The organism is Thermostichus sp. OS-CIW-26, from assembly GCF_054058395.1.
This window is the reverse complement of sequence record NZ_JBSSAG010000005.1, coordinates 1-114,792: the sequence shown is the minus strand read 5'-3', so window position 1 is coordinate 114,792 and position 114,792 is coordinate 1. Positions and strand designations below refer to the sequence as shown.

The 114,792-nt window shown below is 58.7% G+C and carries 96 protein-coding genes, 2 tRNA genes and 8 pseudogenes (1 of these 106 only partly in view); 48 read left to right on the top strand and 58 right to left on the bottom strand.

All coding sequences use genetic code 11. From position 1 onward, the window contains the following. Both ACVW0C_RS04100 and ACVW0C_RS04095 read left to right on the top strand, forming a co-directional pair. Positions 1-424: the 3' end of a polyamine ABC transporter substrate-binding protein gene (locus ACVW0C_RS04100; RefSeq protein WP_414414126.1), read on the top strand. The gene continues 641 nt to the left of window position 1, outside the view; the window shows 424 of its 1,065 coding nt (coding positions 642-1,065); the start codon falls outside the window, past its left edge; it ends in the stop codon at positions 422-424. Positions 425-513: 89 nt separating this feature from the next. Beyond that, positions 514-657, top strand: coding sequence for a chlorophyll a/b-binding protein (locus ACVW0C_RS04095; protein WP_041436191.1), 144 nt, complete (start codon positions 514-516; stop codon positions 655-657). Between the two features lie 571 nt (positions 658-1,228). On the opposite strand, the gene ACVW0C_RS04090 is transcribed toward ACVW0C_RS04095, so the two are convergent. From ACVW0C_RS04090 to ACVW0C_RS04070, 5 genes are all read right to left on the bottom strand, one after another. Next, positions 1,229-2,593, bottom strand: a complete 1,365-nt coding sequence (locus tag ACVW0C_RS04090; RefSeq protein WP_457384430.1) for a cytosine deaminase — start codon at positions 2,591-2,593, stop codon at positions 1,229-1,231. 74 nt (positions 2,594-2,667) lie between these two features. Further along, complete coding sequence (locus ACVW0C_RS04085; RefSeq protein ID WP_414419115.1) at positions 2,668-2,997, bottom strand: YggT family protein; 330 nt, start codon at positions 2,995-2,997, stop codon at positions 2,668-2,670. A gap of 178 nt (positions 2,998-3,175) precedes the next feature. Further along, a complete protein-coding gene (locus ACVW0C_RS04080) occupies positions 3,176-3,544 on the bottom strand; it encodes a hypothetical protein (RefSeq protein WP_457384421.1) in 369 nt (122 codons plus the stop codon). Positions 3,545-3,592: 48 nt separating this feature from the next. Next, a complete protein-coding gene (locus tag ACVW0C_RS04075) occupies positions 3,593-5,365 on the bottom strand; it encodes an ABC1 kinase family protein (protein ID WP_457384420.1) in 1,773 nt (590 codons plus the stop codon). A 135-nt stretch (positions 5,366-5,500) separates the two neighbouring features. After that, complete coding sequence (locus ACVW0C_RS04070) at positions 5,501-6,787, bottom strand: glucose-1-phosphate adenylyltransferase (RefSeq protein ID WP_011432698.1); 1,287 nt, start codon at positions 6,785-6,787, stop codon at positions 5,501-5,503. Between the two features lie 124 nt (positions 6,788-6,911). Between ACVW0C_RS04070 and ACVW0C_RS04065 the strand changes: the two genes are divergently transcribed. The 3 genes from ACVW0C_RS04065 to sat all read left to right on the top strand — a co-directional run bounded on the left by ACVW0C_RS04065 (position 6,912) and on the right by sat (position 9,557). Next, entirely contained in the window at positions 6,912-7,694 is a 783-nt protein-coding gene (locus tag ACVW0C_RS04065; RefSeq protein ID WP_457384419.1) for a ParA family protein, read from the top strand. 140 nt (positions 7,695-7,834) lie between these two features. Beyond that, on the top strand, positions 7,835-8,200 hold the full coding sequence (locus tag ACVW0C_RS04060; protein ID WP_457384418.1) for a hypothetical protein: 366 nt from the start codon (positions 7,835-7,837) through the stop codon (positions 8,198-8,200). A gap of 166 nt (positions 8,201-8,366) precedes the next feature. After that, a complete protein-coding gene (sat, locus tag ACVW0C_RS04055) occupies positions 8,367-9,557 on the top strand; it encodes a sulfate adenylyltransferase (protein ID WP_414373999.1) in 1,191 nt (396 codons plus the stop codon). 117 nt (positions 9,558-9,674) lie between these two features. Here the strand turns inward: sat and ACVW0C_RS04050 are convergent. From ACVW0C_RS04050 to ACVW0C_RS04025, 6 genes and pseudogenes are all read right to left on the bottom strand, one after another. Then, positions 9,675-9,767, bottom strand: a pseudogene (locus tag ACVW0C_RS04050) (copper amine oxidase); the annotation flags it as partial. Between the two features lie 112 nt (positions 9,768-9,879). Continuing rightward, the gene (locus ACVW0C_RS04045) at positions 9,880-10,056 is read right to left on the bottom strand and encodes a hypothetical protein (protein WP_414332524.1); all 177 of its coding nucleotides are present in this window, start codon (positions 10,054-10,056) and stop codon (positions 9,880-9,882) included. A 350-nt stretch (positions 10,057-10,406) separates the two neighbouring features. Next, on the bottom strand, positions 10,407-10,832 hold the full coding sequence (locus ACVW0C_RS04040; RefSeq protein WP_414417062.1) for a hypothetical protein: 426 nt from the start codon (positions 10,830-10,832) through the stop codon (positions 10,407-10,409). 43 nt (positions 10,833-10,875) lie between these two features. Next, positions 10,876-11,703 carry a TlyA family RNA methyltransferase gene (locus ACVW0C_RS04035; RefSeq protein ID WP_457384417.1) on the bottom strand — a complete coding sequence of 276 codons (828 nt, stop codon included), beginning with the start codon at positions 11,701-11,703 and terminating at the stop codon, positions 10,876-10,878. A gap of 95 nt (positions 11,704-11,798) precedes the next feature. Beyond that, a pseudogene (locus ACVW0C_RS04030) lies at positions 11,799-12,191 on the bottom strand (ATP-binding cassette domain-containing protein); the annotation flags it as partial. Beyond that, on the bottom strand, positions 12,175-13,407 hold the full coding sequence (locus ACVW0C_RS04025; protein ID WP_457384429.1) for an RNA-guided endonuclease InsQ/TnpB family protein: 1,233 nt from the start codon (positions 13,405-13,407) through the stop codon (positions 12,175-12,177). The pseudogene ACVW0C_RS04030 and the gene ACVW0C_RS04025, both read right to left, overlap by 17 nt. A gap of 192 nt (positions 13,408-13,599) precedes the next feature. Here ACVW0C_RS04025 and rplI point away from each other — a divergent pair, with 192 nt between their 5' ends. The 8 genes from rplI to glmS all read left to right on the top strand — a co-directional run bounded on the left by rplI (position 13,600) and on the right by glmS (position 23,329). Further along, positions 13,600-14,064 (top strand): 50S ribosomal protein L9, encoded by a 465-nt coding sequence (gene rplI / locus ACVW0C_RS04020; RefSeq protein ID WP_414329820.1) that lies wholly within the window; start codon positions 13,600-13,602, stop codon positions 14,062-14,064. Between the two features lie 178 nt (positions 14,065-14,242). Then, positions 14,243-16,018 (top strand): replicative DNA helicase, encoded by a 1,776-nt coding sequence (gene dnaB, locus ACVW0C_RS04015; protein ID WP_457384428.1) that lies wholly within the window; start codon positions 14,243-14,245, stop codon positions 16,016-16,018. A 131-nt stretch (positions 16,019-16,149) separates the two neighbouring features. Beyond that, positions 16,150-17,046 carry a universal stress protein gene (locus ACVW0C_RS04010; RefSeq protein WP_457384416.1) on the top strand — a complete coding sequence of 299 codons (897 nt, stop codon included), beginning with the start codon at positions 16,150-16,152 and terminating at the stop codon, positions 17,044-17,046. Positions 17,047-17,092: 46 nt separating this feature from the next. Continuing rightward, the gene (gene larB / locus ACVW0C_RS04005; protein WP_457384415.1) at positions 17,093-17,926 is read left to right on the top strand and encodes a nickel pincer cofactor biosynthesis protein LarB; all 834 of its coding nucleotides are present in this window, start codon (positions 17,093-17,095) and stop codon (positions 17,924-17,926) included. 260 nt (positions 17,927-18,186) lie between these two features. Next, a complete protein-coding gene (locus ACVW0C_RS04000; RefSeq protein WP_457384414.1) occupies positions 18,187-19,074 on the top strand; it encodes a TerC family protein in 888 nt (295 codons plus the stop codon). 204 nt (positions 19,075-19,278) lie between these two features. Continuing rightward, the gene (locus tag ACVW0C_RS03995; RefSeq protein WP_414417147.1) at positions 19,279-20,085 is read left to right on the top strand and encodes an ABC transporter ATP-binding protein; all 807 of its coding nucleotides are present in this window, start codon (positions 19,279-19,281) and stop codon (positions 20,083-20,085) included. Continuing rightward, positions 20,085-21,305 (top strand): MlaD family protein, encoded by a 1,221-nt coding sequence (locus ACVW0C_RS03990; RefSeq protein ID WP_457384413.1) that lies wholly within the window; start codon positions 20,085-20,087, stop codon positions 21,303-21,305. Before ACVW0C_RS03995 ends, ACVW0C_RS03990 begins: the two co-directional genes overlap by 1 nt. Positions 21,306-21,481: 176 nt before the next feature. Next, a complete protein-coding gene (glmS, locus tag ACVW0C_RS03985; protein WP_414351842.1) occupies positions 21,482-23,329 on the top strand; it encodes a glutamine--fructose-6-phosphate transaminase (isomerizing) in 1,848 nt (615 codons plus the stop codon). On the opposite strand, the gene ACVW0C_RS03980 is transcribed toward glmS, so the two are convergent. Beyond that, a complete protein-coding gene (locus ACVW0C_RS03980) occupies positions 23,290-23,796 on the bottom strand; it encodes a heavy metal-responsive transcriptional regulator (protein WP_457384412.1) in 507 nt (168 codons plus the stop codon). The genes glmS and ACVW0C_RS03980 overlap by 40 nt on opposite strands. Before the next feature lie 58 nt (positions 23,797-23,854). Beyond that, positions 23,855-24,331: pseudogene (locus ACVW0C_RS03975) on the bottom strand (RNA-guided endonuclease InsQ/TnpB family protein); the annotation flags it as partial. A gap of 13 nt (positions 24,332-24,344) precedes the next feature. Between ACVW0C_RS03975 and ACVW0C_RS03970 the strand changes: the two are divergent. Beyond that, positions 24,345-24,464 (top strand): annotated as a pseudogene (locus ACVW0C_RS03970) (IS200/IS605 family transposase); the annotation flags it as partial. A gap of 211 nt (positions 24,465-24,675) precedes the next feature. Here ACVW0C_RS03970 and rpsD read toward each other — a convergent pair. The 3 genes from rpsD to ACVW0C_RS03955 all read right to left on the bottom strand — a co-directional run bounded on the left by rpsD (position 24,676) and on the right by ACVW0C_RS03955 (position 28,115). Next, entirely contained in the window at positions 24,676-25,287 is a 612-nt protein-coding gene (gene rpsD, locus ACVW0C_RS03965) for a 30S ribosomal protein S4 (RefSeq protein WP_011432724.1), read from the bottom strand. A gap of 176 nt (positions 25,288-25,463) precedes the next feature. Further along, positions 25,464-26,600, bottom strand: coding sequence for a GDP-mannose 4,6-dehydratase (gmd, locus tag ACVW0C_RS03960; protein ID WP_457384411.1), 1,137 nt, complete (start codon positions 26,598-26,600; stop codon positions 25,464-25,466). A gap of 132 nt (positions 26,601-26,732) precedes the next feature. Further along, positions 26,733-28,115, bottom strand: a complete 1,383-nt coding sequence (locus ACVW0C_RS03955; protein ID WP_011432726.1) for a nicotinate phosphoribosyltransferase — start codon at positions 28,113-28,115, stop codon at positions 26,733-26,735. 306 nt (positions 28,116-28,421) lie between these two features. Between ACVW0C_RS03955 and ACVW0C_RS03950 the strand changes: the two genes are divergently transcribed. Both ACVW0C_RS03950 and ACVW0C_RS03945 read left to right on the top strand, forming a co-directional pair. Next, positions 28,422-29,492 (top strand): isochorismatase, encoded by a 1,071-nt coding sequence (locus ACVW0C_RS03950; RefSeq protein WP_457384410.1) that lies wholly within the window; start codon positions 28,422-28,424, stop codon positions 29,490-29,492. Between the two features lie 49 nt (positions 29,493-29,541). Then, a complete protein-coding gene (locus tag ACVW0C_RS03945; protein ID WP_457384409.1) occupies positions 29,542-30,858 on the top strand; it encodes an ATP phosphoribosyltransferase regulatory subunit in 1,317 nt (438 codons plus the stop codon). Here ACVW0C_RS03945 and ACVW0C_RS03940 read toward each other — a convergent pair. The 3 genes and pseudogenes from ACVW0C_RS03940 to ACVW0C_RS03930 all read right to left on the bottom strand — a co-directional run bounded on the left by ACVW0C_RS03940 (position 30,842) and on the right by ACVW0C_RS03930 (position 35,507). Next, complete coding sequence (locus ACVW0C_RS03940; RefSeq protein WP_457384408.1) at positions 30,842-31,897, bottom strand: DNA polymerase III subunit delta'; 1,056 nt, start codon at positions 31,895-31,897, stop codon at positions 30,842-30,844. The two genes, ACVW0C_RS03945 and ACVW0C_RS03940, sit on opposite strands and share 17 nt — an antisense overlap. A gap of 3 nt (positions 31,898-31,900) precedes the next feature. After that, positions 31,901-34,264: a hypothetical protein gene (locus tag ACVW0C_RS03935; protein ID WP_457384407.1), complete on the bottom strand. Its 2,364-nt coding sequence runs from the start codon at positions 34,262-34,264 to the stop codon at positions 31,901-31,903. 320 nt (positions 34,265-34,584) lie between these two features. Continuing rightward, positions 34,585-35,507, bottom strand: a pseudogene (locus ACVW0C_RS03930) (IS630 family transposase). Between the two features lie 178 nt (positions 35,508-35,685). On the opposite strand from ACVW0C_RS03930, the gene ACVW0C_RS03925 reads away from it, so the two are divergent. From ACVW0C_RS03925 to ACVW0C_RS03915, 3 genes are all read left to right on the top strand, one after another. Then, a complete protein-coding gene (locus ACVW0C_RS03925; protein WP_083757636.1) occupies positions 35,686-35,853 on the top strand; it encodes a hypothetical protein in 168 nt (55 codons plus the stop codon). 104 nt (positions 35,854-35,957) lie between these two features. Continuing rightward, entirely contained in the window at positions 35,958-38,222 is a 2,265-nt protein-coding gene (recJ, locus tag ACVW0C_RS03920) for a single-stranded-DNA-specific exonuclease RecJ (RefSeq protein WP_457384406.1), read from the top strand. 134 nt (positions 38,223-38,356) lie between these two features. Next, positions 38,357-41,668 (top strand): AAA family ATPase, encoded by a 3,312-nt coding sequence (locus ACVW0C_RS03915; RefSeq protein ID WP_457384405.1) that lies wholly within the window; start codon positions 38,357-38,359, stop codon positions 41,666-41,668. Between the two features lie 5 nt (positions 41,669-41,673). Here ACVW0C_RS03915 and ACVW0C_RS03910 read toward each other — a convergent pair whose 3' ends face one another. The 6 genes and pseudogenes from ACVW0C_RS03910 to ACVW0C_RS03885 all read right to left on the bottom strand — a co-directional run bounded on the left by ACVW0C_RS03910 (position 41,674) and on the right by ACVW0C_RS03885 (position 47,004). Next, positions 41,674-42,099: a GerW family sporulation protein gene (locus ACVW0C_RS03910; RefSeq protein ID WP_457384404.1), complete on the bottom strand. Its 426-nt coding sequence runs from the start codon at positions 42,097-42,099 to the stop codon at positions 41,674-41,676. A gap of 65 nt (positions 42,100-42,164) precedes the next feature. Beyond that, positions 42,165-42,428: a DUF2973 domain-containing protein gene (locus ACVW0C_RS03905; RefSeq protein WP_414344596.1), complete on the bottom strand. Its 264-nt coding sequence runs from the start codon at positions 42,426-42,428 to the stop codon at positions 42,165-42,167. Continuing rightward, positions 42,428-42,739 carry a DUF2605 domain-containing protein gene (locus ACVW0C_RS03900; protein WP_414331259.1) on the bottom strand — a complete coding sequence of 104 codons (312 nt, stop codon included), beginning with the start codon at positions 42,737-42,739 and terminating at the stop codon, positions 42,428-42,430. The genes ACVW0C_RS03905 and ACVW0C_RS03900 overlap by 1 nt, the downstream gene beginning before the upstream one ends. Before the next feature lie 50 nt (positions 42,740-42,789). Further along, positions 42,790-44,274 (bottom strand): annotated as a pseudogene (locus ACVW0C_RS03895) (cobaltochelatase subunit CobN); the annotation flags it as partial. A gap of 47 nt (positions 44,275-44,321) precedes the next feature. After that, on the bottom strand, positions 44,322-45,500 hold the full coding sequence (locus tag ACVW0C_RS03890) for a transaldolase (RefSeq protein ID WP_011432742.1): 1,179 nt from the start codon (positions 45,498-45,500) through the stop codon (positions 44,322-44,324). Between the two features lie 550 nt (positions 45,501-46,050). Further along, on the bottom strand, positions 46,051-47,004 hold the full coding sequence (locus tag ACVW0C_RS03885; RefSeq protein ID WP_457384427.1) for an RluA family pseudouridine synthase: 954 nt from the start codon (positions 47,002-47,004) through the stop codon (positions 46,051-46,053). A 337-nt stretch (positions 47,005-47,341) separates the two neighbouring features. Here ACVW0C_RS03885 and ppsA point away from each other — a divergent pair, with 337 nt between their 5' ends. Further along, positions 47,342-49,807, top strand: coding sequence for a phosphoenolpyruvate synthase (ppsA, locus tag ACVW0C_RS03880; RefSeq protein ID WP_457384403.1), 2,466 nt, complete (start codon positions 47,342-47,344; stop codon positions 49,805-49,807). An 81-nt stretch (positions 49,808-49,888) separates the two neighbouring features. Beyond that, a complete protein-coding gene (locus ACVW0C_RS03875; protein ID WP_457384402.1) occupies positions 49,889-51,133 on the top strand; it encodes a dihydrolipoamide acetyltransferase family protein in 1,245 nt (414 codons plus the stop codon). A gap of 91 nt (positions 51,134-51,224) precedes the next feature. On the opposite strand, the gene lipA is transcribed toward ACVW0C_RS03875, so the two are convergent. Beyond that, positions 51,225-52,112 (bottom strand): lipoyl synthase, encoded by an 888-nt coding sequence (lipA, locus tag ACVW0C_RS03870; RefSeq protein ID WP_457384401.1) that lies wholly within the window; start codon positions 52,110-52,112, stop codon positions 51,225-51,227. Positions 52,113-52,287: 175 nt separating this feature from the next. On the opposite strand from lipA, the gene tkt reads away from it, so the two are divergent. Then, positions 52,288-54,288 (top strand): transketolase, encoded by a 2,001-nt coding sequence (gene tkt, locus ACVW0C_RS03865; RefSeq protein ID WP_457384400.1) that lies wholly within the window; start codon positions 52,288-52,290, stop codon positions 54,286-54,288. Positions 54,289-54,683: 395 nt separating this feature from the next. Here tkt and ACVW0C_RS03860 read toward each other — a convergent pair whose 3' ends face one another. Beyond that, on the bottom strand, positions 54,684-54,812 hold the full coding sequence (locus tag ACVW0C_RS03860; RefSeq protein WP_011432750.1) for a hypothetical protein: 129 nt from the start codon (positions 54,810-54,812) through the stop codon (positions 54,684-54,686). Positions 54,813-54,875: 63 nt separating this feature from the next. Here ACVW0C_RS03860 and ACVW0C_RS03855 point away from each other — a divergent pair, with 63 nt between their 5' ends. The 3 genes from ACVW0C_RS03855 to ACVW0C_RS03845 all read left to right on the top strand — a co-directional run bounded on the left by ACVW0C_RS03855 (position 54,876) and on the right by ACVW0C_RS03845 (position 58,166). Further along, the gene (locus ACVW0C_RS03855) at positions 54,876-55,481 is read left to right on the top strand and encodes a hypothetical protein (protein ID WP_457384399.1); all 606 of its coding nucleotides are present in this window, start codon (positions 54,876-54,878) and stop codon (positions 55,479-55,481) included. A 270-nt stretch (positions 55,482-55,751) separates the two neighbouring features. Beyond that, on the top strand, positions 55,752-56,945 hold the full coding sequence (locus ACVW0C_RS03850; protein WP_457384426.1) for an RNA-guided endonuclease InsQ/TnpB family protein: 1,194 nt from the start codon (positions 55,752-55,754) through the stop codon (positions 56,943-56,945). A gap of 171 nt (positions 56,946-57,116) precedes the next feature. Continuing rightward, the gene (locus ACVW0C_RS03845) at positions 57,117-58,166 is read left to right on the top strand and encodes a hypothetical protein (protein ID WP_457384398.1); all 1,050 of its coding nucleotides are present in this window, start codon (positions 57,117-57,119) and stop codon (positions 58,164-58,166) included. A gap of 81 nt (positions 58,167-58,247) precedes the next feature. Here ACVW0C_RS03845 and ACVW0C_RS03840 read toward each other — a convergent pair whose 3' ends face one another. The 10 genes from ACVW0C_RS03840 to ACVW0C_RS03795 all read right to left on the bottom strand — a co-directional run bounded on the left by ACVW0C_RS03840 (position 58,248) and on the right by ACVW0C_RS03795 (position 69,939). After that, complete coding sequence (locus tag ACVW0C_RS03840; protein ID WP_457384397.1) at positions 58,248-58,535, bottom strand: hypothetical protein; 288 nt, start codon at positions 58,533-58,535, stop codon at positions 58,248-58,250. A gap of 18 nt (positions 58,536-58,553) precedes the next feature. Further along, a complete protein-coding gene (locus ACVW0C_RS03835) occupies positions 58,554-59,171 on the bottom strand; it encodes a hypothetical protein (protein WP_457384396.1) in 618 nt (205 codons plus the stop codon). Between the two features lie 21 nt (positions 59,172-59,192). Beyond that, entirely contained in the window at positions 59,193-61,022 is a 1,830-nt protein-coding gene (locus ACVW0C_RS03830) for a proline--tRNA ligase (protein WP_457384395.1), read from the bottom strand. A gap of 126 nt (positions 61,023-61,148) precedes the next feature. Next, a complete protein-coding gene (gene infB / locus ACVW0C_RS03825; RefSeq protein WP_457384394.1) occupies positions 61,149-64,313 on the bottom strand; it encodes a translation initiation factor IF-2 in 3,165 nt (1,054 codons plus the stop codon). A gap of 396 nt (positions 64,314-64,709) precedes the next feature. Continuing rightward, positions 64,710-65,000, bottom strand: a complete 291-nt coding sequence (locus ACVW0C_RS03820; RefSeq protein WP_457384393.1) for a YlxR family protein — start codon at positions 64,998-65,000, stop codon at positions 64,710-64,712. Between the two features lie 44 nt (positions 65,001-65,044). Continuing rightward, the gene (locus ACVW0C_RS03815; protein WP_457384392.1) at positions 65,045-66,064 is read right to left on the bottom strand and encodes an HD domain-containing phosphohydrolase; all 1,020 of its coding nucleotides are present in this window, start codon (positions 66,062-66,064) and stop codon (positions 65,045-65,047) included. A 794-nt stretch (positions 66,065-66,858) separates the two neighbouring features. After that, entirely contained in the window at positions 66,859-67,728 is an 870-nt protein-coding gene (locus tag ACVW0C_RS03810; protein ID WP_148202707.1) for a prohibitin family protein, read from the bottom strand. Between the two features lie 51 nt (positions 67,729-67,779). Continuing rightward, positions 67,780-68,064 (bottom strand): hypothetical protein, encoded by a 285-nt coding sequence (locus ACVW0C_RS03805; protein ID WP_457384391.1) that lies wholly within the window; start codon positions 68,062-68,064, stop codon positions 67,780-67,782. After that, entirely contained in the window at positions 68,061-68,627 is a 567-nt protein-coding gene (locus tag ACVW0C_RS03800) for a thylakoid membrane photosystem I accumulation factor (protein ID WP_457384390.1), read from the bottom strand. The genes ACVW0C_RS03805 and ACVW0C_RS03800 overlap by 4 nt, the downstream gene beginning before the upstream one ends. Before the next feature lie 133 nt (positions 68,628-68,760). Further along, positions 68,761-69,939, bottom strand: a complete 1,179-nt coding sequence (locus ACVW0C_RS03795) for a TRC40/GET3/ArsA family transport-energizing ATPase (protein ID WP_457384389.1) — start codon at positions 69,937-69,939, stop codon at positions 68,761-68,763. Between the two features lie 143 nt (positions 69,940-70,082). On the opposite strand from ACVW0C_RS03795, the gene psbQ reads away from it, so the two are divergent. Further along, positions 70,083-70,526, top strand: a complete 444-nt coding sequence (gene psbQ / locus ACVW0C_RS03790) for a photosystem II protein PsbQ (protein ID WP_414417142.1) — start codon at positions 70,083-70,085, stop codon at positions 70,524-70,526. A gap of 361 nt (positions 70,527-70,887) precedes the next feature. Here the strand turns inward: psbQ and ACVW0C_RS03785 are convergent, their stop codons facing one another. Continuing rightward, positions 70,888-71,769: a Tab2/Atab2 family RNA-binding protein gene (locus ACVW0C_RS03785; RefSeq protein WP_011432767.1), complete on the bottom strand. Its 882-nt coding sequence runs from the start codon at positions 71,767-71,769 to the stop codon at positions 70,888-70,890. A gap of 18 nt (positions 71,770-71,787) precedes the next feature. Beyond that, a complete protein-coding gene (locus ACVW0C_RS03780; RefSeq protein ID WP_414382198.1) occupies positions 71,788-72,264 on the bottom strand; it encodes a VOC family protein in 477 nt (158 codons plus the stop codon). Between the two features lie 299 nt (positions 72,265-72,563). Between ACVW0C_RS03780 and ACVW0C_RS03775 the strand changes: the two genes are divergently transcribed. Continuing rightward, entirely contained in the window at positions 72,564-73,703 is a 1,140-nt protein-coding gene (locus ACVW0C_RS03775; protein WP_414388802.1) for an energy transducer TonB, read from the top strand. Positions 73,704-73,863: 160 nt separating this feature from the next. On the opposite strand, the gene ACVW0C_RS03770 is transcribed toward ACVW0C_RS03775, so the two are convergent. Next, positions 73,864-74,571, bottom strand: coding sequence for an RNA-guided endonuclease InsQ/TnpB family protein (locus tag ACVW0C_RS03770; RefSeq protein ID WP_457384388.1), 708 nt, complete (start codon positions 74,569-74,571; stop codon positions 73,864-73,866). Positions 74,572-74,827: 256 nt separating this feature from the next. On the opposite strand from ACVW0C_RS03770, the gene gcvT reads away from it, so the two are divergent. Then, entirely contained in the window at positions 74,828-75,952 is a 1,125-nt protein-coding gene (gcvT, locus tag ACVW0C_RS03765; protein ID WP_457384387.1) for a glycine cleavage system aminomethyltransferase GcvT, read from the top strand. A 9-nt stretch (positions 75,953-75,961) separates the two neighbouring features. Here gcvT and ACVW0C_RS03760 read toward each other — a convergent pair whose 3' ends face one another. Then, positions 75,962-76,921, bottom strand: a complete 960-nt coding sequence (locus tag ACVW0C_RS03760; protein ID WP_457384386.1) for a sigma-70 family RNA polymerase sigma factor — start codon at positions 76,919-76,921, stop codon at positions 75,962-75,964. A 926-nt stretch (positions 76,922-77,847) separates the two neighbouring features. Here ACVW0C_RS03760 and ACVW0C_RS03755 point away from each other — a divergent pair. From ACVW0C_RS03755 to ACVW0C_RS03735, 5 genes are all read left to right on the top strand, one after another. After that, positions 77,848-78,222: a DUF1257 domain-containing protein gene (locus ACVW0C_RS03755; RefSeq protein ID WP_457384385.1), complete on the top strand. Its 375-nt coding sequence runs from the start codon at positions 77,848-77,850 to the stop codon at positions 78,220-78,222. Positions 78,223-78,244: 22 nt separating this feature from the next. Beyond that, positions 78,245-79,360, top strand: coding sequence for a pentapeptide repeat-containing protein (locus ACVW0C_RS03750; protein WP_457384384.1), 1,116 nt, complete (start codon positions 78,245-78,247; stop codon positions 79,358-79,360). Between the two features lie 111 nt (positions 79,361-79,471). Further along, on the top strand, positions 79,472-81,847 hold the full coding sequence (locus ACVW0C_RS03745) for a phosphoketolase family protein (protein ID WP_414406787.1): 2,376 nt from the start codon (positions 79,472-79,474) through the stop codon (positions 81,845-81,847). A 343-nt stretch (positions 81,848-82,190) separates the two neighbouring features. Beyond that, positions 82,191-83,213: a phospho-N-acetylmuramoyl-pentapeptide-transferase gene (gene mraY, locus ACVW0C_RS03740; RefSeq protein ID WP_457384425.1), complete on the top strand. Its 1,023-nt coding sequence runs from the start codon at positions 82,191-82,193 to the stop codon at positions 83,211-83,213. Between the two features lie 295 nt (positions 83,214-83,508). Continuing rightward, positions 83,509-86,100 carry a DUF3536 domain-containing protein gene (locus tag ACVW0C_RS03735; protein WP_414357753.1) on the top strand — a complete coding sequence of 864 codons (2,592 nt, stop codon included), beginning with the start codon at positions 83,509-83,511 and terminating at the stop codon, positions 86,098-86,100. 42 nt (positions 86,101-86,142) lie between these two features. Here ACVW0C_RS03735 and ACVW0C_RS03730 read toward each other — a convergent pair. Beyond that, positions 86,143-86,216, bottom strand: a tRNA-Pro gene (locus ACVW0C_RS03730). A gap of 143 nt (positions 86,217-86,359) precedes the next feature. Here ACVW0C_RS03730 and ACVW0C_RS03725 point away from each other — a divergent pair. Beyond that, on the top strand, positions 86,360-86,815 hold the full coding sequence (locus ACVW0C_RS03725; RefSeq protein WP_414381947.1) for an HHL1-like protein: 456 nt from the start codon (positions 86,360-86,362) through the stop codon (positions 86,813-86,815). On the opposite strand, the gene ACVW0C_RS03720 is transcribed toward ACVW0C_RS03725, so the two are convergent. Both ACVW0C_RS03720 and ACVW0C_RS03715 read right to left on the bottom strand, forming a co-directional pair. Further along, positions 86,812-87,723 (bottom strand): alpha/beta fold hydrolase, encoded by a 912-nt coding sequence (locus ACVW0C_RS03720; protein WP_457384383.1) that lies wholly within the window; start codon positions 87,721-87,723, stop codon positions 86,812-86,814. The genes ACVW0C_RS03725 and ACVW0C_RS03720 overlap by 4 nt on opposite strands. Before the next feature lie 90 nt (positions 87,724-87,813). Beyond that, positions 87,814-88,416, bottom strand: a pseudogene (locus ACVW0C_RS03715) (zinc ribbon domain-containing protein); the annotation flags it as partial. Between the two features lie 223 nt (positions 88,417-88,639). Here ACVW0C_RS03715 and ACVW0C_RS03710 point away from each other — a divergent pair. From ACVW0C_RS03710 to ACVW0C_RS03695, 4 genes are all read left to right on the top strand, one after another. Then, positions 88,640-89,833 carry an RNA-guided endonuclease InsQ/TnpB family protein gene (locus ACVW0C_RS03710; protein WP_457384424.1) on the top strand — a complete coding sequence of 398 codons (1,194 nt, stop codon included), beginning with the start codon at positions 88,640-88,642 and terminating at the stop codon, positions 89,831-89,833. A 246-nt stretch (positions 89,834-90,079) separates the two neighbouring features. Next, positions 90,080-91,507 (top strand): folate/biopterin family MFS transporter, encoded by a 1,428-nt coding sequence (locus ACVW0C_RS03705; RefSeq protein ID WP_457384382.1) that lies wholly within the window; start codon positions 90,080-90,082, stop codon positions 91,505-91,507. Positions 91,508-91,624: 117 nt separating this feature from the next. Beyond that, on the top strand, positions 91,625-91,972 hold the full coding sequence (locus ACVW0C_RS03700; protein WP_457384381.1) for a DUF6679 family protein: 348 nt from the start codon (positions 91,625-91,627) through the stop codon (positions 91,970-91,972). 235 nt (positions 91,973-92,207) lie between these two features. After that, positions 92,208-93,401, top strand: coding sequence for an RNA-guided endonuclease InsQ/TnpB family protein (locus ACVW0C_RS03695; protein ID WP_457384380.1), 1,194 nt, complete (start codon positions 92,208-92,210; stop codon positions 93,399-93,401). A gap of 103 nt (positions 93,402-93,504) precedes the next feature. Here ACVW0C_RS03695 and ACVW0C_RS03690 read toward each other — a convergent pair whose 3' ends face one another. Next, positions 93,505-94,257: a segregation/condensation protein A gene (locus tag ACVW0C_RS03690; protein ID WP_414349871.1), complete on the bottom strand. Its 753-nt coding sequence runs from the start codon at positions 94,255-94,257 to the stop codon at positions 93,505-93,507. A 156-nt stretch (positions 94,258-94,413) separates the two neighbouring features. Here ACVW0C_RS03690 and ACVW0C_RS03685 point away from each other — a divergent pair. From ACVW0C_RS03685 to ACVW0C_RS03675, 3 genes are all read left to right on the top strand, one after another. Beyond that, a tRNA-Val gene (locus tag ACVW0C_RS03685) sits at positions 94,414-94,485 on the top strand. Between the two features lie 299 nt (positions 94,486-94,784). After that, positions 94,785-95,225 carry a LapA family protein gene (locus ACVW0C_RS03680; protein ID WP_414374744.1) on the top strand — a complete coding sequence of 147 codons (441 nt, stop codon included), beginning with the start codon at positions 94,785-94,787 and terminating at the stop codon, positions 95,223-95,225. Continuing rightward, positions 95,213-96,109: a sulfatase-like hydrolase/transferase gene (locus ACVW0C_RS03675; RefSeq protein WP_011432786.1), complete on the top strand. Its 897-nt coding sequence runs from the start codon at positions 95,213-95,215 to the stop codon at positions 96,107-96,109. Before ACVW0C_RS03680 ends, ACVW0C_RS03675 begins: the two co-directional genes overlap by 13 nt. Before the next feature lie 153 nt (positions 96,110-96,262). Here ACVW0C_RS03675 and ACVW0C_RS03670 read toward each other — a convergent pair whose 3' ends face one another. The 4 genes from ACVW0C_RS03670 to ACVW0C_RS03655 form a co-directional block, all read right to left on the bottom strand. After that, positions 96,263-97,411 carry an AI-2E family transporter gene (locus ACVW0C_RS03670; RefSeq protein ID WP_414341734.1) on the bottom strand — a complete coding sequence of 383 codons (1,149 nt, stop codon included), beginning with the start codon at positions 97,409-97,411 and terminating at the stop codon, positions 96,263-96,265. A gap of 32 nt (positions 97,412-97,443) precedes the next feature. Further along, complete coding sequence (gene fabI, locus ACVW0C_RS03665; protein WP_011432788.1) at positions 97,444-98,220, bottom strand: enoyl-ACP reductase FabI; 777 nt, start codon at positions 98,218-98,220, stop codon at positions 97,444-97,446. 219 nt (positions 98,221-98,439) lie between these two features. Beyond that, entirely contained in the window at positions 98,440-100,245 is a 1,806-nt protein-coding gene (gene aspS / locus ACVW0C_RS03660; protein WP_457384379.1) for an aspartate--tRNA ligase, read from the bottom strand. Positions 100,246-100,317: 72 nt separating this feature from the next. Continuing rightward, positions 100,318-101,280, bottom strand: coding sequence for a metal ABC transporter solute-binding protein, Zn/Mn family (locus tag ACVW0C_RS03655; RefSeq protein WP_457384378.1), 963 nt, complete (start codon positions 101,278-101,280; stop codon positions 100,318-100,320). A gap of 59 nt (positions 101,281-101,339) precedes the next feature. On the opposite strand from ACVW0C_RS03655, the gene ACVW0C_RS03650 reads away from it, so the two are divergent. Both ACVW0C_RS03650 and ACVW0C_RS03645 read left to right on the top strand, forming a co-directional pair. Next, a complete protein-coding gene (locus ACVW0C_RS03650) occupies positions 101,340-102,101 on the top strand; it encodes a metal ABC transporter ATP-binding protein (RefSeq protein ID WP_414381929.1) in 762 nt (253 codons plus the stop codon). 292 nt (positions 102,102-102,393) lie between these two features. Continuing rightward, entirely contained in the window at positions 102,394-103,227 is an 834-nt protein-coding gene (locus tag ACVW0C_RS03645; RefSeq protein WP_457384423.1) for a metal ABC transporter permease, read from the top strand. Between the two features lie 75 nt (positions 103,228-103,302). Here ACVW0C_RS03645 and ACVW0C_RS03640 read toward each other — a convergent pair whose 3' ends face one another. The 3 genes from ACVW0C_RS03640 to ACVW0C_RS03630 all read right to left on the bottom strand — a co-directional run bounded on the left by ACVW0C_RS03640 (position 103,303) and on the right by ACVW0C_RS03630 (position 105,555). Then, entirely contained in the window at positions 103,303-103,590 is a 288-nt protein-coding gene (locus ACVW0C_RS03640) for an RNA recognition motif domain-containing protein (protein ID WP_414329140.1), read from the bottom strand. A 196-nt stretch (positions 103,591-103,786) separates the two neighbouring features. Next, positions 103,787-104,569 carry a 16S rRNA (guanine(527)-N(7))-methyltransferase RsmG gene (gene rsmG / locus ACVW0C_RS03635; RefSeq protein WP_457384377.1) on the bottom strand — a complete coding sequence of 261 codons (783 nt, stop codon included), beginning with the start codon at positions 104,567-104,569 and terminating at the stop codon, positions 103,787-103,789. Then, complete coding sequence (locus ACVW0C_RS03630; protein WP_457384376.1) at positions 104,566-105,555, bottom strand: hypothetical protein; 990 nt, start codon at positions 105,553-105,555, stop codon at positions 104,566-104,568. Before ACVW0C_RS03630 ends, rsmG begins: the two co-directional genes overlap by 4 nt. A 420-nt stretch (positions 105,556-105,975) precedes the next feature. Here ACVW0C_RS03630 and guaA point away from each other — a divergent pair, with 420 nt between their 5' ends. Beyond that, positions 105,976-107,526: a glutamine-hydrolyzing GMP synthase gene (gene guaA, locus ACVW0C_RS03625; protein WP_457384375.1), complete on the top strand. Its 1,551-nt coding sequence runs from the start codon at positions 105,976-105,978 to the stop codon at positions 107,524-107,526. A gap of 45 nt (positions 107,527-107,571) precedes the next feature. On the opposite strand, the gene ACVW0C_RS03620 is transcribed toward guaA, so the two are convergent. From ACVW0C_RS03620 to ACVW0C_RS03600, 5 genes are all read right to left on the bottom strand, one after another. Continuing rightward, positions 107,572-107,793, bottom strand: a complete 222-nt coding sequence (locus tag ACVW0C_RS03620) for a hypothetical protein (RefSeq protein WP_011432797.1) — start codon at positions 107,791-107,793, stop codon at positions 107,572-107,574. A gap of 2 nt (positions 107,794-107,795) precedes the next feature. Beyond that, the gene (locus ACVW0C_RS03615; RefSeq protein ID WP_238376924.1) at positions 107,796-108,122 is read right to left on the bottom strand and encodes a hypothetical protein; all 327 of its coding nucleotides are present in this window, start codon (positions 108,120-108,122) and stop codon (positions 107,796-107,798) included. Positions 108,123-108,213: 91 nt separating this feature from the next. Further along, the gene (locus tag ACVW0C_RS03610) at positions 108,214-109,269 is read right to left on the bottom strand and encodes a CobW family GTP-binding protein (protein ID WP_457384374.1); all 1,056 of its coding nucleotides are present in this window, start codon (positions 109,267-109,269) and stop codon (positions 108,214-108,216) included. 398 nt (positions 109,270-109,667) lie between these two features. Further along, complete coding sequence (locus ACVW0C_RS03605) at positions 109,668-110,615, bottom strand: DUF4335 domain-containing protein (RefSeq protein WP_457384373.1); 948 nt, start codon at positions 110,613-110,615, stop codon at positions 109,668-109,670. 61 nt (positions 110,616-110,676) lie between these two features. Then, complete coding sequence (locus tag ACVW0C_RS03600) at positions 110,677-111,321, bottom strand: DUF3038 domain-containing protein (protein ID WP_011432801.1); 645 nt, start codon at positions 111,319-111,321, stop codon at positions 110,677-110,679. Positions 111,322-111,712: 391 nt separating this feature from the next. On the opposite strand from ACVW0C_RS03600, the gene ACVW0C_RS03595 reads away from it, so the two are divergent. From ACVW0C_RS03595 to ACVW0C_RS03580, 4 genes are all read left to right on the top strand, one after another. Continuing rightward, complete coding sequence (locus ACVW0C_RS03595; RefSeq protein ID WP_011432802.1) at positions 111,713-112,240, top strand: FHA domain-containing protein; 528 nt, start codon at positions 111,713-111,715, stop codon at positions 112,238-112,240. 30 nt (positions 112,241-112,270) lie between these two features. Beyond that, positions 112,271-113,014, top strand: a complete 744-nt coding sequence (locus tag ACVW0C_RS03590) for a class I SAM-dependent methyltransferase (protein ID WP_457384372.1) — start codon at positions 112,271-112,273, stop codon at positions 113,012-113,014. A 17-nt stretch (positions 113,015-113,031) separates the two neighbouring features. Continuing rightward, positions 113,032-113,814: an ABC transporter permease gene (locus ACVW0C_RS03585; RefSeq protein ID WP_457384371.1), complete on the top strand. Its 783-nt coding sequence runs from the start codon at positions 113,032-113,034 to the stop codon at positions 113,812-113,814. A gap of 344 nt (positions 113,815-114,158) precedes the next feature. Continuing rightward, a complete protein-coding gene (locus tag ACVW0C_RS03580; RefSeq protein WP_457384370.1) occupies positions 114,159-114,476 on the top strand; it encodes a DUF4394 domain-containing protein in 318 nt (105 codons plus the stop codon). Positions 114,477-114,620: 144 nt separating this feature from the next. Here ACVW0C_RS03580 and ACVW0C_RS03575 read toward each other — a convergent pair. Next, a pseudogene (locus ACVW0C_RS03575) lies at positions 114,621-114,792 on the bottom strand (IS5-like element ISSoc13 family transposase); the annotation flags it as partial.

The window sequence follows — 114,792 nt, the reverse complement described above, 5'->3', positions numbered from 1 at the left end:
AATTGGGGGCGTGGGGGGCAAAAACCAACTGGTTTCTGGAACGGCCAATGTAGCCATCGTCTACAGCGGCGATGCCCTGCAAGCTGCCGAAGAAAACCCCAACATCGGCTATTTTGTCCCCCGCGAGGGTGCCCACATTTGGCTGGATGTAATGGCCATTCCCGCCCAGGCCCCCAACCCCGAGCTGGCCAATCGCTTCATCAATTTCATCCTGGATGCTGAAGTCGGCGCTCAACTGAGCAACCACAACCGCTTCGCCACCCCCAACGCTGCAGCTCTGCCCATGATCAACCCAGAAGATCGGCAAAACCCGGCCATCTACCCTGACGAAGAGGCCCTTGCCAAACTCACCTACCTTAAAGTGCTGTCAGGGGAAGAGCTGCGCCTCATCGACGCCCTCTGGACAACCGTGAAAAGCAGCTAGGGATCCCTTGTTAGCTCTCGACATAAAACTTGACACTTTTTAATATCTGAGCCACATTAAAGATGTCACCCGTTGATGGAGCTAGAACCATGGAAAACCAAGAAGCTAAGTTTGGCTTTACCACCTTCGCCGAAAAATGGAATGGCCGTTTGGCAATGTTGGGCTTTGTGATTGGCGTTGCGACCGAGTTGCTGACCGGCCAAGGGATCCTCTCTCAAATCGGCCTGATGTAATCCCGGTGGGCCTACGACACTGCTGTAGATCCTTGCTTGCCTGGCTGTAGTTTCCACCCTCTGCAAAGCAGCCAGGCTTTCGCATTGCCCTCGATTCTGGATTTAGGTCTGAATGAATCCAAATGGAAGTGGAAGCGAAATGCAGGCTGTTAAGTCCAGCTTCCACTGCCTTGCTTCTGCCGCTGACTGATACATTCACGCTGAACTCTCCTGAACATGGTTCAGGAAAGAAGCGATCGCATCCTGCCTATCTCTGAGCAGGAAGGCGGTATCCCGCAAAGCCCTGAGGAATACCCCCCGAGCGCTTTCCCCCTTCACTTCCCGGCAACCGTTGCGGTGGACTCAAGGATCAGGGGGAAACTTGGTCTACTATATCCCTCTCAATGACTTTTGCCAAACCGCCTAAAGCTCAGTAAATTCAGCAAAGTTCAGGGTTTTGGGGGTTAGAGGCATGCTCCACGGTGCCGCCCCAGCGTTCCGCGCCGCTGCCACAACCACCACCTCCAGGCAAAGGGAGAGAGGAGCAATTGGGAAGTGTCTTAATCTAACTTAAAACGACTGTGACCCCGCTCTACTTCTCGGAGCTGAGCGCTGTCCCCACCTTCTCCATCAAGTCGTCCAGTTCGCTGTAGTCCGGCAAAGTGGTGTCGATGGCCTGCCCCTGACGCAACACCACCCGGTCATGTTGGGGTCGCGAGAGCAGCTCGTCAAAGCCACGTCCTTTGAACAGCACCAGATCTGCCGGCAGCCCCACCCCAATTTGCCCTCGCTCGGTCAAGCCCATGATGCGGGCAGGGGTGGTGGTAATCGCCTGTGGCCAATCCCCATAGGGGGTATCCAGGTGCAAAATGCGGGTGGCCTCCCGGAACACCTCCAGGCCGTCGTGATCCCCAAAGCCATAAAAGGGATCCCGGCAATTATCGCTGGCTATCATCACCGGCACGCCCAAAGCCTTCAGCTCATGCAACAGCGTCACTCCCCGCCAGCGGGGGGTATGGCCGGGGTTACGGGCTTGCAAATATAGGTTACACATGGGCAGGCTGACCACGGCAATTCCCGCCTCTCTGACCAAGGCCATAGTCTTGTGGGCCACCTCCGGCGGTTGCACGGCCAGGCTACAGCAATGGCCACACACCACCTGATGGGGAAAATCGTTGCGCAAGGCCGCCGCTGCTACGTGTCTCAATGTGAGGGATCCCGGATCATCCGTCTCATCCGTATGAAAGTCCAGAGCCAAGCCCCGCTCCTTGGCCAGGGCAAACACCCGATCCAATTGCCGATCCAGTTCCGGCCCCATCGCCGCCACTCCACCCAGGATCCCGCCCACTTCCGCCACCTTGTCCGCCAGCTTTTCCCCTGCAGGGGTGAGAAAGGTATCCAAGCTCAGAAGCGTGACCGCCTGGAGTTCCAGCTTGCCCGCCCACTCTCGGCGCAGCTGAACAAACACCTCCCAGTTGGCCCCCATAACTTGAGGGTTCTCACAGGCCAGATGGGTGCGCACCGCCTGGGATCCATGGGCATAGCTGCAGCGCAAACCGAAGCTGAAGCGACGGTAGAGATCCTCCCGAAACCGCTCTGGATCCCTGCCATAAGCTTGCTCCATCTTCGCCCAATCTTCCTGGCCGGCCTGCCTCGCCCCGGCAAAGGTACCATCGGGATTGGGGGTGCGCGGCCACACATGTCCCTTATCCAGGTGGGTATGGATGTCCACAAAGCAGGGCCACACTTGGCCCCGCCTTAGATCCACGCTGGGGATCCCCTGGGGCGGGATCCCTGTTGCCAGCCGGATTTGGCGGATCTGCCCCCCTTCGATTTCCAGATCCAGCAACACCAGGTTATCGCGGTTGGGAACAGCTCCTGGCACCGCCTCCTTCAGTACCGACAGGGGAACCTGAGCATTCAGCAGCCAGTAGTGGGCAACGCCGGGGATCTGCATGGCGGGCAACGAAAAAGTGACTCCCAATCTTAAGGGGATCCGAGCCCCTCAGGAGGAATCCAGTGCTACAGCAGCTAGGCAAACTGGCCCACCACCTGCATGGCAAAGCTGAGCAAAATGAAGGCCAGCCAGGGGGAAAAGTCCAAGCCGCCAATGGGGGGGATGATGCCGCGGAACAGGTTGAGATAGGGATCGGTGAGTTGGCTGAGCACCGACAGGATGGGGTTAGACCAGTTCAGTTGCGGGAACCAGCTCAGCAAGATCCGCACGATCAGCAGAGCATTGTAAATGACGATGAACTGGTAAAGGGAGCGGAACAGCAAAGACGCGGCAGTGCCGTAGACCAACCCCAGAGAGAGGCCGTCCATCCAGGCGAGAGGAGACAACAAGTGGCTAAGCATCATAGCGGTTCAGAGAAGGGAATGAACAAAACACAGATCAGTCAGACAGACCAAACGCCGTCAGCAGAGGCAAACCTCACATCCGATGGCAACCCATCCAAAGATGCAAGGCAGAAAGCCATTGCCGCCTCTAGTTTGACATGGGCGGGAGACCCCTGAGGTTCCTTCTTCCCGCTCAAGCTCAAGAGTTTTCCTCAGCAGCAGGGGCAGGCACTTCCTTGACAAGCAACTGAGCCCGGGTGGCCTGGATCGCCTCGTTTAACTCGGCAATCTTGGCCTCTAGAGTGCGGCGGGCTTGGGCAATTCGTTCTGCCTCATTTTCCCACTTCTTCCAGTCGCTGGACATGGCGGGCTCACCTGAAGCACTGAGGCGCGGTCGTTCAGGGGTTGCGGAGGTGCCGTTGAGGCGATCTGGATCCCGGCGTTGGCCTTCGGCGGATCCCTTGCTGAGTCGAGGGGCAAGCACAAACCCGATCACCCCGCCGATGATCCCTCCCAACAGGGCGCCAGTCACTACACCCGCAATGAAGTCACCTTTCTGATCTGCCACGCTTTTGTCCAGCTCAATAACAATAAACTTGAGTCATCTTCTTCCGTTCTACCTTTCCTGTCCCACTCCTGCCAGCAAATCCGACCAAGGTTGAGGTAGCCGCCAGCGGCTGAGATGTTCCAGATGGGCTTGCACCTGATCCCTGAACTCGGCAAGCGTGTGTTGCAGATCGCCGGTCGAGGGTAGGGATCTCAGCGTCGCCTGCCAGAGGTAGGCCGGGGAAAGTTCAGGGCTGAGCAACTGCCACAGGCGCTGCAGCTCCTCAAAGTGAAGGCGATCATCTTCTGTGAGGGAAAGCACCAACTGGCGACGCAGATCGCGGGCCTCTTCCGACATCAGGTAGCGCAAACCCGTTTGGGCGGTGGGGATCCAATCCAGCCCGCCATCGCTGCGGGCAATTTGAATCAGGTTCTCCAGGCGGTTCCAGCGGAACTTGCCGTCTTTAATCAACACTTGCAGCAGCCGTTGGCGAATACGGGGGGATTCATCCGTCAGCAGGCGCTTGGCCACATAGGGATAGGCCACGCCGACGATGCGGAACTGGGGATAGAGGCTGAGGGCGACTCCCTCTTGGGTCACCAAAGAGCGGATCACCAGAGCAAAGTGGGAGGGCACCTGAAAGGGGTAGCGGTACATCAAGTCGGAGAACTGATCTGTGGCCGTTTTGAAGTTAAAGTTGACCACCTCTTGGGTCAGCACGTTTGCCAGCACCTTTTCCAAGGCGGGGATCAGCTCTTGGCGGCCGACATCCGACTGCAAAAAGCCCAGATGAATAAAGTCATCGATCAGGGCGTTGTAGTCGCGATCCACCAGGTGAACCAGAGCATCCACCAAGTACTCCTTCATTTCCTCGGTGAGCTGATCCATCATGCCGAAATCGATGTAGGCCAAGCGACCATCGGCCAGGGCGAACAGGTTGCCCGGATGGGGATCCGCGTGGAAAAAGCCGTATTCCAGCAATTGCTTGAGGGCAGCAACCACCCCGATGCGCACCAATTGTTTCACTTCCAGGTTGGCTGCTCGAATGCGCTCCACATCCGTCAGCTTGATGCCGTCGATCCACTCCAGGGTCAGAACCCGGCGGGTGCTGTAGGCCCAGAAGATGCGCGGCACGTACACATCCGGATCGTCGCGGAAGTATTCGGCGAAGCGCTCGCAGTTTCGCCCTTCGTGCAGGTAGTCGATCTCTTCAAAAAGCTTGCGGCCAAACTCATCGACCACCGCCGTCAAAGTACTGCCCAGGTTTAAGGGCAGCCAGGGGCCCAGCCATGTCGAGGCCCAGCGAATCAGGTACAGATCCAGGCTCAACTGCTCTTGCAGATGGGGTCGCTGCACCTTCACCGCCACCCATTCGCCGCTGTGCAACTGCGCTTTGTAAACCTGGCCCAAACTGGCAGCAGCCACCGGCTCTGGAGAGATCTGGGCAAAGATCTCGGCAATCGGACGGCCCAACTCGGATTCGATGCGGGCAAATGCTTGCTCGGAAGGAAATGGCGGCAGTTGATCTTGCAGTTGGGTGAGTTCTTCTAGGTAGTCTTTGCGCACCAGATCGGGGCGGGTGGAGAGGGCCTGCCCCACCTTGATGAACGTTGGCCCCAGGTCGGTGAGCAGCTTTCGCAACTGCACCGAGCGCCGTCCCACATTGCGATCAGTGTGTCCCCACAGTTGATCCCAGCGCAAACAGAGGACAAACCACAAGAAAGGCCAGAGAATGGCCAGCGCCCGACCGATCACTTGGGGCAGGCGCCAGCGGTAATAGCGGCAGATCAATTGCGGATCGTAAACTTCCAAAGCGGCAATGGGCGAAGTTCTACTAAACACACTCCAGCGATCTCACAGTCTTTTGTTTTGAAGCTCTCGGTATCCATCTTAACAGAAAAAGCCTCGCCGTTTCTGCGCAAGGGCCTGTCAGCCCCATCCTGCCCCCTTCTCGGCCAGGGCCGGCCTGTTTCCCCCTCAAATGATGGTGTTGTCCGGGATCACCGAGTCTTTGATGATGGTGACGATGCCGTTGCTGATCCAGATCCCTTCCTCTTCCCGCTGCGCTTCGGTGACGTGATCCTTGTTGAGGATGCGGACATTGCGCCCAATGCGGGCATTCTTATCCACGATGGCGTTGACAATGTGAGAGTTGGCCCCGATGCCCACCGGTGGGATCCCTTCCTCCAGCCTGGCCTGTCGCTCTTCTGCCGACTCGTAGTAATCGGCTCCCATTACCAGGGTGTTTTCGATGATGGTGTTGGCCTCCAAGCGGCTGCGAATGCCGATGATGGAGTTGCGAATTTGGGCGTTTTTGATGATGCAACCATCGGCGATCATGGAGTTGACAATCTGGGAGTCGAGGATTTTGTTGGGGGGCAAAAAGCGCGGGCGGGTGTAGATGGGCATTTCGCTGTCGAAGAAGCTGAAGGGCGGGTTGGGCTGCTGCACCAGTGCCAGGTTGGCCCGGTAAAAAGCCTCGATGGTGCCGATGTCTTCCCAGTAACCCTTGAAGAGGTAGGCTTGCAGATGGTACTTGCCGATGGCTGCCGGCAGCACCTCTTTGCCAAAGTCGGTGTGCTCCTTGACTTTGAGCATCTCGATCAGAGCTTCTCGCTTGAATACATAGATGCCCATGGAGGCGATGTAGGGCTTGGCTTTGGCTTCTTCCGGGCTGAGGCCGAGGGCTTGGGTGTCCACCTGGCAGGCTTTCAGCAGATCTCCTGTTGGCTTTTCCTTGAAATCCACAATGCGACCGTTCTCGCCAAGCTTGAGCAAGCCAAAACCCGAGGCCACTTTTTCTTCACAGGGGAGCACCGCCAGCGTCACATCGGCTCCCACCTGCCGGTGATGGTGGATGAAGGGGCGGTAGTCCATGCGGTAGAGGTGATCCCCAGATAGGATGAGGAAGTCCCGCGGCTTCCAGGAGTCCATCAGCCAGAGGTATTGGCGGACAGCATCGGCGGTGCCTTGGAACCAATCGGGATTGTCAGGGGTTTGTTGGGCCGCCAAAACGTCCACAAAGCCGCCTGTAAAGGGAGACAAGCGGTAGGTGTTGACGATGTGGCGGTTTAGAGAGGCAGAGTTGAACTGGGTGAGGACGTAGATTTTTTCGATGTCGGAGTTGATGCAGTTGCTGACCGGGATGTCGATGAGGCGGTATTTGCCGGCCAGGGGCACAGCGGGTTTGGCGCGGCGCTTGGTCAGGGGATAAAGTCGGGTGCCACGCCCACCTCCCAAGATGATCGCCAGTACATCGCGCATGGTTGTCCTCCACCAGGCTACACCCAATAGCATAGACTGCTGCGGGGCCACCTCAACGACTGTCCTGTCAGATCTGGCCGGGCTGCTCGGAAAGGGGAACAAGTTGGCAAAACGGGGGGAGCTGATGGCGCGCATCCTGGCCTTTACCAACAACAAAGGGGGCACCGGCAAGTCCACCCTCTGCGTCCACGCGGCTCAGTTGACGGCCCAGCGGGGATACCGAGTTTTGCTCATCGATCTCACGTCCCAGGCCACCGCCAGCAACCTTTACCTGGAAGGGGCCGGATCCCTGGCGGCACCGGAAACGGTTTGGGCCAGCTTACACCCGCAACACCAACGTCCTCTGGAAGAGGTGATCTACTGCACCGACAAGGGGGTAGATGTGGCGCCCTCCCACAGCACCATGGCGGAAGTGGCGGCCCAACTGGCTGCTGCCGGAGAGATGGGGCAGAATCTGTTGCAGCGCCAACTGGATCCCTTGCTGCCGGACTACGACTTCATCTTTCTCGATACGCCGGGAGAACTGAATGCCCTCACCGCCAATGCCCTGCGGGTGGCCCAGCGGGTGTTGATCCCGACACGGCTCAACCGCGCCGATTTCTCCTGCGCGGAAGTAACCTTGCGCTACATTGAGGCCCTGAAAGGCCAGCTAAGCCAAGCCCGCGCCATTTTGACAATGCTGGACGACCGCTATCTGCCGGGGGGCATTTGGTCGGGATCCCATACCGGGCAATTGTACGTGCAAGCGCAACAGATTTTTGCGGATGTGCTTTCACCCGTTACCATTCCAGATAGCAGCGATTTGCGCATCGCCTTTGACTACGGCTTGACGGTGATGGACTATCGGCCTGGGTCGGCGGTGTGTCAGCGGCTGCTACAGTTGGTTGAACACGAGGTGCTCTTGTGACCGGATCTGACCGTAGCCTCTTTCCTTCGTCGGGGGAAACTTCCCGCCGCTCCGGCGGAATTCGGCGCAAGGCCGGTGCTAAAACCAGTTCAGAGCCCACCTCCGCAGAGTCTACTCCCACAGGTGAGGAGCCGACAACGATGTCTTCTCAGTCTCCCCCAGAACCAACCCCAGAATTGCCGGAAATTGCAGCCCTCAAAAGCCAACTGGCCGAAGCTCAACAACTCTTGCAGGACTACCAAAACAAAGTCTCTACCCTGCAAGCTCAATTGCAGCAAGTCACTGCCCATCGGGACGAATTGCAAAAGGCGCTGGCGCAGTTGCAAGCGGTCGCAGACGAGCGGGCTAAAACCATCCAGGAGTTACAGAACCCCAGAGGACAAGCCCCCATTCAGCCCAAACCCCAATCCTCACCTCTGCACGCGCAAAAGAAGATCATGAATCGGCCCATCTTCGACAACGTATCGGCCACCGATGAAAGCATGCCCCCCTATTTGTTGGATTGACCGGGATGGAAGGGATCCCTAAGGGTATGAGCCTGGATGGGGTCTCCATCTGTTCTGCTCCCGCCTGCTTTCAGCCCGACCTGTGCTTTTTTCCCTGCTTCCTGGAGATCCGGGATTCGATAGCTGGATATTGGATTGGATAACCTTTGTTCTCAGTGCCCTTCTCATGAGCCAATCTCCATCGACTCTCCCTGCTGGTGATGCCATTCCGCCCCACGGGGGCACCCTGATCAACCGCATTGCCCCGCCTGAGCAGGCGCAGGAGCTGCGTTCCAAAGCCGAACATTGCCCCATCCTCTATCTCGACGAGCGGGCCCAATCGGATCTGGAGATGATCGCTATCGGCGGCTTCAGCCCACTGACGGGGTTTATGGGGCGGGAAGACTATCAGGCCGTCCTGGAAACGATGCACCTGGCCAATGGCTTGGCTTGGTCGCTGCCGGTCACCCTGCCGGTCTCCTCGGAAGTGGCAGCGGGTCTGAAAGAGGGGCAAATGATCGCCTTGGCCAGCTCCGCGGGCAAGATCCTGGGCTTACTGGAGCTGACCGAGAAGTTCACCTACGATAAAACATACGAAGCCCTGCAAGTTTATCGCACCACCGATGAGCAGCATCCAGGGGTAAAGGTGCTCTACGAGCAGGGATCCGTCTATTTGGCCGGCCCCGTCACCCTCCTGCAGCGGGATCCCCACCCTCTTTTTCCGGCCTACCAGATTGACCCGGCCCAATCGCGGCAACTGTTTCGGGAAAGAGGCTGGAGAACCATCGTAGGCTTCCAAACCCGCAACCCCATCCACCGCGCCCATGAATACATCCAAAAATGTGCCTTGGAGATTGTGGACGGGCTATTTTTGCACCCGCTGGTGGGGGCTACCAAAAGCGACGACATTCCCGCCGATGTGCGTATGCGCTGCTACGAGGTGTTGATCGAAAAGTACTACCCCAAGGAGCGGGTGATCTTGGCCATCAACCCTGCGTCGATGCGCTACGCCGGCCCCCGCGAGGCTATTTTCCATGCTCTCATTCGCAAAAACTATGGCTGTACCCATTTCATTGTGGGGCGGGATCACGCCGGGGTGGGGAACTACTACGGTACCTACGATGCCCAACACATTTTCGATGAGTTCCAGCCGGGGGAGCTGGGCATCATTCCCTTGAAGTTTGAACATGCTTTCTATTGCACCGTCACCGGCACCATGGCCACGGCCAAGACCAGCCCCAGCCAGCCTCACCAGCGCATTCACCTCTCAGGTACCAAGGTGCGGGAAATGCTGCGCCGCGGTGAAGTGCCCCCGCCGGAGTTTTCTCGACCAGAAGTGGCCCGGCTGCTGGCCGAAGCCATGCGAGAGCGGGGTTAACCCTGGGAATCTCCCTAAGTGGCAGTCAAAAAGGGCCTGGGACAGACCAGACCCTCTGTATTGAAAGTTGTATTGAAAGTTGAACTTGAACCAGATTCCAGTCGAGTATCGGGCCGGCTCCGCTAGATTGATTGTCGGGTTGCGGTCGAAGAAGCCCCAAGGTACCAGCCTAAAGCCCGTTCTGTGTACAGGCATGACGGGCCAATCCTCATCCCATGAAAAAAACCCTGCCCAACGGCATGGGGAGAATGTATGATGGGGAGCCCGCGTTTCTACAGAACTCCCTCGAAGTCAAGCAGCCCTGAATAGGCAGCAACAGTTCTCATCCCGCCTCAAACCAGAGTTGTTCGGGATCCACATAATAGCAGCGGGCATTGTCCGCACAGATCAGCGCCCAGCCGTTTTGGTCGGCCTCGACCAAAGTATACTCACACTGGGGAATGAAATAGCCTTGGTGGTTTCGGGTATCGCTCTTAACCCAAACGGTCTGACGGTTCATCTTAAAGTTCCTCCCATCTGCAGTCAAAGGGGTCAAAAAAGTGAGGTTGGAAAACGGGACTCGATTCAGTGGCTATGGAAGCGGCGGCAGTGCAACACCACTGCAATTGAAGTGCAGCCACCGCCGAGCTAAGCATCTCGCGCCAGCCCGGAGTTCAATCTCATCAATCAACTGAGGCCGGGGAAGAGAAGCGACGAGAGCTAACCCCTATCGATAAATGGATCCCATATTGCTATTGGGTACAAGAAGTTTAGCACCAACTCCATGAGAACATCGCTAAGAGTTGTAGATTAAAATAAAAAGCTCTAGATTTTCCTAAAGTCTTGTTGCAAAACAAGGAATAGGGTCACTTAATCTTCTTCAAAAAGCCAGTTGTAAATCTTGCTCAAGTGGGGCCAAGCAGGACGGCGGTTCCCTCCCTCCTTCAGGTTGGATTTGACGCCCTCAATCTGCTCGGGATCCCGTGCCAAGATTTGCTTAATGGCCTCCACCTGCTGACGTACCCCCGTTTTTTTCAGCTCCAGCATGGCTAGGGTCAGATTCACACGGGGCTGGGCATCCACCGGATCCAACTTCACAGCAGTCTGGGCGGCCTTCAGAGCTTTTTCCGCCTGCCCCTCCAGAAGGTAGAGCCAGGACAAGCACGTCCAAGCCGCCGCCGCCTTTGGGGATCCCTTACAGATTGACTCAAAAGAGGGAATTAACGTCTTGGCCGCTTCCCCGGATTCATAGCGCCGAATCCCTTCCTGAAATAATTCTTCAATTTTTTGGCTCATCTCCCCCAACCCAGCACATCAACCTATTGACAAAATCGACAAGCTACCCGTGTAGGGTCGCTCTTGCCTGCTCGCTCATCTGTTGTAGCGCACTGCCGCTGGGGAGAGGGATCCCTTCTCCTTCGGCCAGCCAGAGCCAATACTCGATATTGCCGGCAGGGCCAGTGATGGGCGACCACGTGTAGCCTTGCACCTGCCAGCCCTGGGCCACGGCCGAGCGCATCACCGTCTCCAGCACGCGGGCATGGACAGCCGGATCCCGTACCACCCCCTTTTTACCCACCTGGTCTCGGCCCGCCTCAAACTGGGGCTTCACCAGCAACAAAGCTTCCCGCGGCGGGCGCAACAGGTTCCAGAGAGGATCCAACACCTTGGTTAGGGAAATAAAAGAGAGATCCACCACTGCCAGATCTGGCCAGCTTGGAGTAGGCACCTCCGTTCCGTAGAGATCGACAGGCTGCAGGTAGCGCAGATTGGTTCGTTCCTTGAGGATGACCCGTGGGTCGGTTCGCAGAGACCAGGCCAGTTGCCCATAGCCCACATCCACTCCGTAGACCCGCTGGGCTCCCCGTTTCAACAAGCAGTCTGTGAAACCTCCTGTGGAAATGCCCGCATCCAAACAAATACGACCCTGCACCTGAACAGGAAAAGTTTGCAGCGCCCCCTGTAGCTTTTCTCCCCCCCGTGAGACAAAAGCAGGCCCAGACTGGACTTGCACCGCTGGATCCCCGCTCACCCAGGTTCCAGGCTTTTCCGCCCGCACCCCATTTAGAAAGACTTCTCCTGCCAAAATGGAGCGTTGCGCTTGCTGGCGTGAGGAAAAATATCCGCGCTCCACCAACCAGCTATCCAGACGCACCCGCTTGGCCATCTCGCCGGTGCCTCACCTTGCATAGATCTTCCCGCCCATTAGAATAGGCGAGCGGGATCCCAACTGACCAGAATTGAGGGATCGCCAACAGCAGATTAGCCGAACCGTCCGCTCACGTACTCTTCCGTTTCCCGGTGGGCGGGAGCGTTGAAGATTTTCTCGGTACGGTTAAACTCCACCATCCGTCCGTAGCGAACCCCCTCTTCGTCAACTTCAGTGTTGAAGAAGGCGGTAAAGTCGGAGACCCGCGCTGCCTGCTGCATGTTGTGGGTAACGATAATGATCGTGTAGCGACGGCCCAGTTCCTTGAGCAACTCCTCAATGCGCAACGTGGAGATGGGATCCAACGAGGCACAAGGCTCATCCATCAGGATAACCTCCGGCTGGATGGCCAAGGTGCGGGCAATGCAAAGACGCTGCTGCTGTCCCCCCGAAAGGGAGAGCCCACTCATCTTCAGCTTGTCTTTCACCTCATCCCAGAGGACGGCGTAAACTACCCGGCCCTGACTGCTTCGCAGTACGGGGCGGGCTTTCAGTAGCCCTGAGCCTGCTCTGCTCTACCAGAGAACAAAACAAGCCCGGACCTCTAGGCTGGTTTACGACAGCCCCCAAGAGCGCAATCACATTCGCACCATTCAAATCCGCATCCCCTTCCCATCCACAGTGCCCACACTTGAACTTCTTTCCACTGCGGTAGGACTGCGTAGGATCGGGATGGATGTGCAAACACCGGTGGCAGGTCTGCGACGTGTAAGCAGGCGGAACAAGAATCAGAGAAACCCCTGCAGCCCTCGCCTTGTATTCCAGAAACTGACGTAGTTGGTAGAACGCCCAACTGTTGGCCCTGCGCCGTTCGGCTTTGCTGCGTGGCTGTTGATTGACCCTTTCCCGGATCCCTGTCAGGTCTTCCAGAGCAATAGCGCTGTTGGTAGCCTTTGCCCTAGAGACAATAGCTTTGGAGATGCGATGATTGACCCACGCTTGAAAGCGTCTCTCCTTGCCAGACAGCCGTTGCAACAGTTCTCTGCATCTGCGCCGCGAACTGCGGGTGCCCTTACTGGCTTTGTGTTGGAGTACCGCCCTCAGCTTGGAGTAGTGGTCTCGGATTCGGTTCAACTGCTGTCCATTCCAGTTGTCCCCCTCTGACGTATGGGCGATATCCGTCCTGCCCAAGTCCACCCCGATCACCCTGTCGGTATCTTGTTGCTTGGGCGGGTTTTTCTCTACGCAAATCTGGATGGAGTAGGAGCCGTCCTTCCGCTGGACTAGGGTGGCCGATTTGGGGTTAGAGCCAGCCAGCATCCCACGCTGGTAGTTGCCAATGGCTAGTTCAAAGCGCTCTCGCCCTTCCACCGTGGTCAGCGACACCGTCCAGTCTTTCTCGCGGAATGAAAAGATACGTGCATCGTAGGTAACGAACCTACGCTTGAACTCTTTAACCGGACGGTTGCGCTGTCTCGCCACTTTGCGAGCGCCCGCCACCCGTCTGCACACCTGTTGAGCCAAGTTACTGGACAAGCCGAACCGGGCTCGAATCTCGTAGTAGCAAAGGGATTGCAGTTTAACCGCGTTGACGATCTTCTCCGGCGTGTTCTGGTTGACCCAGTTCAATGCCTGCACAAAGACATCCATCGTCGCGTCCAATTTGGCGGCTTGTGACGGGAACGCCTTGAGCTTACAGGATATGGTCAGGACTTGGCTCATAAGTTCATTGTACTTCATCAAAGCGCATTCCTTCCGGCACTGACCCTACGGGTACAGTGCGGGGCTCCTGCGATTTCTAGCTGAGAAGGGATCCCCTATGCCGACGGGCTGGTGGCTATGGCACTCTGGGCTGACGATGAACCTGCTGAGCCTCTAGAATGGAGGGCTGTCGAGAAAAGAAGTGTCTTCCCAATGTCGAAACGTAACATGCAGGTTGTGCTGCGCCAGGCGATCCCAGGGCTGGGCAAGCCCGGAGAGATTGTCAACGTCAAGCCCGGCTATGCTCGCAACTACCTCTTCCCACGGCAGATGGCGGTGCGGGTTACCCCTGGCATATTGAAAGAGCAGCAGATGCGTCTGGAGCAGGAAGCGGCTCGTAAACTGGCAGAAAAACAACGGGCGGAAAACTACAAGACCGCTCTGGAGACCATTGGTCGCTTCGTCATCCGTAAGAAAGTGGGAGAACACGATCTCCTATTCGGGCAGGTTACCACCAGCGATATTGCCGAGGTGGTGCTGGCTACCAGCGGCCTGGATATCGACCGCCGCAACATTCTCCTCAACGAGGAAATCAAAAAAACCGGGGTTTATCCCGTGCAGGTGAAGCTACACCCCGAAGTTACCGCTACGCTGCGCATTCAGGTTACTCCCGAATGAGGACTCACCTTCGAGGATCCCTGAGTTCCCGTGAGGGATCCCGGGGTGAGTAGGGTTTTTGCCTTAGGCAACAAGCGGGTATGCTCAGCCTGTAGCTTGGCCTACCTGCTGAGTGGGCCTGCTTGGCTGAGAGGCCGGTTGCCCTAGGGCTGGGTTGATTTTCCTATCCTGGCTTGCGGTGATCAGCGATTACGACTTAACGGGTGGGGATCGGCTTCCTCCTCAAAACATTGAAGCCGAGGAGGAAATCCTGGGGGGCATTCTCCTCGATCCGGATGCGTTGGTGCGGGTCGCGGAGTTTCTGCGACCAGAGATGTTCTACATCTCTGCCCACCAAGAGATTTACCGGGCTGCCCTCCAACTGCACAGCCAAGGCCAACCCACCGACTTGATGACTGTGTCTGCCTGGTTGGCAGATCATCACCTTCTGGAGCGGGTGGGAGGAACAGGGGCGATCCGTCGTCTGCTGGAGCAAACCGTCAGCAGCGTCAACATCGACCAGTATGCTCGCCTGGTGATGGATAAATACATGCGCCGCCAATTGATCCAGGTGAGCAACACCCTGGCTCGTTTGGCCTACGATACCAGTCAGCCCCTGTCTCAGGTGATGGATCAAGCCGAGCAGGAGGTGTTTCGACTCACCCAAGAGCGGGTGCAGCGTAGCCTCATCCCGGCCTCCGAGGTTTTGGTCAATATCTTCTCGGACTTGGAAGAGAAGTTCCAGAGTGGGGCTCAGCTCCCTGGGATCCCGACCAAATTCATCGACCTGGATAACCTGACCCAGGGCTTGCAGCGATCCGATTTGTTGATCCTGGCCGGTCGGCCTTCGATGGGGAAAACCAGCCTGGCCCTCAACATTGCCCAAAATGTGGCTGCCTACACCAAGCAGCCGGTCGCTATCTTTAGCCTGGAAATGTCTCGGGAGCAACTGGTGCAGCGGCTTTTGGCCAGCGAAGCCCGCATCGACAGCAGCCGTCTGCGTTCTGGGCGCATTAGCGAACACGAGTGGCAGCGCCTGGGCCAAGCCATTGGTTTTTTGTCGCAATTGCCCCTGTTCATCGACGATACCCCCGACTGTACCGTTACCGAAATTCGCTCCAAAGCGCGGCGTTTGCAGGCGGAACAGGGGGGAACGTTGGGGATGGTGTTGATCGACTACCTACAACTGATGCAGGGATCCGCTGCTGACAACCGGGTGCAGGAGCTGTCGCGCATTACCCGTGGCCTCAAGGCCATGGCCAAGGAGCTGATGGTGCCGGTGCTGGTGCTGTCTCAGCTCAGTCGGGCTGTCGAGTCGCGCTCCGACAAACGTCCACAGCTGGCGGATCTGCGGGAATCGGGCTGTCTGGCCGGGGATACGCAGGTGATGGATGTGGATCGCGGCAAGATCTGGCGGTTGGATCAACTGGCGGCCCTACCGGCTGTGGCGGAACTGCCCCGCCTGCTCAGCTTGAACGGACGCGGACGCTTGGTGCCCCAACAGCCTGTGAAGGTGTTTTGCAGTGGTCGGCAGCCCACTTGTCTTCTGAAAACCCGCCTCAACTTTTCCATTCGCGCCACCGGCAACCATCCCTTCTTGACCCCAGACGGCTGGAAAACCCTCGACGAGCTGCAATTGGAGGAAGAGGTGGCGGTGGTGGTGCAGGAGGGGCTGATCTGGGATCCGGTGGTGTTCATCAGCGAGCCGGGGGAGCCTCAGCCGGTTTACGACGTCGAAATGCCCCGCCACCACAACTTCGTGGCCAACGGTCTGCTAGTTCACAACAGCATCGAGCAGGATGCCGATCTGGTGATGATGATCTATCGCCCGGAATACTACGATCCCAACACCAGCGATCGCGGCATTGCCGAGGTCATCATTGCCAAACATCGCAACGGCCCCACCGGTACCGTGCGCCTGCTGTTCGAAAGCCAGTACACCCAGTTTCGCAACCTGGCGGATCCCAACCGCTGAGCAACCGATGCCGAAGAGGGATCCGGAGCTGCTGCCTTGGGAACAACCCCGCAAGGTGTTAGCTTAGGATCGCTGCGGGCCAAAGCGTTGCTCTTGAGCCGGCTACCCTCTCTCCCAATGCTCAAAACGATATGTTTAAAAACGTGTTAATTGCCACCGACCGCCGAGATGGCCTGCAGCGTTTTGGCAAGTGTTTGGAAGATCTGCACAGCAACGGCATTGAGCGCGTCACCTTCGTCCGCAGCATGGATTGGCAGGAGGACGACATCGGCATTCCCGAAGACATTACCCCCGAAATCCAGGCGGAGCAGGCCCAGTTGCAGAAGCTGCTGAACCCGATCCCGGCGGGGTTGGAAGTCAAGGCTCTGGTGCAGGTGGGCAAGCCGGCAGAGGCGATCTTAAAAGGGATCCAAGCCTACGGCTGCGATCTGTTAATCACAGGCATGGGCACCCACAATCTGCTCGCCGAAAAATTGTTCGGCAGCACCACCATGGCGCTGTTGCCGAAGCTGAAAATCCCCCTACTGGTGATGCGCCCCCAGCTGCTGGCTACCTTTACCCTGGAAGAATTGCGCTTGCGCAGCCGCCACCTGTTTCGCTGCCTCTTGGTGCCCTTTGACTTTGAGCAGCCGCGTCAGCAGTTGCTGAACCATCTCGGCCACCTGCTGCCCGGTACTTCCCAGTGTCAGACGCTTACCCTGCTCTACGTGGTGGATCCCAGCGCCCGCCGCAACCAAGGAACTCCGGTGGAGGTGCTCCAACGCAAAGCCGAGGCTGACCTGGCCCAGGTGCTTGAACCCCTGAGCGAGCAGGTGAAACCCGTACAGTTGCGCACCTTGGTGCGGGTGGGATCCCCTCTCAAAGAGATCCTGGCCACCGCCGCCGATGAAGACATGACGGCCATCGCCACTGCCTCCCCCCACGTGGGCAGCTTCTGGGAGTGGTCGGTTCGCAGCCTCACCGGCGAGATTTTGCGGCAAAGTTGGCATCCGGTGTTGTTTTTCCCGCGCGGGTCTTTGGCCCAATAAATCCAGGCAAGATCCAAGCCGAGTGTTGCAGATTAACTCATCCTCCATGAACCCCCCTTCCACGACAGCGCTGCAGGATCTGTTTCGGGCGGTGGCCCAAGGGAAGCTCACCCCAGAGCAAGCCCTGCAAGCCTATCGCTTTCTGCCCTTCGAGCCGGTGGGAGACTTCGCCCATGTGGATCACCACCGTCCCTTGCGCACGGGCTTTCCCGAAGCCGTGTGGGGGCCGGGCAAGACCCCAGATCAGATTGCCCAGATCCTGGAGCAACTCCACCAGCGGGGATCCCTGGCCTTGGCCACCCGCATCGAAGCCCAGGTGTATGCCGAGATCCGCAGCCGCTTACCCCAGGTGCAGTATTCCCAGGTGGCCCGCTTGTGTTGGATCCCGTCCCAGCAGGTGGTCAGCCATCCTGGACAGGTCAGCGTGATCTCCGCCGGCACTGCCGACTTACCGGTGGCAGAAGAAGCCGCCCTCACGCTCGAGCTTTCCGGGTTTCAGGTGAAGCGCCTCTGGGATGTGGGGGTGGCCGGGATCCATCGGCTGCTGCACAACCGGGCGGCCCTGCAAGCAGACGTGCTGATCGTGGTGGCGGGCATGGAGGGGGCCTTGGCCAGCGTGGTGGCGGGTCTGGCGGATTGTCCGGTGATCGCTGTGCCCACCAGCATTGGCTACGGGGCCAGCTTTCAAGGCTTGGCTGCCCTGCTCACCATGCTCAACTCTTGCGCGGCGGGGGTGGGAGTGCTGAACATCGATAACGGTTTCGGGGCGGCGATTCTGGCAGGCCAGATCCTGCGTTGCGGACAACGGCTGGCAGCTCGATTGAGTTCATGCGGCCCCGCTGGAGATCCAACAGGGAATCGACAGATTTCGGAAGGTTAAGAATTGTAAATAGATCCTGAGCCAAACAGGCTATACTCAGGCCATAGTTTAGGCTTGGGCTTTCTCTTTCCCATCCTTCGGGAGTTTGAGGGTGTTGCCTCTGGTCACCTAACTGGGTTCATGCCTTTTTCTGGGGTACCTTTATCCGAAGATGGGGAGGGTTCCTACGCTGGTTAACTGCTGTGTTGGACTGACTGGGGCGGACAAAACGCGCGAATATGCTAATTGATGCAACACTTGTCAAAAATGCAACAGATGCGATGGGGGCAACCTTGATCCTGGCGCAAGGGATGACTCAGTCCTTCACCTGGGCAGATCTTTTCTTGGTGGTGGCTTTGGTGTTTTTGGAGGCCGCCCTCTCTGCGGACAACGCCGTTGCCCTGGCGGCTCTGGTGAAGCACCTGCCCACCCCTCAGCAACAAAATCGGGCCTTGCGCTGGGGCATCATCGGCGCTTACGGCTTTCGCATCGCCATTGTCTTTGCAGCGGTTTGGTTGGTGGAGTATCCGCCCGCCCAATTCTTGGGGGCCTGTTATCTGCTCTGGCTAGCCTGGCAGCACTTTCGGGGCGGGGAAGAAGGCCCAGAACAGGACATCACCCGCCACGCCAATTTTTGGCAGACCCTGGTGATGGTGGAACTGACGGATCTGGTTTTTTCTTTCGACAGTATCGCTGCTTCGGTGGGTGTCTCCCGCAAGGCTTGGGTAATCATCCTCGGCGGCATTCTCGGCATTACCCTGATGCGCTACATGGCTTCTCTGTTTTTGCGTTGGTTGGATGAGTTCTCTCACCTGGAAGACGCCGCTTTTGCCATCATCGCCTTGGTGGGGAGCACCATGTTGTTGGAGGTGTTTTTCCCCCAAATCGAGATCCCAGAGTGGGGGATGGTGGTGGCCGTGATCCCCTTATTTGTCTGGGGCTTCTCGCGGCGCGTGAAACTCAATTCGGAGCAGGATGAACAGCCGGAGCTGGCTGACGGAGAGAAGAGGGAAGAGAAAAGAGCAGGGGTTACAGACGAGATGGAAATCGTCCCCTCCGGTTGGGTGACTGCCCTTGAGGAAGACCTCGCCCCTGAGCCCCAGAGCAGAGAGAATGGAGAGGAGAGGTACGGCTTGGGCCTATCGCCAGGGATCCCTGATCTGCCTTGATAGGGCTGTGGGCTGCTTCATTGCCTTGGCCCCTGCCGACTCCTAAACTAGCAGTGAAGCCGACTCAAGGAGGGAAGCATCCTGAGCCCCCAGTTTTGCTTGAAATCATTGGTCAAGTGCTTCAGAAGCAGCATAGACAGCCCAAAGGAGCAGCAGGCCGCGGAAAATAGGCTCCAGCCTTTGGCGAGGGCGGAGGTTCTGAGCATGCCAGCAGTGCAGAGCACTGCCCCCTTGGTGGAGCTGCGCCAAGTTTCCAAGCGCTTCGGCTCGACGGTGGTGCTTGACCACGTGGATCTGAAGGTGTACCGGGGTGAGGCCCTGGGCCTGGTGGGGCCTTCGGGCACCGGGAAATCGACGCTGCTGCGCATCATCGCCGGCCTAACGGAGCCAGACGCTGGAGAAGTGCTCTGGTGCGGGATCCCGCTCCCGGAGATTCAAGCCCATCATGCAACTCCCCCTTTGCGAGTAGGGATGGTGTTTCAGCAGGCCGCCCTCTTCGACTCCCTGACGGTGGAAGAAAACGTGGGGTTTTTGCTCTACGAGCACTCGCAGTTGCCCCGCTCCCGCATTCGGGAATTGGTGGCCGCCAAGCTGGAGGCGGTGGGGCTGGCGGGCAAAGAGCACAACCTGCCAGAAGAACTCTCGGGGGGGATGCGCAAACGGGCCAGCTTCGCCCGCGCCATTATGGAGGATCCTTCTCTGCCCCAGGATGAGCCCCAATTGCTGCTGTACGACGAGCCCACAGCGGGCTTGGATCCCATTGCCTCCACGGTAATTGAAGATCTCATCCGGGAGCTGCAGCAGGTGAAAAAAGCCTGTGAGAGCTACATTGTGGTGACCCACCAGCACAGCACCATTTACCGCGCCACCGACCGCATTGTGTTGTTGGCCCAGGGGCGGGTGCAGTGGGAGGGATCCGTGCAGCAGATTGAAACGTGCGATAACCCCTTTGTGCGGCAGTTTTTCAGCGGTAGCGTAGAAGGGCCAATTCAAGTGGCGGGGCAGGTGTGATGCGTTCGCGAGCAGTGCGAGAAGGGGCAGTGGGCCTGTTGATCCTGGCGGGGGCGCTGGGCTTTGCCGGCCTGTTTTTGTGGATCTACAACCTGCGCTTCGGCAGTCGCGGCTTTCAATTTACCGTCACCTATACCAACGTGGCCGGGCTGGCCGAGGGATCCAGTGTGCGGCTGCGGGGGGTAACCGTAGGTCGGGTGGAGCGTATCACGCCTCAACCCAATCAAGTGGAGGTGCAGGTGGCCATTGACCAGCCTTTGGCTATTCCCCGCAACGCCCTGTTTGTAACCAAACAGACGGGGTTGGTGGGGGAAACGGTGATGGACATCCTGCCCCGACTGAACGTCCAGTTGACAGGATCCCCCCTGGCGCCAGACTGCGACAGCAGCCAAATGGTTTGCAATGGAGATGTGGTGGAGGGAACCCCTGGAGTGGATTTTGGCCAGCTATTGATTAGGCTGGATCGATTGCTCACACGGGTCAACGAGGACGAGCTCTTCGATACCCTTAACACCACTCTGGAGGGGATCACCCGCGTCGCCAATAGCGTGGCCGATCTCTCAGAAACCGTGGAAGAGCGAGTAGCTGCCCTGCGCACCGAAGATCTGGACTTGTTGCAATTCACGACCGCTGCCACGGCCATCCAAGACGCGGCTGGAGCTGTGGGGGGAACTGCCCGCAGTTTTCAAGCGGCTGCCGATCAATTCACCGCCCTGGTGGATCAAAACCGCACTTCCCTTAACGCCGCCCTGGAGAACATCCAGCAGGTGAGCGCCGATCTCCAGGCCATGTCGAGCGCGGTGCGCCCGCTGGTTACCGATCCACAACTCCAGGCCGATGTGCGCCAGATCCTGGCCGAGGTGCGAGCGGCTGCGGAGAACGTGGCCCAAGCTACCGAAGATCTGCGGCAGATTGCCGCCAGCCTCAACGATCCGGGCACTTTAGCTACTCTGCGCCAAACCCTCGATTCCGCCCGCATCACCTTTCAAAACATGCAAAAGATCACCGCCGACATCGACGAGCTGACCGGGGATCCCCAGTTTCGCCGCGGCATTCGAGAGTTGGTATTGGGGCTGAGCAACTTGGTCTCCAGCGTCCCTGGGGAAGATGGGATCCAGCCCGCGGTGGCCGAAGGTTATCAGTTCCATTTTGCGCCCGTCTCTTTTGCCCAGGGAGTTGCCCCTGGATCCCAAGGATGGCAGCCGCAGACTTCCCCATAAGTTGGCTGCCTTTCCCCTCTCTCTAGCGGGAGTCTGGGATCCCTGAGATGACCCGCTGAGGTAACAACGGCGGCCAAAGCCGTTGAAGGGATCCCCAACCTGGGGTAGGCTTTGCGGATAAGGTGTTGCCTGTATTGCTACGCAACGCTGATGCGACTGAGGTTGAGGTGTGAGGAATGTGTGGCATTGTCGGCTACGTGGGTTTTCAGTGGGCTGCCCCCATCCTGTTGGAGGGCCTGCGCACCTTGGAGTATCGGGGCTATGATTCTGCCGGCATTGCCACAGTGGATCCCGAAGAAGGATTGAGAGTTGTCCGCGCTACCGGCAAGCTGCACAACCTGCTGGTGAAGCTGACGGCCAACATGCCCACGGCCAAGGTAGGGATCGGACATACCCGCTGGGCCACCCACGGCGGCGTGACCGAAGAAAATGCTCACCCCCACTGCGACGAGCGCGGGCGCATTGTGGTGATCCAAAACGGCATTGTGGAAAACTACCTGGAGCTAAAGGAGCGTCTCCTGGAGCGGGGGATCCCATTCCGCTCCCAAACCGATACGGAAGTGATCGCCCAACTGCTGGGTCTCTACACCGAAGAGCTGGGCTCCTTTGAGGCGGCCTTTGGCCAGGTCATGGGGCAACTGCGGGGGGGAAACGCCGTGGTGGCTCTGGATCGGGAGGCGCCGGATCGGCTGATCGCAGCCCGTTTGGGCAATGCCGGAGCCGTGGTGGTGGGAGAGGGAGAAGGAGAAAACTTCGTCGCCTCCGATCTGCCTGCCATTGTCCGCCATACCCGCAAGGTGGTGTTCTTGGAGGATGGGGAAATGGCGGTTCTCACGGAGTCTCAAGTGCGCTACTTGCGCATTACCGGCGAGGAGCTGCGCAAATCCAGCATCACCGTGGCCTGGGATCCCGTCTCAGCCGCCAAGGGAGGCTACAAGCACTTCATGCAAAAGGAGATCTTTGAGCAGCCCCGCACCACCACCGATACGCTACGGGGGCGGGTGGATCTGGAACAGGGCCGGGTGACACTGGAGGGGCTGACGCTTTCTGAAGCGCAACTGGCCCACATTGAGCACATCCACGCTGTAGCCTGTGGTACTGCCTGGCACGCCTGCTGGGTGCTCAAGTACTTCATCGAGAGCTTGGCCCGTACCCCTGTAGAGGTGGATTACGCCTCTGAGTTTCGCTACCGCCAGCCGGTGTTGCGCCCCAACCACCTGTTGCTGGCCTTAACCCAGTCGGGAGAAACCGTCGATACGCTGGCAGCCATGAGCGAGGCCCGCACCCAAGGGATCCCGACTCTGGCGATTGTCAACGCCATCGGATCCCAGGCCAGCCGCCTGGCGGATGCTGGAGTCCTCTACATCCATGCCGGGCCGGAGATTGCCGTGGCTTCCACCAAAGTGTTTACCGGCATGTTGGTGGCAGGGTACTTGCTGGCCTTGCAACTGGCCCAGGCCAAAGGGATCCTCAGCCCGGCCCAGATCCAAGCCCACCTGCAAGCCTTGATTGAGCTGCCGGGCAAGATCAGCCTGATGCTGAAGGACGCCGCCCTCTACGACCAACTGGCGGAGCAGTACCATCATGTTGCCAACATGCTCTATCTGGGCCGCTGGGTTAACGCCCCGATTGCCCTGGAAGGAGCTTTGAAGATGAAAGAGGTGAGCTATATCCACGCCGAAGGCTACCCGGCAGGGGAGATGAAGCATGGCCCTATCGCCCTCATCGACGAGCGGGTGCCGGTGGTGTGCATTGCCACCCGGGATCCCGTCTACGAAAAAATGCTCTCCAACATCGAACAGGTGCGGGCGCGGGGGGGACGGGTGATCGCCCTCATCAACCCCGAAGACACCCAGGTGCGGGAGAAAGCCGACCACATCATCGAGGTGCCCAGCACGACACCCCTGTTGTCGGCGGTTCTGAACGTGATCCCCCTGCAGTTGTTCGCCTACGCCATGGCTTTGCGCCGCGGAGCCGATGTGGATCAGCCGCGCAACTTGGCTAAGTCGGTAACAGTGGAGTAACGGCTGTCGCTCTTGCCACCACCGGCCCCTGGTTTTTGCAAAATCGGGCAGATCACCTCTTTTTCATCAGCAGCCGCAGGGGGGATCTGCCAATCGGAGAGGAGACCTTGAATTTGGCTTTTCAGCGCTTGCAGATCGGCAATTCGCTGTTCAATCTCCTGCAGCTTGCCTTGCAGATGCTGGCGAATTTCTGGACAAGGCTGCTCCCCTCGGTCGTGGACATCCAGGATTTGGCGGATTTCTTCTAAGCTCAGGCCCAGGCTCTGGCAGCGGCGGATAAAGGCCAGACGAACCAAAACCGAAGGGTCGAACAGCCGATAGCTGGACTCCGCCCGTTCCACCGTTGGCTTCAGCAGGCCTATCGATTCGTAGTAGCGCACCGTGCGTACAGGCAAGCCGGCTGCTAGAGCCACCTGGCCGATCTTCAGGCTGGCAGACAAGTCCTGGACAGCAGCAGGATTCGACATGTCCCCAACTGGATCCCTGTAGATTTCTTCAGCGTGACATACTCCCACACTCATGCTAAGGACGGTGCTGAATTATGCGAACAGCACCGATTTTGGGCAGATGGATAAACTGCCCGCAAATGCAGTCTTGTTTCATCCGGGGGAAAGTGAAGGAGCGATACCGCCCAACTCCCTTGAATCTGGGTTTCCCTGCCCGCTTGCCGTTACCGTCCCCCTTCAGCCACCGGTCGAATGCTTTGTGCACTCGCTCTATGCAGTTTTGCAGGACTTGCGAATGGATGGCTCTGTACTGCGGAAACAGGGCTTTCGTCTTCACCAAGTCCCGTTTTTGGGAGTAGAAATCGGGCTTGTCTTTCAGCTGGGGCAAATGACAGACTAGGGGACAAGCATTGCTATCACAGCGATTGTGTTCCCACCACGCAAAGCGCTCTGCCAAGCGATAGTTATACTGCTTTCGTAACAAGTCTAGCCACTCGCTCATCAAAGCAATCTGGCTGGGCGTAGGTCGCAAACGGTACTGGTAAGCAGTTCTCATTGAGGCAAGGGTAATCTACTGGAATGAATCCTACCTTATTGCTTCATGCGGTGGGGTTACCGTCTCGGTTTTAGGCCAGTCCATTGAAAACCAAAGTGTCCCCGCCTCTCATCCCGACCTTCACCCTGGATAGTGGTGAGTGGATAGTGACTAGCCACTAGTCACTAACAGAGGGCAGGGCTTCCCGGCGGTCTAGCTAACGCTACGCATCGCCAACAGGAGCGATGAGCAGGGGAAACGCTACAAAAAACAAACCGTGAAAAATCCCCCGGCCTCAAGGGTGAGGAGAACGTCAAACTGCCCAAAATTCCCCTGCAATTTGCAATGGCCACAAAAGGGGATCCCTAGAGCTTGCGGGAATAGAACTCAACCACCAAAAGCTCGTTGACCGGGGCGCAAATTTGCTCGCGGGGGGGCAATTCCTTGATGCGTCCGCGCAGCTTTTCTTTGTCAAACTCCAGGTAGTCCGGCAAAAACAACCCCGGATACTCCGCGTAGGCGGCCACCAGCTTGCGGGAAGATTCCTTGTTTTTTACTGTAATCACATCCCCCACTTTGCAGCCATAGCTGGGAATGGTTACCTTTTGGCCGTTAACCTCTATGTGGCCGTGGCTCACGAGCTGCCGAGCTGCCGGAATGGTTGGAGCCATGCCCAGACGAAACACGATGCAATCCAACCGCATTTCCAGCATTTGCAGCAAGGCCAAACCGGTGGATCCCTTGGAGCGCCGTGCCTTGCGCATGTAGCGGATCATCTGCCGCTCGCTCAGCCCGTAGTTAAAGCGCACCTTCTGCTTTTCTTCCAGGCGAATGGCATATTCGGATTTTTTCTTGCGCTCGGCCCCGTGCATACCGGGTGGATTGGTATTTTTGGGGCGCTTGCGCGTCAAACCGGGCAGATCAAGTCCCCCGAAGCGACGAATGATTTTTAGGCGGGGACCTGTGTAGCGGGACATGCGGGCATTTCTCCAAAATCAGCAAACAAACTCTGCAAGAGATGGTCAGCTAGGGAGCAAGAGTACAAACCACCAAAAGAATCGGCGATCTACTATATTAAGCGTTTGATCCCTACTTTGGGCAAGGGGGCAAGGCTGTCTTTTGGGATCCCGTCTCCACCGTTCTAACTGTCTTGTCAGTCGTAGTGAACCCCCATTTGGGTGCGGATGAAGGCGCGATCTTCGCTGAGCAGGCCGTTGAGGGTGCGCCGTTCCCCCAAGATGGGATCCGGATCCAGGCCGATGGCTTCCAAGTCGGCCAGCACCATCAGCTCCACCAATTGCGGGAAGCTTACTTTGGGTTCCCACCCCAGGACTCGCTTGGCTTTTGAAGCATCCCCCAACAGCAGATCCACCTCGGTTGGGCGGTAGTAGCGGGGGTCGATCTCGATCAACACTTGGTCTTTGTACAACCCCTGTTCGGCTTGGCCGGAGCCTTTCCAGGTAATCGGCAGGCCCACCAGCGCGAAGGCCCGTTCCACAAACTCGCGCACAGTGTGGGTTTCCCCGGTAGCCAGCACATAGTCATCCGGCTGGGGTTGTTGGAGCATCATCCACATCCCCTCGACGTAGTCTTTGGCGTAGCCCCAGTCCCGCTTGGCATCCAGGTTGCCCAGGTAGAGCTTGTCCTGTTTGCCGGCCACAATGCGGCTGACGGCGCGGGTGATCTTGCGGGTTACAAAGGTTTCCCCTCGCCGTGGGCTTTCGTGGTTGAACAAGATACCGTTGCAGGCGAAGAGGTTGTAGGCTTCGCGGTAGTTGACCGTCTGCCAGTAGCCGTACACCTTGGCACAGGCATAGGGGCTGCGCGGGTAGAAGGGGGTGGTTTCCTTTTGCGGGATCTCTTGCACCAGGCCGAACATCTCCGAGGAGCCTGCCTGGTAAAACTTCACCCGGATCCCGGTGCGCTGCTGGTAGTCGCGGATGGCCTCTAGAAGACGCAGCGTGCCCATGGCCACTGCATCGACGGTGTATTCCGGCGCATCAAAGCTCACCCGCACGTGGGATTGGGCCCCCAGGTTGTACACTTCCGTCGGCTGCACCTGTTCCAAAATCCTGCGCAGGGTGGTGCCATCCGTGAGATCCCCGTAGTGGAGAAACAGCCTGGCCTGGGGGTTGTGGGCATCCACGTAGATGTGGTCGATGCGGTCGGTGTTGAAGGTGCTGGCGCGGCGGATGATGCCGTGAACTTCGTAGTTTTTCTTCAACAACAGCTCGGCCAGATAGGAGCCATCCTGTCCGGTGATGCCGGTAATTAGGGCACGTTGGGTCATAGAGCTGGGGGCAAAGACTAGGAAAACACCAAAAATCAAAATGGCCTGAGGCTCAAGTCCAATGGCAAAACTCAAACCTCAAAGCGGAGACCTTGAAGCTAGAACATTATAGTGCAGCGGGACTCCTTCTCCTCAGGCAGGGCCCGCCGAGGCACATTCCTGGCCAAGGGTGTGGTCTTTCAACCGTTGCAAAGCGGCAGTCAGGGCTGTGGGCCAGGGATCCGGCTGGCGCAGTTGTCGCACTCCCTGGGGCAGGCACAGCACAGAGGCGCGGCTGGTGCGGGCAATGGCTTCCAGATCCGGCAAGGGATCCAGCAGCAGCCCTTTTTCCATAACTTTGCGCAAGAGCGGTTCGTAGCCAGGAGGCGGGGGCTCGTCAGCATGGCCCAACAAGTCTCCTTCAGGGCCGCGAAAGATCTGCTTGCGACCGGGAAGGGTGGCTTTGGCAAAGGAAGCTTTGGCCACTGGGATCCCATTGATTTCCACCAATTTGTACACCCCGTTTACGCCTTCTCCAGTTACCAGGCGGGTGCCCACCCCATAACCGCTGATGGGGGCTTGGGAGCGATGCAGGCGCTCGATCTCGTATTCGTCCAAATCCCCACTGACGAACACCGGGGCGCCTTGAGGCAAAATTTGTTTCACCCGGCGAGAGAGATCTTCCAAATCTCCCGAGTCGATGCGCACCCCGCCGATTTCCCCCTGGGATCCCAGTTGATCTGGGCTTCTGGCCGCAAAGAGCTGGGCTGCTGTGCGCGCCCCTTGGATGGGATCGTAGGTATCGATTAGAAGCGCAGCTTGGGGAAAGTAGCGCCGAAAGGATTGAAAGGCGCGGGTTTCGTCTCCCGAGAGAGCAGCAATGGCCATCACTAGGGAATGGGCCATGGTTCCTGCCGGCTTGCGCCCCAATTTCAGGGCTGCCAAGACGTTGGAGGTGGCATTGAACCCTGCCGCCAGAGCCGCCCGGGCTGCCCACAGCCCCGCCTGGGGACCAAAAGCTCGCCGGGTGCCGAACTCCAACAAAATGGCCTCATCCCCTGCTGCATCTCGCATACGGGCCGCCTTGGTGGCGATCAGGGTCTGGTAGTTAAAGGTGGACAGCAAGTAAGTTTCCACCAGTTGGGCTTGCCAGAGGGGGGCTTCCACCCGCAACAGGGGCTGGTTGGCGAAAATGGCGGTTCCTTCCGGCACCGCCCACACATCCCCCTCAAACCGGCAGCGGGCCAGCAGCTCCCAAAAGCGCTCCGGCGCATCGGCGAAAATGCCCGTTTCCCGCAGCGCTCGCAAAGCCTCGGGGGCGAAGCTCAGTTGCTGCAGATAGTCCACTGCCTGGGTGAGCCCCATGGCGATTAGGTAGCCATAGTCGGTGGGCAGCCGCCGCACAAACAGCTCAAAGGCAGCGGGCTGAGACTCTAGCCCTTCCCCCACGTAGCAGGCGGCCATGGTGAACTGGTACAGGTCGGTTAGCAGGCCATAGTCTTGGGGCCGCAACGACGAGAAATCAGGGCTCAACATGAAAAACCTCGGGGCAGAAGCCAGTGGGGAACGGCGGGATCGAGCAGAGAGCTGTTGCGAAGGTTATAGTGAAACTTACCATAAGTAAGGCTGCTTGTAGGGATCCACCAGAAGCATCACAACCCCAAAAAACCCTAAAAATCGGCCTCGACAAGACACCAAACCCAAACTCAGCCAGAAATACAGGCGGCCATCTGGACAAAATCTTGCCCCCAACTTATAGTGAAACCAACCATAAGTGTTACCCGTCCAACTCTATCGAGCGGGTGCAAGCCTGGTCAATCCAGCCCCCACCGGAAGAACGCCATGCATACCACTCTACAGGAGCTAACTGTTAAGGCTCCAGCGGGCCTTCCCCCCCACTTTGATCCGGAGCGGGTGGGAGAGATTTGGCGCGTGCCCTACCAACAGCGGGCAGCAGAAGCCGAGGTCTGGGCCAAGGAGCAAGGGATCCCGCCGGCAGAGGCGGATCGGGTGCGGGTGGGCTTGCTGCTCATTGATGTGCAGAACACCTTTTGCATTCCCGGCTTTGAGCTGTTTGTGGCCGGTTCCGGCGGATTGGGAGCGGTGGAAGACAATCGACGGCTTTGTCAGTTCATCTACCGCAATTTGGCTTGCCTCACCCAGATCATTGCCACTCTCGACACCCACACGGCCATGCAGATCTTCCACCCCGTCTTTTGGGTGGACGCGCAGGGAGCCCATCCTGAGCCGGCCACGGCCATTTCGGCAGCCGATATCCGCTGCGGACGCTGGCGGGTTAACCCCGCCATGGCTGCCAACCTCACCCAGGGGGATCTGACGCGGTTGCAGGTCTACGCTCTGCACTACGCCGAGCAGTTGGAGCAGGGGGGAAAATATCCCCTCATCGTCTGGCCCTACCACTCCATGCTGGGGGGGATTGGCCATGCCCTGGTGCCGGCGGTGGAGGAGGCGATTTTCTTTCACGGCATGGCCCGCTGCAGCCAGCCCAGCCTGCAGCTCAAGGGAGCCAATCCCTTGACGGAAAATTATTCCGTGCTTAGCCCGGAGGTTTTGACTGGGCCGGAAGGGGATCCCATCGACGAGAAAAATGAGCTCCTCATCCACCACCTGCTGCAGTTTGACGCCCTGATCGTGGCTGGCCAAGCCAAAAGCCACTGCGTGGCCTGGACGGTGAGCGACCTGCTGCAAGAGATCCAGGCCACGGATCCCAGCTTGGCCAAGAAAGTTTATCTTCTGGAGGACTGCACCTCGGCGGTGGTGATCCCCGGCGTTGTGGATTTCAGCGAACAGGCGGAGGCCGCCTTCGCCCGCTTTGCGGAAGCAGGAATGCACCGAGTGCGCTCCACGGATCCCATCTGGGAGTGGCCTGAGTTTCCCCGGGATCCCAGCTGACCTCCAACATCCGGTATGATGCAGCAGGATCCTCTGCTGGAGCAGCCCTGTGTACGGTCGCGGTAGCGGTGCGGAGCACTCTCGCGGTAGCGGTGCGGAGCACTTTTGGGATCCCCGCCCTGAGGCCAGTTCCACCGTCTCCAGCAGTCTGCGCCCCCCCAGCGGTGCCCGGGATCTCCTGCCGCGGGAAGTACAACGGCGGGAGAAGCTGGAGGCTCAGCTGACCCGGGTTTTCCGGCGCCATGGCTACCAGCGCATCATCACTCCCACCCTAGAGCGGCTGGAAACGCTGCTGGCGGGGGGATCCATCCGCGCTGAGTCGGTGCTGCAACTGCGGGATGGCGAAGGGACGATGCTGGGGCTGCGCCCCGAGTTCACTGCTTCCATTGTGCGGGCGGCAGCCACCCGTCTAGCCGGTGGGCCTTTGCCGTTGCGGCTCTACTACCACGGCAGCGTTTTTCGCAACAGCCGGCGGGAGGAGGGATCCTACAGTAGCCAGGAGTTTTTTCAGTCCGGAGTGGAGCTGATCGGGGCAGGGGGATGGCTGGCAGATGCCGAGATTCTGCTGCTGCTGGCCGATTGCATTCGCTCGATCGGCATCTCTTCTTGTGTAAACGGGACGGAGGCCGCCTGGACGCTGCTGCTGGGAGATGTCAGCCTCACCGAGAGTTTGCTCAGCGCCGTTGCCCCCACGGCTCAAGCGGCAGTGCGCCGTGCCATTGCCCAGCTCGACTACGTTTACCTGGAATCGGCCCCTCTGCCAGAAGCCGCCCGCCAAATTGGCTTGCAGATTCTGGGGCTGCGGGGCCAGCCCGGCCAAGTTCTTTCTGACCTGGCTCAGTTGCCTGTGCCGCCTGAGCGGCTGCGGGATCTGCGGCAGCTCTGCCAGGTGCTGGAGGAACATGGGGTGCGGGTGGTGCTGGATCTGAGCTTGTTGCAAACCCTGGCCTACTACACCGGCATCGTTTTTCAGGCGGTGGCAGGCGGGGAGATCATTGCTCTGGGGGGACGCTACGACCGGCTGTACGCCCTCTACAGCCCTCAGCAGGTCGAACAGCCGGGGATCGGCTTTACCCTTCTGCCGGATACGCTGCTGCGGCTCTTGCCCCCCGATCCCCAAACCGAGGAGATGGGCTGCAAACGGTTGGTGGTGCCCCTGGTGCCGGCAGGGATCCCGGCGGCGCTGGCCTTGGCCGCCCGCTGGCGAGAAGAGTGCACCGCACCGCTGACGCGAACGGAGGCGGTGGAGCTGGAATTGCTGGATCGGGCCCCTGAAGAGATCGAAGCCTATGCCCGCCAATGTCGGATCCCGGAGATCGCCTGGGTACAAGCCGACGGCAGCTACCACATCACCCACCCGGGCTAATGCTGGCAAGGTTGACCTCCCAACAGAGACGGGGCTGCACCAGTTGCAACAGGTGTTGGCGAATGCGTTCCAACTGCCGGATGGCCCTCTGCACCCCTGGCGCAAACGGCTGACGGGATCCCTGCGCCCAAAAATGCTGCTGCAAATAATCGATCAGCCACAGTTGTGCCGGCAGCTCCAAACTGGCCACCGCTCTGCCCAATTCCAATGCCTGCTGGAGAGAAGAGTGCCAGGGCCAACGTTTGAGTTCCTCAAGGAGCGACGGCGGGATCTGCTGCAGGTGCTGGTGGGCCAGCAAGGCCAAGCCGGGGCTGCCCTGGGCCAAGGCAATCAGCTCGGATCGAGGGATCCCTGCCAGATCTGGGCAACCCAACCCACTCAGCACCCGGTCGACCTCTTCTGGGCTGAGGCGGCGAAAAGGCACCATCTGGCAGCGGGACAACAGCGTCGGCAGCAGGGAGGCCGCCTGGGGGGCGATGAGAACAATGTGGGCCGGGCCGGGCTCTTCCAGAGTTTTCAACAAAGCATTGGCAGCGCTTTCCGCCAAGGTTTCGGCTCCCTCCAGCACCACCACTGCTCGGGATAGCGGGGCGGAGCCCTTTCGCTGGGCTCGAATCGGCTTGCGGGCACAGAAGCGGGATACCCCCTGCACCTGCTCCAGGCGAATTTGGGGCGGCGAGCGCCGTTGCAAGGTTTGCGCCTCCGGGGAGTCTGCCGCAATTAGGCGGCCTTGGTGCAGGTAGGTGGGGCTGACCCAGTGGAGATTGGGATGGTTGCCCGCCAGCAGCCAACGGCAGTGGGAGCACTTGCCGCAAGGGATCCCGGAGCTGGATTCGCACAAGAGGGCCTGGGCAAACCAACGGGCCATCAGCTTCCGCCCCACCCCTTGGGGGCCCAAGAAGCAGTAGCTGGAAGTCACCCGCCCCTTCTCCAGGGCCGCCACAAGCAGTCGTGCCGCCATCTCCTGCCCGACAATGTGCTGTGGAGGCAAGACCTTCATCCGCTTGACGGTCTCGGCGCTCGGACGGAGTTCTGGCATATCTCAGCATCCGCTGGCAGAAGCTGGCAGGAAATGTTTGCGAAAATACTGCAGCGTCTCCGGTCGCAATAACCCCCGCTCCACCAAGGGATCCCCCCAGTGGGGCGAAGATTCATCCATCGGCGGCAAGGACTCCAGCACTTCAGCAGCCAACAAGTCGGCAGCCTTGAGGAACTCTCCCACCGTGCGGCACCCCGACAAACGGGCAGAATACCCCCCATCCGCAAAGAACTTGATCGTGGTTGCCTTCAGGCCGGTACACTCGCCAATGACCGCGGTCAGCTTGCCCCCCGACTGTTGCCAGCGGCTGAGGATGTCTTGGATCTGGGGCCGATCCAGCAAGCCCGCTGCCTGCAAGTTTTGGAACAGATGCCTGGCCCAGGGGGTGAGTTCCGCCAGCAAAGGATCCGTCGGCGTGTCCTCAGGATTGGCGGGAAGCTCCCCGGCATCGGTCGCAGGTTCCTCCAGTCTCCTCGTAAGGACTGTGTTTCGCTCACGCGAACGTGCTGGCTCATCTTTGGCGGTTGAACCAGAGAAGTTGGCTGCTCTCAACTGGGCTTGGGCTGCTTCGGCGATCAGCTTTTGCTGTTCGTAACTCACCTGCAGCAGACGGTTGCGATTCTGCTCAATCTTGAGATTCTCTTGCAGGGACTCCAGGCTCTGCCGATAGGCCGCCAGCAGCTCTCGCGCGTCTCGCAGTTCCACCGTCAAGTTGGCCTGCTGCTGTTGAAGGGCGCTGAGGCGGGATCCCATCGTTTTCAGTTGTTGTTGAGCTTGCTCCAAGGCTTCTTGGCGGGCTTGCAGGGATCCCTCCAGTTGGACAATGCGCTGGTCGGCCTCGGCCCGTTCTGCCCTGAGCTGGTGGATCAGGGCTTGGCTCTGCTGCAGTTGCTCCTCCAGTTGAGCAAGGTGTGCTTCGTAGTCACGGTTGGCTGCCATCAGCTGTGCTATTTCCGCTTGCAGTTGTTGTAGCTGCGCCTGTAAGCTTTCCACCTGCTCTGGGGGAACATAGCCGGAAAGCCGCGCCATTTGGGCCTCGTGCTCTTGCTGTAACTGAGCGTAGCGCTCTTGCCACATCTGCAAAGCGGCCCTCAGCTCCGCAATCTGTTGCTCCAAGGCGGCAACCTGCTCTGGCCAGAAGGAATCCAGATGCCGGGATAGAGCAGCCTCTGACTCTGCAGCTTGCTGGGCAAGTTGGGCCTGCAGCTGATCCCGCTCCGATCGGAGCTGCTGGATTTGATGAAGCGCTGCCTCCAATTGGGCGCGTAGGTCAGCCACAACGCTGCTGGGCACCAACTCCGACTGGCGTTTCTGCAGAATCTGGATTTGCTCTTGCAACTGCTCCAGTTCCGACTGGTAGCAATCTTGCTGGGTTTGCAACTGCCGCTGCGCCCTTTGCTCAGCAGCGCGGGCAAGAGCCAGCTCCGTTTCCAGCCTTTGCAGTTGTTCCCGCCAAACCCGCAAATCCTGCTGCAACGTTGCCTGGTGCTGGAGCTCTGCTTGTTGGAGACGGATGGTGGCTTCCAGTTTTTGAATGCGCTGCTGATACTGGCTTTGAAAATCGGCAATCTGCTGGTTCATGTTGGCCAGGATCCGATCCCATTCCTGTTCCTGGAGCTCGATTTGTAGCTGCAAGGCTTCCACTTGCTTGCGGTAGTCGGCCAAGGTGGCCGGTTGAGGCTCATCGGCAAAGGGATCCGAGGCTGCCGCGGCTAATGTTCCAGGGATGGAATCTCCCCCAACTGCGGATTCGAGACTCGATGGCTGAATTGTTCCCTCGCAAGGGATCTTGGCCTCTTCGGGTACAGCCAAATCCTGGGCCAGAGCTTCTCGGCCAGGAGTTGCCGCTCTTTGGGGGGTAAGCTGAACCTCGGGTTTGGTATCCCTGGCCAAAAAAGGCTGCAGTGCTTCCCACGCATTGGGGGAAGCCATCCGTTGCAGTTGCACCTGAACATCCAAGGCGCGATCCAAAATGGCTGGCTGTACCCAGCCTTTCCAGGTGAGAATCTCCCCCAATTTCCGCCCGTAGCGACGCTGTTGGGCCAGAGCAACCCGCAACTGCTCAAAATCCAAGTGGCCCAGTGCCACCAAAATCTCTCCCAGAGAAAGAGACTGGCTGGGCAGGAAGCGGTAGAGAGCGGCTGGGGTGAGCCAGCCGTGCTCGAGACACACTTCTCCCAACTTGAGGTGGTTTTGCTGTTGCTCTCGCAGGGCCTGAGCCAACTGGGATTGGGAGATCAGACCCGCCCGCAGCAAACGCTGTCCCAGCGGCAAGCTCGACTCAGCCTCACCGTCAGCAGCACCCCGCCCTTCCAGAAAGGGGAATGGGGTAGAGCCACTCTGGGAGGAAGAGGAGCGCGGAGGCATCAATAAAGTTCCCAGTTTAGGACTGTGTTGTTGCTGTACTTTAGCTTATCGCCCCTCAGGATAAAGCACAAAGAGATGCCAACGCCACATTGACCAGAAAACTGGGTTACAAGCCCCGCCCTTTATGACGGCTTCTTGATACAGTAACTGCGAACTCCGCCAGCTTGTTCGCCTGCGGCGGCACTGAGTGCTTCGTGGTGCAGTACCTCTTACTAGAGGGACATTAGAGGGACAAAGTATCTGGGAGTCTCTTCCCAGTAATTAGGGCGGCGGCATCCCTCTTCGTGCATAGGGATGGAGCAGTACAGCCTGTTAAGGAATCAAGGGGCACAGTAGCAACACCTAGCAAACCAACTTCGGAAGCAGAATGGATTGATGAGTAGTCAAGAGGTCTCTGCTATCTGCTCCATCCCATACTTCCCGGCTCTGGAAAACTGCCGGATAAAAGGCTTCAATACCGACCACATCCTCTCAATCGGATTCAACTCTGGTGCATACACAGGCAGGTCTATGATCCGCGCACCTGTTCCTTGAATCAAACCCTCCACTTCCGAACTCTAATCACCACCTTCCGCGCATCCAGTTCCGAACATGAGTCACTTTGCAAAAACTCCAGAAAATTGCTCTTCCGCATTCCACCCTTGATAACACAACAGCCTACTACCTCTCTCCAGGAAATAGCTTCAATAATCTTATGTTTTTTCCCTTTGCATCTCTGACGGTAACTGTAAGCTCTTTGACTGCGTAAACTCCGAGATACCCCTCCGTTCCATTGCCTCTCACACCCTTGTCTGGTCTAGAATAGCTATATCTTCCACTGGTATATTCTTGACTTCTTAACTATAGGCTAATTGTTGCCTTTGCACCTCCTCTTCTCTGATTTTTACACTGCGGTAATTCTTTTTAGCGTCATTCCTCGCTTTTTTAAAAAGTTGTCTATCGTAACAGCACTCACATCAGTATCCAGTTGCTCTCGTAGCAGTTCTTGATACTACCACGGATAATAGTTCAGGCGCCTTTCAATGACCGTCATAACTTCTTGCCGGTGTTGTTCCAGAATACCTACTCGCTTTGTGCCGACTTTCTTGGGGGATAAATCCTGAGTTTGTTGATACTGATGCACCCAGTGGTGCAGTGTTCTTTGGGTTACCATGAACTGTTCCGCTACCTGGCAAGTGGAGGTCTTGCCTGCCTGATAAGCTGCCACAACTCTTTGGGATAAATCTAACAAATAGGTTGGTATATATCTCTCTTTTCTCTTGGATACTTGTATCCTAATTCATAGGCTGTAATCGGTGAAGTGCCAAAAATGATTCTGATTCTTGTTTCAGCATCGTTGCTGAGCAACCGCTAGGGTGTAGAGACGCGGATCTTCGACAAGAGGATCCCTAGGAAAAAACGAGAAAGAAGGAGAGAAAATCATGTCTGCCAGCACCCTTGTCCGTTGCGCCTGTGAACACTGCAACTGCAGCTTCGAGAGCAGCCAAGGCTATCGCTACGAAGGTCAACTCTACTGCAGCGAAGCCTGTGCCACCCACAATCACGAGCACCCCTCCGCCTGCTGTGTGGCTTCCCACTGCTGCCAGTAGGGTTCAAGGTAGCCCATCATCCCCAGCCCTTTCCTCTGGGATCCATTTCCCCCCTGGGCCGTTTTTGATAGGCTCCTAGGAACCTTTATCCCTGTCGAGCTTGCATGGAATACCGCTGGGAGCTGCTGCCCACTCCCCCCCAGTTCAATCCGCAACTGAGCCGGGAATATGGCAAGTATGCGGCCAAGGTGATGGCTCTGCGGGGTCTGCACACCTGGGAGCAGGCGCAGGCCTTCGTGGATCCCGAACACTATTCCCCCACACCACCAGCATCCCTGCCGGATCTGGAGCGGGCGGTGGCGCGGCTGCTGCAGGCACGGGAAAGGGGAGAGACCCTGTGCATTTGGGGGGACTTTGACTGCGATGGTGTCACCAGCACCAGTCTTCTGCTCTCGGCGTTACAACCCTTGGGCTTCCGAGTCCAGTTCACCATACCGCTGCGCAGTACCGAAGGGCACGGCCTCAACCCTCAACGGCTGCAGCAGGTGCTGGCCCAGGGCTGCCAAGTGATCCTGACGGTGGATTGCGGCATGGGCAATACCGCCGAAATTGCCATGGCCCAAGCCCAGGGGGTGGACGTGATCGTGACGGATCACCACATGCTGCCGGATCCTCTGCCCCCTGCCCATGCGGTGGTCAATCCCTTGCGGCTGCCGGATGACCATCCGCTGCGCTTCTTGCCGGGGGTGGGAGTGGCCTACAAGTTGGCGGAGGCGCTCTACCAAGCCCTAGAGATCCCTGGTGTCGAGCAGCACCTGGATCTGGTGGCGGTGGGAATTGTGGCCGATGTGGCGGTGTTGCAGCGGGAGTGCCGCTACTTGGTGCAGCGGGGCCTGCCGGTGCTGGCCAGTACGCAGCGCCCGGGGTTGCGAGCTCTGCTGGCCCAGGTTAGCAACGGCCAGCTCCAGAGGTCGCCGACAGCCCAGGATATTGCTTTTCGCATCGCCCCCAAGTTGAACGTCATTGGCCGCTTGGAAGACGCCAGCTTAGCAGTGGAGCTGCTGACCACCTCCGATCCAGAGCGGGCCCAGGCGCTGGTGCAACGGTTTGTTGCCCTTGACGAAGAGCGCCGGCAGCTCACCCAGCAAGTGATCCAAGAGGCCAGCCAACAGGTAGAGAGCTTGGATCTGACCCGGGAAGGAGCCATTGTTCTGGCGGAAGCCGGCTGGAACCCAGGGGTTCTGGAGATCGCGGCGGCGCGCTTGGTGGAGCAGTACCGCTGCCCGACGGTGTTGATTGCCAAAGACGAAGCCACAGGGCTGGGCCATGGGTCGGGTCGTTCCCTGCCAGGGGTGAACCTGGTGGAGGCCATCGAGGCCGTGCGCCCCCTCTTGCGGCGGGGAGGCGGACACCCCATGGCCGCCAGGATCCAAGTGGATCTGGCTTGCCTGGCCGCTGTGCAACTGGCGTTGCAGCGGGAGCTGGCCGCGCGGGTTAGCCCGGATCAGCGGGCTCGCGCCTTGGCGGTGGAGATTATCCTCGACTGGGAGCTACTGGTCTCTCAGGATCGGGATGGGGTGGCAGAGCTGGATGAGGTGTATCGGCAATTGCAGCTTCTGCAGCCCTTTGGGCACGGCAACCCCAACCCCGTCGTTGCCTTGATGAACTTCCGTCCCAATAGCTCCAACCTGGGAGTCTCCCGCAATGGCCGCCACCTCAAGTTTGAACTCCAAGGCTCGCCGGGATCCCGTACCCTGTGGTTTTGGCAAGCCGGAGAAGAGCTGGAGCGCTGGCAAAAATGCCAGGCTTTGGACATCGCCCTCCAGTTGGAGGCGGATGACCGGGGCAGACAGCCTTGGCAGGGCAAAGTGCTGGCGGTGCGCCCTGCGGGAGAGTGGCAGGCACCCACCATTTCCGCCCCTCGCCTACAGATCCAAGATTTTCGGCAGAAACCCCTGCCGGATTCGCTGAAAGGGGCCATCTGTTACGACGGGCAGGAGGCCGAGAACCTTGTTCCACCACCAAAAGGGGCAAAGCTGGTGCTGGCCCGCTGGCCCTGGCTACCGGCGGACTTGGCACAACTGCTGCAACAGGTACAGCCCCGAACCCTGATCCTGGCCGCTTCTGCCTCCCCCTGGGAGCAGATCCCCCAGCAGATTGCCCAACTGCAAGCGCTGTGGCAAGCAGGCCGACGGGATCCCGAGGATCTGGCTGCAGTAACTGGCTTTCCCCGGCAGTGGCTGGCGGAACTGGACGGCCCGGAGCAGATCCCCACGCTGCTGATGGGCCGCCTTCAGGAATCCCAAGCCTTTCACCGCTGGCTGGATGGGGCTAGCCCCACCCAGATTGCCCAACTGTGTCAGCGGCTAATGCAATCGGATCCCCTCTCAAGAGAGACAAGAGAGAAAAGAGAAAAGAACGGAGAGTAGTGAGAAGGGAGTATCCTCACTCCTCTCTCCTCACTTCTCACTCCTCATTGTTGCTCCCCACCGCTGACGCGATACTCTGGATCAAATGGCTCAACCTCATTTTTTCTGGCAACCAGAGCCCCTCAGAGTTTTCCGTGATCCCGGTTCGCCTAACCTTGCACAATTTTCTCTGTTACGCTCACGCCGTTTTGGATCTGCGTGGGATCCATACTGCCTGCATTTGTGGCCCCAATGGGGCAGGCAAGTCTGCCCTGCTCGATGCCCTCACCTGGGGCCTTTGGGGGCAAAGCCGAGCTAGCAATGACAGCGATCTCATCCGCAAGGGGGCCAGCGAAGCCTGGGTAGAGGTGATCTACCGCTCCCGAGGACAAACCTACCGTGTCCTGCGCAGCCGTCATCTATCGGGCGAGGGATCCCTGGAGTGGCAAATTCAAACCGGAGAAACCGACGGCCAACCTCGCTGGCGCAGCCTAACCCGCCGCGGCATGCGCGCCACCCAACAGGCCATTCAAAGTCAGCTCAGCCTCGACTACGAGACCTTTATTCACTCCGCCTATCTGCGACAAGGACAAGCAGATGCCTTCACTCTGAAGCGTCCCGGCGAGCGCAAGCAGATCTTGGCCGACATGCTCAAGTTGGGGCAGTACGATTTGCTGGCCGACCGCTGCCGGGAACAGGCGCGCAGTGCCAAACTCAAAGCCGATCTGCTCCAAGAGCGCCTGCAGCAGCTCAACCAACAACAGGCCCACCTTGGCCAAATCCAAGCCGAGCTGGAGCAACTCCAACAACGGCAAACTCATCTGCAGCAGCTCCTAGCCCAGCAACAGCAGGAATTGCAAGCCCTAGAGCGCCTCTACGAACATCGCTGCATCCTGCAGGAGCGCCACCAACACCTTACCCAACACTTGCAAAAGCTCGGCACCAACCTACAGCACACCGAGCAACAGTGGCGTGCCCAGCGACAGCACCTGCTCCAGTTGGAAGAGCTGATCGCCCAGAGTGAAGACATCCTGGCGGGTTACGAACGCTACCAAGCCCTGATGGCCCAAGATCGCCATCTCCACCACCTCTTCGAGCAACAGCAGCATCTGCTCCAAGAACGCCAAAAGCTGCAAGCCCAGCAAGCAGAGCAGCAACAGCAGCAACTGCGCAAGATGCAACGGCTGCAACAGGAGTTGGCCACCTGCCAAGCCCAGGCCCAAGCCGATGCCCAATTGCTGGCAGAACAGGAGCGCATCGAAATCGGCCTGCGCCACTACCAGCAAGCTCAAGAGCGTCTCCAGGCCCTGAACCAAGCCCAAGCTCAAGCCGCCGTCCTTCTCCAGCAGCAACAGCATTGGCAAGAGCAAATCCGCCGCGAGCGGGAACGCCTGCAAGCCCGCGTTCAGCTTCTCAGCCAGCAACTACAAAGCCGGGAAACTCTAGCCCAGCAGCAGCAGCACCTGGAGCAGAAAATTGCCGAAGGAGAGGCCGCCTTGGCAGAGCTGGAGCGACGGCGTCTCTACCAGCAGCAGGTGTTGGAAAAAGTCCAAGAACGACGGCTGTTCGTGCAAAAGCTCCAGGAACGCCAGCGGGTTCTCCAGCAACAGTGGCAACAGGAAGAAGAACGCTGCCGCCTGCTGGTGACCACCTGGGATGAAGGTCAAGAGGCGTTTTCCGCTCAAAGCGCTCCGCGAGGCGAACAAGATCAGGGAGAGCGCCGCCCCATCCCCACTTTGGCGAGAGTGACGGCCCTTGTCGAGGAGGCAGCAGAACAAGAGGAGGGATCCCCGGCCCTATCTTCCGCCGGTCAACCTGCCGAGTCATCCCCCGCAACGCCAACACCAGAGCCGCAGGGATCCGGCTTTATGGCTCCGCAACGCCGTCGCCACTGGACTTGCCCCCTCTGCGCCCGTCCCCTCAGCCTGCGCCTGCGGGATGTGGTGCTGAAAAAACACCGCGAGCGTCAAGAGGAAATTGCCGGCGAACTGTTTGTTATCCGCGAACAACTGGCGGTGGCCGACCGGGAGATTGAACTCTTGCAAGCAGAATACCGCCGTCTCAGCCAAGAACTGGCCACCTGGGATGAGCGCCTGCATCTGCAAGGGCGATTGCAACAGCAGTGGGAAGCCGAGCAGGAACGCCGCCGGCAAATCCAGCTCTGGCAAGCAGAAGCGGCAGAGTTGAGGGAAATCCTTGACCGGGAAGCTTACGCTCAAGAAGCTCGGCAACAGCTCCAGCAGATCCAGCAGGCCCTGCACCAACTGGGCTATGACGAGCGCGAGCACGCCCTACAACGGGGAGAACTGGAGCGCTGGCGCTGGGCCCTGGGCCGCTCTCAAGAACTCCGCAAGGCCCAAGAGCGCCGCTCTCGCCTCTGCGAGCAAATCGCATCTCTACAGGCACAACTGGAAACCCTGCAACAGGTGGGATCCAAGGACTCCGTCCCGCCAGTGGGATCGGATTCTCCCCTGGCGGAGCGGTTGGCTCAGGTGGAACAGGCGTTAAACCACCTGGGCTACGATGGATCCCTGCACCAGCAGGTGAAAGCCGAACTGGCCCAAGCGCAACTCTGGCCGGTGCGCCTGCAAGCCCTACAGGTGGCCCGCCAGGAACTGCCGGAGGTGGCAGCCCGCACCCAAGCCTTATCCCAACGCCTGCAGGAAAGCCGCCAGCACTTTGCCCAAGCCACCCAAGAGCTAGAACGGCTTCAGCAACAACTGGCGGAGCATCCCGAGGTTTTGCCTGCTCAGCTGGAAGGGATCCGCCAAACCCTGCGGGAGCACCGCCGGCGGCTGGATGAGGTGCTGTCTCAGATAGGGGCCGCCCAACAACGGCTACAACAGGCGGTTCAACAGCAGGCGGAACAGGCCGAGCTGGAACAGCAACTGCAACAGGCCCGCCGCCAGCAGCAGGTGTACCAAGAGCTGGCCAATGCCTACGGCCGCAACGGCATCCCCGCCCTGATCGTCGAAAATGTCCTGCCCGAGCTGGAAGCCCAGGCCAACCAGATCCTGGCCCGCCTTACCCAACACCGCCTGCACCTGCAATTGATTACCCAGCGCTCCGGGCGACGCTATTGCTCACCGGCCAAGCTGTCCTCCGTAGCGGGACGGAGTCCCTATGACACCCTCGACATTCTCATTGCCGATCCCCACGGCACCCGCCCCTACGAGACTTACTCCGGTGGAGAAGCCTTCCGCATCAACTTCGCCATTCGCCTGGCCTTGTCCCGCCTGCTCACCCAGCGCTCGGGATCCGACCTGCAAACCTTAATCATCGACGAGGGGTTTGGATCCCAGGATGCCACCGGGCGCGCCCAACTGCTGGCTGCCATCAACGCCATCGCCCCGGACTTTGCCTGCATCTTGGTGATTACCCACATCCCCAGCCTGCAGGATGCTTTCCCCTGCCGCATTGAGGTACAACCCTCTCCCCAGGGATCCCGCCTCTCCATTCGCGGCTAGTCCCTTCAGGAGTTGCCGGCACGATTTTGCAGCCACTGCTGCAACAGGGGCACCAGAGTCTCGCTGAGTTGGTTCCACTGGTCGGGCTTCTGGACGGTGGTCAGCAGCTCCACTCGCTCGCCTCGGATCACCAGAAAGCCAACCGGCTCGATGCGCACCCCACCCCCCGCTCCCCCGAACAGACTGGCCGGATCCCCGCCGTTGCCGCGAAAGCCAGAAGCAGTTTTGCCGAAGTTGCCCCCTCCCCCACCCAAGCCAAAATGCAAGGACATGTAAGGGACAATAATCGTCTCACCAATAGTGATCGGCTGACCAAAGGTTTGTCCCGTTTCCGCCAAAACCTTCAGCTTGCCGAGCACCGCCTCCAGCACCGATTCCACGTTGAAGTCGGATCCCATCTCCGTTGACTCGCCCACCAGACGCTCGGGCAAATGGCGCGCAGTACCCTCCCAGGCTAGTGCAGCCACGCCCAAGAGAGAAAGCCCAAGAAACTCCCCTAATCTTCGTCCGGCGAGCCGGAATAGAGATCTTCCAAACGGCTGCGAGCTTCTTCCAAGCTGGCCGAGCGAATCACCAGTAGAGGCTCCTCGGTGAGGTTGCCATCTTCATCCAGCAGCTCTGGGTGAGGGATCCGCTTGCGGGCACGACGAGGAGAGGCCTTGCGCTCTTCCACGCCCAGTGTGATGACATTGGTAACCAAGTTGCGCAGGGCCAAAAAGGCAATGGCCACAAAAGCGATGAGGTAGAGAATCTGCAGCATTACAGGTCGGGGGAGGGGTGAATCTGGCGAAATTGACGGCCCAATTCGGCACATTTCATAAGCAGGCGATGCCATTTTGCCATCAGCCCAGGGTCGATGCCAACCTCTTGATCGGACGCCTGATAAAGCGCTTCGGCCACCTGTAGCTCCGCTTGAGCGGCCAGAACCTGTTCCAGCAAGGACTGTTGCTCCTCTGGGCTGATAAATTCCAGGGTCTCTTCCTGCAAAAAGCGGCGAGAACGCTCAAACCAGTAGCGGTAGTCCTCCAACAGTGGCCCCAGAATCTCTCGCAACAGCTCAGATTTGCTCATGGCCTGGGATCCCTCCACAACTGGTTTGGATGAAAAAATCTTAGCAGAACTTAACCTTCTCTCGCCACGGGAGAGCGGGATTCCAGGTAGGCTTCCATCTCCAGCATCAGGGCTTCGATCTGAGGCAGCAATTCCAGGGCCTGCTCTTGCCAGTAGCCCCGCTGGTGGGCTTCCAGCAGCCGCTCGCTCATGTCCCGCAGCGCCCAGGGGTTGCGGGATCGCAGGAACTGCTGGACTTGGGGATCCAATAGGTAGGCGCGGGCCAGGCCGGCGTACATGAAATCCGGCACAGCATGGGTGGTGACGTCGTAGGCAAAGAGGTAGTCCAGGGTGGCAGCCATCTCGAAGGCGCCCTTGTAGCCGTGGCGCATCACGCCGGCAATCCACTTGGGGTTGATCACGCGGGCGCGATAGACGCGGTCAATTTCTTCGGCCAGGGTGCGGATCTTAGGGTTGTGGGGACGGGCGTGATCCCCGAAGTAAATCCGCGGGTTGCGGCCCTGGAGCGTTCGCACTGCCGCCACCATCCCCCCTTGAAACTGGTAGTAGTCATCGGAGTCCAGCAGGTCGTGCTCGCGGTTGTCTTGGTTGTGGAGCACAATTTGCAGGTGGGCCAATTGCCGCCGCAGGGCTTCGGGGGCCGGCTCTCCCTCGCCATCGGCCCGGTAGGCGTAGCTGCTCCAGTTGAGGTAGGCGCGGGCCAGATCCGCTTCTGTTTCCCAGTTTTGCGCCTCGATCAGCCCCTGTAGGCCGGCCCCATAGGCCCCCGGCTTGGAGCCGAAGATGCGCAGCCGCGCCCGCTCCGCCGCTGCTTGCGTTGGGATCCCTTGCTCCTGCCAGTACTGGGTATCGGCCAGCACGTGGGCCCGCAGGGGATTGTCGGCTTCTGGCTCCTCCAGGTCAGCCACGGCCTGCACGGCCCGGTCAAACAGGGCAATCAGATTGGGAAAGGCATCGCGAAAGAAGCCAGAAATGCGCAAGGTTACATCCACACGGGGGCGGCCCAAAACCGCTACAGGCAGGATCTCGATGTCCACCACCCGTCCTCCATCCCAGCGGGGTTTGACCCCCAAGAGCGCCAGGGCCTCGGCCCAATCGTCGCCGCCAGTTCTTAGAGTTGAAGTGCCCCAAACGGATAGGCCCAGGCGACGGGGATATTCCCCCTGCTCTTGCACGTAGCGCTCCACCAGCCGCTCGGCGGCCAGTGAGCCGACCTGCCAGGCGGTGGGGGTGGGGATGGCGCGAATGTCCACCGAGTAAAAGTTGCGCCCCGTGGGCAACACGTCCACTCGGCCTCGGGTGGGGGCGCCGGAAGGGCCGCTGGGCACATAGCCGCCCCCTAGCCCATGCAGCAGGTTCTCCAGCTCCTGGGGGGTTTGCTGCAGGCGCGGCAGCAGATCCGTCTCGATCCAATGCAGCACCTGCCTGGCTGCTGGCCCCGGCGGCGGATCGTAAGGGATCCCTTGCAGCCGCTGGGCAATCCAGCGGCGGGCTTGCGCTTCCAGGGCGGCCACCCCGTCTCCAATGTGGCGAAAGTTCTCGCCCATAGACCTTGAGGTTTTCCCAGGCCGGCTGCCAGCGGCTAATTCTTCAGATAGACCGCCGCCCCTAGGCCGACCAACATTTCCTCAGGGGTAATTTTGCCATCTTGGTTGGTATCCAGGGCATCGAAAACGCGATCTGCCCCCATCCACTCCTCGCGGGTGATGAAGCCATCCCCATCCAGGTCGTAGAGGCGGAAGACATCCTGGGCGGCGTGGGTAATGGTTTCCTTGGCACCCTCCAGCTTCTGCAGCCGCTCGGTGAGCAGTTTTTCCAGCACCTCCAGCGCTTTGGAGAAGCCCTGGATCCCTTCTTCCAGCTTTTCTGAGGCCATGCGGTTTTCCCGGTGCATCTGGTCGAAGGTGGCTCTGTCCATCACCAGGCGCGGGATGTCCATTTTCTTGGCTTTTTCCGGATCCAGTTTGCGCTCCAGGTAACCCTCGGTGTTCTGCAGCTCCGCCAGCAGCGCCGGTGAGATGGTGAGAAGATCGCAGCCGGCCAACTCGATGATCTCCCCGATGTTGCGGAAGCTGGCCCCCATCACTTCCGTCGGAAAATCGTATTTGCGGAAGTAGTTGTAAATCTGGGTTACCGACTGCACCCCCGGATCTTCGGCAGGAGGGTAGCTCTCCCGGCCCGTGTGTTTCTTGTACCAATCCAAGATGCGGCCCACAAAGGGCGAGATCAGCTTCACCCCCGCTTCGGCGCAGGCGATGGCCTGGTGTAGGCCAAACAACAGGGTGAGGTTGCAATGGATCCCTTCTTTTTCCAGGATCTCGGCAGCTCGGATCCCTTCCCAAGTCGAGGCAATTTTAATCAGCACCCGCTTGGGATCCGCTCCTGCCGCCTTGTAGAGCTCGATCAAATGGCGGGCTTTGGCAACTGTGGCTTCTGTGTCGTAAGAGAGGCGGGCATCCACCTCCGTCGAGACCCGGCCAGGAATGATGGACAAAATGCGCACGCCAAAGGCCACGGCCAGTTGATCGATGGCGTGGGCCACCACGGTTTTGATGTCGGCTTTGGATCCCAGTTCTTGGCGAGCTTTGAGCAAGGTCTCATCGACAATGCCCTGATACTGAGGCATTTGGGCTGCAGCCGTGATCAATGAGGGATTGGTGGTGGCATCCTGCGGCTTAAAGCTCTCGATGGCGTTGATATCCCCCGTATCAGCCACCACGACAGTCATCTGTCGCAATTGCTCCAGCAAGCTCTTGCTCATGTTCGGCTCCTTGAGATTGCGCTACGCGCCGCTTCTGCGACCTAGTTTCAGTGTTACCCATCCCATTCAGGGATCCCGGTAGACATGAGATTGTCTTAATTCTGATACATTCACGCTGAACCCTCCTGAACATGGTTCAGGAAAGAAGCGATCGCATCCTGCCTATCTCTGAGCAGGAAGGCGGTATCCCGCAAAGCCCTGAGGAATACCCCCCGAGCGCTTTCCCCCTTCACTTCCCGGCAACCGTTGCGGTGGACTCAAGGATCAGGGGGAAACTTGGTCTACTATATCCCTCTCAATGACTTTTGCCAAACCGCCTAAAGCTCAGTAAATTCAGCAAAGTTCAGGGTTTTGGGGGTTAGAGGCATGCTCTGCCGCTCACCCCCACGGGTGTGGGGACAACTGGGCATACTCGTTTCAAACAAGATGAAGACCCTTCGCCGCTGACCCTCACCCCTTGCGGGCGAGGGGAGCTGGGGATCAACCAACCAGCTGTTCCACAGCCGTTTGCAATGACCAGGCAAAGCAAGGGGGAAACCCCAGAGGCTGCCTAGCCCGCCTGGCTGCGCAACTGCCGCAAGAGCCGCTCAAACTCTTCCGGCAGGGGAGCGGTAAACTGCAGCGGCTGGCCTGTGCGCGGGTGAACAAAGGAGAGCTTCCAGGCATGGAGAGCTTGGCCGCCCAGCTTAACAGGGCTGGTTTTGCTCTGGGTGTAGAGGGGATCCCCGACAATGGGTAGGCGCATGTGGGCAGCATGCACCCGAATTTGATGGGTGCGCCCGGTCTCCAGCTCAAACTGCATCAGGGTGTAGTTGCCCAGCCGCTCCAACACTTGCCAGTGGGTTACCGCCACTCGCCCTTGGCCAGGGGTCAGGACGGCCATTTTCTGCCGATCCACCGGGTGCCTCCCAATGGGGGCAGAGACGGTGCCTTGGCTTTGGGCCGGGCGGCCAAACACCACCCCCAAGTAGATGCGCCGGGCGGTTTTGGCCTGGATCTGGGCTTGTAGGTGCTGGTGGGCCTGATCGTGTTTGGCAATCACCAGGGCACCAGTGGTGTCTTTGTCAAGGCGATGGACAATACCTGGACGCAGCTCGCCGTTAATGCCTGAAAGATGGGGGCAGTGGGCCAGCAGGGCGTGCACCAGGGTGCCACTGGCGTGGCCGGGGGCGGGGTGCACCACCAAACCGCGGGGCTTGTTGATCACAAGCAAATCGTCATCTTCGTAAAGAATGTCCAAGGGGATCGGCTCCGGCTGCAGGGCAGTCGGGGTGGCTGGCGGGATCCGCACCTCGACTTCATCCCCAGCTTGCAGGGGGCGATCCTTATCCCGGCAGGGCTGCCCATTGAGCCAAACCTGCCCCGCCCGAATGAGCTGCTGCAGGCGTGAGCGAGACAGATCTGGGAGTTGCTCCGCCAAGCCTCGATCCAGCCGCAAGCCCTGCTGTTTTTCCGTCACCCTGATCTGGCGAATGTCTGCTGCAGCCTCCTTGTGGCCCTCCATGCCGTTGTTGCCCAAATTGCCTTCTTTGACCATTGTGGCAGCCCGGCTACTTTTGCACTGAGTAAAAAAGGTCGAAGATTTGCAGCAACTTCCGCAGGCAGGTGGTGGGGGGATCTGCCTTGTCTCATCGCCTTCTAAGCCTTCTTGGGGGGATCCCTGGGCAATTTTAAGGGGCAGAAAATCCTGACTAGAGTGAGGCTATGGCCCACCAAGAATGAGTTGGGCCGAGTGTTGGCATAGGAGAGCCGGGAGCGATCCCAAGCCGACAACACAGCACACCCCAGCAATTGGCGTTGGCTCAATGGATCGCTCAATGGATCTAAGAAGGAGGTAAGCCATGTCGGATGGAGCAACCAGGGGATCCCAGCTTCAGCAACCCTCTCAACCCCAGCTTGGCTCAGAGCCGCCTTTGGTCTTGCCCCTGACGGAGGTGGGGCTGCGGGACGTTGCCCAGGTGGGCGGGAAAAACGCCTCCTTGGGAGAAATGCTGCAGCAGCTCACCTCAAAGGGGATCCAGGTGCCGACAGGATTTGCCACCACCGCCCATGCGTATCGCCAGTTCATCGCCTCTGCGGGCCTAGAGGAGAAGTTGCAGGAGATTTTCAAAGACTTAGACATTGAGAATGTCCAAAATTTGCGCGAGCGGGGCAAGGCTGCCCGCACCTTGATCTTGCAAACTCCCTTCCCCCCTCAGCTAGAGCAGGCCATCGCCGAAGCCTACCAAAAGCTGTGCGAGCGCTACGGCCCCGACACCGATGTGGCGGTGCGCTCCAGTGCCACGGCAGAAGACTTGCCGGATGCCAGCTTTGCCGGCCAGCAGGAGACCTACCTGAACGTGCGTGGAGTGCGGGCAGTGCTCAATGCCTGTCACCACTGTTTTGCCAGCTTGTTTACCGACCGGGCCATCTCCTACCGCCAAATCAAGGGCTTTGACCATTTTCAAGTAGCCCTCTCGGTGGGGGTGCAGAAGATGGTGCGCTCCGACCTGGCCTGTTCGGGGGTGATGTTCTCCATCGACCCAGAAACCGGCTTTAAAGATGCGGTGCTGATCACCGCCGCCTACGGCCTGGGGGAAAACGTGGTGCAAGGGATCGTCAACCCCGATGAGTACGTGGTCTTCAAACCCACCCTCAAGCAGGGACTGCGCCCCATCCTCTCCCGCAAGCTGGGCAGCAAGGCCCTGAAGCTGGTCTACGACGAGGGGGGATCCCGTTCCACCAAAAACGTGGCTGTCCCCGAAAGCCTGCGCAAGCAATATGCCCTCAGGGATGAGGAAATCCTCAAATTGGCCCAGTGGGCCTGCTTGATCGAGGAGCACTACTCGGCGCTGCGGGGCCGCTTCACCCCCATGGACATCGAGTGGGCCAAAGATGGGATCACCGGCGAGCTGTTTATCGTCCAGGCCCGCCCCGAAACGGTGCAGTCGCAAAAAGGGGCCAACCAGCTGACCACCTATCGCTTCACCCAGCCTGGGGCGCAGCCCGAGCCTCTGGTGCGGGGACGGGCCGTAGGCGAGGCCATTGGCCAGGGCACAGCCCGCGTCATTTTGGATGTGCGCCGCTCGGATCAGTTTCAGGCCGGCGAGGTGCTGGTGACCGAAAAAACGGATCCCGACTGGGAGCCAATCATGAAAAAGGCCAGCGCCATCGTCACCAACCAGGGGGGCAGAACTTGCCATGCGGCCATCATCGCCCGCGAGCTGGGGATCCCGGCCATTGTTGGCTGCGGCAACGCCACGCAGGTGCTCCGTTCCGGCGAGCCCATCACCGTCTCCTGCGCTGAAGGGGAAGAAGGGCGGGTCTACCCGGGCCTGTTGCCCTATGAGGTGACGGAGATCCCGCTGGAGGAGCTGCCCCGTCCCCGCACCCAGCTGATGATGAATGTGGGCAACCCAGAAAAAGCCTTCGGCCTCAGCGGGATCCCTTGCGATGGGGTCGGGCTGGCGCGGCTGGAGTTCATCATCGCCAACCACATTCAGGTCCACCCGCTGGCTTTGCTCAACTATGAGCAGGCGGTGAAAGAGGAGCCGCGCCTGGCAGAGCTCACCGCCCAGTATGCCGACAAGCCGGAGTACTTTGTGGACAAGCTGGCCCAGGGGGTGGCCACCATTGCTGCCGCCTTTTACCCCAAGCCGGTGATCGTGCGGCTGTCGGATTTCAAGAGCAACGAGTATGCCCACCTGTTGGGGGGATCCCGCTACGAACCCCACGAGGAAAACCCGATGATCGGCTGGCGGGGGGCCTCCCGCTACACGGATCCCCGCTACCGTGAGGGCTTTGCCTTGGAGTGTCGGGCCATGAAACGGGTGCGGGATGAGATGGGCCTGACCAACGTCATCTTGATGATCCCCTTCTGCCGCACGCCGGAAGAGGGGCACAAGGTGCTGGAGGAGATGGCCCGCCATGGCCTGGTGCGGGGAGAAAACGGTCTGCAGGTGTACGTGATGTGTGAATTGCCCAGCAACGTCATCCTGGCCGACGCGTTCTGCCAGATCTTCGACGGCTTCTCCATCGGCTCCAACGACCTCACCCAGCTCACCCTGGGGTTAGACCGCGACTCAGCCCTGGTGGCCCATCTTTTTGACGAGCGCCACGAGGCCGTCAGGCGGATGATCGCCCAGGTAATCCAGACGGTGAAAAGCCACGGGCGCAAGATCGGCATCTGTGGCCAGGCTCCCAGCGACTACCCCGACTTCGCCCGCTTCCTGGTGCAGGCGGGGATCGATTCCATCAGCCTCAACCCCGATTCCCTGTTGAAAACCCTGCTGGTGGTGGCCGAAGCAGAAGCGGCTGGCACCCGGTGAGCCCAAAGCCGGCCCAGAGACGTGCGCGGGGATCCCGTCTCCTGAGTTACAATCTCTTCTGCTGTGTTCCCATCCCCATCGATGATCCACGAACTCTCCATGCCGGCCCTCAGCTCCACCATGGAAACGGGCAAGATCGTCACCTGGCTTAAGAACCCCGGCGACCGCGTGGAGAAGGGAGAAAACATCCTGGTGGTGGAGTCGGACAAAGCGGACATGGATGTGGAGTCCTTCCACAGCGGCATCCTGGCCAGTATCCTGGTGCCGGCAGGGGAATCAGCCCCGGTGGGCGCGCCCATCGCCCTGATTGCCGAAAGCGAGGCAGAAGTGGCCCAGGCCCAGGAAAAAGCCAAGGCCCTCTCTGCCGGAGCTGCCCCTGTGGCACCCCCTCCCGCAGCTCCATCAGCCAGCCCTGCTCCTGCTCCCACCCCTGCCCCCCAAAATGGATCGGGATCCCAGCGGATCGTGGCTTCCCCGCGGGCGAAAAAACTGGCGGAGAGCCTGGGGATCGATCTGCGCACCGTGCGCGGCTCCGGCCCCAATGGTCGCATCGTCGCTGAAGACGTGGAGCGGGCAGCGGCCCTTTCCGCTCCTGCAGTGGCTGCCTCCTCTGCCCCAGCCCCCGCGCCTCCAACTCCTGTGGCTGTCCCCTTGGGAGAGACAGTTCCCCTCAGCACCCTACAAGCGGCGGTGGTGCGCAACATGAACGCCAGCCTTGGCGTGCCGGTGTTCCACGTGGGCTACACCATCACCACCGATAGCCTGGATCACCTCTACCAACAGGTGAAGCCCAAAGGAGTCACCCTGACGGCCCTCTTGGTCAAAGCCGTGGCCATGACCCTGGAGAAGCACCCCCTTCTGAATGCCAGCTACACAGAAGGCGGGATCCATTACAAATCGGATATCAACATCGCGGTGGCCGTGGCCATGGAGGATGGCGGGCTGATCACCCCTGTCCTAAAGCAAGCCAACCGGCTCGATCTGTACGAGATCTCCCGCCGTTGGAAGGATCTGGTGGAGCGGGCGCGGCGCAAGCAACTGCAGCCAGAGGAGTACACCAGCGGCACCTTTACCCTCTCCAACCTGGGCATGTTCGGGGTGGATCGCTTCGACGCCATTTTGCCCCCCAACCAGGGATCCATTTTGGCCATCGGCGCTTCTCGCCCCACGGTGGTGGCGACGCCGGAAAAAGCCATTGCCATCCGTTCCCAAATGCAGGTGAACCTCACCTGCGATCACCGTGTCATCTACGGCGCCCATGCAGCGGCCTTCCTGCAAGATCTGGCGCAGCTCATAGAGCACAAGGTGGGATCCCTGACGTTGTAGCCGCCCTGAAACCCGGCCTTGAGCCAATCTCAGAGTAGGGTTCTTCTCTCGCGCAACCCACAAGGTCGGGCAGCCGGCGAGGCCCCAGCGCTCAGGAGCTCCTCCTGGGAAAGCGCTGCATCAACTCTTGCACAGCCTCGGCATGGTAGGAGCTGCGGGTTAGGGGCGAAGACACCACCTGCAAAAAGCCCAGTTCCTCTCCCACCCGTCGCCAATGGTCGAACTCTTCGGGGGAAACGTAGCGCTCCACCGGCAAGTGCTTGGGACTGGGCGCCAGGTATTGGCCGAGCGTGAGGATGTCACAACCCACCCGGCGCAGATCCCGCATCACCTGCAAGATCTCCTCGGCAGTTTCTCCCAGGCCCAACATCACCCCTGACTTGGTGTACAGGCCGGGATCCCATTGCCGTGCCAACTCCAACAGTTTGAGGGAGCGCTCGTAGTTCCCTTGCGGGCGTACACGGCGATAGAGGCGGGGCACCGTTTCGGTATTGTGGTTGAGCACCGTCGGTCGGGCGGCCAAGATCTGCTGCAGCGCCTGCCAGTTACCACATAGGTCTGGGATCAAGACCTCGATGGTGGTCTGGGGCATGCGGCGGCGGATTTCCGCAATGCAGGCCACAAACTGGCCGGCTCCCCCATCGGGCAGGTCGTCCCGATTCACCGACGTAATCACCGCATGGCGCAATCCCAAGCGTTCCACTGCTTCTGCCACCCGCAGGGGTTCAGTGGCATCCAGGGGCAGAGGGCGTTTGGTGAAGTCGATATCGCAGTAGGGGCAGGCGCGGGTACAGGCCGGGCCCATGATCAAAAAGGTGGCGGTGCCGTTGGCAAAACACTCCCCCAGGTTGGGACAGGAAGCCTCTTCGCAAACCGTGTTTAGGCCCAAGTCCCGCAGCAGTTGTTTGACGGATCCCACCCGTTGAGGGGCCTTGGCCCGCAGCCAGGAGGGTTTGCTACCAGAAGAAACAACAGTCAAAGAAGCGCTCCAGCACGAAACAGCGGCGACGGTATCACTCAGCTTAGCCTGCCATTTGGCCCCGTTGGAATTTGGACAAAGCCAATTTCCCGGCCCAATTGATCCCTGCCGCCTCGGAAGCACGACCCAAAACGCGGCATACTGGAAAGCAAATGTCGAGCGATAGGGATCCCACATGGTTGTTGCTGCTCCTCCCTCTCTGGAACAACTTGCCATCAATACGATTCGCTTTTTGGCGGTGGATGCTGTTCAGAAGGCCAACTCCGGCCACCCTGGCCTGCCGATGGGAGCAGCACCCATGGCCTATGTGCTGTGGCAGCAGTTCATGAAGTTCAACCCCCGCAACCCCAAGTGGGTGGATCGGGATCGCTTTGTGCTCTCGGCGGGGCACGGCTGCATGCTGCAGTACGCGCTGCTGCACCTAACCGGCTTCGATGTAAGCCTGGAGGACATTAAGCAGTTCCGCCAGTGGGGATCCAAAACCCCCGGCCACCCGGAAAACTTTGAAACTCCGGGGGTGGAGGTGACCACCGGCCCGCTGGGGCAAGGGGTGGGTAACGCGGTTGGGCTGGCGATTGCCGAGGCCCATCTGGCCGCCCGCTTCAACAAGCCCGGTTACACCATTGTGGATCACTACACTTACGTGATCTTGGGCGATGGCTGCAACATGGAAGGGGTGGCTTCTGAAGCAGCTTCTCTGGCCGGCCACCTGCAACTGGGCAAGCTGATCATGCTTTACGACAGCAACCACATCTCCATCGACGGCAGAACGGAAATCGCCTTTACGGAAGATGTGGGCAAACGCTATGAAGCCTACGGCTGGCATGTGCAAAAAGTAGAGGATGGCAACCACGACTTGAAAGGGATCGCCGAGGCCATCCAAAAAGCCAAGGAAGTCACCAACAAGCCGTCCTTGATTATTGTCGAGACCACCATCGGCTACGGATCCCCCAACAAGGCCGGCAGCGAGAGCGTCCATGGGGCACCCCTGGGGCCGGAAGAGGTGAAGCTCACCAAACAAAACCTGGGTTGGCCTCTGGAGCCGGAGTTTTACATTCCCGACGAGGTGCTGGCCCACTTCCGCCAGGCCATCGAAAAAGGGGCCAAGGCCGAGGCCGAGTGGAACGAGCGCTTCGCCGCCTACGAGAAGGCTTACCCCGAAGAGGCCGCCGAGTTCAAGCGCATCATGGCCGGGGAGCTGCCGGTGGGCTGGAAAGAAGCGCTGGCCCCCATTGCCGAAACCGGCAGAGAGTCTACCCGTAACCTCTCCAAGTTTTGTCTGAATGCCTTGGCCAAGGCCGTGCCGGAACTGCTGGGGGGATCCGCAGATCTCGCCCACTCCAACATGACTTATCTAAAGGGGATCCCAGAGTTTCAGGCCGGCTCTTACGAGGGGCGCAACTTCCGCTTTGGGGTGCGGGAACACGGCATGGGAGCCATCGCCAACGGCATGGCGCTTCATGGAGGTCTCATCCCTTACGACGCCACCTTTTTGATCTTCACCGACTACATGCGGCCTGCCATCCGCCTATCGGCCCTCTCGCAAGTGCGGGTGCTGCACGTCATGACCCACGACTCCGTCGCCTTGGGGGAAGATGGCCCCACTCACCAGCCCATTGAGACACTGGCTTCCCTACGGGCTATCCCCAACCTCTATGTGCTGCGCCCAGCGGATGCCCGCGAAACGGTGGGATCTTACCAGGTGGCCCTAGAAGCCAAGACCACCCCTTCTGTGCTGGTGTTCACCCGGCAAGCCGTCAACCCGGTGGAGGGCACCTCTGTTGAAGGCGTAGCCAAAGGGGCCTATGTGGTGGTGGATGCCCCCAACCCAGAGCTGATCTTGATCGCCACCGGCTCTGAACTGGAGCTGGCGGTGAAAGCTGCAGCCCAACTGAAGCAGGAAGGCCGGGCCGTGCGGGTGGTCTCTATGCCCTGTATGGAGCTGTTTGAGGCCCAGCCCCAGAGCTACCGAGACTCGGTTCTGCCCCCCAACGTCACCAAGCGCGTCTCCGTCGAGGCAGGTTCCACCTTCGGCTGGCACAAGTACCTGGGGTTTGAGGGGGTGGCCATTGGCATCGACCGCTTTGGCGCCTCTGCCCCCGGCCCGGTGTGCATGGAGAAGTTCGGCTTCACGGTGGAGAACGTGCTCAACACTGCCCGCCGGTTGCTGAGCTGAGTTTCCCTTTTCGTGGGGCTAGACCCAGCAGGGATCCCTTCTCTGCTGGGCTTTTTTCCCTGTTGAGCCTGCTGCCCAGCGGCGTGACCCGGACAGGCGTAGCGAACCTTGCATCAACCAATCAGCAGGACTTCCAAAGCATCCGGATCTGCTTCTTTCTGTAGGGCAGCCATGGCGGAGAACGCAGTCGAGGGCGGCTTCCTGCCCCGCAGACAACACCTTTGCCTTGAGGACATCTTCAACCATGGCGGGGATGATCCTTGAAGGCAAGTTGGAAGTCGAGCAGGCTGCCACCATCGCCTTGAAATCGCCTTGAAGAAGAAACTTTGGCTTCCGCCGCCGTGCTGAGGTGCTTGTGCCGGCTGCAGACACAAACAGCTTTGCCTACTGTTTGCCTACTGTAGGAACCCCGCCAGTAAAATCACCGCGGCTCCCACGGCAGCCAAAATCGTCAGCGCCCGGCCCGCGTCGGCACTGCCCTTCCACGAGAAGTTTTTCTCCGACTTTTTCGGTTCTGCTGGCATGGCCATGCCTCCCTTTGCATTGCCAACTCTAACTTAACTTCCCCCCCACGGGATCTTAGCTGGTTGGGGCATACCCTGGAAAAAACAGCAGCCATCTGGCCCGGCCAGCCGTTTTTGGGAACAATACAAGCAGGCAAGGGATCCACTCCCACCAGTCTGGAAGCACATCCTGAGGCGAAAGCCATGAGCTATGCAGAACGGAGCAAAAGAATGGTTTTGACGTTGGCGACTCTGCTGGGCGGCTGGGTTGGCGGAGGGTTGTTGCAGGGATCCCTCTGGGTTGCCGCTCAGCCTACCTTTCAGACAGTGCCGTTGCCGCGCTTACCGGTGGGTGTCGATCAATTGGTTTTTGATCGCCCGGTAGCCCGCTTTAACCCCAACCTGCCGGCAGAGCTGGTGATCCGCAATCGCACCGGTCTGCCTTTGGAATACGGCTTTACCGATCCCCGTCAGAAGGTCTCGGAACTGCCTGCCGGCGAAACGTTGCGCCTGAGCAACCTGCTGATCCCCAACTGCATGGCCATCAACACGCCGATGTTGGCTCCTGTGGGCTACCAGGTGAGCGTGGATCCCTTGAATGTGATCACCGTAGAGGTGCGGCTGGTCAACGATGTCTCCGGCGATCACTGCCTCGATCTGCAAGCGACAGGGGCTATTTTTGTGAATTGAGATGAGCTGATACCCATCGATTACCCATCGAACACAAGTTAAGTCAAATCCTTCAAAGGGATCCCTTACATCCTCACCTACAGTCATCTTCTGGCCTTTGCCAGGATGGACATGGGATCCCACACGGTAGATGGCAGTTGACTTTGCCCGGTTTTGACGCTGGGATTGAGTCTATTGGAGAGCCGATCAGCTTACTAGCGCAGGAGCCCCGCACTGTACCCGTAGGGTCAGTGCCGGGAGGAATGCCCTTTGATGAAGTACAATGAACTTATGAGCCAAATCCTGACCATCTCCTGCAAGCTCAAGGTGTCCCAGTCGCAAGCCGCTAAATTGGACGCGACGATGGATGCCTTTGTGCAGGCATTGAACTGGGTCAACCAGAACACGCCGGAGAAGATCGTCAATGCGGTCAAACTGCAATCCTTTTGCTACTACGAGATTCGCGCCCGATTCGGCTTGTCTAGCAACTTGGCCCAGCAGGTCTGCAGGCGGGTGGCAGGCGCCCGCAAAGTGGCGAGACAGCGCAACCGTCCAGTTAAAGAGTTCAAGCGTAGGTTCGTTACCTACGACGCACGTATCTTTTCATTCCGCGAGAAAGACTGGACGGTGTCGCTGACCACGGTGGAAGGGAGAGAACGCTTTGAACTGGCCATTGGTAACTACCAGAGGGGAATGCTGGCTGGCTCCAACCCAAAAGCCGCCACGCTAGTCGAGCGTAAAGACGGCTCCTACTACATCCAGATTTGCGTAGAGGAAAAGCCACTCAAGCAACAAGATACCGACAGGGTGATCGGGGTGGATTTGGGAAGGACGGATATTGCTCATACGTCAGAGGGGGACAACTGGAATGGACAGCAGTTGAACCGAATCCGAGACCACTACTCCAAGCTGAGGGCGGTACTCCAACGCAAAGCCAGTAAGGGCACCCGCAGTTCGCGGCGCAGATGCCGTCAACTGTTGCAACGGCTGTCTGGCAAGGAGAGACGCTTTCAAGTGTGGGTCAATCATCGCATCTCTAAAGCTATTGTCTCTAGGGCAAAAGCTACCAACAGCGCTATTGCTCTGGAAGACCTGACAGGGATCCGGGAAAGGGTCAATCAACAGCCACGCAGCAAAGCTGAACGGCGCAGGGCCAACAGTTGGGCGTTTTATCAACTCCGTCAATTTTTGGAGTACAAGGCTCTGCGTGCGGGGGTTGCTCTGATTCTTGTGCCGCCTGCCTACACGTCGCAGACCTGCCACAAGTGTTTACACATCCATCCCGATCCTACGCAATCCTATCGCAGTGGAAAGAAGTTTAAGTGTGGACACTGTGGATGGGGAGGGGATGCGGACTTTAATGGTGCGAATGTGATTGCGCTTTTTGGGGCTGTCGTAAACCAGCCTAGAGGTTCGGGCCTGTTTTGTTCTCTGGTAGAGCAGAGCAGGCTCAGGGCTACTGAAAGCCCGCTCCGTACCGCTTAGCGGTCGGAGTCGGGTAGTTTACAGGTTTAGGCGTATCGACAGGGGCCATCCCCTGTGACAGGATGCGAACAGGATATCGAGGCCGATATTCTCCTGGACTCTGTTTAGCCTTTCTCTGGGCTTGTTGCCTGTGTAGTCTGTCTGTACTCTATCTTTTTCTTGGATGGTCTCATGAGCGATAACTTGTATTCCTGGTTTCCCCGGGCCTTGGTGATTGGCGCTGCGGTTGTGGGGTTGTCGAGCTTGCCTGCAAGGGCTCAGCAAATTACGGATCCCAGCCCAGCTCAAGCGGCCACCAATGTTGAACCTACCTCGCCAATCTCGGCTTCTTTTCGCAGCCAAGATGGAGTCAGCGTGCGTCCGGAAACGGTGAGGGTTTTCCTGGATGGCCAAGACGTCACTTCCCAGTCGGTGATTACCCGCGATTTCTTCACCTATCGCCCTGCCCAACCCCTGCCGCCGGGGCGCCGGGAAGTTCTGCTGGAGTTCACCAATACCCAGGGGGTGACCCGCCGCGTGACCTGGAGCTTCACCGTGGGTAGCCCTGTCCGCGCTTCCATCGACCTGGTGGATCACAATGCCGGCAGTCGCCCCTTGGCAGCCGGGGAAATCCTGCTGGTTACCGTCAAAGGCACTCCTTCCAGCCGGGTGACGGTTTACCTCATCCAAGATGGACGGCAAGTGCAAACCTTGCCGGCTCAGGAAGTTTCCAGCGGCACCTATGTAGTGAACGCCCTAATCGAGGCGAAAGATACCACCCGGGAAGGGATCGTCGTCGCCCGCCTGGAAAATGATGGCCAAGTGCGCTTCATGACCGCCGAACAACCGGCCCGCCTGATCGAAGGGGCCACCGGGGGCATCCAGCGGCTGACCACCCAAGAGGTTTCCGCCACGGTCAGCGCCCCTGGCCCACTCTTGCCTCAGATCACCAACCTGCGGGATGGGGATCGGGTTTCCGGCTCTTCGTTTACGCTGCAGGGCACTACAGCTCCCAATGCTTCGGTGCGGGTGAATGTAACGGCTTCGACCTCTCTGGGGGGCATCATCAGCGCCCAACAGACCGTGACCAACCAAACTGTGCAGGCAGATGCCCAGGGCCGTTTCACCATCACCGTTCGGCCTCCCATTCCGGCCTCTGGCACGGTGTATCAGGTGAATCTCACGGCCACTTCCGGCAACCAAACCAGCCCAACGGTAACCCTGCGCCTTACCCAGCAGTAGGGGTTCAAGGGATCCCAATCCATCCCGATAGCCTTCCCCCCACCCATCAAGGGATCTGGGCAGCCTTCCATGTCCAGCAGTTCAGACTTCCCTCTCTCCCCTGGGAGAAGGGCTGGGGGTGAAGGCTCTATCATCTTCAATTCCCAGGGATCCCTTGTCGGCTGGCAGGGGAGTTTTGGATAGAGGAGACTGTAGTTGCCAGCGCCACAGGATCCCGGCCATGATCAAGGTGGGCAAAACGATCATCCCGATCACCACCGGTATTTGCTCCGGCAAGGCCAAGTAAGGGCCACCATATTTGATGGCTATGCTGATTCCGGCGGCAGCCAGCATCAACTTCAGGGCAAACCAGACTGTTTTTTGATTCATGACTTATGGTCACTAAATTCACGATGGGCTGGGGTTGCTGACCATGGCAGTGAGAATGCCGGCAATGGTTTCTAGCTCCTCAGGTACCCGATACAGCGTTAAGTCTTGTTTGATCACCTGCTGATCGGCAAGAATTTGTCCGAACTGCCAGATAGACCCCATCGTCACTGCACCGTAGATCTGAGCCTGCTGCTCCACCTGCGCCAGGGCAATCATTTCTACAGCCATTTGCACAAAGGCTCGCGTTAGATCGTCCTTTTTGGCTTCAACCACCAGCAGGATGTTCTTCCCTCGCAACAGATAATCGAGGCTGCCCTTCAACCAATTGTTGACCATCAGGGGATACTCCAGCCGCAAAGGAACTCGACAATGGAGAGCCACTTCGGTCAGCACAGGAGCCACCAGCAATTCCCGCCGCGCTGTTTCGCTGGTGAGGCTAACCAAAGGTAACAATTGTCGGATCCGATCTTTCAAAACTGGGGTTTGCGGCGGCGCAGGGGCAACAGGCCATGTCCACTCCCCAATTTCCAGTTGATAGCCGAACTGAGCCAAGATTTCATCTGGCTCGTAGGGCATCTCAAAATAAGAGCGAAAAGTATAGGATTCGTCTTCTTTAAGAATGGAGATGTTCAGCATCGGGTTCAGGAGAAGCCACGCTCAGTCCGGCACAGCTAGGGCTGCTTCAATCCGCTCTTTCAGGGTAGTCACCACTTCTTCAATGGGAATTTCCGTGGCTTGGCCGCTGGCCCGCTCGGTGAGTTCCACCTTGCCCTGTTTGAGGCTGCGCCCTGTGGTGATGCGGTAAGGGATCCCGATCAGATCCGCATCTTTGAATTTCACCCCGGCCCGCTCGTCCCGGTCATCCCAGAGGGTCTCGATGCCGGCAGTAGCGAGATCTTGCACCAGTTTTTCCGCCACGCTCATCTGCTCGGGGTCGGAGATGTTGGGCACTACCACCACCACATGATAGGGGGCAATGGCCACGGGCCAGATGATCCCGTTGGCATCGTGGGACTGTTCCACCGCCGCCTGGGCCAAGCGGGATACCCCAATGCCATAACAGCCCATCCAGAGGGGCTGCTCGGATCCCTGTTCGTCGGTAAAGGTGGCCCGCATCGGCAGTGAGAACTTGAGACCCAACTGGAAGATATGGCCGATCTCGATGCCACGAGCCGTTTCCAGAATCTGGTCGGGGTTGAGTACAGAACGATCCCCCGCTTGCGCTTTGCGCACATCCACCACTTCCGGCAGGGGATATTGCTCGCCCCAGTTGGCCCCCACCACGTGCCGCCCCACCTGGTTGCTGCCGGTCACAAAGTTCTGCAGCAGAGCTGCCGTCTGGTCGGCCAAGCGTAAGATCTGGGGGGCAAGGTTTTTCTGCGGGCCCAAACAGCTATCCGGCAAATCAGGAGCGATGTAGCCCACCGGGATGGGATCCCCCTGCCAACTGTTTTGGATCTCGGCATCCGCCAAGGTGAGCTTGAGCAGCTTGTTGGCTTGGTAGCGCTCTGCCAAGCGGCTGAGGTGGTTGGCCAGTTTGACCTCATTGACTTCTTGATCCCCGCGGATGCTCAGTAGCACTGCCACCCGCAGGCCGTTGTCGTAGAGGGCTTGGTAGAGGACGTTTTTAACGATCAGGGTAGAGGAGATTTTTAGGAAAGCGGCCAGCTTCTCGATGGTTTCGGTTCCCGGCGTATCCAGAACCTGGAAGGCGGTGTAGGGAGACTCTGCCGCTGGCGGCGGGATGGAGACGGCCTTCTCCACATTGGCAGCATAGGAGCCATCGGGCGTGTAGAGAATCTCATCTTCTCCGGCAGAGGCCAGCACCATAAACTCCTGCGAGGCCGCCGATGGCCCCCCGATCGCCCCGGCATCAGCATCCACCACGCGAAACTCCAGCCCACAGCGCCTGAGGATGCGGCTATAGGCTCGGTACATATCCTGGTAGGTCTGGCGCAGGCTTTCCTCGTTGGCATGGAAGGAGTAGGCGTCTTTCATGATGAACTCCCGCCCTCGCATCAGGCCAAAGCGGGGTCGAATCTCATCCCGGAACTTGGTCTGGATCTGGTAGAGCGTCTGCGGCAACTGGCGATAGGAGCGGATGAGATCCCGGGCCAGCAAGGTGATCACCTCCTCATGGGTGGGGCCTAGGGCCTGCTCACGTCCCTGGCGATCCTTAAGGGCAAACATGATCCCTTCCGCCTGGGTGTACACCTCCCAGCGGCCCGACTCCCGCCAGATCTCTGCCGGCTGCAGCTGGGGCAAAAGACACTCCTGAGCGCCGATGGCGTTCATCTCCTCCCGGACAATCTCCGAGATCTTTTGCAGCACCCGCCAGAGGAGCGGCAGATAGGTGTAGATCCCTGGGGAGAGCCGCCGGATAAAGCAGCCCCGCAGCAGCAATTTGTGGCTGGGCAGCTCGGCCTCAACGGGATCCTCCCGCAGCGTTACAAACAGCATCTGGCTCAGTCTCTGGCTCTGTTGCATCCATTCCCCCCTCTGAGGACTCCGTCCCGCTTACGCGATCAGCTCAAATTTTCCCTCCCTGTCTGGGATCCTCTGCCCGAGAACACAGGCCTGACCGGCAGGCCAACCTGAAGTGCCTTGATGAAGCTAGACAGAGGCCAGCGTCCGCCGCTTGGTGACCATCTGGTACACCTCGATGATGTCGCCTTCCTGCCAGGATTGGAACTTGTCGATGCCGATCCCACACTCGAAGCCCGCAGCCACTTCCCGCACATCGTCCTTGAAGCGCTTCAGGGAGTCGAGACGTCCCTCGTAAACTACCTCCCCTCTGCGGCGAACTCGCACCAGAGCATTGCGCTGCACCTTGCCCGAGAGCACATAGCTGCCGGCAACCGCACCGCGCCCGATGGGGATCACCATGCGCACCTCCGCCTGACCCAGCGGCTCCTCTACTTCTTCCGGCTCCAGCAGGCCCTCCATGGCCGCCCGCAGATCGTCCAGCAGGTTGTAGATGATGTCGTACTCCCGCACATCCACGCCCTTGTCATCGGCAGCCTGGCGGGCGCCGGGGGCCAGGGTGGTGTTGAAACCGAGGATGATGGCGTCGCTGGCCGCAGCCAAATCCACATCGGTTTCCGTGATCTCGCCAGGGGCCGCCAGCAGAACCCGCAACTGGACTTCCTCTTGGGGCAAATCCCGCAGCGCTGTCTGAATAGCCTCGGCGGATCCCTGGACATCCGTCTTGATGATCAAGTTCAACTCCTTGAGCTGACCTTCTTGGGCTTTGGCGGAAACGCTACCCAAGCTCACGCGACGAGACAGCAGCGCCTGTTGTAGACGGGTTTGCCGCAGCACCTCCGCCCGCTCTTGGGCAATGCGACGGGCCTCTTTTTCGTCGGTGTAAACCTGAAACTCATCCCCGGCTGCCGGGACTTCATCCAGGCCTAGCAGTTGTACCGCCGAAGAGGGCCCGGCTTCTTGCAACCGCTGGCCGCGGTCGTCCATCATCGCTTTGACCCGGCCCAGCACTGCGCCGGCCACCAGGGTATCCCCCACCCGCAGAGTGCCATTTTGCACCAAGAGGGTAGCCACCGGCCCGCGAGCTTTGTCCAGGTGGGCCTCGATCACCGTGCCACGGGCGGGACGGTTGGGGTTGGCCTGCAGCTCCGCCACGTCGGCCACCAATAGGATCATCTCCAGCAGAGCATCCAGGTTACGGCGGGTGAGAGCGCTCACCTCCACCATGGGCGTGTCGCCACCCCACTCCTCTGGCAATAGGCCGTGCTCCGCCAACTGCTGCTTGATGCGCTCTGGCTGGCTGCCGGGCTTGTCGATCTTGTTGATGGCCACGATGATCGGCACCTGAGCCGCCCGCGCATGGCTGATCGCTTCCAGAGTTTGCGGTTGTACCCCATCGTCGGCGGCCACCACCAAAACCGCAATGTCGGTGACGCGGGCTCCCCGGGCGCGCATGGCGGTAAAAGCCTGGTGGCCAGGAGTATCCAGGAAAACGATGCGCCGCTTCTGGCCTTCAAAGTTCACATCCACATGGTAGGCACCGATGCGCTGGGTGATCCCGCCAGCCTCTCCCTGCGCCACTTTGGTGTCGCGGATGGCATCGAGGAGAGTGGTTTTGCCGTGGTCCACGTGGCCCATGATGGTTACCACCGGCGGACGCGAGACCAGATGGTCGATGTCCTCCACATCCAGCATTTCGGTTTTTTTAGCCTCGGGTTCTGCCTCGGGTCGGCGAATCTCATAGCCCAACTCTTTGGCCACCGACTCGGCCAGCGACTCATCCAAGACCTGGTTGATGGTCACCATCACCCCTTTGAAAAAGAGGGTTTTGATGATCTCAGTTTCGGCCACGCGCAGGCGATGGGCCAATTCCTGAACGGTGAGGCTGCCATCCAAGAGCAACACCTTCTCTTCGGGCAAGGGCTCTGTCCCGCTGGCGCGATCGGCAGCACCAGCCTCAGCGGAGGTAGGTTGCTGCTGCGAACGAGCAGCAGGGCGGGGGCGGGCGGTGGGAGCAGCCGTTGCCACGGGTGGGCGATAGGAAGGAGGCTTGGCGGTGGGGCGAGCCAAGGGCTTGAGGGCGTTTAGCTCAGCCTGCTTGACCGCTGAAATGATGGTCATGGGATCCAAATCCAAACCATCTCCATCTCCTTCCCCCCGTCTCCGACTGCGTTTGCGTTTGGCTTGGACGCGGGCAGCCCGCCGACTGAGAGCTTGTAGCTCGTCGTCCTCTTCTTCTTCCGTTTTGCGCTTGACCTTGGGTGGGGTAGGTCTTACGGGAGCCTCCGCCAACACTGGGCTGGGACGTTCCCCAGGGATTCTTTCTGGCAAGGGAGAGGCAGCATCTGGGTCAGGGGGAGCCGGCTTGGCCACAGGACGGGTAGGGGGCCCCACCAATTCCATCCGCCGCTGCGGACGAGGAGCTTCACCGACTTTGCTGCTGCTGACACTGTCTTCTTTGGTTGCCGGGGAGCGCGTGCCAGGGCGAACGGGTGCGCTCACCAGTTGTGGACGGGGGCGCTGCGCAGGTGGAGGAGAAGGAGCTTTTTCTTCCGCAGGCTGAGGAACGCGGGCGTGGCTGGGGGATGGTGCTTCTGAGGGGCTGGGGCGACTGGGCTCGGGAGCTTTTTGCGGCGGTTCAGGCCGCTCTGCCGGCGGTTTTGTCCCGGAGGTAGCTCGTTGAGGGGGCGAGAGTACAATTGGGCGCTTGGCCACAGGACTGGGCTCCGAGCCGCTGGCTTTGGCCGTGGCAGACTCAGAGGGAGTGGGAGGGGTTGCCGGTTGAGAAACAGTCTCCGGCTTTTGGGTGGCCTCAGACGAGCGGACAAGAGGGGTAACCTGCCGCCGCGGTGGGCCTATGAGCTGAGCACCACCAGCCGATCCCTTTTCGGGGGAGACTCGCTCAGGTCGAGACAGCGAGGGCTTGGCAGCCGGCAGAGTTTCAGCAGTCTTGGCTTCGCCAACTGGAGCTGGCTGCTGAGCGGGCGCGGGCCGACGAATGCCGACGATCGCGCTGGCGGTGCCGGGAACTTTCTGCTGAGGGCGCTCACCGACTTTGGCTTCAGCAGGAGGCTCCGGCGGCAGGCTTTCAGATGGGGGTTTGGGCCGGGGTCGAGGAGGTTTCACAATGTGGGGGGCGCCCAGCTTGCTGCGCACCAACTCAGCTTGCTCCGGAGAAATGGTGCTGCTGTGGGTTTTGAAAGGGATCCCCAGTTGCTCACAAACCTCCAGCACATCCCGACTGTCACGCCCCATCTCACGGGCAATATCATAAATTCGAACTTTATCGGTCATTCGTCTGCTAGCCTCTGCTCCTTTACTTCTCGTCAGTTTTACTATCCAAACTCAATGGGAACCAAGTTATTGGGTTGAGCCGAACCTTTCGGGCTTGCGGGGGCTTCCTCCGGCGCATCGAGAACAGCTCGGCAATCCTCCGGGGATCCGGCCTGAAGGGAACCCAGGTCTGAAGCTGCTCTGGCAACATCCACAGGGGACATCCAGTAAAGCAACCGAGGAAGAACGAGCAAATGTCAACAGCGCCTCCAGAATAACCTCTCTGCAGTTCATCCCACTTGGCCTCAGTTTTCCAGCCAACTCCCATTCTGACAGTTGAGAGGGGCTGCCGTGTGGTTCGCAACTTAGCGAACCTGAAGAGGCGCTTTGAATATCTTACCTACATTGGGAATACCTCTAAGGCTCAGGCTTTTGGAGGAGATGCCCCTGGGAATCTTGCTCAAGAGAATCCAGCAGCCGTTGGAACAACGAGTCAGGCACCGGTGCCTTGAGAGCTCTGCTGATTTGCTGCTTGCGTCGGGCTGCCTGCAGACATTCCAGCCGACGACAGACATAGGCAGAACGCCCCATACCCTCATCCAAAAGCACTTGGTGGGAATCAAATTGCCTGACCAGCCGCCACAGTTGTGAGCGAGGAAACAACTGGCGACAGCCTACACAACGGCGCAGCGGATCGGCACCCGGCAAGAGACTCTATCCTGCTGGTACACTACAAGCAAGCCCTATCTAGCCTACTCCAAATCTGGCGCCTGCGATCGCAGAAACTCAAAGAAATACTCCACCAACTGGGGATCCCGCCAACCCCTGTCTGTTTCTTCCCGCAAGATGCTTATGGCCTCTTGAACGGTGAACGCTCGCTTGTAAGGTCGCTCTGAGGTGAGGGCGTCGTAGATGTCGATGATCTGAAAGATGCGGGCCACCAGGGGGATCTCTTCCCCCTTGAGGCCGTCGGGATAACCGCTGCCATCCCAACGCTCGTGGTGGTGGCGGATGAGGGGCAACACCTCTTTCATGGTGCGCAGTGGGCGGCAGATTTGCTCCCCGATCAAGACATGGGATTTCATCACCTCCCACTCTTCCGGCGTATGCTTGCCTGTTTTACCCAAAATGGCATCGGGTATGCCCACTTTGCCGATGTCGTGCAGGTAACCTCCCCACATCAGCACCTTGATCAGGGGACGGGGCAGATGCAAAAACTCGCCGAAGCTCTTGGCCATTTGTGCCAGGCGCTCACAGTGATCCCCGGTGGTGGGATCCCGGCTTTCCACACTGCGGGCAATGGCGAACAAAACCTGAGCAGCATGATCCAAGTCTTCATTGAGGTGCTTTTGGCGAACGAGGGAACGCACCCGCGCCAACAATTCCGACTCGTCAAAGGGCTTGCTCAAGAAATCATCTGCCCCAGCTTCAATACCGCGCACGCGATTTTTGTGATCGCTGGCCGCTGTAACCAATACCACCGGGATCAAGCGTGTCTCATCATTCGCTTTGATGCGTCGACAGACCTCGAACCCATCTAACCCCGGCATCATGACATCCAGCAAGATCAGATCCGGCTGGAAGGTTTTCAACATTTGCAGGGCTTGATTGCCGCTTTCGGCCTCGCTGACCCGATAGCCAATGCTCTGCAGCAGATCCCCCAGCAGCAGGCGGCTGTTGGGCTGATCATCGACGATCAAAAGATGACCGATCTCTGTCTCATCCGCCTCATCCGCAGAAGGTGTGACAGGGATCCCAACTGTCACGGGCATCTTGGGCATCTCGAGTTTGGCGAGTTGGGCACAGGAAAAGCTGGTCACTGCAGGATCCCAGTAGCAACACCTCTACGGTAATCCCATCAGAGAAAAAAGAGCATCAGGCTTTACACTGAGCTGCTCCGGGAAAGGGAAGGGTTTTCTGATACATTTACGCTGAACACTGCTGAACATCACTGTTCAACTATGCAGCGATAGCATTCTGTTTGTTTCCAAACAGAATGGCGGTATCCCGCAAAGCTTTGAGTAGAATACCCAAAGCGCAGTTTCCGTGTCGTCTTACTACCAATTTTCTGCTTTGCTTTGGCTACCATGTTGGCAGACTCGAAAGTAAACAGAAAGATCAACTGGTAGTAATCCGTACTGAACATATTATACATTATTTTCAGTATAGTTGAGCTTATTATTGACTAGAGTCATGCTCCCATCAACCCAGGGCTTTGTGAGCAATTGTACAAAGCCTAGATATCCTGGCAGCCTCCTTCTGTTTAGTCTGATACAGATGCTCCGGAGAGTGGATGCCCCAGTCAACTCCCCAGGCTCCTACGTCAGCTTGCCAGTTGAGTGTCGGGCCCGGTATTTGGCCCCCGGAGTACCGGAGAGTGCTGGGTTCTCTATGAATGCAAAATGAATGCAAAGGCCGAGAATTACGGCCCATCAAGAAATTAAGGGGCACAGCAGCAACACTTCTCTGGGAGAGGGGCTGGGGCTGATGGTCTGTTGAGAACGGGCTTGGAGTGGATGCACCTGAACTGGATGGATCCAATCCTAACTTGGGACTCTCGAATCGATTACTTGTTGAGAAAGTCCCCCAGATTGAGGATGGTGTTTTGCTCGCTGACGATGGCTTGGATGTCGTCGGGCAAGTTGCGGACATACTCGAGCTGGATGACGTTCGGGTTGCTGCGCAGCGCTTCCCCTTTGAGGGCGATGGCTTGGGCCTCACCGCTGGCTTTGACAATCATTCGTTGTTTGATGAGTTGAGCCTGCTCTACGCGAAACACTTCTCTTTGCTTCTCTTGCTCGGCAATTTGTTTGGCTTCGATGGCCGACTGAAACTCTTTGGAAAATTCCACATTGCGCAAGAGCAAGCTCTGCAGCACCAGCCCTTCTGGCTGCATTAGGCGAGAGAGCTCAGCGGCAATTTGTTCTTGGATTTCAGCTCGTTGCTCAGAATAAACGCCAATGGCCGAATAGCGGGCGATAACATTGCGCACCACGGCTTGGGAGGCGGGGCGAATAATTTTGTTCAGGTAATCGGGGCCTACATTGCGATGGATTTCGGGAACCCGATCCGGATCCAGGCGATAGCGCACCGAAACATCCAGATCCACCCGTTGCCCATCGGCAGTGAGAGCGGTGAGGGTATCGTCGGCTTTGACGCTGCGCTCTTCACTTCGGCTGGTCATGTTGTAGGTTTGGGTGCGCACATCGTAAAGGGTGGGGAACTGCAGCACCGGAATCAGCAGATGGATCCCCTCGCGGCGGGGAGTCATTTCCACTCCCGTGAGGCGGTTGAAGATGACGGCTTCGTAGCCGGGTTGGACAACCAGCAGACAACGGGGCAGGAGGGTCAGCAGCGCCAAAAGCAGGCCCAGCAGAGGCAGAAAGCGCGAAGTCTTGCGGTCAAGACTAAATGGTCTAGGGCGTCGCATGCGCATGGGCAAGGGCTCCGGGATCCAAGAGCTTTTTTATCTTAAGGGGTGTGCTGGCTAGCTCAGCACCCAGCGCTGCAGGGCAATGCCCAGCAGCAGGCCAAGGCCGCCGAAGCGTACCACCTGCCAAAAGGTAGCGGGGACAGGATTAAACACCTCTAGCACATAAGCCTGCAGGCGTTGCTCCAGTTGACTGGCTTCAGCTTGGATTTCGGCCCATTGTTCAGGGGAAAGCTGGGCTACGCGCTCCAATTCTCTGAGGTCGGCAAGACGAGCCTGGAGACTCTGGAGTTTTTCCTGCAGAGCCTCGAGAGGATCAAAGGGATCGGGATTGGCCGTCACGGCTGGGCTTTTGTGGGGGGGTAGGCTTGGGGAGAACGGGATCCGGCAAATCCGGTTTGGATCTCGTTGAAGGGTTTGGCTTTGATCACCCCTGGGGGAACGGGATCCAACTTGAAGAGGGCGCGAATAGCGTTTTCCACCTCGGTGATGGGGCGGTTGCCGACGGATTGATAGACGATATTTCCCTCTGGGTCGAAGAGGAGGGTTTGAGGCACTTGTCCGGTGTAGTATTGGCCGCGCTCGTCGCCGGGCAGGAGGGAATCGACGGAATAGGGGATGAAATAGACCCCCAGCCCGTAGCGAACCTGCAGGTTGGCAATGGTGGCGGCGTATTTTTTGCAATCGCTACTGTCATCGATGTAGTACACGAGGAGGGCCGGGATCCCTTGCTCTTTCGCCTGCTTCAAGGAAACGCGGGGGGGGATCATGCCGCCATTGGCCCCGTAGAGGGCAAAGATGTTGCCATCGTAACGGTCGTCGTTGAGCAGGGCGCTGGCGGGAGGGGAAAACCAACCTGTCAAAGCGATGAGCAGAGCCACCAGGAAGATACGAAGCAACAGCATGATCTCATCCTCTTCTGAGAAGGGATCCTCGGCGATCCATCTTTAGAAGTAGGGAACACCCTCATTGTGCCATCTGGCGCTGACGCTGCCCCGTTGCCGTTCAACACTGACGCAACCAAGAGCAGCTACAGCCTCAAGCAGCAAAATGAATGCGCAGGTAGTCTTCTTCCATCTTGGCGCGGGCCGGGGTCATGGCCGCTAAAGTCTGGGGCAGAACCAAGTTGCGGCGGTGGTTGCCGATGCGGATGTTCAGCTCATCCCCGGTTTTGGTCAATTCCACCCGCTCTTTCGGGATCCCGGGCAGGTAAAGATCCAGTCGGTACTGGCCGTTGTCGGTCACCACATTCAGGGTTTGCTCGGCATAGAGCACGTCCGCCGGGTTGCGATCCCCCCAGAGGTCTTTTTTCAGGCGGGCTAGGGCGTCCCATCCCACCAACTCCTCGGAGTACAGCGGGATCTCGAAGACCGGCAGGGGGGCAAAGTTTTCGTGGATTTCCTGGCGATATTTCTGTTGGGCTGCCTTCCAGGCGGCAAAGTAGGGATCCACCACTCCATCGGGCAAGATGCGGTTGGCAATCACCAAATCGGTGGCCACCCCGTAGAGGCTGAGGTAGGCGTGGGCCCGCAGCGATTCTTTGATCACCATCTTTTCGGGGTTAGTGACCAGCCGCACTGAGGTGATGCGGTTGTTGGTGAGGATGCGCTCCAGCCGCTCAATCTTCTGATAGAACTCATAAGGAGCATCCAGCACCTGGTCATTGGGCAGCGGGATCCCGGTCAGCCCCTTCACAATCGGCTCGGCAATAGGACGCAGCATTTGCGCCAGCCCCTGCAGGGGTTTGTAGAACCTGCGCATGTACCAGCCAGAAACATCCGGCAGGCTCAAGAGGCGCAGGGCCGTGCCTGTAGGGGCCGAGTCGATGATCAACACATCGAACTTGCCTTCGTCGTAATGGCGATTCACCCGCACTAGGGCAAAGATCTCATCCATCCCTGGCAAAATCGCCAGCTCCTGTGCCTGCACCCCATCTAGCCCTCGCGCCTGCAACACCTGGGTAATGTAGGTTTTGACGGATCCCCAATTCAGCTCCAGTTCGTTGAGGGCGTCCAGCTCCGCCCCCCAAAGGTTAGGTTTGACCTCGACCGGCTCATGGCCCAAGGGCTGATCGAAGCTATCGGCCAGAGAGTGGGCCGGATCTGTGCTCAGCACCAAAGTTTTCAGGCCAATCTCGGCACAACGCCAGCCGGTCGCCGCCGCCATCGAGGTTTTGCCGACTCCACCCTTGCCGGTCATGAGGATGATGCGTTGCATGAGAGTGCCATTTACATTCTTTTACATCCCTAGCCTAACCGATTTGCTGTGCTCTTCGAGAGGCAGCCAAGGGGCTGAGGTGCAGCCAGCGGGTAAACTATTCATTTGATTACCAAATGATTGCCAAAAAGCTGATGGCAATCATGGCCAAGAAGTCAAGCCTGTTGCAGGCATGTGGGAGGTATGTGATGATCTGTCGCTGGCGGAGTGTGTTGCTGGTTGCCATCCTGACATTGGGGCTGTGGCTGGGATCCCTTTCTGTGCAAGCGGCTGCTGGCCTGCCCCGAGAGCTGCAACAACTGGAGCAACAGGTAGAGCGGCTGCAAAGCCTGGTGGAGGCGGAGGACTGGTTGGAGATCCGCTCCTACATCCACGGGCCGATGGGACTCACTCGTAAGACCTTGACCGGCCTGGCGGCTACCCTGCCAGATAAACAAAAGCGGGAAGTGCTGCGCCTGGCTAAGGAGATGGGCCGCAGCTTAGAACAACTAGACTTTGCCGCCAAAGCCTATGACCAACCCGAGGTGGAGGCAGCCCAGGCCAAGGTGAGAAAGACCTTGCAGGCGCTGGAGGCTGTGTTTTCCTAGTGAGGATCCCTTCTCTCTTTGGCGACTTTGGCGATATGGTGGTTTCAAGTTAGGGTGAGACGCCTAGGCCACTGATCGCGCCAGCGGGACGGAGTCCTTGAAAAGCCTTCTGGCCCTGCGCATTCAAGGTTTTGGGTGCGGATGCAGGGCCCTAGTTTGAATCGAAAACGCAGTCATTTCAAGTAGTGTAGTCATTTTTTAAACAGGTAATGAAACATTTCTGTCGCATTGGTCTCTAACTCCCCTCTCCCTCTGGGAGAGGAGCTGGGGGTGGTCGCGGCAGCGGCGCGGAGCGTTTGGGGAGTGTCTCAATCTAGTTTGAAATGACTGTAATTTACAAACAGGCTGTAACGGCTGCTACTTACAGCGGATGTTGCATCAGCCAGAAGCCGGCGAAAGACTGGGCCCTAAGATCGGTTTGAATGGCAAGAAAGTGGAGCCCCTGGGCCTGCTGCTGGCGCTGGGCAAAGACTTCTGCCTCTGTTCGCAGTGTTTCATCTCTCAATTGTGCAAACAGATAACAATCGTTGAGGCCCGCCTCGAGCAGTAGCCGTCCGTCTGCCACACTCAAGTAGGCGGGTTCCATACCGCTCATCCAGGCTGCCATCGGCAAAGCCCGCTGCGAGGTAATCACCAAGCCGGGAATGAGGGTGCTCCGCACCACTGGTGCCAATGTGTCGGGCGTCAAAGTGTCCCAGGCAACCGGAAAAAGCTCGCCAAATTCTATCGGCCAGGCGTCGGCTTCCCGCAGATCCTCAGCTCGCAAGGTCACGAAGGCCCAGCGTTCTCCCTGCAACTTGTCCGGCAGACGGATGGGATCCGGCGGATCCGGATCCACAGGAGGTTCGGGGCTGTAGGTAAACTGAGTCTCTTGAGGGTAAACCTGCTCTGCCCGTTCTCGCATCCAAGCTTTGAGGGTGTAAACGCGACGACTGGGCAGCATCGGGATCCCAACCGCATCGCAGGCCCGTTGCAGGATGGAACTCATGCGGGCTCGAAACACACGAATGGCCGAGGGAGGCTGGGGAGCCGCTTCGAGGTAGCTCCGCAACTGTCGTGCCACCCAGGTGCTATTCACCTCTTGGTTACTGCAATACTGCGCTTGGCGAAACCGGCCGGTGGGATCGCATACCAACAGCTCCCAAACCCTTCGGTTCTGCTCATCCCGCAGGGGGACGGCGTTGAAATCCATCTGCCAGATAGGGCCGCGCGCAGGGCCAGAACGCAGGGGTTGAGTGGCCAAAGGTTCCTCCTGTTTGCACTACATGCCACTTGAGCGGGCCGGGGATCGTTCGCGCGAGCGGTGGGAAGCACTGTCCCCGACCAAGGCCAATTCCCGCTCCCCGAAAATGGCGGAAGCGTTGCGGTAGTACTTAAACTCCAGCAGGTTATGGAAGGGATCCTGCAAAAAGAAGGTGCCATGCTCCAAGGGGGTGCCAACAAAGCGCCAGCGCGGCTCTTGATAAAAGGGCAAGGCCCGCGCCAAGGCACGGTCGGCCAGCGCCTGCCAATCCCCTTGGGTAGGGAAGATCAGGCCAAAATGACGAGGGTAGATGCCCCGCTGGGGCGTCAGCTCTTCGTGGGTGAGGTGGGCCACCAGTTGATGGCCGTACAGGTTAAAAATAACGGCAGCAGAGGTTTCTCGACCGATCTCACAGCCCAAGCCATCGCCGTAGTAGGCCTTGGCCAAGGCAATATCGGCAACTGGAAAGGCCAGATGAAAGCGGATGGGTTCCATAACGTCGCTCCTAAAAAGCCACCAAAAGTGCCCCACCAGCCAACATCAGAGCCAGCACCCCGAGCTGTGGGGCTTTTCCCCGGCTAATGGGATCCCCGCTCTTTTCAAGGTAGGCGATCTTAGAGCTGCTGCAAGGTGGGATCCCTTCCCGAGCCCGAGATAGACTATACGCCTTTGCGCAGGAGTGCCAACTGCTCGGATGCTATAACACTAGCTGGGGTGTTACCCCCGTGGCCCAGTCTGCAACAGACAACTCGGTGTGTTGAGAGCGTTGAAGAAAGGAAAGGGCAATCTTGGCTATGACCAGCATCTGGATTGAGCAGCGCCGCCGCGAGGATGAATCTCGCAACTTTTTTTGGATGGTGGCGCTGTCGCTGCTGCTGCACGTGCTGGTGCTGCTGGGATTGCTCCACTTGGGGCGGCTTTGGCTCACTCGCGAGCCAGAACAAGAAGCCATTGAGTTTATCCTTCTGGATCCAGAAGATCTGCAGCCCCCAGAGGAAGCAGATCTGGTTTCAGAAGTTGATTCCCGCGATGGGGGTGAGCGGGTAGAAGCCCCTCCGTCTCAAGGCAGTCCACCTCAATCTCAGGCCGCCCCTCCCCAGGAGGCCCCTCCGCCGCCGCCGCCAAGACCCCAACCACCGCCACCGCCTGCCCCTGTTCCACCACCACCTGCCCCGGCTGCAGTTGCCCTGGCAACCCCAACTCCAACCCCTCCACCCAAGCCCACGCCTACCCCAACCCCCGCTCCCCCTCAGCCCACCGCGACCCCGACTGCGGCACCGCCCCCTCCCACGCCTGTCCCCAGACCTACTCCGACCCAAACTCCACCGCCTGTGGCGGCTGCTCCCTCCCCAAGGCCCACTCCCCCGCCGACTGCGGAGCCCTTGCCCATACAGCCAAGCGAGCGGGTTTCGGATCCCAGCCAATTGGCTCCCGTTCCGCCCGCTCCGCAACCGGTGACAGAGGTTCTTCCCGCCCAGCGGCCCTCTGATTCTTCCCAGTTGGGACCTCCGGTCAGTGCTTCTGCTCCCAGCAATGGGGCCGGGATCCAGGGCAGTGGAGCTAGTGGATTGGCCAACCCCACCCAATCCGCTCCCAATCCCCCCAGTGTGGCAGCGCGGGCCAATGTGGATTGGGGTCCTTGGCTGGCCGCTTTGCAGCGGAAAGTGGAGCAAAATTGGATCCCTGGACAGACCGGCACCTCGCGTCGCACGGTGGTGATTTTTACGGTGGGTCGAGCTGGCGATCTGCAGAGCATTCGCCTGGGGCGCACGTCTGGCAGCCAACAAACAGACGATGCAGCGCTGACGGCTATCCAGAGGGCAGCTCCCTTCCTGCCCCTGCCTGAGGCTTACGAGGGCAACTCGGTGACGATTAATTTCACCTTTGATATCAACGTGCTGGGCCAGTTGACTGTAGGGGGATCCGCCAAGTAAACTACCCGACCCTGACTGCTTCGCGGTACAGAGTAGGCTTTTAGTAGCCCTGCAGTTAGTAAACTAACCACGGACCTCTGGGATGGTTTACGACACCCCCAATCGACCGTTACCAGTGCCTTAAACAACCGTTTCTGGTGTCCGCAGTATTATTATTATATCACAAGGCAAGTGAAGTTGTGTATTCCTCCCGATACTGACTTAATCTGCGCTGGTGCTGCTTTAACCTCCTTTCGCTGCGTCTGAGAAACTTTGGACACTCCAGCTTGTTGCCGTGCTGGTCAGTGTAGAAAGCCTTCCAGCCCAAGTCAACGCCAATAACATTGCCTGTGTATTCTCCCTGCTCCTTGCGCTCCACATCCAAGCAGAACTGGGCATAGTACCCATCTGCTCGACGTATCACCCGCACCCGACTGATCTTGGATTCAAGAATCAACCGCCTTGCCTCTCCGTTGCAGTACAAGGCGAATGTTCCTGCGTTGAAGCCGTCGGTGAACGTGATGGACATGCCGTCAGGAGACAGCTTCCAGCCGGACAGCTTGTACTCGACCGACCGACAGTTCTTCTTGAACTGCGGATAGCCTTTCCTTGGCTCTTTGTTCTTGCAACGGCGGTAGAAGTTGGAGAGGGCAGACCAAGCTCTTTCGGCACTAGCTTGACGGGCGGCAGAGTTGAGCTGGCGGGCGAAGGGGAACTCTTTGGCCAAGTCCTTGCAGAGGGAATACAGAACCGCTTTGGTCGCGCCCCGGTTATCCATCCAGTACCGTAGACACTTGTTTTGCACAAACTGCGCAGTGCGAATGGCTTCATCCAGAGCTTGGTACTGCTCTGCTGTGCCGTTGAGCAGCTTGGCTTCTCTGACCAACATATTGCTATTTTAAAGTGCTACGCACCGCTACCGCGAACAGCGTTCCTGAAGGGATAAAACGGTCTGCGCCTTACATCCCTACCCTCAAGGGCAGGGCTTTACGGCGTTTTTTCGGTAAAACCGCAGGGAGCGCTCCAGGTTGCCGACGCGGATCATGGTGTGGAGAAGGCGCATGGCACAAGCTCCGAGAAATGGGCGATGCTGCACTTATTTTAGTCTTTGACCTTTTAGTCTTTAGACCGCTGAGGATCCCTTGATGAGCCAAACGCCTCTGCAACGCACCCCCTTGTTCTCCCTTCATCAAGCTTTGGGGGCGCGATTTGTCTCTTTTGCCGGCTGGGAAATGCCGCTGCAGTATCGGGGAGTGATAGCAGAACATCGGGCAGTGCGGGAGAGGGTGGGGATATTCGACATTTCCCACATGGGCAAGTTCACCCTCTGGGGGCCGGAGCTGGGATCCCACCTCAGCCGTCTGGTTCCCAGCGATCTGAGCGCCGTTCCTGTGGGATCTGGTCGGTACACCGTCCTGCTCAATCCACTGGGGGGCATTTTGGATGATGTCATCTTCTACCGGCATCCACCGGAGGGTGAGCTGGAGCACTGGAGCGTGATCGTCAATGCAGCCACCCGGCAGAAGGATTGGGATTGGCTCAACCACCACTTCCAAGGGATCCCCGGAGTTAACCTGCAGGATCACTCCGATGCTCAGGTTCTGTTGGCGGTGCAGGGGCCGGCAGCCGAACAGGTTCTCCAGCCCTTTTTGGAGGGATCCCTGAAGGCTTTGCGCCGGTTTCAGCACGGTCAGTTTGCCGGAGCGGCGGGAGCCTTGGGAGAGTCTATCTTCGTGGCCCGCACCGGCTACACCGGAGAAGATGGCTTTGAAGTCATGCTCAGCCCCGAAGACGGCATCCGCCTTTGGGAGCAACTGATTCAGGCCGGCGTACAACCCTGTGGGCTGGGCTGCCGCGATACCCTGCGCCTGGAGGCTGCCTTCCATCTTTACGGGCAGGACATGGACGAGAGCACCACTCCCTTAGAAGCCGGCTTGGGCTGGTTGGTGAACAACCCAGGGGACTACATCGGCAAGCCCGCCATCGAAAGCCAACGGCAGCAAGGGATCCCTCGCCACCTGGTGGGGTTTCGCATGCTGCATCCGGCCATCCCCCGCAGCGGCTATGCCATCTACGCTCCCAACTCCCCTGAGCCGATCGGACGGGTAACCAGCGGCACCCATTCTCCCAGTTTGGGCTACGGCATCGGCTTGGGCTATGTCGCTCCGGCTTGGGCCAAGGTGGGATCCCGGCTGGAAATTGAAATTCGGGGGCAGCGCCAGCCTGCCGAAGTGGTGAAAAAACCTTTCTACAGTGCTGCGCACCGCTGACGCAAACGGTTACAGGTTCCCGTTAACCCAGGGTTTGGCAGCTTTGGGCGTGGAGTATTCCTGCTGCAGCCGCCGCAATTTCCGCAAGGCCCGCCGCTCAATTTGTCGGACTCGCTCTCGCGAAAGGCCGATGTGCTCCCCAATTTCCCGCAGCGTTAGGCCCCTCGATCCATCCAGCCCATAGCGAGCCACGATCACCTGTCGTTCTCGTTCGCTCAGTTGGCCCACCAGCGCGCGGACTTCCTCTCGATGGGCAACCTGGGTTAGGTGTTCGACAGGGTCGTTGTCTTCATCTGGGATAAAGTGCTGCAGCTCGGTGCCGTCTTCATCCCCTACCCCCACGTTCAAGGAACGCATCTCTGCCATGTGGCGGGTGATCAGCTCCCGGTAGTTATCGCCGATATCCAGAGAATCAAAAACTTCTTCTGCCTGGGGGCGGGATCCCCTTTCGGCAGATAACTCGCGGTAGCGCCGCTTCACCTGGGAGACTTTTTCGTACATGTGGGCCGGCAGACGGATCATCCGCCCCTTGTTCTGGATGCCCCGGTTCACACTTTGCCGGATCCACCAAGTGGCATAGGTGGAGAACTTGTAACCACGGGTGGGATCGAACTTTTCCACGGCGCGGGTGAGGCCGATGGTGCCTTCCTGAATCAGATCCAGAAACGGCAAGCCGCGATTGCGATAGCGCTTGGCAATCGACACCACCAAGCGGAGGTTACACTCCACCATTCGTTTCTTGGCTGCTTCCCCCTGCCGCAGGATCTGCTGCAGCTCTGCCAAGGGGATCCCCAGCCGCTGGCTCCAACCTTCCACAGACTCATGGGGCTGCCGTTGCTCCAAGAGCGTCACCATCCGCTGCACCTGGTGAGCCAGGCGGAGCTCTTCTTCAGCGGTGAGCAACGAGTAGCGGCCAATCGTCTTCAAGAAACGCCCCACCGCATCTTGCAAGTCAAGACTTTCTGACATATCAAACCCCACACCATAAATTCATGTCCTGTCAGAATCTCTACTTCTCCTGCTGCATCGGGCCCTCTTCCTACACACGAAGCTGACCTTTCTGCAAACAGCACCTTATTCATACCAGCACAAAAGCCTTTTCGTAAAGGCTTTGACTTCGAAAAATCTAATCCAGAACTCGGTGTTTGACTCACTAAATTTATTGAGTCTGGCTCACTAGACTCTATTAGGAGCGTCTAGCTGCCCATTTTGTCGATTAAAAACTCTACTAAAAGGGTGGCCGAGAAATTAACCATTTCATAAGCCTGGATTTAAGGCTTAGGAAAGTTACGAAAGATTGTTCTAAACAATCAACAAGTTTTTGATGCCAAATCAGATTGCTCATAAGCTAAGAAAGCAAATTTTTTCACTCATTTTGTTAGAACTAGAAATGGATATTTCTGTTTGCAGAACTATCGGAAGAGCTTGCTCGGCAGGGAATAGAAAGGTTCATCAGCAGGTTTTTGGAATGCCTTGAGGTGAATTTGGCACGTCATCGCCGACAACCTCAGCCGGAAACAGATGAGGACGGATCCCTGTGGGACAGGTTTTTGCTTCTGCCTCTAAACCTAGTGGAAGTTATCGCCAATACTCGACTTTGGACACTAGATGCAGATCTAAGATTTCTGTATCACCGAACACGCTAGGCGCGGATGCCTCAGCCTTGGTGCTCCGTACCGCTATCGCGAATGCCGCAGCGCGCGCCTACATAAGAAGGCAGGTCAGGCCAGCCCAGCGATCCTCCAGGCCCAGGTGTGTTGCACTCCTGCGGGAGAAAGGGGGAGCTGCGTTCCGCTCGCTCGACCCACCGCAGGATGGTTTACATTTCTTCCACCACCCCAAGGGCGCTTTATAGTGAGGATCCGGTCTCCATCGGTCAAAGGATTGGAAGGGCCATGTCTCACTTCACCACCCTGCAAGTGCAAATCAAAGACGCCGATCTCCTGGAAGAGACCCTGAAGGAATTGGGCTACGCCGTGCAGCGGAATGCCAGCCTGCGGGGCTATCTCTGGAACCGCACCCGCGCCGATCTGGTGATCCGTCAGAAAAATGGCTTCGACATCGGGTTTCGTCGCAACGGGGATCACTACGAGCTGGTGGCCGATCTGTGGGGGGCGGGCATCGATCCCAAGACCTTCCTGGAGCCGATTTTGCAGCGCTACGCCCACAAAAGTTTGCTGCGCTCAGCCCGTGAGCAGGGCTATACCATCGAGGCCGAAGAAGTGCTGGAGGATGGCACCATCCGCGTGGTGGTGGGGCGTTGGGTATAGCTAGGCCCATCGGCATCCGCCCATGGTAGGTAAGCCTCAGCCGGCTGTCAGGACTGACCAGGGATCCCGGCCCCAACCTTGGGATCTGGTGTTGGGGGGGCAAACGGCAACCGGGAGCGCCCCGGCCCATGCCTTAGTGCTGGGAGGTCTCGAGGGGGCGCGGCGACGACTCGCCCATAGCGATGAAGCCGTGCGCTTAGCCACGCTATCCCAGTTGCTGCAGTACGGGTCGGCGGGCCTGGCCGAACTCATTGCAGCCCTCGCCGGCAACAGCTCTTGGGCGGTGCGGCTGGAAGCTTGGCGGCTGTTGTCTCAGCTTGGCCAGCCGGAGGCAGAACGGGCCTGTCGCACCTACAGCCCTTTTCGCCCGGTGGGGGGAGCGCAAGGGGTGATCGTGGCCTATCGGCGGGGGGAGCGGGATTTTGCCTATGCAGACCTGGAGGGAGCCGACCTTCAAGAAGCACGGCTGGGGGGGATCAACCTGTGGGAGGCCAACCTGAGGCGGGCCAACTTGCGCTTTTGCAACTTCAACGGCGCCCGGCTGCGGCAAACGGATTTGCGCCAAGCGGATTTGCAAGGGGCCAAGCTGAGCGGAGCCGACTTACAGGGAGCCGACCTGCGGGGATCCGACCTGAGGGGGGTAAAAGTTAGCGGCACCAGCCTGCGGGGATCCCAGCTTTCGGAAGAGACCCACCTAGAAGAACGGGTGCGCCACATCTGGCAGTTGCAGAATTGGGGGGGACAGGGACAGGATTTCTCCGGCCAAGACCTGAGCAAAGCCGATCTGCGGGAACTGGTGCTCTGTCAGATCCGGCTGAGGGGAGCGGATCTGAACCGGGCGGATCTGCGTGGATCCAACCTAGAGGGAGCAGACTTGGGGGGAGCCAACCTACAGCGGGCGGACTTGCGGGGGGCCAACTTGCAAAATGCCGACCTGGAAGGGGCCAATCTCAGCGGCGCCGAGCTGCGTCAGGCCCAGTTTCAGGGGGCTAACCTGCGGCGGGCCGATGTCAGCGGGGCCAACCTAACCCAAGCCAACCTGGAAGGAGCTCAGATCGAAGGGTTAAAGCACAGCGGATCCCGGATTGCCGGCCTGATCTTTCCCGACGGCACCCCGATCAAGCCCTGGTGGTGGTAACAGGTGCCTACCGCTCACCCAATGAGCCAAATCCAAAGGAATCCCAAGATCCCCCGGCAATTGGGCAAACCCGGATCACCATAGGAGTAGAGATACCTATGGGGTACAGCTATGGTTCTGGCAGAACAGCTCTCGACAAAACCGCTCACCGCCGACGAGCTTCGCAAAATGGATGCCTACTGGCGGGCCGCCAACTATCTGTCGGTCGGGCAAATCTATTTGATGGACAACCCGCTGCTGCGAGAACCCCTGAAACTGGAACATGTGAAGCCACGCCTGCTGGGGCACTGGGGCACCACACCCGGGTTGAACTTCATCTACGTGCATCTCAACCGCATCATCAAACGGGAAAACCTCAACATCCTCTACATCACCGGCCCCGGCCACGGTGGCCCTGCTCTGGTGGCCAACACCTACTTGGAAGGCACCTACAGCGAGGTGTATCCCAACATCGGCCAAGACGCCGAAGGCATGCGCAAGCTGTTCAAGCAATTCTCCTTCCCCGGCGGCGTGCCCAGCCACGTGGCTCCGGAAACCCCTGGCTCCATCCACGAGGGGGGAGAACTGGGCTATGCCCTGGCCCACGCCTTTGGGGCGGCCTTCGACAACCCCGATCTGCTGGTGGCCTGTGTGGTGGGGGATGGAGAAGCGGAAACCGGCCCCTTGGCCGCTTCCTGGCATTCCAACAAGTTCCTCAACCCCATCCACGACGGAGCAGTGCTGCCGATTCTGCACCTGAACGGCTACAAGATCGCCAATCCCACCGTTTTGGCCCGCCTCAGCCGTGACGAGCTGCAAAATCTGTTTGTGGGCTACGGCTACAAACCCTACTTCGTAGAAGGCTGCGAGCCGGCAGAGATGCACCAGTTGATGGCCGCCACTTTGGACACGGTGATCCACGAGATCCAAGAAATCCAGCAGCATGCCCGCAGCAAAGGGGATCCCACTCGTCCCCAATGGCCGATGATCATCCTGCGCACCCCCAAAGGCTGGACCGGCCCCAAAGAGGTGGACGGCAAAAAGGTGGAAGATTTCTGGCGCTCCCACCAAGTGCCCCTGGCGGATCTGGCCAAAAAACCCGATCACCTCAAAGCTCTGGAAGACTGGATGCGCAGCTACAAGCCGGAAGAACTTTTCGATGAAAATGGCCGTCTGCTGCCGGAGCTGCAAGAGCTGGCCCCCAAAGGGGAAAAACGCATGGGGGCTTTGCCCCACGCCAACGGCGGCCTGCTGACGCGGGAGCTGAAAATGCCGGATTTCCGTCGCTACGCCGTGCCTGTCCCCCGCCCCGGCACCACCGAGGCCGAAGCCACCCGAGTTCTGGGGCAATTTCTGCGGGATGTGATGAAGCTCAACCCCCACAACTTCCGCCTCTTTGGCCCCGATGAAACCGCTTCCAACCGCTTGGATGCTGTGTTTGAGGCCAGCGACCGCACCTGGGTAGCTCCCATCTACGATTGCGACGAGCACCTCTCCCCAGATGGACGGGTGATGGAGATCCTCAGCGAGCACGTCTGTCAGGGCTGGCTAGAAGGCTACCTGTTGACCGGGCGACACGGGTTCTTTTCCTGTTACGAAGCCTTCATCCACCTGGTGGACTCCATGTTCAACCAACACGCCAAATGGTTGAAAACCACCCGTCACATTCCTTGGCGGCGGCCCATCCCTTCCCTCAACTACCTGCTGACTTCCCATGTGTGGCGGCAGGATCACAACGGCTTCAGCCACCAGGATCCCGGCTTTTTGGATCACGTGGTCAACAAAAAGGCCGAAATCATCCGCGTCTACCTGCCCCCGGATACCAATACTTTGCTCTCGGTGGCCGACCACTGTCTGCGCAGTCGCCACTACGTGAACGTGATCGTGGCAGGCAAACAGCCGGCCCTGCAGTACCTGGATATGGATGCGGCCATCAAGCACTGCACCCAGGGCTTGGGCATCTGGGAATGGGCCAGCAACGATCAGGGTTCAGAGCCGGATGTGGTGATGGCCTGCTGCGGCGATGTGCCCACCATGGAAACCCTGGCGGCGGTGGACTTTTTGCGGCAGCACCTGCCGGAGATCAAGATCCGGGTGGTGAACGTGGTGAACCTAATGAAGCTGCAGCCGCCCAGCGAACACCCCCACGGCATTAGCGACAAGGAGTTTGTCAGTATCTTCACCCCCGACAAGCCCATCGTGTTTGCCTTCCACGGCTATCCTTGGCTCATCCACCGCCTCACCTACCGCCGTCCCAACCACCACAACCTGCACGTGCGCGGCTACAAGGAGGAAGGCACCACCACCACCCCCTTCGACATGTGCGTTCTCAACCAGGTGGATCGCTTTAACTTGGCCAACGACGTCTTGGAGCGGGTGGATCGCTTCAAGTACCGGCGGGATCACGTCCAGCAGCTTATCCGGGACAAGCTGGTGGAGCACAAGCAGTACATCTGCAAACACGGGGAAGATCTGCCGGAGGTGCGCAACTGGAAGTGGCCCTATTGAAGGGATCCCCACCAACTATGGCCATTTCAATTCAAACTGGGACACCGCACCCCCACCGAAAACGTTGGTTCCGTCATCGCGTCGTCCCGCAGTCGCGTCGTCGCGTCAGCGTTGCGGAGCAATAATGCATAGAGCTATGGGGCTTTTCTCCGTAGCCTAGGCATCTCACCCTAACCTGAAATCACCATAGCTTTCGCCTCTGAGCTCTGGCAGGATAGAGTTTTCTTGGGCTCTGCCTGCCGGAGTTTTCTGAAGTCTAGAGGTTGAGGGTGTGAGGGGTTCAGAAAGGGTGGATGCGGATACCCTTCCCGATCTGGAGGTGGAAGAAACAGAGTGGGGCGGGATGGCGCTCTCGCTGGGGCTGGGTTTGGCCCTCTCGACCCTTGTGATCGGGATCCGCCCCCAGGTGGTCGTTCCTTTTGGATTGAGCGCGTTGGGTTCGGCCCTGCTGGGATCCCTGCTCATCCCCGGGTTGCGGCGCTGGAAGGCGGGGCAAGTGATCCGCCAGGAGGGGCCCCAATCCCACCAGAAAAAAGCAGGCACACCCACCATGGGCGGGATCAGCTTTTTGCCCGTGGGGCTGCTGGTGGCGGGGATCTGGAGCGGCTGGGATCCCCATTGGCTGGCCGTCGCGCTGCTCACGCTGGCCTACAGCTTTGTCGGCTGGCTGGACGATTGGCTGGTGATCCGACAGCAATCCAACAAGGGGTTGTCTCCCAAACACAAGCTGTTGCTCCAGGTGGGAGTTGCCCTTGGGTTTTGTGTCTACCTGGCCTGGCAGGGGATCCCGACCAGTCTGACCTTGCCGGGGATAGGCACCCTCTCTCTGGGCTGGCTGTTCTGGCCCTTGGCCCTGTTTGTGTTGGTGGGCACCAATAATGCCGTAAACCTCACCGATGGTATGGACGGCTTGGCGGCAGGGGTGGTGGCCATCCTGCTGATTGGGCTGGGGCTCCTTCACAGGGATCCAGAGCTATCGGTGTTGGCCTTCGCCTTGAGCGGTGCCTGCTTGGGGTTCCTGGTTCACAACCACCACCGGGCACGGCTGTTCATGGGCGATACCGGATCCCTGGGGTTGGGGGGCGCTCTGGCCGGGTTGGCGCTGCTGGGGGATCAGCTCTGGGCCTTGGCCCTGATGGGGGGAGTGCTGGTGGCAGAGGCACTGTCGGTGATGCTGCAGGTGGGCTACTTCCAATACACCAAACGCAAAACCGGCACAGGCAGACGGCTGTTGCGCATGTCGCCCTTGCACCACCATCTGGAGCTGGGGGGCTGGTCGGAGGTGCAGGTGGTGGGATCCCTCTATGGGATAACGGCGCTGCTAATGGGGCTGGGCTGGGCCTGGTGGCACTGGACCGGAATGTGAGTTCGAGCTGGGGATCCACCGGGATTCCAATGGGAGCCTGACCTCAAACGGGTTGTTCGGCGTGGGAAATGGCCACCGGCAGATCGGCCCCCACCCGCTAAGTCCCGGGATCCCTTCTGTTGTGAGGAAAACGCAAAGATTACTGACCGATGTTTGTTCCCTGTCAAATTTCCAACTGAATCTTTTACATTCACCGTTGCAGATCGGGGATCGCTGTAACGTATGGATATGAACTTAAGTTAACATTGCCTTCCCCTGTAACCCAGTTGGAGGCCTCTAAAAGGAGTGTAATCTCATGATGCCGAGTGGCTCCAAAAATTCCGATAGGCCAGCGGCACAGTCAGGGCACAGCGATTTGGTCTCCGACCCGCCGATGCAAGCGGCTCCTTCTCCGGCAGGTGCTGCTGAGCTTTCCTCTGCGCGGCCGTACGTGGTGTTGCACGGCCATTTCTATCAGCCGCCCCGAGAGGATCCCTGCCTCAACCGCATTCAGCGACAGCCGAGCGCCAGCCCCTTTCACGACTGGAACGAGCGCATTTGGGCGGAATGTTACCGCCCCAACGCCTTTGCCCGCGTTCTGGACGACCAAGGACGGGTGGTGCGCATTGTCAACAACTATGAATTCTTGAGCTTTAACTTCGGCCCTACTCTCCTCTCTTGGCTAGAGGAGCATGACATTGAAGTTTACCAACGCATTTTGGCCGGCGACCGTCTCAGCGCTGAGCGGCTGGAGGGTCATGGCAATGCCATCGCCCAAGTCTACAACCACGTCATCCTGCCCCTGGCCAACGAGCGAGACAAGTACACCCAGATCCGCTGGGGAATTGCCGATTTCCAACACCGCTTCGGGCGCCATCCCCAGGGCATGTGGCTGGCCGAAACCGCCATTGATGCAGCAACGGTCACGGCCTTGGTCGAATGTGGGATCCGCTTCGTCATTTTGGCCCCCAGCCAAGCGCAGCGCATTCGCCCCTTGGGACAAACGGAGTGGATCGATGTCAGCCAAGGCCAGATCGATCCCCGTCGGCCCTACCGCTGCTTTACCCCCGATCGGGAGGGGTACTTGGATATTTTCTTTTTCGATGGCCCCATTTCCCGTGACTTGGGCTTTGGGGATATCGTTTACAGTACTTATTCGCTGGCGGAGCGGATCCGTTCCGCTCTGCGCCCGGACAAAGAGGGGGAAGCCTATCTGATCAACTGTGCCACCGATGGCGAGACTTTTGGCCACCACAAGCGGGGTGTAGAACGCACGCTGGCCTATGCCTTTTGCGAGGAATTTCCCCGCCGGGGCTGGCAGGTGGGCAACTACAGCCATTTTCTCAGCCAACATCCCCCCACTTGGGAGGTGCAACTGAAACCGGTCACCGCCTGGAGCTGCGCCCACGGGGTAGGACGGTGGTCGCGAGACTGTGGCTGCGGAGCGGTGGGAGGGTGGCACCAACGCTGGCGGCAACCGCTGCGGGAGGCCCTCAACTGGCTGCGGGATCAGCTGGCCGAGATCTACGAGACGGAGGCCAGAGCCTACCTGCGGGATCCCTGGCTGGCGCGGGATCGTTACATCGAGGTGATTTTGGATCGGGAGCGCTGTGATGCCTTTTTGCAGGAGCACCAAAGCCACCGCCTCACCGCCGAAGATCGGGTGCAAGTGCTGCGCCTGTTGGAGATGCAGCGCTACAGCCAGTTGATGTTCACCAGTTGTGGCTGGTTTTTCGAGGAGCTATCCCGTCCTGAAGGGGTGCAGATCCTGCGTTACGCGGCACGGGCTATCCAGTTGGCAGCAGCAGTGGCGGATGTCAACCTAGAAGAGGAGTTTTTGCAGCGCCTGAGCAAGGCCCCCAGCAACCTCGACCTCTACAGAGACGGCAAGGGGGTCTATTGCGCCTTGGTGCGCCCCAGCTTGATCAGCCCGCAACGGCTGGTGGCTCAGCACGCCATGTTTTCCCTGTTTAACGGGATCCCCCGTTCCCAAGGATATGTGCTGGATCAAGTGGATCAAGAGCGCCTGACGATAGGCGGGTCGACACTGGCCATCGGGCGGGTGAAGCTCACTTTTCCCACCACCCGCGAAGAGCACGACCTGATCTACGCCATGCTCCATCTCGGCGGCTGGGACTTTCAATGTGGCGTCAAGCCGTTTGCCGGGCGGCGCATCTACGAGCAGATAAAAGCGCGGCTGCTGGCCGGATCCCACAGTCGGATCCAGATGATCCTGACCCTGCAAGACCTATTTGGGCCGGAAACCTTCGACTTGAACGCCCTCGACGACGAAGATCGGCAGCAGATGATGCGCTGGCTCACTCAAGATACCCTAGACCGCCTGGCCCAGCTCTACCGCCAAACCTACCTGGACAATTACGGGGTCTTGATGGCCTTTCGGGCCGACGGCCTGCCGATCCCGGAAGAGTTGTTGGCTGCCGCTCAGATCACCCTCAACCAACGCCTGTTGACCAGTTTGCGGGCGATGGAAATGGAAGAGGGCAAGCGGGATCACCTGCTGGAATTGCGGGCAATTGTGCGCGAGGCCGAGCAGTTGGGGTGTCAGTTGCGGCGGGAAGAGGCAGCCCGGGTTCTGGATCGGCTCCTGCAGCGGGGGATGTGGCACCTTGCCCACGCTTTTGAGCCGGAGACCTTCGGCGAACAGCTCTACAACCTGGAAGAATGGCTGCAATTGGCTGCAGACCTGCGCCTGCCCATCAACTTGGATCGCCTGCAAGAGCTCTATCTGACAGCGCTGGAGCGTCAAATTGGCCCGCGTTGCCCAGCTTGGCCCCAAGAAGACTGCCGAGACATTTCTGCCGAAAACCTGCACCGCCTCTTACAGGTTGGGCAGCGAATTCGGGTCAACGTCAATGCCTGGCTGCGTCACCTACACCCCCAAAATTAAACCCCCAAGATTAAGTTGAGAGCTCAGTGAACTTTAAAGCCATCGGGATGACAGGATTCGAACCTGCGACCCCTTCGTCCCGAACGAAGTGCGCTACCAAGCTGCGCTACATCCCGACTGACAGGCCCCTTTAACCGCCCGCCGAAGCTCAACAAGTATAGCACGCCGGCTACGGACAATGAGGACAAGGGATCCCCAGCAGAGAAGGGGATCCAATCTGCGCTAAGCTGCAAAAACCCCCCCTCTTGTCAGCCCAAGTATGAGTCAGTCTAAGGGTTTCCGCAAATCCAAGCCTGAGAAAAAACCGGCCAGCTCCAACACTGCCAAGCGCAAGGAAGCCGCCAAACGGTACGACGAGCTGAAAGCCAAGGGGATGCCGGAGTTCAACATCTTTGCCCGCCGTCGCCAGCCCGCGCCTGGCCAGCCCAACCCTTGGCTGCCGGTGGGATCCCTGGCAGTGGGGCGTTCCAGCGCCATTCACCAGGCCATTTTCCAAAACGAGGAAGAACTCAAAAAAGCAGCCGTCAGGCTGTTTCCCCGTCTCGGCAAGGTGAAAGATGACCTGGAGTTTGGGTTTCGCCTCAAGGACAAGGACTTTCAGGACGAGCCGATCCAGGTGGCGATCCGTCCCCAGCCTTCACCCCTTCAAGTCTGGATGGCCAAAATCCGAGGTTGGTTGGGCCTCTCCGGCAAAGGAACCTCCAAAAAAGCTTAGACCGCCGCAAAGGCCCTGGGCAGCCAGCCCAAAATCAGAGGGTTGACCACCTCTGGGCGCTCGTCGTGGGGGCAATGGCCTGTATTGGGAATGGGCAAGAACTGGTAGTCGATCCCTTGCACATGGTTTTGAAAGCCGCGACCCCGTTGAATGGGCGTCCAGGGATCCCCTTCTCCCCAGAGCACCAACAGCGGACAGCGCACCTGAGGCAATAGGGCTTCGGGAGTCGGGCCGGGGGGAGCGGTAAGAATCGAGGCAAACACCTGCTGAGCGCCCACATCACAGGAAGGGGCATACAGAATCTCCACCAGCTCATCGGTAATGGCGGCGGGGTTACGGTACACCTGCTTGAGAGTTGCGCGGATACGCTGCCGCTGCCGCACCCGATCAAACAAAAACGGCCCCGTCACCGGAGAAGCCGCCAGAGCGGTGAAAACACTCATGAAAAGGCGGAAAATCGGGCTGAGCTCATGGGAGCGATGGTTCAGTCCCCCGGCGCAGTTGAGCAGCACCGCCCCTGCTGTTAACTGGGGATGCCGGGCAGCCATCATCAAGCTGAGCAAGGCACCAATGGAATTGCCGATAAACACAGCAGGCTGCTGAATGTGCTGCTGCCAAAAATCCACCAGCAACTCCGCCCAGAGATCCAAGGTGTAGGGGAGAGCAGGCTTGGCCGAGCCGCCAAACCCGAGCAAATCCAGGGCATAGACCCGGTATCCTGCCGCAGCCAGCACGGGGATGTTGTGCCGCCAATGGCCGATGGAAGCCCCGAATCCATGCACCAAGACCAGCGGGGATCCGGATCCCTGCACCACGTAGCGAATGGCATGTCCGCGCCAGCTCCAGACTTGGGGAGCAAAAGGAGCAATGGCCTCAGCCGCAGAACCGGCAGAAGAAGCAGTCAGCACAGCCTGAAAACAGACCCAGTTAAAGATGTAGGTAGAAACTCAGAGCCATCCCTGTTCATCATAGCTTCGGAATGCCTTTGTCTGATACATTTACGCTGAACACTGCTGAGCATTACTGCTCAACGGTGAAGCGATAGCATTCTGTCCGTTTCCAAACAGAACGGCGGTATCCCGCAAAGCCCTGAGCATAACACCCAGAGCGCCTTGCCAATCTCGTGGTAGCCTATGGTTGCACTTGGGGCATGTGAACACTTTCGCACCACCTAACTTCGTGTGGATGTGCCCACACTTGGTACAGGTTTTGCTGGTGTACGCTTCCGATACTTCCACGACAACCACGTTTTTCTTCTTGGCTTGAAACTTCAGGAACTGCTTGAACCGATAGTGCGCCCAGGTGAGCATCGCCCTTGCTGTCTTGCTACCAAACTTCCTCCCTGCCTTGGCAACCATCTTGGCTGACTCGAAAGTGGGGAGGAATATCAATCGGTAGTTATCCGTTAGGAACGCCGCTACCTTGCGATGGCACTCGTCCACCAAGTTCCTGATTCTCTCCCGCAGACGAAACGCCGCTTGCCGCATTCGCCTACGCTTGGGTCTCGGTGCTTTACTCAGCCTAGATTGCAGATCGTCTAGGTGGTAGCACAGCCGAGTGATTCTGCCGAAGTCCCCTTTGGCAATATCTACAAAACCTCCCGTCTCTACTGCCCTGCCTGCTGCTGCAGTTGCGGGTTCAGGTGCCGCCGAGGTGGGGTTGGGCCGGTCAACATGGGACGAAAGCATGCTGGACTTCTTGGGATCCCCGCCCTTGGCTGGATGGCATAGCACCCGGGGATCAGCTAGAAATCGCAGGAGCCCCGCACTGTGCCCGTAGGGTCAGTGTCGGGAGGAATGCGCTTTGATGAAGTACAATGAACTTATGAGCCAAATCCTGACCATATCCTGCAAGCTCAAGGTGTCCCCGTCGCAAGCCGCTAAATTGGACGCGACGATGGATGCCTTTATGCAGGCACTGAACTGGGTCAACCAGAACACGCCGGAGAAGATCGTCAATGCGGTCAAACTGCAGTCCCTTTGCTACTACGAGATTCGCGCCCGATTCGGCTTGTCCAGTAACTTGGCCCAGCAGGTCTGCAGACGGGTGGCCGGCGCCCGCAAAGTGGCGAGACAGCGCAACCGTCCAGTTAAAGAGTTCAAGCGTAGGTTCGCTACCTACGACGCTCGTATCTTCTCGTTCCGCGAGAAAGACTGGACGGTGTCGCTGACCACGGTGGAGGGTCGGGAGCGCTTTGAGCTGTCCATCGGCAACTACCAGCGTGGGATACTGGCGGGTTCCAACCCAAAAGCCGCCACGCTGGTCAAGCGGAAAGACGGCTCCTACTACATCCAGATTTGCGTAGAGGAAAAGCCACCCAAGCAGCAAGATGCCGACAAGGTGATCGGGGTGGACTTGGGCAGGACGGATATCGCCCATACGTCAGAGGGGGACAACTGGAATGGACAGCAGTTGAGCAGAGTCCGAGACCACTACTCCCGGTTGAGGGCGGCACTCCAACGCAAAGCCAGTAAGGGCACACGCAGTTCGCGGCGCAGATGCAGAGAACTGTTGCAACGGCTGTCTGGCAAGGAGAGACGCTTTCAAGTGTGGGTCAATCATCGCATCTCCAAAGCTATTGTCTCTAGGGCAAAAGCCACAAACAGCGCTATCGCTCTGGAAGACCTGACAGGGATCCGGGAAAGGGTCAATCAACAACCCCGCAGCAAAACCGAAAGGCGCAGGGCCAACAGTTGGGCGTTCTACCAACTACGTCAGTTTCTGGAGTACAAGGCGAGGGCTGCAGGGGTTTCTCTGGTTCTTGTGCCGCCCGCCTACACGTCGCAGACCTGTCACAAGTGTTTGCACATCCATCCCGACCCTGCGCAATCCTACCGCAGTGGTAAGTCGTTCAAGTGTGGGCACTGTGGATGGGAAGGGGATGCGGATTTGAATGGTGCGAATGTGATTGCGCTCTTGGGGGCTGTCGTAAACCAGCCTAGAGGTCCGGGCTTGTTTTGTTCTCTGGTAGAGCAGAGCAGGCTCAGGGCTACTGAAAGCCCGCTCCGTACCGCTTAGCGGTCGGAGCCGGGTAGTTTACCTTTCGACCTCATTTCGACCTCATTATTACCTCATTATTTTGTAGATTTTGTAGCTCGGCTGGGTTGAGCAGAAAGAGCGCTGGGAAGCGCAACCCGTCCAAGGAGGTCGGAGCCGGAAGCCAGTTGGACAGGTTAAGGTAAAGAGACTGTTAAGATTCTTATGGTTTTGCTGTTGCCAAGGCAACACCGCACCAACTAACATCTCGCTACACTGCGACCGCTCATGATTCATCCTCTGCTGCAACGGCTGCACCAATCCACCCTGACCCCGCTGCGGGATATCCACTGGACGCCGGAATTGTTCGGAATCCTCTTGGTGTACTTTGTGCAGGGGGCGGTGGGGCTGGCACGGCTGGCCACCAGCTTTTACCTGAAGGATAGCTTGGGCCTCAGCCCGTCTCAGGTGGCGGCGTTGATGGGCGTTGCCATGAGCCCCTGGATCCTCAAGCCCCTCTACGGCCTGCTGTCAGATACCGTACCGGTGGCGGGCTATCGGCGTCGTCCCTACCTCTTGTTGTCAGGGCTTCTGGGGTGTGGGGCTTGGCTGGGGATGGCCCTGTGGGCACCGACGGCTGGTCTGGCCACCCTGTGGATGGTTTTGGGATCCCTGGCGGTGGCGGTAGGGGATGTAATCGTAGATTCGCTGGTGGTGGAGCGGGTACACGGCAGTGACTGGGCGGGGACGGGCACGCTGCAATCTTTAACTTGGGGAGCAACGGCCTTGGGATCCCTGCTCACCGCCTATTTGGGAGGAGCGCTCTTAGCCCATTATCCGCCGCAGGTGGTGTTTGGGCTGACGGCCTTGTTGCCGTTGTTCATCGCTCTGGCAGCTTGGGTTATTGCCGATCAACCGGTGGCGTTGTCCCAGGGCTGGGATCCCTTGCAACAACAGGTGGGGCAGGTGTGGCGGGCGCTGCGGCAACCCAGCATTTTGCTGCCGGTGCTGTTTGTGTTCGTTTGGCAGGCCACTCCCAGCGCCGATGCGGCTCTTTTTTACTTTGTCACCAACGATCTCGGCTTTGGGCCGGAATTTTTGGGTCAGGTGCGCTTGGTTACCAGCATCGCCAGTTTGCTGGGGGTAGGGATCTTCCAGGTGTACCTGCGGCGGATCCCACTGCGGCCCCTGTTCGGCTGGATGACGGTGATCTCGGCGGCGTTGGGCCTGACCAGCCTTATCTTGGTCTATCACCTCAACCGGGATTGGGGTATCGACGATCATTGGTTTAGCTTGGGGGACAGCCTGGTGCTGACGGTGGCAGGACAAATTGCCTTTATGCCAGTGCTGGTCTTGGCCGCCCGCCTCTGCCCCCCTGGGATCGAGGCCACCCTCTTTGCTCTGCTGATGTCGGCCTTTAATTTGGCGGGGTTTCTCTCCCAAGAGCTGGGATCCCTGCTGATGCATGGGCTGGGGGTAACGGAGACCGATTTCAGCCGGCTGGGGCTGCTGCTGATCCTGACCAACCTTTCTACCCTCTTGCCCCTGCCGTTTTTGGGCTGGCTGCCGGAAGAGAGCATAACCCTTGGCGGAGCAGAACTGGAGGCGGAAGCCCATGCCTCTCTGGAATCCTTTCTGCGGGATGTGCAGGCAGAAGAAGCGGAGACAGCCTTGGCGATGGAAGGGGTCTCTCTGGCCGAAACCGACCCAACCTAAAGAGACTCTGTCTGGCCTCGGGAAAGGCATACAGCCTCGGTGTCCAGACGCTAAGATGGAGGGATGAGCTGGGTAGCCCCCACAACTCACTCGGATCTTTCACTTCAGGAGGGGACCGTGCTTCATCGTAGGATCTATCAACTCAGCCGCGAAGGCAAGGATGTGTGGATCTATCTGCGGGATCAGGGACGCTGGCTGGAACGGGCCAAGATCCTCGATATCGAAGGGGACACCATCCTAGTTCGCTACGAGACAGAAGATGAGGAGGAGATCTGCTCCTGGGAGGAGATGATTCGCCTGGAAAGCATTGGAGCTGTTGCTCAGCGCCTTTCCACCATTCCCAAGGGGATGCTCAGCACGTCAGATTTGCTCACCTCAGAAGACTGCCCTCCGGCTGAATTGCTGCATCCGCCACTGTTGCCTACCGAAGGAGAAGATCATCCCAGCAGCGAGCGCCTCGTGTAGGATTACCACCTGGATCGGGAGGCTCCTGCCGAGCTGCCGGTGCGCTCCAGTGGGGAAGATCTCAAACGGGCGGATCGTGCCCGGCACGATGCTGAAGGCACGGATTGAGTTCTCCGTTTGCCAGAGCGGCGCAGAAGAGCGCTTGACATCCTCAGGTTCAGCTAGAAATCGCAGGAGCCCCGCACTGTACCTGTAGGGTCAGTGTCGGGAGGAATGCGGAAGTTATGATAGAACCATGACCCAAGTCCTGACCGTCCCCTGCAAGCTCAAGGTGTCCCAGTCGCAAGCCGCCAAATTGGACGCGACGATGGATGTCTTTGTGCAGGCATTGAACTGGGTCAACCAGAACACGCCGGAGAAGATCGTCAACGCGGTCAAGTTGCAATCCCTTTGCTACTACGAGATTCGAGCCCGGTTCGGCTTGTCCAGTAACTTGGCTCAACAGGTGTGCAGACGGGTGGCAGGCGCTCGCAAAGTGGCGAGACAGCGCAACCGTCCGGTTAAAGAGTTCAAGCGTAGGTTCGTTACCTACGACGCACGTATCTTTTCATTCCGCGAGAAAGACTGGACGGTGTCGCTTGCCACGGTTGATGGAAGAGAACGCTTTGAGCTAGCCATTGGCAACTACCAGAGGGGAATGCTGGCTGGCTCTAACCCCAAATCGGCCACCCTAGTCCAGCGGAAGGACGGCTCCTACTACATCCAGATTTGCGTAGAGAAAAACCCGCCCAAGCAACAAGATACCGACAAGGTGATCGGGGTGGACTTTGGAAGGACAGATATTGCCCATACGTCAGAGGGGGACAATTGGAATGGACAGCAGTTGAACAGAGTCCGCGACCACTACTCCCGACTGAGGGCGGCACTCCAACGCAAAGCCAGTAAGGGCACCCGCAGTTCGCGGCGCAGATGCAGAGAACTGTTGCAACGGCTGTCTGGCAAGGAGAGACGCTTTCAAGTGTGGGTCAATCATCGCATCTCTAAAGCTATTGTCTCTAGGGCAAAAGCTACCAACAGCGCTATTGCTCTGGAAGACTTGACAGGGATCCGGGAAAGGGTCAATCAACAGCCACGCAGCAAAGCCGAGCGGCGTAGGACCAACAGTTGGGCGTTCTACCAACTACGTCAATTTTTGGAGTACAAGGCTCTGCGTGCGGGGGTTGCTCTGATTCTTGTTCCGCCTGCCTACACGTCGCAGACCTGCCACAAGTGTTTGCATATCCATCCCGATCCTGCGCAATCCTACCGCAGTGGCAAGTCGTTCAAGTGTGGACACTGTGGATGGGAAGGGGATGCGGATTTGAATGGTGCGAATGTGATTGCGCTTTTGGGGGCTGCTGTAAACCAGCCTAGAGGTTCGTGGTTGGCTTGCCAACTGCAGGGCTACCGAAAGCCCGCTCTGTACTGCGAAGCAGTCAGGGTCGGGTAGTTTACACGCCAGCTCAGAAGCCTAGAGGTGGATGGCCCGGCCACGGCCAGAAAAGTTCTCTAGAGTTCACCTTGGCAGATGAAGGGGATCCCAAGGGCGGGATCTACTTTGCCAGGCCCTCAGTTGTGCAGGGTCGGATGGTCAGTGGGCCGTAGAACTCCTCTTGGCACAGCTCCACCTGAGAGCGGGCAGCCATTAGCAGCAATGACCAGAAGACTTGAATGGGGTGAATGGTCCCGCTGCTGCCGTTTTGATAGCTTTTTTGGCAAAAGTGTTGCTGGAGATCGACAAAGCTGATCTGGGTCAGACCCTGCTGCCAAAGCTGAGCCAGCAGAGATTCTAGCTCGGCGGTGGTTTCCAAAAGGTTTTCCGGGTGGGCTAGCTGAGTGATGGCCGACAGCGCTTGCTGGCGAGAAATCCGTTGGGCCAGCGGCTTTGGGGCAGCTTCGGGCTGGTGTTCCAGCAGGGTTTCCAGCTCTTGCAGGTGGGCGATGAGTTCTTTGAGGGTGATGGGCCGGGTACGTTGAAGACGGGGTGCTGCCCTGGGTTGCAACACGCGATCCAAGTGCGCCAAAGACCAGCTTGGCCAGGGATCCACTTCTACCTCCACCGGGCTGGGCTCACTTTCTTCTGCTTCTGGTTCTGCCAAAGCCATCGCCTTAAGATAGACCAACATGGCAGCGTGGAGCAGGGCTTGTCCCGACTCAGACAGGTCATGGCTGCTGCTGGTGGGAGCCATACGGGCCAGAAAGCGATCGATAACCTCGATGACCTGCACATCCCAGGGATCGATCTCGCCTCGTTCTGCCAAATCAATGAGCAGAGCAATTGCCTCTTCGGTCGGTGAGTAGGCCATAGCACCCCACAGCTCCCTGACCCTTACTGTAGCCCTCAGGCCGGATCCCGGCTATCTCTAGCCATCTCCCATGCCGATTCGAATCCTCTGGCTCAATCGCTGACGTGGTAATATAGAGATCCTGCTCTAGTCGATAGCTGCTAGAGTGGTATCTGCGGGCGGTTAGCACAGTGGTAGCGCACTTCCTTCACACGGAAGGGGTCACAAGTTCGAATCTTGTACCGCCCATACCCGCAAACCTGCTCCTGCAGCGAGCTTCAACAGTCCAAGTCCTTCTCCTGGAGGAGAGATACAGGCGGCTAGAAACGACTTTTTCCGCCCCGGGGTCTCCCTGAAGCGCGCCTTAGGGAGAGGGCTAATGGCTGTTGAGAACAACTCCGCTTGAGCTTCCAGCGTCTTTGCTGCCAGGCCAGTGGAGAAAGGGAAGAATGGTAGCCTAATCAAAGGGTAGGGTTGAGGCCATGCAAGAATTTCGTCCCGCTAACGCGATCAGAAACCTTCGCTTCATACTCCTGGGCTTGTGGATCTTGAGCCTGCTCGTTCTCCTCATCCAAAACTGGGGATCCCCGGCAAGGGTTGTGGTGGGTGGGCAATCGGGATCCCCGATTCCTTTGTCGTTGGTGCTGTTGGCCTCCTATGGAGCAGGGATGGGGCTGGGATTTTTGTATGTAGGCTCCTGGCGATTGCACGACCGGGTGTTCCAGCGACAGGCAATCCGTAAGTTAACTCAGTTGAGCGACCGAGTTCGCTTTTTGGAAGCCCAGCTGATTCCCCCCGACCACTATTTGCCCCAAGATCTGCCGGAGTACGAGCCGGATCCCCAAGCAGGCCGCTATTCCTATTCCAATATCCCGCCGGAACGCATTCGCGATCCCGCTCCTGAGGACGACGATGCGGCAGCAGCTCCCAACTGGCGGATTGTCCAGCGGCCCTACGCCGACGAGGAGGAGGAAGGATGGGATTCCTAAACTGGTGGAAATCGTCTGCCGCTCCTGCGTCTGAGCCCGACCCCCGCCCTGAACCGCGGGGACAGAACAACTATCTGCTCATCGTCCTAGACAGTTGCCGCTTCGACAGCCTGCTGGCGGCCAACCCCAAGCACTTGCTGAAGTTGGGCCCTCTGGAAAAGCGCTGGAGCTACGCTTCCTGGACGGCCCCTGCCCATTACAACCTGCTCATGGGCCTGCTGCCCCACACCAGCCCCATCCACGTTTTTGCGTCCGAGCACTACAAGCAAGATTATCTGCGCTACAACGAGCGGCTCGGCACCCGGCAACCCATTGAGTTCAAGCATCTGCTGCCTCATCTCTATTTGCCGACGCTGCTGAAGCATCAACTGGGCTACACCACCCACGCCATGGTCTCCATGCCGGTGCTCAACCCCAGCACGCTGCTGAATCGGGATTTCGATTCCTACCGCCTCATGCCCCAGCACAACGATATGGCGGCCATGGTGGAACAGTTGCGCTTCGAGCCGGATCGCCCCAGCTTTTACCTGTTAAACGTGGGCGAAACTCACTATCCCTACGCGCTGCCCGATGAGGATCCCAGCTTGTGGCCCCGCATCTCGGGGGTGAATGGGGTGTTGAAGCGGCTGGATGAAGGAGAAGAGGACGGGATCCCCTTTTTCGATTCGGCCCAGTTGGAAGAGCTACGGCAGCGACAGATCCAGGCGGTGCGCTACCTGGATGGGATCTTTGAACAGCTGTTCGACCTGGTTCCCAAAAACACCTACATCACGGTTACAGCCGATCACGGCGAACTGTTTGGGGAGGGAGGCTACTTCGGCCACGGCCCTATCCACCACGAAAAAGTGCTGGAGGTGCCTTTTATCGAGGGCAAGATTCGCTAGGATGAGGCCCTCACCCCCAGCCCCTCTCCCTGAGGACAAGGGTGGCCATCGATAGCCCAGCAACTGGGCTTACCAGGATTGAGCCTCTGTTTGCCTGCCGGTTAACGCGATCGCCTGAATCGCATGGGCAGAGCCTCTTCCCTTTTGGAGCAGCTAGATCTGCTGGGTCTCCGGCTTGGGCAGGGTAGGATCCCGGCGGGGTTCGCCGTTGGCGCTACTCGGACGGAGCCCTTGCGGGGATCCTTTTACACCGGAACCCAACCCATCTTCGGCGGCCAGGTCGGCAGAGCGGGCGATCTCGTAAAGGCTTTTCACCACACTGCTGAGGGGAATGGCGACGATCACGCCCAGGATGCCCCCCAGTTGCGCCCCCACCAGAAGGGCGATCAAAATCCACACCGGGTTCAATCCGATCAACTCCCCCATCAGGCGCGGGGCAATCACCCGATCCTTCACCTGCTGCACGATCAGGGAAACCAGCACCACTTTAAGGCTGAGCCAAATGTCCTGAAAGGCCAGCAACACCGCCGCCGCCCCAATGCCAATCACCCCCCCCACCAGGGGGATGACCTCCAGCAGGCCGATCAGCAGGCCAAACAGGAGCCCGAAAGGTACCCGCAAAAACCCAAAAACCGGCACCAGCATCAGGGCCATGATGAACCCCAACACCAACTGGCTGATGAGGAAGTTCTGAAAGCTGAGGGCTAGGGCTTCGCCAATGCGCGGCCCCCAAGGCTTGGGAAACAAGCTGAGCAACCCCTGCCAGAACTGGCCCCCGTAGAGCAGCATGTAGAGGGCCAACACCAGCACCAGCACCAAGTCGATCACCTGGTTAAAGGTACCCAGAAGGAGATCCAGGGATTGGCCGGCAATTTTCTCGGCGCTGGCCTGCAGGCGGTTGAGAAGGGTATTGACCAGCTCCGTCTGGCCAAGGTTGATGTTGCGCTCGGCGGCCCAAAGGCTAATCTGGTCGAGCCAATTTTGTAAGGTGTCCACCCACTCTGGGATCCGCGCCCCCAGCTGCACCACTTGCTTGGCCAAGACCGGCACCACGGCGATCCCCACCAAAACCAGCAGCACCACCGAGAGAGCAAAGACCAGGGTGACCGCCAAACCTCGACTGACCCGATAGCGCCGCAGCACCTGCACCGGGTAGTTGAGCAAAAAGGCCAGCACCGCCGCTGTCAGGATGGTGGTGAGCAAATGCCCAAACAGCCGACCCACCTGTATGGCCAGCCAGCCGCTGATGACGATCAAGATCCAGGTGAGCAGCAACCGCTGCAAGGGTGAGAAGCGATTCATGCCGGAGCCATCCCCAAGGGATCCCAAAGCGCTTAAAAACCCAGGATGCTATACCCACTATCCACGTAGATCACCTGGCCGGTAATGCCGCTGGCCAGGTCGCTGGCCAGAAAAGCCGCCACATTGCCCACCTCTATTTGAGTGACATTGCGCCGTAGGGGAGCTTTCTCCTCCACAGCATGCAGCATGGCATGAAAATCGGAAATGGCCGATGAGGCCAAGGTGCGGATTGGGCCGGCAGAAATGGCGTTCACCCGGATCCCGGCAGGGCCCAGCTCGGCAGCCAGGTAGCGGACACAGGTTTCCAGGCCCGCTTTGGTGACGGCAGCCATGTTGTAGTTGGGCACCACTCGCACTCCTCCCAAGTAGGTCAAGGTGAGGACACTGCTGCCGGATCTCAGTAGGGGCTTGGCAGCCCGGCAGAGGGCAATCAGGGAGTAGGTGCTCACATCCATGGCCAGGGCAAACCCCTCCCGCGAGATATCGCTGAAGTTGCCGCTCAGCTCCTCTTTTTTGACATAGGCCAGGCAGTGAACCAGAATATCGACCTGACCCCATTTTTCGGTTACCCCCTGAAACAGATCGCTGATCTGCTGATCGCTTTGCACGTCGCAGGGGAGGAGAAAATCTGGCTGCAAGGGATCCGTGAGTTGCTGAACTTTGGTTTTGAAGCGATCCCGCTCGTCCGGCAGATAGGTAACCCCTAGGCTGGCCCCCGCTTTGTGCAGTTGCTGAGCAATGCCCCAGGCAATGGAGCGCTCGTTGGCAATGCCGGTTACCAAGGCTTTCTTTCCCGTCAGCTGTAGCATGGCAAAAAAAGTAGGGGTGTATTCCTTTCTATCCTCCCACAGGTGGGAGCTGGGGCTGGGAGAAGGGATCCCAGGCACTCCTGAACTCCCGTCAAAAAGGCCCGGCTTCCACAATGAAAGTCCTTTTGGTTGAAAAGGAATATTGTCTGCTGGATCTCCGCAGCCCTGTTACCCGTGCCGAAATCATCGAGCACCCGTGGTCGTTGGAAGATACCTCCCTCAACCGGGCTGATAGGTGGAAGCCACGTGCAGTTCCTTGAGCTGCTTCGCCTCAACGCTGGAAGGAGCGCCGGTGAGCAAACATCGCGCCTGCTGGGTTTTGGGAAAGGCGATGACATCCCGGATGGAATCTTCCCCGGCCAGCAACATCACCAGCCGATCCAGGCCGTAGGCAATGCCGCCGTGGGGCGGGGTGCCATACTCAAAGGCTTCCAACAAAAAGCCAAACTTGTCCCGCGCCTGTTCGGGGGTGAGGCCAATCGCTTGAAAAACCTGCTCCTGAATTTCCCGCTGGTAAATCCGCAGGGATCCCCCTCCTACTTCCACGCCGTTCCACACCAGGTCATAAGCCTGGGCCCGCGCCGTTTTCAGGTCGGCCAAGTCGTCGGGGTGGGGGGCGGTAAAGGGGTGGTGCAGGGCTTCCAGGCGATTTTCTTCGGCGTTGAACTCAAACATGGGAAAGTCGGTGATCCAGAGGAGATTCAAGGCGTTCTCTGGGATCAAACCCAGCTCCTGGCCCAGGTGCAGCCGCAGCCGGCCCAAAGACTCGTTCACCACTGCCGCCGGCCCTGCCCCAAACAGCAACAGATCCCCTGGCTTGGCCTGGGTGAGATCCAGCAACCGCTTCTCCTGCTCGGGGCTCAAGCTCTCTTTCAGGGCGCCGATGGTATCGAGGCTGTCGGGCCGCACCCGGATAAAGGCCAAGCCGCCCGCCCCATACTGGGTGACCAGCTTGAACAGATCCCCGCCTGGTTTGATGCGGGTGTTGGAGATCTTTTCATCGCCGCCGGGCACTGGCAGGATTTTGATCAAACCGCCCTCAGCCAGCACTTTGGCGAAGACTTTGAATCGGGATCCCTGAAACACCTCCGAAACATCCACCAACTCCATCCCAAAGCGGGTGTCAGGCTTGTCGGAGCCGTAGCGGGCCATGGCCTCGGCATAGGTCAGGCGCGGGAAGGGACGGGGCAGGTGGATCCCTTTGACAGTTTTGAAGATATGGCAGATCAGTCGCTCGTTGAGCTCCAGGATCCCTTCTTGATCCATGAAGCTCATCTCCATGTCCAACTGGGTGAACTCCGGCTGCCGATCCGCCCGCAGATCCTCATCCCGAAAGCAGCGGGCAATCTGGTAGTAACGATCCACCCCCGCCACCATCAGCAGCTGCTTAAAGAGCTGGGGCGACTGCGGCAGGGCAAACCACTCGCCGGGGTTGACGCGGCTGGGCACTAGGTAGTCTCTGGCCCCTTCTGGGGTGGAGCGGGTGAGAATGGGGGTCTCCACCTCAATGAAGCCCTCTTCATCCTCTAGGAAACGGCGGATGGCCTGGATGACCCGGTGGCGCAGTTGCAGGTTACGGGACATGCGCTCCCGCCGCAAATCCAGGTAGCGATAGCGCAGGCGGATCTCTTCTCGCACTTCCTCCGCTTCTTCTCCCGAGACGCTGAAGGGGAGCTGCTTGCCGACTCGACTGAGCACTTCCAACTGTTCGGCGTAGATCTCGACCTCGCCGGTGGCCAGGCGAGGGTTGAAGGAGTCGGGGGGCCGTTGCTGGACAGTTCCCGTTACCCGCACCACATATTCGTTGCGCACTTCCCCCGCCAGTGGATATGACTGCGGAGTTTTCTGCGGATCCGCCACCAGTTGCACAATGCCAGAGCGATCCCGCAAATCCAGAAAGATCACCCCCCCGTGGTCGCGGCGGCGGTCGATCCAGCCGTAGAGGGTGACGGTCTGGCCAATGTGGGCCGGGCGGACTTCGCCACAGTAGAGGGTGCGGGCCGGGCGATGGATGGCAGCAGGCATGGAAGAGGTGAGAGAACAAGGGTCTGAGCCCCTATCATACAAAACTCAGACCTCCTGCCTCGACTCAGCTTCTCAAGAGCATTCAGGGGATCCGCCCAGGGCTACCACAATCGTGCAGGTGTTGTGGCGCATCATGGCAACGTAAGTTTCGGCGCCGCTGCCTGGCTCCCCCAAAGAGTCCGAGTACAGTTTCTGTTCGGCTACCTTGACCCCGGCTTCGGTGGCCACCGTTTGGATCAGGGCCGGGTTGAGGGTGGTCTCGGCAAAGACAGCCGGCACCTGTAGAGCGCGGATCTCGGCCACCAACCGGGCCACAGTCTGGGCGCTGGGCTGTTCTTCGGTGCTGATCCCCAGAAGGGATCCCCCCATTTTCAGGCCGTAGGCTTGGGTGTAGTAGGCAAAGGCATCGTGAGTGGTCACCAAAACCCGGTTGGGAGGGGGGATGGTCTGAATTTGCTCCCCAATCCAGGCATGAAGCTCCTCCAGCTCTGCTCGATAGGCAGCAGCATTGGTTTGGAAGAAGGTCGCCTCGCCAGGCACCTGTTCCGCCAGCTCTTGGGCGATGCGCTCCACCATGCGGATGACGTTTTCCACATTGCCCCACACGTGGGGGTCGGGAGTGGGGATCCCGTCCTCGTTGGCAACAATAGGTTCAAGGATCTCGGCCAAGGCAACCCGCCGCGCCTGTTGGGCTGTGGCCTCGATGAGACGCATCAACCCCGGCTCCAGGTTGTAGCCATTCCAGAACACCAAGTCTGCCTGCTCTAGGGCCACCCCATCCGCCGGCGTTGGCTCGTAGACATGGGGATCCATCCCCGGCTGCAGCAGGCTGGTGAGCTGGATGCGATCTTGGCCCACCTGCTCCACCCAATCGGCGATCAGTGTGGTGGTGGCCACAACGCGGGAACGCGCCCATCCCGAACCGGCCAAGGCCAGAAAACTGCCGTTCCCGTCAGCGAGACAGAGTCCTATTGCCAAGCCGAAGGCTGCTACCCAACGGCGCCGCCCCCAAAGGAAGACAAGACTTTTGTTCATCGTTTCATGGTTTAGATGTCCCTTTAGGGTACACTGGACTTACCGAAAATGAAAGCAAAATGAAAAAGCAATCTGCTCCTCTCCCTCTTCGCCCGGCCAGGGGATCCCTGGTGGTGCGGGATCTGACGGTGCGTTACGGCAGCCTGCAGGTGCTGCAAGGGATCCAGGCTGAAATCGCGCCGGGGCGCATCACGGGCATCCTCGGGCCCAACGGGGCCGGCAAAAGCACCTTTCTCAAGGGGCTGTTGGGGTTGGTGCCGCTGGAACGGGGGGAAGTGCGCTACGGCGGACAAGCGCTGCGGGGAGAGCAAGTGGCCTATGTACCCCAGCGCTCGGCCATCGACTGGTCGTTTCCCGCCACGGTGTGGGATGTGGTGTTGATGGGGCAGGTGAGAGCTGCTGGCTGGTTTCGCCGCATCGGGAAAAAGGGGCAGCAGCGGGCTGCTCAAGCCCTGGAGCGGGTGGGGATGGGGGCCTACCGGGATCGCCCCATTGGAAAGCTGTCGGGGGGACAACAGCAGCGGGTGTTCCTGGCGCGGGCCTTGGCGCAAGAAGCGGAGATCTACGCCCTTGACGAACCCTTTGCCGGGATCGACCAGCCCAGCGAAGCTATTTTGTTCCAGGTGTTGCGGGAGCTGGCAGATGCCGGCCACATCGTGATGGTGGTGCACCACGATTTGGGGCAGGCCCGGGCCTACTTCGACGAAGTGCTCCTCCTCAACCGTGTCTTAATTGCCCAGGGATCCCCGCGGGAGGTGTTGCAGCCAGCGGTGTTGCAGCGGGCCTATGGCCGAGCCCTGCTGCTGGACTCAGCTGCCTAGGGAGCATGCCTCTAACCCCCAAAACCCTGAACTTTGCTGAATTTACTGAGCTTTAGGCGGTTTGGCAAAAGTCATTGAGAGGGATATAGTAGACCAAGTTTCCCCCTGATCCTTGAGTCCACCGCAACGGTTGCCGGGAAGTGAAGGGGGAAAGCGCTCGGGGGGTATTCCTCAGGGCTTTGCGGGATACCGCCTTCCTGCTCAGAGATAGGCAGGATGCGATCGCTTCTTTCCTGAACCATGTTCAGGAGAGTTCAGCGTGAATGTATCAGAGTTTGAGGTCAACAACGTTATGGAATGGCTCTGGCACAGCCTGGCGGATCCCTTGAGTTTTGCCTTCATGCAACGGGCTCTGCTGGTGGCGGTGGCCGTCGGCATTCTCTGTGCCGTGGTGGGCAGCTATCTGCTGGTGCAAAGCTTGGCCCTCCTGGGGGATGCCATCAGCCATTCGCTGCTGCCGGGCCTGGCCATTGCCTACGTGCTGGGCCTCAACCTGTTTGTGGGAGCCTTTGTGGCCGGTCTCCTCAGCGCCCTCTTAATTCAATGGATCCGCTCCGCCAGCCCCCTCAAGCCGGATGCAGCCATGGGGATCGTCTTTTCGGCCTTTTTTGCCTTGGGGATCCTGTTGATCACTTTGATCCAACGGCGGGCTCGCATCGATCTCAACCACTTCCTCTTCGGCAACCTCCTGGGGGTGAATGCTGTCGATGTGCTGACAGTGGTGGGCATCACCCTTTTGGTGTTGGGGTTAGTGGCCCTCTTCTTCAAGGAATTGACCTTTTACAGCTTCGATCCCTTGGGGGCCAAAGCAGCCGGCCTGCCCACCGAGCGGCTGGGGTGGGGGCTGATGGTGCTCACTTCCCTGACGTTGGTGGCCAGCATGAAGGCAGTGGGCGTGCTCTTAGTGTTGGCCATGCTGATCACGCCAGCGGCAACCGCCTATCTGGTGGTGCCTCGATTGCACCAGGTGATGCTGCTGGGATCCCTATTTGGGGTGAGCGCCAGCCTGCTGGGGATGTACGCCAGCTACTACCTCAATGTGGCCTCCGGCCCGGCCATCGTCCTGGTGGCCTCCGCCTGGTTTAGCCTGGCCTTTCTGGGCAGAGTGTTCTCAGGAACGCGCTAGAAACCAGGGATCGCAGGTCGGGATCCCTGGTTCGAACCTCATCTGAGAGAGGGTAGAAAGCGGTAGGTAGTCAACTCAGAAGCGGGAAGAGCGGCCATCCCGACTGCCGCCTGCACCGGCCTGCCGAGGCAACGCCTTGTTGACCCTCAGATCCCGGCCCATCCAAGTAGCGCCATCCAGCTCGTCGATGGCCTTTTGCTCATCGGCTTCGTTTTCCAGTTCCACAAAGGCAAAACCTCGCTTACGGCCAGTCTCCCGATCCACCGGCAGCTTAATTTGCTTAACGGTGCCGTATTCGGCGAACACAAGTCGCAGATCTTCTTCGCTGGCCTTGAAGGACAAATTACCTACAAAAATGGTCATGGTGTAGCAAACTCCGAACCTTACCCTTTAGCGTTCAGTTCGGAGGCTCACCTGGTTAAACCATTCGCTCAATCCGAACCTCATGCCAACCACATCTTAGTCTTCCCAATGGCATTTGCAAAGCCATCCTTCCAGCTTTTTGTCCGAGAATTGGGAGAAGCTTTTGTAGCAAGATGGAAACTCAGGATCCTAACCTTCATGGGCGATTGCTTTGGCCCAACGGTTGGCGTTTGGGAGTGCCGGGAGAGCGGGGATAAGGAGGCGGCGTGGGGGCTACTTTCTCCAGCAGTAGGCAGTGGCGCACCCCACGGCTGCGGGGTGTGGTGAAGGCTTCTACATGGATCAGTTTTCCGCCCAGGAGCTCAAGGGCCTGCTCCAAAGTTTGGGCTTCTGCCTCGGTCCAATGGCCGCGATAGAGGATGGCGCGTCCCCCCACCTTGAGCAGTGGCAGACAATACTCGGCGCAGGTCTCCGCCGAGGCCAGGGCCCTGGCCAGAGCAATATCATAGCTGCCCCGTTCCTGCGGGTCTTGCCCCCAAATTTCGGCCCGCTGAGCCACTGCCCGCGCTTGGGTGAGGGAGAGCCTTTGCAAGGTGTCCTGTACAAAGGCAATCTTGCGTTGGGTGCTGTCCAGCAGGGTAAAGCTGGCCTGAGGCAGGGCAATTTGGGCCGGGATCCCCGGAAACCCTGCCCCGGTGCCGATGTCGATCCCCCGCCAGGGCTGAGCTTGGATTGCCTCCCAGGATCCCAGCAGGCGTAGGCCCCGCAGCGAATCCCACAGGTGTTTCTCCCAAAAGTCGATGGGATCGGTGATGCGGGTCAGGTTCTGGGTTCGGTTTCCGGCCATCACCAGCGGATAGAGCTGTTGCAGTTGTTGCTGCTGCTGTTCAGAAGGCTGCCAACCCAGATCCGCCAGCCAGCTTTCCCACAGGGCCTTGAGCTCTGGAGGCTCAGAGGAAGGAGCGTCAGCCTTCTTCATCCCAGGGATCCCAGTTTCAATCCAGCGGGGATGGCTCTGTCGGCCCAGCCTTTCAGCTCTTGGGTCAAGCCCTGCAAAGAACGGTCGGTGCCCAGCAGCTCTTGGTTTAAGCAAACCAACTCCTGCAAATCCAGCTCCTGACAGCTGGCCCAATCTTCCGCCAGCAAGTTAATCGGCTGCGGCTGAGCCTGAAGCAACTGATGAGAGGCCAACTCCAGCTCTACATTCAAAAGCACCTGCTCCAACCGCTCTACCCGCTCCTGCATTTGCGCCAGCAGGGCTGCCAACTGCTGACAGCAATGGTGAACCCGCTGAGCATAGACCTTGAGCGGCAGGGTCAGCGGCAGCAACGACTCAGACAACAGTTGAATCAGGTGCTGGGCCTCCAGTTCTTCCAGTTGCAGGTCTTGCCAAATGGCGTGGTAAAGATGAAGCGAGCGACGACAGGCTTCCAGGCGCTGGTAGCAAGGCTGTAATACAGAACCGCGCAGCTCCTGCAGGTAGTCGGCCCACAGTTGCCCAGCCTCTACTACCCAACCTGTCTGGAAAAAACTCCACCCCTGAGCCAGCAGCCAACTGACGAACAGGCCCGCCAACAATTGGTTTTTTTGTCGCAACAGGAAAGGCGAAAGGTGCTCTCCCCAAACGGCTAACCCCAGCCAGATCAGGGCAGCCAAAGTCAAATGGGGCAAGCTGATCATCTCGGCCAACAGCTGGGCAGACCAGCGCTGGCGCAGCATCCAGATCACCCCGGCGCCCAAGCTGTACAGCCCTCCCCCCAACAGCGGGATCAACACCAGCCACAGGGGTTGTCCCCTCCACAGGTGCGATAGTGACCCATCTTCGCCCAGCGCATCCCAACTGAGCAAGTACAAAGCCAGCAGAGCCAAAACCACGACCCAGCCCTGCTGTCGCTTGAGACGGCGGGCTAGAAGACGACGGCGGCGGCGCAGATAGGTTTGAAAGGACTCGGCAACAATCGACATAAAAAAATGGCACTGCGGATCCCTACCAATACCCCCACCGGCCTGGAGCGCTCCTTCACGATCATAAGTCTTAACTTTGCTAGGTCATCTGGCTTCTGTATTGCGTTGTTGGCGGGAGTCATGCCCAGCCGGTGGCCAGCTTTTTCAGGGGCTCATCAGGCGGTTTTTCGGCGAGACTCCTCCGAGAAGCGCTGTTTTCTCGGCAAGCCTGACAGAGGCTTTTTAGAGCAGGCAGCCGCGTGCAAGCTCTCCACCCCTGTTACCATGGAAGAGCCCTTAATGTTTCTTTCGTATCCATCGTATCCATAGCCAAGCTAGTCTCTTGGATCGGCTTTTTTATTGTGCACTGTGCCAGGTTTTGTGATCCCTTCTGCATCTCCTCCCAGTTCCGGCCTTTCCCCCCTCGAAGTGCAGCGCCAGATGATTGTCATTCTCGATTTTGGATCCCAGTACTCTGAGCTGATTGCCCGCCGCATTCGCGAAACCCACGTCTATTCGGAAATCCTTTCCTATCGCACCACTGCTGAGCAACTGCGGCAACTGCAACCGCAGGGCATTATCCTCTCCGGGGGCCCCAACTCGGTGTATGAGCCAGCCGCTCCGGTGTGTGACCCCGAGATTTGGAACCTAGGGATCCCGGTTCTGGGGGTGTGCTACGGCATGCAACTCATGGTGCAGCAGTTGGGGGGCAAGGTGGAAGCAGCCCAGAAGGGGGAATATGGCCGTGCCGCTCTGCACATTTTGGATCCCACCGACCTGCTCACCAACCTGCCGGAAAACAGCATCATGTGGATGAGCCACGGGGATTCGGTTACCGAACTGCCGCCGGGCTTTCACACCTTGGCCTCTACCGACAACACCCCCTATGCCGCCATTGCCGATCCAAGGCGTCGTCTCTACGGGGTGCAATTTCATCCGGAGGTGGCCCACTCAGAGGCTGGCGCCTTTCTCATCCGCAACTTTGTCTATCACATCTGCGGTTGCGAGCCCACCTGGACAACGGCAGCTTTTCTGGAGGAAGCCATTCGAGAGGTACGTGCCCGTGTGGGCAATAAGAAGGTGCTGTTGGCCCTCTCGGGGGGGGTAGACAGCTCTACTTTGGCTTTTCTGCTGCACAAGGCCATCGGCGACCAGCTCACCTGCGTGTTCATCGACCAAGGGTTTATGCGCAAGGAAGAGCCCCAGCGGCTGCTGCGCCTTTTCCAAGAGCAATTTCACATTCCCGTCCACTACGTGGATGGCCAGGAGCGGTTTCTCCGGCAGTTGCAGGGGGTTACCGATCCCGAAGAAAAACGCAAACGAATTGGGGCAGAGTTTATTCGCGTGTTTGAGGAAGAATCCCAGCGGCTGGGTCCTTTTGAGTACTTAGCCCAAGGCACTCTCTACCCAGACGTGATCGAGTCTGCCAATACCCATGTGGATCCGGTTACTGGAGAACGCATTGCCGTCAAGATCAAAAGCCATCACAATGTCGGCGGCCTGCCCGAAAATCTGCGCTTTAAGCTGGTAGAGCCTTTGCGCAAGCTCTTCAAAGATGAGGTGCGGCAACTGGCCCGCTCTTTGGGTCTGCCGGAAGAGATTGTGGGCCGCCATCCTTTTCCGGGGCCGGGGCTGGCCATCCGCATTGTAGGCGAGGTTACCAAAGAACGGCTGGAAACCCTGCGAGAAGCGGACATGATCGTGCGGCAGGAGATCAACCGCTCCGGCTACTATCCCAAACTTTGGCAAGCCTTTGCCGTGCTGCTGCCAGAGGTGCGGTCGGTGGGGGTGATGGGGGATAAGCGCACCTATGCCTGCCCGGTGGTGGTGCGGCTGGTTACCAGTGAAGACGGTATGACCGCCGATTGGGCGCGAGTTCCCTACGACCTCTTGGCCACCATTTCCAACCGCATCGTCAACGAGGTGCCCGGCATCAACCGCGTGGTTTACGACATCACCTCCAAGCCCCCTGGCACCATCGAGTGGGAGTAGGCGGGATCCCTTGCGTCTGGCCTCGATTCCTGGCTGGATCGATGGCTACCTATGGCCAGCTTCCGGCAGGGAATAGGAAGGGCTTGAGCTGAAGGGCTGAGCGGCTTGGACTTCCATTCGGGCCAAAGTCGTAGCGGCATCCGCCAGTTGCAGAGCAAGGTTGGCACGGCTAATCGGATCCCGGGCATTCCAGAGATCCTGTCCCAAACAAAACACTCGATAGCGAAAGGCTTTGATCGAGCGCGATGGGATGACCTTGACAGTCATGGCTACAACCTCTTCTCCACAGAGACGTGAATAGTCAGCAGAACCCGCTCGGGCTCAAGGTAAACAAATGTTACCAAAACAACCTCGTCCTCAGAGGCAATACTGACCGGGCAGGTGGCTTTCGGGGGCTCCACCCGTTCATGCCGTACCCCCACAGTGTATTCTCCAATCGGCAGGTCATCAAATCCAGCGTCTGCATAGATCAACTCAATGGTTTCTTCTGCAATCAACTGCCCCTCTCGCTCCAGGAAACTGAGAAAAGGGATCCCATCGATGGAGGTGAGCGCGTTGTTGGCCTGGTTGCGGATCATCACGAAGATGTCGGACATGGAGGGTGCGCCATCACCTCAGGGGTTTATGATCGAGGGTGCTGGAATGTAGCCCGACTTTCTTTAGCCTGGACTGCCGCCAAGTCCTGATTCAGCGACCAAACCCTTGACCCCGCGTGGCCGGGCGGGCAAGACAGGCTTGGAGTTTTTTCCGCAGCTGGGCTGTATCGAGGCGCTGACCGATGAGCACCAACTGGTTTTTGGGCTGGCGAGGCCACTCATCGCTGCTGAGGGTATAGCGCCGACCGCTGAGGTGAAAGATATGTCGCTCTGGGCTTTCCTCGAACCACAACACCCCTTTGGCACGAAAGACTGCATCGGGCAACTCGTTGAGAAAATTTTGGAAAGCATCCAAAGAGAAGGGCTGATCGCTCTCAAAGGCTAGGGAGTTAAAGCCGTCAGCCTCGATGTGGCTGGGATGGGAGTGGTGATGGTCAGGGTGCTCGCAGTGGTCATGATCGTGCTCATGGTCATGGTGGTCGTGACTGTCGTGATCATGGGCTTCTTCTTGGGGCAAGGAACTGGCCTGAAACAAATCGGTATCCAAGATTAGCTCCAGGGGAACTGCGCTGTTGACGGTGCGCAAAATGCGGGCATCTTCTTTGATCTCGCGGATGCGTTTTTCCAGACGCTCGATTTCGGCTTCCTCAACCAAGTCAGTTTTGTTAAGGAGAATCACATCCCCATAGGCAATTTGGCTATAGGCCACGTCGCTGTTAAACAGATCGGGGGCAAAATTGGTGGCGTCTACCAGCGTGACAATCGAGTCTAGCCGCGTCAGGTCTCGCAATTCTGGCCCTAAAAAGGTGAGGGCAACCGGCAAAGGATCCGCCAATCCCGTGGTCTCCACCACCAAGTAGTCGATTTTGTCGGAGCGTTCCATCAACCGCAACACGCTCTCGGCGATGTCGTCCCGGATGGTGCAGCAGATGCAGCCGTTGTTCAGCTCGACCAAATCTTCTTCGCTGGAGACAATCAATTGCGCATCAATGCTGATCTCGCCGAATTCGTTGACCAGCACCGCTGTGCGCATCCCTTTTTGGTTGTTGAGGATGTGGTTGAGAAGGGTGGTTTTCCCACTGCCCAAAAAGCCCGTGATGATGGTGACAGGTAAGCCTCGCTTGGGCACTTCGATGGTTACGGTCATAGAGTGGCAGCGATCCGATATAGAGGGAACTCTTCCACTTTATCCTCTTGTCCTCATTGCCCTAGCTGTCTGAAGCCGATTAAACCCTTCAGATGCGATCAGTAGAGCCTTTGCGCCTCGGCATTGGCGGCAGCCTTGGCTGTCTGAACTGGATGGTCTCTCTCTTTCCGGCTTAATCCTCCAGGGTCAGATCGCTTCCTCTAATCCCCCGGCCCTGAAAGTAGGGTTATTTCGATTCAAACTGGGACAATGCACCCAACACCTAAAACGTTGAACGCAGGGGGCCAGAGAGCTGTTCTCAGTGGCCCACGGGTCTCACCCTAACCTGAAGTGACTATCGATAACATCCCTAGGTAGACTATAGTGCTGACCCACCCCAGCTTGGCCTGTCGGGATGCCTACCTGTCCTGGGTTACTTCCACCTGGTTGCCCGGCTCTAGGCTGACGCGGAACTGTTGTGCGCCTGTTGGCAAGGGATCCGGCGGTAGCTCCGGCAGGTCGGCAAATGGGGTTTCGGCTCGGCGCTCTCGGGCAAGCTCATTCTCCGGCTCGGCAGCCAGCAGGGATCCCGTCTCATCTACAGTTACTCGATAGGCCAAGCTCTCCGGCAAATCGGGGGGAGACTGCCACTGCTCTGCCAAAATGTCTCGCAGACGGGAAAGGGGATCCGCCCCTGCTGCCTCTCTTCCCGCTGTTGGGTCAGATTCTTGGAGGGATGTGGCCAAAGGCTGCGATTGACCCGTCAAGGCAGGGATGGTGAGCTGCTCTTGCGGGGAAGGGGAAGCTGTGGGATCCCTAGGGGGGCGACTGGCCCAGATCCCAACACCGGCCACAACTGCGATCCCTCCCACCAGCAGGGCCGCGATCCCAGTGGGCTGTCGATACCAAGCCCGCGTCACCGGAGTTCCCAGATTGGCCAGTTGGGGAATGTCATCCGCCACCTGGGAGAGGTTCTCCAGCAGGTCGTACAACTGCGTCATCGACAAATCCACCTGCGCGATGCGATCTTCCCCTTGGCGCACCGTGAGACGATGAAAAATAAAATCAAGCGGACGGATGGCCACGGTACCGCTGAAGGTTCCCTTGGGCGTGCCGCTCAGATGGGATCCCACGTAGCGGTCGATTACGGTGATCAAATCGTTGAGCCAAACGTTATCGCCGTGTAAAGTTTTGACTGTCTCCCCCTGGCGGATTTCCAACTGACACTCGAAGCTGCGCTGGATGGCTTGCAGCGGCGGCGTTGCAGAGGAGTCTGAAGAATTGGAATCGGCAGGGGCTTCTCCCTGTACAGTCAGCGTAGAAGTGGGCTGTTGATAGGTGTGGCTAACCAGGGTAAGGTTGGGCATGGCAACTGCGGGCAAACAACACGGGTAGAGGGCTACAGAGGCGATAATTGACAAAACTGCCTCAAGAAGAGGGTGAGGCATCGGGGCCGGAGCTGTGGGCCACCCCCTCTTCTTCCAGATCGCTGCCGGCAGGCAAATCCATCTCAGGACGGCTGAGCAAGGCTTTCCACAGGCGCTGAGCGCCTTTCGGGCTACTGTAGAACATCAGCTCAATCAAGATGCGCAGGGCCAGCTCGGTGAGGCTATTCTCATCGCGCACGTCCCCATCCACCATGCGGCTGCGGTAGTGAGAGAGGAATTCATCCAAGTAATCTCCCACCAGCGGCTGACGGAAGGGGCTGAGCTCTTGATCGACAGCGGCTTCCAGTTGCTCCAAGGTGCTGCGGATACGGGCTTGTTGCTGAGCAGCCAGATAGGCAATCACCATCACCAGGGCGCGGGCCTCTTCGATATCGACCTTTTTGCGCCCACCGCTGCTGCGGCGCAAGGGGTTAGCATTGCGCAGTCGCCAGAGGGTCACCCGGTCGCCAATCTGCTCTTCCAAGTTGAGGGCTTTGGCTGCGGCCAGAACCGCTTCGGAACTTTCTCCGCTCAGGGACTCCAACCCCAGCAGTAGCAAGTCCAACTGGGCTTTGATGGTACCGGTGGCTGTGTTCAGGCCAACGGGCCGACTGTCTAACTGAATGTGCTTGTGTTCCACCGTCACGCTGTCAATGGGAGCTTTGGGTTTCGACGAAACTCTATGATCTCCTGTCCAAGCCAAACCTGCAACCTACCTCCCTGCGCTCTAGTCTAAAAGACTTTGGGCATGCTAGACTGCTCGCCAGCCTGCCGAGAGTTGAGCTCTCAGGGTTCTTCCCCAAAACGGGGTAACTCTGGATGCATCTTAGACCAATAAGAATGGGTTTTCTGGGCCGGTTTCTGTTTCGGCAACACCCCTACTCCTAGCTGAACTTGGGCTTTTGGACTCAGGGGGATGGCTACTTATAATGGGGAAAGCAGCTGCTGCTTTGGCCTTTAAGAGCTAAGTGACTACCCACCTTCATTGAGTTTCCCTTTTGTTGACACCAGCGACTCTAGGTGCAGCTTGATTCATCATGGCCTCTTCTGCTCGCTGCAGTACTCAGCCTGTCCCTGTTCACTGGGTCTTGATCTTCAGGGATCGATTGGGGCAGAGGGGGGTTGTTCTGGATAGTATCTATTACTCAGTGGGACGGTCTAAAGACAATCATATTCGCCTTTACGATCCCTGCGTCTCTCGGAAACACGCTTCCCTCATCCGCATCCCAGGTTCAGGGCCAACTGCACAGGGATCCCTGCAGTACAGCTACATGGTATTCGATGGCAGTCCGGGATCCAGGCCCAGCACCAATGGCCTATTCGTCAACGGAAAACGGGTTTTGTCCCATCGCCTTCAGCTCCTAGATAAGATAAGGTTTGGGCCGAACGTAACAGCAATTGTGGAGACAACGGATCGACTCAGCCCGGAAACCCTAGCCAAGTTATTGCAGCCTCTGGATGCTGCTAGCTCTACATCCCCATCCACCTTTGATTTTAATAAAGACACGGAGCCGAACCCGGAAAACCTGGCTCAGCCAGAGGAAGAGGATTTCACTGTTGCCTAAGCCAACCCAACCAGTCTTCTGAATCCTCCTGTGCCCCCCATCCCACCTGCTCTGAGCGGCTACTGGCAAAATGCCTTTGACCTAGAAGCCCATCTGGGATCCTTCCTGGGCCTTGGGGCTGCCGATCTGCGGGAGAAACTGCGGGCAGGGCAGCAGCAATTGGCGGAGTTGGGCCAGCGAGACTTTGGCTGGGATCGGGCAGATGCGTTTTATCGGGATCAGGTGAGATCCGCCTATCTGCTGGATTTGGCGGCTTGGCACCTGAGCAGCACCGACTACATCGGCGATACCTTACGCCTGGTGGCGGATCATGCCCGCGGGTTGGTGTTGGATTTTGGCGGCGGCATCGGCACCCATGCTATCGGGGCGGCCCTCTGCGCAGCGGTGGATCAGGTGATCTTCTGGGATATCAACCCCATCCATCGGCAGTTTGTGCAATGGCGGGCGGAAAAGCTGGGCTTAACCGAGTGCATCCACTGTCCAGAAAACTTCCCAGAAGAGATCTTTTTTGACACCGTCATCTGCTTCGATGTGGTGGAACATCTGGCGGATCCGGCAGCGCAGTTGCGGCAGTTTTACGACTGGCTCAAGCCGTCAGGTAAGCTTTTGATCAACTGGTACTTTTTCAAGGGGTTTAACGGCGAGTTTCCTTTTCACCTGGACGACCCGCAAAAGGTAGAGCAATTCTTTCAGGTGCTGCAAAGCCGTTTTTTGGAGGTGTTTCACCCCTATTTCATTACCGCCCGCTGTTACCGCAAGTGGGATAAAAGCTGAGATTGGAGAAAACCAAGGTGCTGCGCTATTTGCGGATATTGTGGCTGTTTTGGAGCACCTCAATCGCGGCAGAAATGGAGTACCGTGCCAATTTTTTCTTTGCCAGCCTCAGCAGTCTGGGTGGCTTGGGATCCGCTCTGTTTGGGCTGTCGTTGTTTTACCAGCAGGGGCACCGGCTGGGCGGTTGGAGTTGGCCGGAAGCCCTCATCGTGTTGGGGGTGTTCACCATTCTGCAGGGGGTGTCGGCCAGTCTCTTTAACGTCAACCTCAATCGCATTGTGCAGCAGGTGCAGGAAGGCACCTTGGATTTTGTTTTGCTAAAGCCAATAAGCAGCCAGTTTTGGCTGTCGGCCAGGGTGTTTTCCCCCTGGGGCCTGGTGGATATCGGCTTTGGCCTGTTGCTGATTCTCTACGCCGGGATCCAGCTCCATTTGCCTGCTTGGGCCTATGCTTTGGGGCTGCTGCCTCTGCTGCTGGGGCTGATCATCCTCTACAGCCTCTGGTTTATGTTGGGAGCCACCAGCATTTGGTTTGTCAAAATCTACAACGTCACCGAGGTGCTGCGGGGCCTAGTAGAGGCAGGACGATTTCCGATAGTGGCTTATCCGGTGGCCTACCGCGTGTTTTTTACCTTCATCGTGCCGGTGGCTTTCTTGACAACGATCCCGGCGGAGACCTTGCTGGGGCGAGCCCAATGGCCGTGGCTGCTGGGATCCGCTCTGCTGGCGGCGGGGCTGTTGTGGGGATCCCATCTTTTCTGGCGCTTTGCCCTGCGCTTCTACACCAGCGCTTCCAGTTAAAGTCTGGGCCAAAAAGCTTGGATCCCAGGCATCCGAGTTCCGGGGAGTTGAGTAATTTCTACAGACGCGCCCCACGCGCTGACATCGCGGAGAACAACTGCCTTCTCCTTCACAAGGCAGAGGGAATCGCAGAGTTCTCTGGGTTGAGGGCAAAAAAGTTTTCACTGCAGCGCTTTGCAGCCACAGGCTCTGTGGTTTAGGGGGGCTTGTCTGTCAGTGGTTTTGATGGTTTGTCGATCTTTTGAGGAGCCTGTTCAATGCACAAACACACAAGCTTTGTAGCAGCATCTGTGATAGCCGGCAGTTTTGCTCTCTTGGGCTGTGGCAGCAGCACTTCGTCTTCGATGATGCCTTCCCAAGCGGATTTGGTGGCTTTGAGCAGCGGCAACCGCCTCACCTTTATCCGCTCCGCCGATGCTTCTGTGCAAGGATCCCTGACGGTAACAGGAGTGAACGGCAACCTCATTGGTATCGATGTGCGCCCTGCCAACCGGCTGCTTTACGGGCTGACCGACACCAGCATCCTTTACACCATCAACTTGCAGACCGGTGTCGCTACCGTGGCCAGCACTCTGTCGGTTCCCTTCACCGCGGGCACGCTTTCTGGCATGGACTTCAACCGTTCCGCAACTCATGGTCGTTTATTTCACCGCCCAGGATGAACTAAACAACCGGTTGCTTCCTGCTTCTACGACCCTTACCTAGCTGAGCTTTTGACCCAACCCCGGCAGAGGAATCTCCACAGGCGCGACTTCCCCCAGAACTTGAGGTAGAGTTAGCAAAGCTAACTAGGTTGTGTTGATCTTTCATTTGAGCCAAAAGAGAGCACTGACGAGATAGAGAAAACTCAAGAAGTTCCTGGCCAATTTGTCAAAACGAGAAAATAGATGCCGGTACTGCTTTAACTTATGAAAAAAGCATTCGATTAAATGCCTCTCTTTATACAGATGCTTGTCATAATGCCGCTGCGTCTTTCTA

Bases quoted from the DNA above. Each gene is read 5' to 3' on its own strand.
- ACVW0C_RS04095 (WP_041436191.1), top strand. From the start codon at position 514: ATGGAAAACCAAGAAGCTAAGTTTGGCTTTACCACCTTCGCCGAAAAA.
- ACVW0C_RS04090 (WP_457384430.1), bottom strand. From the start codon at position 2,593: ATGCAGATCCCCGGCGTTGCCCACTACTGGCTGCTGAATGCTCAGGTT.
- ACVW0C_RS04085 (WP_414419115.1), bottom strand. From the start codon at position 2,997: ATGATGCTTAGCCACTTGTTGTCTCCTCTCGCCTGGATGGACGGCCTC.
- ACVW0C_RS04070 (WP_011432698.1), bottom strand. From the start codon at position 6,787: ATGCGCGATGTACTGGCGATCATCTTGGGAGGTGGGCGTGGCACCCGA.
- ACVW0C_RS04065 (WP_457384419.1), top strand. From the start codon at position 6,912: ATGGCGCGCATCCTGGCCTTTACCAACAACAAAGGGGGCACCGGCAAG.
- ACVW0C_RS04060 (WP_457384418.1), top strand. From the start codon at position 7,835: ATGTCTTCTCAGTCTCCCCCAGAACCAACCCCAGAATTGCCGGAAATT.
- sat (WP_414373999.1), top strand. From the start codon at position 8,367: ATGAGCCAATCTCCATCGACTCTCCCTGCTGGTGATGCCATTCCGCCC.
- ACVW0C_RS04045 (WP_414332524.1), bottom strand. From the start codon at position 10,056: ATGAACCGTCAGACCGTTTGGGTTAAGAGCGATACCCGAAACCACCAA.
- ACVW0C_RS04040 (WP_414417062.1), bottom strand. From the start codon at position 10,832: ATGAGCCAAAAAATTGAAGAATTATTTCAGGAAGGGATTCGGCGCTAT.
- ACVW0C_RS04035 (WP_457384417.1), bottom strand. From the start codon at position 11,703: ATGGCCAAGCGGGTGCGTCTGGATAGCTGGTTGGTGGAGCGCGGATAT.
- ACVW0C_RS04025 (WP_457384429.1), bottom strand. From the start codon at position 13,407: ATGAGCCAAGTCCTGACCATATCCTGTAAGCTCAAGGCGTTCCCGTCA.
- rplI (WP_414329820.1), top strand. From the start codon at position 13,600: ATGTCGAAACGTAACATGCAGGTTGTGCTGCGCCAGGCGATCCCAGGG.
- ACVW0C_RS04010 (WP_457384416.1), top strand. From the start codon at position 16,150: ATGTTTAAAAACGTGTTAATTGCCACCGACCGCCGAGATGGCCTGCAG.
- larB (WP_457384415.1), top strand. From the start codon at position 17,093: ATGAACCCCCCTTCCACGACAGCGCTGCAGGATCTGTTTCGGGCGGTG.
- ACVW0C_RS04000 (WP_457384414.1), top strand. From the start codon at position 18,187: ATGGGGGCAACCTTGATCCTGGCGCAAGGGATGACTCAGTCCTTCACC.
- ACVW0C_RS03995 (WP_414417147.1), top strand. From the start codon at position 19,279: ATGCCAGCAGTGCAGAGCACTGCCCCCTTGGTGGAGCTGCGCCAAGTT.
- ACVW0C_RS03990 (WP_457384413.1), top strand. From the start codon at position 20,085: ATGCGTTCGCGAGCAGTGCGAGAAGGGGCAGTGGGCCTGTTGATCCTG.
- glmS (WP_414351842.1), top strand. From the start codon at position 21,482: ATGTGTGGCATTGTCGGCTACGTGGGTTTTCAGTGGGCTGCCCCCATC.
- ACVW0C_RS03980 (WP_457384412.1), bottom strand. From the start codon at position 23,796: ATGTCGAATCCTGCTGCTGTCCAGGACTTGTCTGCCAGCCTGAAGATC.
- rpsD (WP_011432724.1), bottom strand. From the start codon at position 25,287: ATGTCCCGCTACACAGGTCCCCGCCTAAAAATCATTCGTCGCTTCGGG.
- gmd (WP_457384411.1), bottom strand. From the start codon at position 26,600: ATGACCCAACGTGCCCTAATTACCGGCATCACCGGACAGGATGGCTCC.
- ACVW0C_RS03955 (WP_011432726.1), bottom strand. From the start codon at position 28,115: ATGTTGAGCCCTGATTTCTCGTCGTTGCGGCCCCAAGACTATGGCCTG.
- ACVW0C_RS03950 (WP_457384410.1), top strand. From the start codon at position 28,422: ATGCATACCACTCTACAGGAGCTAACTGTTAAGGCTCCAGCGGGCCTT.
- ACVW0C_RS03940 (WP_457384408.1), bottom strand. From the start codon at position 31,897: ATGCCAGAACTCCGTCCGAGCGCCGAGACCGTCAAGCGGATGAAGGTC.
- ACVW0C_RS03935 (WP_457384407.1), bottom strand. From the start codon at position 34,264: ATGCCTCCGCGCTCCTCTTCCTCCCAGAGTGGCTCTACCCCATTCCCC.
- ACVW0C_RS03925 (WP_083757636.1), top strand. From the start codon at position 35,686: ATGTCTGCCAGCACCCTTGTCCGTTGCGCCTGTGAACACTGCAACTGC.
- recJ (WP_457384406.1), top strand. From the start codon at position 35,958: ATGGAATACCGCTGGGAGCTGCTGCCCACTCCCCCCCAGTTCAATCCG.
- ACVW0C_RS03905 (WP_414344596.1), bottom strand. From the start codon at position 42,428: ATGCTGCAGATTCTCTACCTCATCGCTTTTGTGGCCATTGCCTTTTTG.
- ACVW0C_RS03900 (WP_414331259.1), bottom strand. From the start codon at position 42,739: ATGAGCAAATCTGAGCTGTTGCGAGAGATTCTGGGGCCACTGTTGGAG.
- ACVW0C_RS03890 (WP_011432742.1), bottom strand. From the start codon at position 45,500: ATGAGCAAGAGCTTGCTGGAGCAATTGCGACAGATGACTGTCGTGGTG.
- ACVW0C_RS03885 (WP_457384427.1), bottom strand. From the start codon at position 47,004: ATGGAGGGCCACAAGGAGGCTGCAGCAGACATTCGCCAGATCAGGGTG.
- ppsA (WP_457384403.1), top strand. From the start codon at position 47,342: ATGTCGGATGGAGCAACCAGGGGATCCCAGCTTCAGCAACCCTCTCAA.
- ACVW0C_RS03875 (WP_457384402.1), top strand. From the start codon at position 49,889: ATGATCCACGAACTCTCCATGCCGGCCCTCAGCTCCACCATGGAAACG.
- tkt (WP_457384400.1), top strand. From the start codon at position 52,288: ATGGTTGTTGCTGCTCCTCCCTCTCTGGAACAACTTGCCATCAATACG.
- ACVW0C_RS03860 (WP_011432750.1), bottom strand. From the start codon at position 54,812: ATGCCAGCAGAACCGAAAAAGTCGGAGAAAAACTTCTCGTGGAAGGGC.
- ACVW0C_RS03850 (WP_457384426.1), top strand. From the start codon at position 55,752: ATGAGCCAAATCCTGACCATCTCCTGCAAGCTCAAGGTGTCCCAGTCG.
- ACVW0C_RS03845 (WP_457384398.1), top strand. From the start codon at position 57,117: ATGAGCGATAACTTGTATTCCTGGTTTCCCCGGGCCTTGGTGATTGGC.
- ACVW0C_RS03840 (WP_457384397.1), bottom strand. From the start codon at position 58,535: ATGAATCAAAAAACAGTCTGGTTTGCCCTGAAGTTGATGCTGGCTGCC.
- ACVW0C_RS03835 (WP_457384396.1), bottom strand. From the start codon at position 59,171: ATGCTGAACATCTCCATTCTTAAAGAAGACGAATCCTATACTTTTCGC.
- ACVW0C_RS03830 (WP_457384395.1), bottom strand. From the start codon at position 61,022: ATGCAACAGAGCCAGAGACTGAGCCAGATGCTGTTTGTAACGCTGCGG.
- infB (WP_457384394.1), bottom strand. From the start codon at position 64,313: ATGACCGATAAAGTTCGAATTTATGATATTGCCCGTGAGATGGGGCGT.
- ACVW0C_RS03815 (WP_457384392.1), bottom strand. From the start codon at position 66,064: ATGCCCGTGACAGTTGGGATCCCTGTCACACCTTCTGCGGATGAGGCG.
- ACVW0C_RS03810 (WP_148202707.1), bottom strand. From the start codon at position 67,728: ATGCGCATGCGACGCCCTAGACCATTTAGTCTTGACCGCAAGACTTCG.
- ACVW0C_RS03800 (WP_457384390.1), bottom strand. From the start codon at position 68,627: ATGCTGTTGCTTCGTATCTTCCTGGTGGCTCTGCTCATCGCTTTGACA.
- ACVW0C_RS03795 (WP_457384389.1), bottom strand. From the start codon at position 69,939: ATGCAACGCATCATCCTCATGACCGGCAAGGGTGGAGTCGGCAAAACC.
- psbQ (WP_414417142.1), top strand. From the start codon at position 70,083: ATGGCCAAGAAGTCAAGCCTGTTGCAGGCATGTGGGAGGTATGTGATG.
- ACVW0C_RS03780 (WP_414382198.1), bottom strand. From the start codon at position 72,264: ATGGAACCCATCCGCTTTCATCTGGCCTTTCCAGTTGCCGATATTGCC.
- ACVW0C_RS03775 (WP_414388802.1), top strand. From the start codon at position 72,564: ATGACCAGCATCTGGATTGAGCAGCGCCGCCGCGAGGATGAATCTCGC.
- ACVW0C_RS03770 (WP_457384388.1), bottom strand. From the start codon at position 74,571: ATGTTGGTCAGAGAAGCCAAGCTGCTCAACGGCACAGCAGAGCAGTAC.
- gcvT (WP_457384387.1), top strand. From the start codon at position 74,828: ATGAGCCAAACGCCTCTGCAACGCACCCCCTTGTTCTCCCTTCATCAA.
- ACVW0C_RS03760 (WP_457384386.1), bottom strand. From the start codon at position 76,921: ATGTCAGAAAGTCTTGACTTGCAAGATGCGGTGGGGCGTTTCTTGAAG.
- ACVW0C_RS03755 (WP_457384385.1), top strand. From the start codon at position 77,848: ATGTCTCACTTCACCACCCTGCAAGTGCAAATCAAAGACGCCGATCTC.
- ACVW0C_RS03750 (WP_457384384.1), top strand. From the start codon at position 78,245: ATGGTAGGTAAGCCTCAGCCGGCTGTCAGGACTGACCAGGGATCCCGG.
- ACVW0C_RS03745 (WP_414406787.1), top strand. From the start codon at position 79,472: ATGGTTCTGGCAGAACAGCTCTCGACAAAACCGCTCACCGCCGACGAG.
- mraY (WP_457384425.1), top strand. From the start codon at position 82,191: ATGGCGCTCTCGCTGGGGCTGGGTTTGGCCCTCTCGACCCTTGTGATC.
- ACVW0C_RS03735 (WP_414357753.1), top strand. From the start codon at position 83,509: ATGATGCCGAGTGGCTCCAAAAATTCCGATAGGCCAGCGGCACAGTCA.
- ACVW0C_RS03725 (WP_414381947.1), top strand. From the start codon at position 86,360: ATGAGTCAGTCTAAGGGTTTCCGCAAATCCAAGCCTGAGAAAAAACCG.
- ACVW0C_RS03710 (WP_457384424.1), top strand. From the start codon at position 88,640: ATGAGCCAAATCCTGACCATATCCTGCAAGCTCAAGGTGTCCCCGTCG.
- ACVW0C_RS03705 (WP_457384382.1), top strand. From the start codon at position 90,080: ATGATTCATCCTCTGCTGCAACGGCTGCACCAATCCACCCTGACCCCG.
- ACVW0C_RS03695 (WP_457384380.1), top strand. From the start codon at position 92,208: ATGACCCAAGTCCTGACCGTCCCCTGCAAGCTCAAGGTGTCCCAGTCG.
- ACVW0C_RS03690 (WP_414349871.1), bottom strand. From the start codon at position 94,257: ATGGCCTACTCACCGACCGAAGAGGCAATTGCTCTGCTCATTGATTTG.
- ACVW0C_RS03675 (WP_011432786.1), top strand. From the start codon at position 95,213: ATGGGATTCCTAAACTGGTGGAAATCGTCTGCCGCTCCTGCGTCTGAG.
- ACVW0C_RS03670 (WP_414341734.1), bottom strand. From the start codon at position 97,411: ATGAATCGCTTCTCACCCTTGCAGCGGTTGCTGCTCACCTGGATCTTG.
- fabI (WP_011432788.1), bottom strand. From the start codon at position 98,220: ATGCTACAGCTGACGGGAAAGAAAGCCTTGGTAACCGGCATTGCCAAC.
- aspS (WP_457384379.1), bottom strand. From the start codon at position 100,245: ATGCCTGCTGCCATCCATCGCCCGGCCCGCACCCTCTACTGTGGCGAA.
- ACVW0C_RS03655 (WP_457384378.1), bottom strand. From the start codon at position 101,280: ATGAACAAAAGTCTTGTCTTCCTTTGGGGGCGGCGCCGTTGGGTAGCA.
- ACVW0C_RS03650 (WP_414381929.1), top strand. From the start codon at position 101,340: ATGAAAAAGCAATCTGCTCCTCTCCCTCTTCGCCCGGCCAGGGGATCC.
- ACVW0C_RS03645 (WP_457384423.1), top strand. From the start codon at position 102,394: ATGGAATGGCTCTGGCACAGCCTGGCGGATCCCTTGAGTTTTGCCTTC.
- ACVW0C_RS03640 (WP_414329140.1), bottom strand. From the start codon at position 103,590: ATGACCATTTTTGTAGGTAATTTGTCCTTCAAGGCCAGCGAAGAAGAT.
- rsmG (WP_457384377.1), bottom strand. From the start codon at position 104,569: ATGAAGAAGGCTGACGCTCCTTCCTCTGAGCCTCCAGAGCTCAAGGCC.
- ACVW0C_RS03630 (WP_457384376.1), bottom strand. From the start codon at position 105,555: ATGTCGATTGTTGCCGAGTCCTTTCAAACCTATCTGCGCCGCCGCCGT.
- guaA (WP_457384375.1), top strand. From the start codon at position 105,976: ATGATTGTCATTCTCGATTTTGGATCCCAGTACTCTGAGCTGATTGCC.
- ACVW0C_RS03620 (WP_011432797.1), bottom strand. From the start codon at position 107,793: ATGACTGTCAAGGTCATCCCATCGCGCTCGATCAAAGCCTTTCGCTAT.
- ACVW0C_RS03615 (WP_238376924.1), bottom strand. From the start codon at position 108,122: ATGTCCGACATCTTCGTGATGATCCGCAACCAGGCCAACAACGCGCTC.
- ACVW0C_RS03610 (WP_457384374.1), bottom strand. From the start codon at position 109,269: ATGACCGTAACCATCGAAGTGCCCAAGCGAGGCTTACCTGTCACCATC.
- ACVW0C_RS03605 (WP_457384373.1), bottom strand. From the start codon at position 110,615: ATGCCCAACCTTACCCTGGTTAGCCACACCTATCAACAGCCCACTTCT.
- ACVW0C_RS03595 (WP_011432802.1), top strand. From the start codon at position 111,713: ATGGCCTCTTCTGCTCGCTGCAGTACTCAGCCTGTCCCTGTTCACTGG.
- ACVW0C_RS03580 (WP_457384370.1), top strand. From the start codon at position 114,159: ATGATGCCTTCCCAAGCGGATTTGGTGGCTTTGAGCAGCGGCAACCGC.